Annotated in this window: 90 protein-coding genes and 1 pseudogene (2 of these 91 running past the window's edge); 24 read left to right on the forward strand and 67 right to left on the reverse strand. The window is 59.3% G+C overall.

The features are described from left to right. The 3 genes from N2601_RS27225 to N2601_RS27235 form a co-directional block, all read right to left on the reverse strand. Positions 1-1,037: the 5' portion of a type I secretion system permease/ATPase gene (locus tag N2601_RS27225; protein WP_104827494.1), read on the reverse strand. 1,117 nt of this gene lie to the left of the window's left edge; only the first 1,037 of its 2,154 coding nucleotides appear in the window; its start codon is at positions 1,035-1,037; the stop codon falls past the left edge of the window. 29 nt (positions 1,038-1,066) lie between these two features. Beyond that, complete coding sequence (locus N2601_RS27230; RefSeq protein WP_245464118.1) at positions 1,067-2,392, reverse strand: TolC family outer membrane protein; 1,326 nt, start codon at positions 2,390-2,392, stop codon at positions 1,067-1,069. A 675-nt stretch (positions 2,393-3,067) separates the two neighbouring features. Continuing rightward, positions 3,068-4,621, reverse strand: coding sequence for a winged helix-turn-helix domain-containing tetratricopeptide repeat protein (locus tag N2601_RS27235; protein ID WP_104827496.1), 1,554 nt, complete (start codon positions 4,619-4,621; stop codon positions 3,068-3,070). Between the two features lie 126 nt (positions 4,622-4,747). On the opposite strand from N2601_RS27235, the gene N2601_RS27240 reads away from it, so the two are divergent. After that, positions 4,748-5,209, forward strand: a complete 462-nt coding sequence (locus tag N2601_RS27240; protein ID WP_104827967.1) for a cupin domain-containing protein — start codon at positions 4,748-4,750, stop codon at positions 5,207-5,209. 137 nt (positions 5,210-5,346) lie between these two features. Here N2601_RS27240 and N2601_RS27245 read toward each other — a convergent pair whose 3' ends face one another. Further along, positions 5,347-5,826: a DUF2231 domain-containing protein gene (locus N2601_RS27245; protein ID WP_245464119.1), complete on the reverse strand. Its 480-nt coding sequence runs from the start codon at positions 5,824-5,826 to the stop codon at positions 5,347-5,349. A gap of 347 nt (positions 5,827-6,173) precedes the next feature. Here N2601_RS27245 and N2601_RS27250 point away from each other — a divergent pair, with 347 nt between their 5' ends. After that, a complete protein-coding gene (locus tag N2601_RS27250; RefSeq protein WP_104827497.1) occupies positions 6,174-6,419 on the forward strand; it encodes a DUF6074 family protein in 246 nt (81 codons plus the stop codon). 42 nt (positions 6,420-6,461) lie between these two features. On the opposite strand, the gene N2601_RS27255 is transcribed toward N2601_RS27250, so the two are convergent. The 6 genes from N2601_RS27255 to N2601_RS27280 form a co-directional block, all read right to left on the reverse strand. Next, the gene (locus N2601_RS27255) at positions 6,462-7,136 is read right to left on the reverse strand and encodes a 4-carboxy-4-hydroxy-2-oxoadipate aldolase/oxaloacetate decarboxylase (protein WP_104827498.1); all 675 of its coding nucleotides are present in this window, start codon (positions 7,134-7,136) and stop codon (positions 6,462-6,464) included. A gap of 98 nt (positions 7,137-7,234) precedes the next feature. Then, positions 7,235-8,071 carry an ABC transporter substrate-binding protein gene (locus tag N2601_RS27260; RefSeq protein ID WP_104827499.1) on the reverse strand — a complete coding sequence of 279 codons (837 nt, stop codon included), beginning with the start codon at positions 8,069-8,071 and terminating at the stop codon, positions 7,235-7,237. Positions 8,072-8,102: 31 nt separating this feature from the next. Further along, positions 8,103-8,870: an amino acid ABC transporter ATP-binding protein gene (locus N2601_RS27265; RefSeq protein ID WP_104827500.1), complete on the reverse strand. Its 768-nt coding sequence runs from the start codon at positions 8,868-8,870 to the stop codon at positions 8,103-8,105. After that, the gene (locus N2601_RS27270; protein WP_104827501.1) at positions 8,867-9,625 is read right to left on the reverse strand and encodes an amino acid ABC transporter permease; all 759 of its coding nucleotides are present in this window, start codon (positions 9,623-9,625) and stop codon (positions 8,867-8,869) included. Before N2601_RS27270 ends, N2601_RS27265 begins: the two co-directional genes overlap by 4 nt. Next, complete coding sequence (locus tag N2601_RS27275) at positions 9,622-10,329, reverse strand: amino acid ABC transporter permease (RefSeq protein WP_104827502.1); 708 nt, start codon at positions 10,327-10,329, stop codon at positions 9,622-9,624. Before N2601_RS27275 ends, N2601_RS27270 begins: the two co-directional genes overlap by 4 nt. Then, positions 10,326-11,093, reverse strand: a complete 768-nt coding sequence (locus N2601_RS27280) for an SDR family oxidoreductase (RefSeq protein WP_104827503.1) — start codon at positions 11,091-11,093, stop codon at positions 10,326-10,328. The genes N2601_RS27275 and N2601_RS27280 overlap by 4 nt, the downstream gene beginning before the upstream one ends. A 193-nt stretch (positions 11,094-11,286) precedes the next feature. Between N2601_RS27280 and nac the strand changes: the two genes are divergently transcribed. Further along, entirely contained in the window at positions 11,287-12,240 is a 954-nt protein-coding gene (gene nac / locus N2601_RS27285; RefSeq protein ID WP_445945018.1) for a nitrogen assimilation transcriptional regulator NAC, read from the forward strand. Between the two features lie 61 nt (positions 12,241-12,301). On the opposite strand, the gene N2601_RS27290 is transcribed toward nac, so the two are convergent. The 10 genes from N2601_RS27290 to N2601_RS27335 all read right to left on the reverse strand — a co-directional run bounded on the left by N2601_RS27290 (position 12,302) and on the right by N2601_RS27335 (position 22,493). Further along, complete coding sequence (locus N2601_RS27290) at positions 12,302-13,507, reverse strand: pyridoxal phosphate-dependent aminotransferase (protein WP_104827969.1); 1,206 nt, start codon at positions 13,505-13,507, stop codon at positions 12,302-12,304. Between the two features lie 151 nt (positions 13,508-13,658). After that, positions 13,659-14,426 (reverse strand): 5-oxoprolinase subunit PxpA, encoded by a 768-nt coding sequence (locus N2601_RS27295; RefSeq protein ID WP_104827970.1) that lies wholly within the window; start codon positions 14,424-14,426, stop codon positions 13,659-13,661. Between the two features lie 31 nt (positions 14,427-14,457). Continuing rightward, positions 14,458-15,453 carry a 5-oxoprolinase subunit C family protein gene (locus N2601_RS27300; protein WP_104827505.1) on the reverse strand — a complete coding sequence of 332 codons (996 nt, stop codon included), beginning with the start codon at positions 15,451-15,453 and terminating at the stop codon, positions 14,458-14,460. After that, on the reverse strand, positions 15,450-16,157 hold the full coding sequence (gene pxpB, locus N2601_RS27305; RefSeq protein WP_104827506.1) for a 5-oxoprolinase subunit PxpB: 708 nt from the start codon (positions 16,155-16,157) through the stop codon (positions 15,450-15,452). Before pxpB ends, N2601_RS27300 begins: the two co-directional genes overlap by 4 nt. After that, positions 16,154-16,582 (reverse strand): acetyl-CoA carboxylase, encoded by a 429-nt coding sequence (locus tag N2601_RS27310; protein ID WP_104827507.1) that lies wholly within the window; start codon positions 16,580-16,582, stop codon positions 16,154-16,156. Before N2601_RS27310 ends, pxpB begins: the two co-directional genes overlap by 4 nt. After that, complete coding sequence (locus tag N2601_RS27315) at positions 16,579-17,967, reverse strand: acetyl-CoA carboxylase biotin carboxylase subunit (protein ID WP_104827508.1); 1,389 nt, start codon at positions 17,965-17,967, stop codon at positions 16,579-16,581. Before N2601_RS27315 ends, N2601_RS27310 begins: the two co-directional genes overlap by 4 nt. Further along, positions 17,967-18,407, reverse strand: coding sequence for an acetyl-CoA carboxylase biotin carboxyl carrier protein (locus N2601_RS27320; RefSeq protein WP_104827509.1), 441 nt, complete (start codon positions 18,405-18,407; stop codon positions 17,967-17,969). Before N2601_RS27320 ends, N2601_RS27315 begins: the two co-directional genes overlap by 1 nt. A 298-nt stretch (positions 18,408-18,705) precedes the next feature. After that, positions 18,706-19,680, reverse strand: coding sequence for a quinone oxidoreductase family protein (locus N2601_RS27325; RefSeq protein ID WP_104827510.1), 975 nt, complete (start codon positions 19,678-19,680; stop codon positions 18,706-18,708). A gap of 289 nt (positions 19,681-19,969) precedes the next feature. After that, positions 19,970-20,410, reverse strand: a complete 441-nt coding sequence (locus tag N2601_RS27330; protein WP_260304400.1) for a DUF4168 domain-containing protein — start codon at positions 20,408-20,410, stop codon at positions 19,970-19,972. 832 nt (positions 20,411-21,242) lie between these two features. Beyond that, positions 21,243-22,493 carry a sensor domain-containing diguanylate cyclase gene (locus tag N2601_RS27335; protein WP_104827512.1) on the reverse strand — a complete coding sequence of 417 codons (1,251 nt, stop codon included), beginning with the start codon at positions 22,491-22,493 and terminating at the stop codon, positions 21,243-21,245. Positions 22,494-23,057: 564 nt separating this feature from the next. On the opposite strand from N2601_RS27335, the gene N2601_RS27340 reads away from it, so the two are divergent. The 4 genes from N2601_RS27340 to N2601_RS27355 all read left to right on the forward strand — a co-directional run bounded on the left by N2601_RS27340 (position 23,058) and on the right by N2601_RS27355 (position 27,747). Continuing rightward, positions 23,058-25,415, forward strand: coding sequence for an Orn/Lys/Arg family decarboxylase (locus tag N2601_RS27340; protein WP_104827513.1), 2,358 nt, complete (start codon positions 23,058-23,060; stop codon positions 25,413-25,415). A 14-nt stretch (positions 25,416-25,429) separates the two neighbouring features. Continuing rightward, entirely contained in the window at positions 25,430-25,990 is a 561-nt protein-coding gene (locus tag N2601_RS27345; protein ID WP_104827514.1) for a GNAT family N-acetyltransferase, read from the forward strand. Between the two features lie 745 nt (positions 25,991-26,735). Continuing rightward, a complete protein-coding gene (locus N2601_RS27350) occupies positions 26,736-27,158 on the forward strand; it encodes a hypothetical protein (protein WP_104827516.1) in 423 nt (140 codons plus the stop codon). A gap of 4 nt (positions 27,159-27,162) precedes the next feature. Beyond that, positions 27,163-27,747, forward strand: a complete 585-nt coding sequence (locus N2601_RS27355) for an OmpA family protein (protein WP_260304401.1) — start codon at positions 27,163-27,165, stop codon at positions 27,745-27,747. 124 nt (positions 27,748-27,871) lie between these two features. Here N2601_RS27355 and N2601_RS27360 read toward each other — a convergent pair whose 3' ends face one another. The 11 genes from N2601_RS27360 to N2601_RS27410 all read right to left on the reverse strand — a co-directional run bounded on the left by N2601_RS27360 (position 27,872) and on the right by N2601_RS27410 (position 41,482). Then, a complete protein-coding gene (locus N2601_RS27360) occupies positions 27,872-28,849 on the reverse strand; it encodes a helix-turn-helix domain-containing protein (RefSeq protein ID WP_104827971.1) in 978 nt (325 codons plus the stop codon). A 32-nt stretch (positions 28,850-28,881) separates the two neighbouring features. Next, positions 28,882-30,393, reverse strand: a complete 1,512-nt coding sequence (locus N2601_RS27365; RefSeq protein WP_104827518.1) for a malonate--CoA ligase — start codon at positions 30,391-30,393, stop codon at positions 28,882-28,884. Next, entirely contained in the window at positions 30,390-31,811 is a 1,422-nt protein-coding gene (locus N2601_RS27370) for a malonyl-CoA decarboxylase (RefSeq protein ID WP_104827519.1), read from the reverse strand. Before N2601_RS27370 ends, N2601_RS27365 begins: the two co-directional genes overlap by 4 nt. Before the next feature lie 56 nt (positions 31,812-31,867). Continuing rightward, positions 31,868-33,304 carry a carboxylesterase family protein gene (locus N2601_RS27375; RefSeq protein WP_104827520.1) on the reverse strand — a complete coding sequence of 479 codons (1,437 nt, stop codon included), beginning with the start codon at positions 33,302-33,304 and terminating at the stop codon, positions 31,868-31,870. Continuing rightward, positions 33,291-34,301: an ABC transporter ATP-binding protein gene (locus N2601_RS27380; protein ID WP_104827521.1), complete on the reverse strand. Its 1,011-nt coding sequence runs from the start codon at positions 34,299-34,301 to the stop codon at positions 33,291-33,293. Before N2601_RS27380 ends, N2601_RS27375 begins: the two co-directional genes overlap by 14 nt. Then, the gene (locus N2601_RS27385) at positions 34,298-35,302 is read right to left on the reverse strand and encodes an ABC transporter ATP-binding protein (RefSeq protein WP_104827522.1); all 1,005 of its coding nucleotides are present in this window, start codon (positions 35,300-35,302) and stop codon (positions 34,298-34,300) included. The genes N2601_RS27380 and N2601_RS27385 overlap by 4 nt, the downstream gene beginning before the upstream one ends. Positions 35,303-35,304: 2 nt before the next feature. Beyond that, positions 35,305-36,198 carry an ABC transporter permease gene (locus N2601_RS27390; protein ID WP_104827523.1) on the reverse strand — a complete coding sequence of 298 codons (894 nt, stop codon included), beginning with the start codon at positions 36,196-36,198 and terminating at the stop codon, positions 35,305-35,307. Continuing rightward, complete coding sequence (locus N2601_RS27395; protein ID WP_104827524.1) at positions 36,198-37,139, reverse strand: ABC transporter permease; 942 nt, start codon at positions 37,137-37,139, stop codon at positions 36,198-36,200. Before N2601_RS27395 ends, N2601_RS27390 begins: the two co-directional genes overlap by 1 nt. 136 nt (positions 37,140-37,275) lie before the next feature. Beyond that, positions 37,276-38,841 carry an ABC transporter substrate-binding protein gene (locus tag N2601_RS27400; protein WP_104827525.1) on the reverse strand — a complete coding sequence of 522 codons (1,566 nt, stop codon included), beginning with the start codon at positions 38,839-38,841 and terminating at the stop codon, positions 37,276-37,278. Between the two features lie 31 nt (positions 38,842-38,872). Next, positions 38,873-40,015: an ROK family transcriptional regulator gene (locus N2601_RS27405; protein ID WP_260304402.1), complete on the reverse strand. Its 1,143-nt coding sequence runs from the start codon at positions 40,013-40,015 to the stop codon at positions 38,873-38,875. A 747-nt stretch (positions 40,016-40,762) separates the two neighbouring features. Then, the gene (locus tag N2601_RS27410; RefSeq protein WP_104827527.1) at positions 40,763-41,482 is read right to left on the reverse strand and encodes a hypothetical protein; all 720 of its coding nucleotides are present in this window, start codon (positions 41,480-41,482) and stop codon (positions 40,763-40,765) included. A 678-nt stretch (positions 41,483-42,160) separates the two neighbouring features. Between N2601_RS27410 and N2601_RS27415 the strand changes: the two genes are divergently transcribed. After that, entirely contained in the window at positions 42,161-43,123 is a 963-nt protein-coding gene (locus N2601_RS27415; RefSeq protein WP_104827528.1) for a class 1 fructose-bisphosphatase, read from the forward strand. 181 nt (positions 43,124-43,304) lie between these two features. After that, a complete protein-coding gene (locus tag N2601_RS27420; RefSeq protein ID WP_104827529.1) occupies positions 43,305-44,030 on the forward strand; it encodes a response regulator in 726 nt (241 codons plus the stop codon). Between the two features lie 90 nt (positions 44,031-44,120). On the opposite strand, the gene N2601_RS27425 is transcribed toward N2601_RS27420, so the two are convergent. The 12 genes from N2601_RS27425 to ccoN all read right to left on the reverse strand — a co-directional run bounded on the left by N2601_RS27425 (position 44,121) and on the right by ccoN (position 56,128). Continuing rightward, positions 44,121-46,043 carry a hybrid sensor histidine kinase/response regulator gene (locus N2601_RS27425; RefSeq protein ID WP_104827530.1) on the reverse strand — a complete coding sequence of 641 codons (1,923 nt, stop codon included), beginning with the start codon at positions 46,041-46,043 and terminating at the stop codon, positions 44,121-44,123. A 21-nt stretch (positions 46,044-46,064) separates the two neighbouring features. Beyond that, positions 46,065-46,817 carry a Crp/Fnr family transcriptional regulator gene (locus tag N2601_RS27430; RefSeq protein ID WP_104827531.1) on the reverse strand — a complete coding sequence of 251 codons (753 nt, stop codon included), beginning with the start codon at positions 46,815-46,817 and terminating at the stop codon, positions 46,065-46,067. A 164-nt stretch (positions 46,818-46,981) separates the two neighbouring features. Further along, a complete protein-coding gene (locus N2601_RS27435; protein ID WP_245464120.1) occupies positions 46,982-47,506 on the reverse strand; it encodes a hypothetical protein in 525 nt (174 codons plus the stop codon). Between the two features lie 338 nt (positions 47,507-47,844). Then, a complete protein-coding gene (gene ccoS / locus N2601_RS27440; protein WP_104827533.1) occupies positions 47,845-48,027 on the reverse strand; it encodes a cbb3-type cytochrome oxidase assembly protein CcoS in 183 nt (60 codons plus the stop codon). Next, a complete protein-coding gene (locus N2601_RS27445; RefSeq protein ID WP_104827534.1) occupies positions 48,024-50,303 on the reverse strand; it encodes a cation-translocating P-type ATPase in 2,280 nt (759 codons plus the stop codon). Before N2601_RS27445 ends, ccoS begins: the two co-directional genes overlap by 4 nt. After that, positions 50,300-50,794 carry a FixH family protein gene (locus N2601_RS27450; RefSeq protein ID WP_104827535.1) on the reverse strand — a complete coding sequence of 165 codons (495 nt, stop codon included), beginning with the start codon at positions 50,792-50,794 and terminating at the stop codon, positions 50,300-50,302. The genes N2601_RS27445 and N2601_RS27450 overlap by 4 nt, the downstream gene beginning before the upstream one ends. Continuing rightward, entirely contained in the window at positions 50,791-52,365 is a 1,575-nt protein-coding gene (ccoG, locus tag N2601_RS27455; protein ID WP_104827536.1) for a cytochrome c oxidase accessory protein CcoG, read from the reverse strand. The genes N2601_RS27450 and ccoG overlap by 4 nt, the downstream gene beginning before the upstream one ends. Positions 52,366-52,545: 180 nt before the next feature. Next, positions 52,546-52,731 carry a hypothetical protein gene (locus N2601_RS27460; protein ID WP_104827537.1) on the reverse strand — a complete coding sequence of 62 codons (186 nt, stop codon included), beginning with the start codon at positions 52,729-52,731 and terminating at the stop codon, positions 52,546-52,548. Positions 52,732-52,741: 10 nt separating this feature from the next. Then, on the reverse strand, positions 52,742-53,605 hold the full coding sequence (gene ccoP, locus N2601_RS27465; protein ID WP_104827538.1) for a cytochrome-c oxidase, cbb3-type subunit III: 864 nt from the start codon (positions 53,603-53,605) through the stop codon (positions 52,742-52,744). 1 nt (position 53,606) lies between these two features. Next, complete coding sequence (locus N2601_RS27470) at positions 53,607-53,759, reverse strand: cbb3-type cytochrome c oxidase subunit 3 (RefSeq protein WP_104827539.1); 153 nt, start codon at positions 53,757-53,759, stop codon at positions 53,607-53,609. A gap of 9 nt (positions 53,760-53,768) precedes the next feature. Continuing rightward, entirely contained in the window at positions 53,769-54,500 is a 732-nt protein-coding gene (gene ccoO / locus N2601_RS27475; protein WP_104827540.1) for a cytochrome-c oxidase, cbb3-type subunit II, read from the reverse strand. 11 nt (positions 54,501-54,511) lie between these two features. Beyond that, positions 54,512-56,128, reverse strand: a complete 1,617-nt coding sequence (gene ccoN / locus N2601_RS27480) for a cytochrome-c oxidase, cbb3-type subunit I (protein WP_260304403.1) — start codon at positions 56,126-56,128, stop codon at positions 54,512-54,514. 285 nt (positions 56,129-56,413) lie between these two features. Between ccoN and N2601_RS27485 the strand changes: the two genes are divergently transcribed. Beyond that, the gene (locus N2601_RS27485) at positions 56,414-56,857 is read left to right on the forward strand and encodes a pseudoazurin (RefSeq protein WP_104827542.1); all 444 of its coding nucleotides are present in this window, start codon (positions 56,414-56,416) and stop codon (positions 56,855-56,857) included. Between the two features lie 107 nt (positions 56,858-56,964). Here the strand turns inward: N2601_RS27485 and hemN are convergent, their stop codons facing one another. Next, positions 56,965-58,317 (reverse strand): oxygen-independent coproporphyrinogen III oxidase, encoded by a 1,353-nt coding sequence (hemN, locus tag N2601_RS27490; protein ID WP_104827543.1) that lies wholly within the window; start codon positions 58,315-58,317, stop codon positions 56,965-56,967. 223 nt (positions 58,318-58,540) lie between these two features. On the opposite strand from hemN, the gene N2601_RS27495 reads away from it, so the two are divergent. The 4 genes from N2601_RS27495 to N2601_RS27510 are packed head-to-tail and all read left to right on the forward strand — an operon-like array spanning position 58,541 to position 61,054. After that, positions 58,541-58,825, forward strand: a complete 285-nt coding sequence (locus N2601_RS27495) for a DUF2249 domain-containing protein (protein ID WP_104827544.1) — start codon at positions 58,541-58,543, stop codon at positions 58,823-58,825. A gap of 51 nt (positions 58,826-58,876) precedes the next feature. After that, positions 58,877-60,217 carry a hypothetical protein gene (locus tag N2601_RS27500; protein WP_245464121.1) on the forward strand — a complete coding sequence of 447 codons (1,341 nt, stop codon included), beginning with the start codon at positions 58,877-58,879 and terminating at the stop codon, positions 60,215-60,217. Further along, the gene (locus N2601_RS27505; protein ID WP_104827546.1) at positions 60,201-60,725 is read left to right on the forward strand and encodes a DUF2249 domain-containing protein; all 525 of its coding nucleotides are present in this window, start codon (positions 60,201-60,203) and stop codon (positions 60,723-60,725) included. Before N2601_RS27500 ends, N2601_RS27505 begins: the two co-directional genes overlap by 17 nt. Further along, complete coding sequence (locus N2601_RS27510) at positions 60,722-61,054, forward strand: metal-sulfur cluster assembly factor (RefSeq protein WP_104827547.1); 333 nt, start codon at positions 60,722-60,724, stop codon at positions 61,052-61,054. The genes N2601_RS27505 and N2601_RS27510 overlap by 4 nt, the downstream gene beginning before the upstream one ends. 100 nt (positions 61,055-61,154) lie before the next feature. Here the strand turns inward: N2601_RS27510 and N2601_RS27515 are convergent, their stop codons facing one another. Then, a complete protein-coding gene (locus N2601_RS27515; RefSeq protein ID WP_104827548.1) occupies positions 61,155-62,363 on the reverse strand; it encodes an NnrS family protein in 1,209 nt (402 codons plus the stop codon). Positions 62,364-62,693: 330 nt separating this feature from the next. On the opposite strand from N2601_RS27515, the gene N2601_RS27520 reads away from it, so the two are divergent. After that, the gene (locus N2601_RS27520) at positions 62,694-63,389 is read left to right on the forward strand and encodes a Crp/Fnr family transcriptional regulator (protein ID WP_199773632.1); all 696 of its coding nucleotides are present in this window, start codon (positions 62,694-62,696) and stop codon (positions 63,387-63,389) included. Between the two features lie 33 nt (positions 63,390-63,422). Next, entirely contained in the window at positions 63,423-64,100 is a 678-nt protein-coding gene (locus N2601_RS27525) for an NnrU family protein (RefSeq protein WP_104827549.1), read from the forward strand. Between the two features lie 26 nt (positions 64,101-64,126). Here the strand turns inward: N2601_RS27525 and mog are convergent, their stop codons facing one another. Genes mog through N2601_RS27570 form a run of 9 tightly spaced genes read right to left on the reverse strand, consistent with a single transcriptional unit; the run spans position 64,127 to position 76,353 of the window. After that, a complete protein-coding gene (mog, locus tag N2601_RS27530; RefSeq protein ID WP_245464122.1) occupies positions 64,127-64,648 on the reverse strand; it encodes a molybdopterin adenylyltransferase in 522 nt (173 codons plus the stop codon). Between the two features lie 4 nt (positions 64,649-64,652). Next, entirely contained in the window at positions 64,653-65,678 is a 1,026-nt protein-coding gene (gene moaA, locus N2601_RS27535) for a GTP 3',8-cyclase MoaA (protein WP_104827551.1), read from the reverse strand. Next, the gene (locus N2601_RS27540; RefSeq protein WP_104827552.1) at positions 65,675-65,956 is read right to left on the reverse strand and encodes a hypothetical protein; all 282 of its coding nucleotides are present in this window, start codon (positions 65,954-65,956) and stop codon (positions 65,675-65,677) included. The genes moaA and N2601_RS27540 overlap by 4 nt, the downstream gene beginning before the upstream one ends. A 9-nt stretch (positions 65,957-65,965) precedes the next feature. Continuing rightward, a complete protein-coding gene (locus tag N2601_RS27545) occupies positions 65,966-66,868 on the reverse strand; it encodes a peptidylprolyl isomerase (protein WP_104827553.1) in 903 nt (300 codons plus the stop codon). A gap of 5 nt (positions 66,869-66,873) precedes the next feature. Continuing rightward, entirely contained in the window at positions 66,874-67,605 is a 732-nt protein-coding gene (narI, locus tag N2601_RS27550; RefSeq protein ID WP_104827974.1) for a respiratory nitrate reductase subunit gamma, read from the reverse strand. Between the two features lie 13 nt (positions 67,606-67,618). Further along, positions 67,619-68,329: a nitrate reductase molybdenum cofactor assembly chaperone gene (gene narJ, locus N2601_RS27555; protein ID WP_245464123.1), complete on the reverse strand. Its 711-nt coding sequence runs from the start codon at positions 68,327-68,329 to the stop codon at positions 67,619-67,621. Further along, a complete protein-coding gene (gene narH / locus N2601_RS27560; RefSeq protein WP_104827555.1) occupies positions 68,326-69,852 on the reverse strand; it encodes a nitrate reductase subunit beta in 1,527 nt (508 codons plus the stop codon). Before narH ends, narJ begins: the two co-directional genes overlap by 4 nt. Further along, the gene (locus N2601_RS27565; protein ID WP_260304404.1) at positions 69,849-73,595 is read right to left on the reverse strand and encodes a nitrate reductase subunit alpha; all 3,747 of its coding nucleotides are present in this window, start codon (positions 73,593-73,595) and stop codon (positions 69,849-69,851) included. The genes narH and N2601_RS27565 overlap by 4 nt, the downstream gene beginning before the upstream one ends. A gap of 13 nt (positions 73,596-73,608) precedes the next feature. After that, positions 73,609-76,353: a nitrate/nitrite transporter gene (locus N2601_RS27570; RefSeq protein WP_158704610.1), complete on the reverse strand. Its 2,745-nt coding sequence runs from the start codon at positions 76,351-76,353 to the stop codon at positions 73,609-73,611. A gap of 220 nt (positions 76,354-76,573) precedes the next feature. Here N2601_RS27570 and N2601_RS27580 point away from each other — a divergent pair, with 220 nt between their 5' ends. Then, positions 76,574-77,320, forward strand: a complete 747-nt coding sequence (locus N2601_RS27580; RefSeq protein ID WP_245464124.1) for a helix-turn-helix domain-containing protein — start codon at positions 76,574-76,576, stop codon at positions 77,318-77,320. Between the two features lie 115 nt (positions 77,321-77,435). On the opposite strand, the gene adh is transcribed toward N2601_RS27580, so the two are convergent. From adh to N2601_RS27595, 3 genes are all read right to left on the reverse strand, one after another. Next, positions 77,436-78,944: an aldehyde dehydrogenase gene (gene adh / locus N2601_RS27585; RefSeq protein WP_104827558.1), complete on the reverse strand. Its 1,509-nt coding sequence runs from the start codon at positions 78,942-78,944 to the stop codon at positions 77,436-77,438. A 135-nt stretch (positions 78,945-79,079) separates the two neighbouring features. Continuing rightward, positions 79,080-80,033 (reverse strand): GAF domain-containing protein, encoded by a 954-nt coding sequence (locus N2601_RS27590; RefSeq protein ID WP_104827559.1) that lies wholly within the window; start codon positions 80,031-80,033, stop codon positions 79,080-79,082. A gap of 589 nt (positions 80,034-80,622) precedes the next feature. Then, positions 80,623-82,794: a putative bifunctional diguanylate cyclase/phosphodiesterase gene (locus N2601_RS27595; RefSeq protein ID WP_245464125.1), complete on the reverse strand. Its 2,172-nt coding sequence runs from the start codon at positions 82,792-82,794 to the stop codon at positions 80,623-80,625. 411 nt (positions 82,795-83,205) lie between these two features. On the opposite strand from N2601_RS27595, the gene N2601_RS27600 reads away from it, so the two are divergent. Both N2601_RS27600 and N2601_RS27605 read left to right on the forward strand, forming a co-directional pair. Then, the gene (locus tag N2601_RS27600; protein ID WP_104827561.1) at positions 83,206-83,799 is read left to right on the forward strand and encodes an ankyrin repeat domain-containing protein; all 594 of its coding nucleotides are present in this window, start codon (positions 83,206-83,208) and stop codon (positions 83,797-83,799) included. Beyond that, positions 83,792-84,316, forward strand: coding sequence for a YHS domain-containing (seleno)protein (locus tag N2601_RS27605; RefSeq protein ID WP_445945019.1), 525 nt, complete (start codon positions 83,792-83,794; stop codon positions 84,314-84,316). The genes N2601_RS27600 and N2601_RS27605 overlap by 8 nt, the downstream gene beginning before the upstream one ends. 14 nt (positions 84,317-84,330) lie before the next feature. Here N2601_RS27605 and N2601_RS27610 read toward each other — a convergent pair whose 3' ends face one another. Further along, positions 84,331-86,493, reverse strand: a complete 2,163-nt coding sequence (locus N2601_RS27610; protein WP_104827562.1) for an adenylate/guanylate cyclase domain-containing protein — start codon at positions 86,491-86,493, stop codon at positions 84,331-84,333. Positions 86,494-87,015: 522 nt separating this feature from the next. Between N2601_RS27610 and N2601_RS27615 the strand changes: the two genes are divergently transcribed. The 5 genes from N2601_RS27615 (at position 87,016) to N2601_RS27635 (ending at position 103,857) form a co-directional block, all read left to right on the forward strand. Continuing rightward, the gene (locus tag N2601_RS27615) at positions 87,016-88,695 is read left to right on the forward strand and encodes an Hsp70 family protein (RefSeq protein WP_104827563.1); all 1,680 of its coding nucleotides are present in this window, start codon (positions 87,016-87,018) and stop codon (positions 88,693-88,695) included. Then, complete coding sequence (locus tag N2601_RS27620) at positions 88,692-89,582, forward strand: hypothetical protein (RefSeq protein WP_158704611.1); 891 nt, start codon at positions 88,692-88,694, stop codon at positions 89,580-89,582. The genes N2601_RS27615 and N2601_RS27620 overlap by 4 nt, the downstream gene beginning before the upstream one ends. 308 nt (positions 89,583-89,890) lie before the next feature. Further along, the gene (locus N2601_RS27625; protein ID WP_104827565.1) at positions 89,891-95,536 is read left to right on the forward strand and encodes a lysozyme inhibitor LprI family protein; all 5,646 of its coding nucleotides are present in this window, start codon (positions 89,891-89,893) and stop codon (positions 95,534-95,536) included. Positions 95,537-95,543: 7 nt separating this feature from the next. Beyond that, positions 95,544-101,522, forward strand: coding sequence for an alpha-2-macroglobulin (locus tag N2601_RS27630; RefSeq protein ID WP_104827566.1), 5,979 nt, complete (start codon positions 95,544-95,546; stop codon positions 101,520-101,522). 49 nt (positions 101,523-101,571) lie between these two features. Continuing rightward, the gene (locus N2601_RS27635) at positions 101,572-103,857 is read left to right on the forward strand and encodes a transglycosylase domain-containing protein (RefSeq protein WP_245464126.1); all 2,286 of its coding nucleotides are present in this window, start codon (positions 101,572-101,574) and stop codon (positions 103,855-103,857) included. 22 nt (positions 103,858-103,879) lie between these two features. Here N2601_RS27635 and N2601_RS27640 read toward each other — a convergent pair whose 3' ends face one another. From N2601_RS27640 to N2601_RS27680, 9 genes and pseudogenes are all read right to left on the reverse strand, one after another. Beyond that, the gene (locus tag N2601_RS27640; RefSeq protein WP_104827567.1) at positions 103,880-104,359 is read right to left on the reverse strand and encodes a LysR substrate-binding domain-containing protein; all 480 of its coding nucleotides are present in this window, start codon (positions 104,357-104,359) and stop codon (positions 103,880-103,882) included. Between the two features lie 55 nt (positions 104,360-104,414). Next, positions 104,415-104,612 (reverse strand): annotated as a pseudogene (locus tag N2601_RS27645) (3-hydroxyacyl-CoA dehydrogenase family protein); the annotation flags it as partial. A 14-nt stretch (positions 104,613-104,626) separates the two neighbouring features. Beyond that, positions 104,627-105,607, reverse strand: a complete 981-nt coding sequence (locus N2601_RS27650; protein WP_260304405.1) for a LysR substrate-binding domain-containing protein — start codon at positions 105,605-105,607, stop codon at positions 104,627-104,629. Positions 105,608-105,860: 253 nt separating this feature from the next. Continuing rightward, entirely contained in the window at positions 105,861-107,213 is a 1,353-nt protein-coding gene (locus N2601_RS27655; protein ID WP_245464127.1) for an MFS transporter, read from the reverse strand. Between the two features lie 620 nt (positions 107,214-107,833). Then, positions 107,834-109,522, reverse strand: a complete 1,689-nt coding sequence (locus N2601_RS27660; protein WP_104827569.1) for an ABC transporter ATP-binding protein/permease — start codon at positions 109,520-109,522, stop codon at positions 107,834-107,836. Between the two features lie 149 nt (positions 109,523-109,671). Next, positions 109,672-110,844 (reverse strand): acetate/propionate family kinase, encoded by a 1,173-nt coding sequence (locus N2601_RS27665; RefSeq protein ID WP_104827570.1) that lies wholly within the window; start codon positions 110,842-110,844, stop codon positions 109,672-109,674. Positions 110,845-110,893: 49 nt separating this feature from the next. Next, on the reverse strand, positions 110,894-113,404 hold the full coding sequence (locus N2601_RS27670) for a glycogen/starch/alpha-glucan phosphorylase (protein ID WP_104827571.1): 2,511 nt from the start codon (positions 113,402-113,404) through the stop codon (positions 110,894-110,896). 138 nt (positions 113,405-113,542) lie between these two features. Beyond that, positions 113,543-114,202 carry a CBS domain-containing protein gene (locus tag N2601_RS27675; protein ID WP_104827572.1) on the reverse strand — a complete coding sequence of 220 codons (660 nt, stop codon included), beginning with the start codon at positions 114,200-114,202 and terminating at the stop codon, positions 113,543-113,545. A gap of 228 nt (positions 114,203-114,430) precedes the next feature. Next, positions 114,431-115,343, reverse strand: partial view of a glucoamylase family protein gene (locus N2601_RS27680; protein ID WP_104827979.1) — the 3' portion only. The gene runs 407 nt beyond the window's last position; the window shows 913 of its 1,320 coding nt (coding positions 408-1,320); the start codon falls outside the window, past its right edge; its stop codon occupies positions 114,431-114,433.

Raw genomic sequence — 115,343 nt, forward strand, 5'->3', positions numbered from 1 at the left:
ATGGACTGGCGACGTGATGCCTCGTTCGTCGCAGCCGCCATGCGCTTGCCAATCTGCGCCTGGGCCACAAGGCCGATCACGACAGACAGAACGAAAGCGACAGCCGGAATAACCACCAGCCAGTCGGCGATCATATAGATGACGATCAGGAAGATGATGACGAAGAGGCTGTCGATCAGCACACCGATCGTGTTCGAGGTGAAGAATTCTCGCACGAATTCATATTGCGTCACGCGGTTGGCATATTCGCCTGTCGACATCGGGCGAGAGGCTAGCGTCGAATTCAGGATCTTGTCGAAGATCAGTTGCGAAAGGCGCAAGTCCGCCTTGCGGCCGGCATAGTCGATCAGCGCCGCGCGGGCCGTCTTCAGCAGGAAATCGAACAGATAGGCCAGGGAAATGCCGATCGTCAGCACCCAAAGCGTTGGGAACGCCTTGTTTGGCAGCACGCGGTCATAGACATTCATGGTGAAGAGCGGCGAGGCCAGCGCGATGATGTTGATAAACAGCGCCGCCAGCATGACACGAGTATAGGTGCGCCAGTAGGGCACCAGCGTCGTTGCCAGCCAATGCCGCTTCTCTATCTCCATCGCATGACCGACGCGCGCTTCTTCCGAAGCATTCTGATAGTAGAGCGTGAAGGCAAAGGCGGCCTGCGGATTGAGCGCCGCAAGCTCATCCCGCGTCAGGTGGAGCGGCGTCCCCGCTGTTGGCGCGATATCGATGACGTAGGAGCCATTTTCGGCGATTTCAAGCAATGGAAGCACACCGCCACCAGCAAAGGTGACGATGGCGGGACAGTCGAAATTACCCAGCCGGCAATCGCGCTCCTTGTGCTGCAGCACCTGCAGGCCGACGCGTTCTGACAGTCGCTCGACGTCGTCCTGCTCCATGGCCTCCAGAACCTCGTCCGGAACGCCTGAAAACAGCACTGTGTCGGAGCTCGGGCGACCGTAAAACGCAGCGACCGATTTAAATGCCGATTTAAACGTCTGCAGCGGTACGCTCGCAGACACCTCAGGTGCCACGTTCAACATGGAGTATTATCCAATCCGGATCGCGACGATTAGCGAATCGGCTCGAGCAGATCCATCGGCAGGCCGGGCTTCTGATGCGAGTCGTATTTGGTATAGCCGGGATCAGCCGTGTTCGACGACACGCTGAACTGATCACGGGCATAAGGCGTTGCCTGATCGACCGGCTTCAGCTTCATCGTCGACAATAAACTGCCCGATGCGGCAAGGATCTTGTATTCGGCAAAGAGCGAGGCGACGTCCGCCGTCTTGGCCAAAACCTCGGTGTTGAAGCGAGTGTTCTGGGCATCCAACAGATCGAGCAGGGAGCGCTGACCGACCTTGAACTGCTCACGATAGGACGTCACGAGCTGGGCGTTTGTCTTTTCCTGCCCGTCCAGGATACGCGCGAGCTGGGCCTGATTGGTACGCTCGCTCCAAGCGGAACGAACAGACTGATCGACCTCGCGATATGTTTCACTCAGCGCATAACGCTGTTCGGCGGCGCGACGGACCAGTTCCTGCTGATGGGCGGTATCGATGCCGCCGTGATAGAGGTTCCACTTGGCGACGACACCGACCTGGACGTCGTTGGTGTTGCCCTTGTTGCCGTCCACATCGTCACCGATACGGGCGCTGCCGACAAGGTCCAGCTTCGGCAGGAAGGCAGACTTGGAACCGCGGACATCGGCGTCCGCGGCGTTCACGTCAGCTTTGCCGGAGGAAATCTGCGGATTGTTCTTTTGGGCGATGAAGACAGCATCATCCAGCGTCTTCGGCAGGTAATGCGACACGGAGGCCGGACGCTGGGCATTGCTGATCGGTTCGCCGACGACCTGAAGGTAGCGGATCTTCGTCGCATCCAGTTCCTGCTTGGCTTCCTGAAGACGGGCATTTGCCGCCTGCAGGCGCTCGCGGCCCTGATAACGATCGGCATCGGTAAGGGCCCCGCCCTTAATGCTATCCTCGATGTTACCGACCATCTGCTTGTGGAAGGCGACGTTCTTTTCCGCGGCCGCGACAATTTCCGTCTGCAGCATATATTCGAGATAATCCTGGGTCACTTCAAGCGCTAAGGCTTCCGAGCGCTGCTGGACGCGAAAGGATGCGCTGTCGACACGAGCCGCCTGCTTATCTTTCTGTGCCTTGCGGTCGCCGCCGTCAAACAACGTCTGCGTAATCGTCAAGCTGACGTCGGCCGGATTTAGGTAATCCGTGCTACGCGTCAGGGCTCCCGACGTGACATCCGAAAGCCTACGGCGACCATAACCCGACTCCAGATCGACCGACGGCAGATAAAGCCCCCTCGCCTGCCGCAGTTGGAACTCGGTTGCCTCCCTATTCTGGGCAGCCTCCATGATCTGCGGGTTGGTCTTCATTGTCTTGTCAATTGCCTGCTGCAATGTCGTAGCGTAAGCAGCGCCGCTCAATAAAGAACTAATGGCTACCGAAATGCCGATCGCCCCAATCAATCGTTTTCTATAAACCAAAATAGTACCCTTCCCCAAAAACAGTACTTTGCTAATATACTTCCAGGCTTATTCATCCACTAGGTAGACGAAATCACATCTACTTGCAAAGTAGATTCTTATTTATTTCCTCTGAAGCAGTTAATATCGCGGCGCGCAAGCCTCATGACTAACAATTTGTTGACCATTTTTGGTCTGTTCACAGTCACTGCGCAGACGTGCGGTCGATCCGGCACGCAGTCGTCTCTTTATGCAGAACACGGGCCTACCTTCGGCGGTGTGGGCTGGTACAAAACGACCACCGATAACTGAGAATGCTGCACGCTATCTTGGCCGCAATCACGTAATCGAGGACGGCAGGGCCCAGTTATCGCGTCGCCGGCGCTTTAGCCGAAGCAACGCCGTAGAAAGTTGACTATATTCTCACTCGATCTCAGAACCGTAAGTTCTGCGAAGCCGATCTGCGATTATCCGGAAACATATCTCGCTTCTGTTGCTGAAAATTACTTTCAAGGCGCCGAATATCTGCTCGTTATGGGATCCGAACGCGGACCCCGTCGAAGGCGCCGGCAGGGTCGATGCGCGCTACTCCGGCAGGCCGGCAGCACGTAGCGCATCACCAAGGCATTGCGCGAGCGCCGGCGCACAGTCGACGCCTGCAAACTGGCGGCCGAAGTGAAACGTTGGATGCAGCTCAAGCACCCGCGCAGCGGCTGCCCTCGCTTCTTCCAGCCGGCCGAGCTTGGCCAGGGCGGCAGCCAATTGCACATGGGTGATGCTGTGTGCGGGATTGGCCTGAACAGACTTGTAGGCTGCGCGACAGGCTTCATCATAGCGGCCAAGCAGCAAATGACTCATCGCTTGCGCATCGAATGCGGCAAAAGCCCATGAGTCAAATGGGCTCAGCCGCATGCCCCGCTCGCTCCACTCGATGGCCCGCTCTGCTTCTCCGCCCCATCCGAGAATGACGCTTCCCAAGATATAGGTCAGGGCAGATGACGGGCTGATGGCGAGTGCGGCTTCCAGTGCGGTGAAAGCAGCTTTCCGGTCATGTCCATCCATGCCAATGGAAAAACCCGCAAGGGTCAGGGCGGATGCATCATCCTGTCCGTGGAGGATCGCTGAGCGAGCATGGCGGATGGAAGCGGCACGGTTGGCTTCCTGCAGGCCGGCGCGCAGGAAGAGGCAATGATGGCACATCGCGGCATTGCCATGCGCCAGCGCATAACCCGGATCGAGTTCGATGGCACGATCGAGCATCACCAGCGCTCGCGCAACCCGGTCCGGCATGCCGGAATCCACGTCGAGCTGCGCCCGCAGCACAAGATCATATGCATCGAGGCTGTCGGGACGCTTGCGCTTCACCCTATCGATTTCGGCACGCCGCAGGCTGGGTGCGATTGCACCGACAGCCGATAGGGCGATCTCGTCCTGAAGCGCAAAAATATCGGTAGAGCAGCGGTCGTACCGCTGAGCCCATACGTGAGCGCCGGTCGATGCATCGATCATCTGGCCGGTCACGCGTACGCTGCCACCGGCTTTCCGCACGCTGCCTTCGAGCACGTAGCGGACACCGAGCTCGTGGGCGACCTGCTTCACGTCCACCGCGCGACCCTTGTAGATGAAGGTCGAGTTACGCGCGATGACGAGCAGCCAATTGATGCGCGCTAGGCCGGTGATGATGTCGTCAACCATCCCGTCAGTGAAATAATCCTGTTCAGGATCGCCGCTCAGGTTGGAGAACGGTAAAACCGCGATCGAAGGCTTGTCTGGCAATGTCGGCGTTGTCGTAGCCAAGACCGCGGCTGCCGAATCAGGACCATCAACTGCGACCGCCGGTCCGACATAACGATAGCCGCGTCGTGGCAGCGTCTCTATCCAGCATCCGCCACCGCTAAGGTTTTCGAGAACCCGCCGCACCGCCGCGATCTGGACCGTCAGGTTGCTGTCCTCTATGGCGAGCCCGGGCCATGCAGTCTCGATTAGCGCTTCCTTCGAAACCGGTGAACCCGACCGCTCCAAGAGCAGCGCAAGCAACGCAACCGCCCGCTGACCGAGCGGCGTCGGCTTGTCGCCGTGGAACAGGATCCCGGCATCGGCGTCGAGGCGAAATGGGCCAAACGTGAGGCTTGTAACCATTCCTGAAGAAGATACCGTTTGCGATCTTTTCGCAACAATTTCGGAACGGCTTCAGGACTGTCCGACAGGGCGGTGGCATTCTGGGTGGGTGCTTGCGGAAGCAGCACCGAGCCAATGGAGGATAAGATGAGCGCCGCCCCTGTCATCCGCATGCCTGACGAGAACAAGGGGGTCATGCTGCGTGGCCATCCCATGGTGTTTCTCGTCACCGGCGAGGATACGAGACACACGAGCATGTTCGACTGGACGATCCCAGCCGGGTTTGCCACCGGCCGGCATATCCATCGCGTGCAGGAGGAAACCTTCTACATGCTCGACGGCGAATGCCTCTGGCACGTCGGCGAAAAAACGATCCGCGCTACCCCGGGTACCTACCTGTTCATTCCAGCGGGCGTGCCGCACAACATCACCAATGTCAGCGAAAAGCCGGCGCGCGTGCTGATGACCGTCTCTCCGCCCGGACACGAGCATTATTTCGAAGAGCTTGCGAAGCTCGCTGCACACGGCTCTCCCGATCCAAGCGCGCTTGCCGACTTGCGGAGCCGCTACGATACCGATCAGATCTCTACTCTGACAACAAGCGCGTAGGCGCGATTGGCAGGCCCAGTGCAACGCGGCGACAGGTGCAACGCAGGACCTCTGGCGTTGGTTTACAGGACCTTCTCCGGTCCGCCGACCGGATTTTTTGCAGCAAGCGAGGCCGACTACAATCACGCTGACAGTATTCAGCGCATTTCGTCCGATTCATCCGCGACGCCGACATGATGTCGATAGACCATTCCCCAGCCTTTCCAACCCGTGAACAGGAGGATGAGGACAACGATCAGCGACAGGACGAGGCCAACCGGCACCACCGCCGCCTCTGCGTGGGCATATCGCGAGTACCAGTTGTAAAGCTCGATCAGGACGACAAGGACGTTGCCGCCGGCGTGAAGCCATAAGTCCTGAAGGTTACGGATCTGGGCGTCGCCAAGGACGTCGGTGAGTCCGGCAACAGCGGCCAGCGCGGCCATGATCAGGCCGGCCCCGAGCAGCCAGAGCGAACCGGTGACCCAGGCTGCATTGCCGGTTCGCCAGAAAACGAGGTCGCAAACGAAGGTCGCGACGAAGAAGGCGATCGGGAATGGTATCAGCATTGCGTGGACAGGGTGGCCGGCAATGCTTGCCGTGCTGTGAGGATTGTGGGTGATCATAGGCTGGGCCATCGTAATGCCTCCCGGAGGCGCGGCGAGCGCCGCCATCAGACCACATCACGACGCATGAGAGGCTTGGCAGCACAAAGCCATACATATGAACTCCGGTTGCATAGGAATGTTCCACAACGCGACGGCGGTACGGGCGCGTCTATAGGGCCATTTAGGAATGCAACAATTGGACCAGCTACAGATCCAGTTGCCCCTTGTTCCGTTGATGAGACGCAATGCCACTGCCGGACGAGCTGCCATTGCAGATCGCAAAAAGCGGGCCAAAACGGCCGGTTCACCATTTGTGAAGGTCCGGCGGCAATGCTGCGTCATTCTGAGGTGATTCGACTTACAAGGACGAAGACAGTATGACGGTTGTACAGTTTCCTGCCGATCGGCGCGTAGCCGAAGTCAAACGATGCGCAGAAGCTCTCCAGCGCCTTCATGGCGAGGAAGCTAACCGTTTCTGGCGGTCGGAGATGGCGGCGCTTGCCGCTGCGCTCGAACGGCAAGGTATGACCGAGGAGGCTATATCGCGCCAAGCGAGCCGCTTCATGCATGCGGTTCAGATGGAACTGCAAGTCGCCTTTGCGATGGATGAGGCAGGACACTAGGTTTCGAATAGCAGCTAGGCGGCCTGATCGGGAAATAACTGGTCAGATATCGACGATGAGGCCCTTGGCTTTCAGCACCGGCTCAAGCTTGCTGACTTCGATGACCGATTTGCCTTGCCTATAGGCTTCGATGTAGCCCGCTTCGGCATCGTCACGCGCCTGCGAAAGCCGCGCGACCTCCCGCGCTTCCTCTCTGCGAACGACGACAAGACCATCCGCGTCGCCGACGATGATATCACCAGGATTGATGATCTCTCCGCCGACGATGATCGGATCGTTGACCGCAGCGAGCGTCTCCTTGACCGTGCCTTTGATGCAGACGCTGAGTGAGAAGACCGGAAACCCGAGTTCCCTCAATTGAAGCGTATCGCGCACGCCTGTATCGGTCACCAAGCCGCCGATGCCCTTGGCAAGGCAAGCATTGGCCAGAACATCGCCGAAGGAGCCCGCTTCCTCGTATTCTCCCGCAGACACGACGATGATGTCGCCCGGTTTGGCGTAGTTGATCGCAAGCTGCAGCATGATGTTGTCGCGCGGCGCGCACTTCACCGTGAACGCCGGACCGCAAAGCTTCATGCGATAGTCCACGGGCTTCAGACGCGAGGAGAGCGCGCCGCGGCGACCCTGGGCTTCATGGATCGTTGCGGGCGAGAATTTGGCGAGCGCTTCGATGTCTGCGGTGCTCGGTCGCTCGGCGATATCTTTGATGTGGGTCATGGAAACTTCTCATGGTTTAGGCCGGCGGCAGGCATACCGCCGCCGGCAATCAACAAGGATTTTCGGATGGAGAATTGACTAGGCGCGAAGATGCGGCGTCAGGGGATCGGGTCGAACTTCAATTCGGTGATCGGTACGACCTTCTCGTTGCGGGTCATCTTGTATTCCGTGTTCGGACCAAGCCACTTTTCCCAGATCTTGTTGATCTCGCCGGAGTCATCCAGCTTGTGCAGGATTGCATTGACCTTTGCGGTCAGCGCAGGCTGATCCTTCTGCATACCGATACCGACCGGCTCCAGCAGCATGGGCTCGTCGATCATGCGCATCTGCTTGCCCTTGGTCTTCGATTGATTGACAAGCAGCGTCGTCGTCATGGTGTTCGCGACCATGCCGCGCGCCTTCCCCTGCTGAACGGCAAGGTAGGCAGAGCCCGTATCTTGAAAGGTCAGCGGGTCGGATTTGTTGAGTTTGATCGCCAGCTCCGACGTCGAGCCCTTGGTCGAGGCGAGACGCTGGCCCTCGTAATCGGCCTTCTTCTTGCCGGCGTCATCGGCGGGAACAATGAGCATTTCCTTGGCGACATAGTAGGGATCGCTGAATTGGATCTGCTCCGCGCGGCTCAGCGTATAGGCAAGGTTGGCGACCGTGATGTCGACCCGGCCAAGCTTGACTTCCGGGACACGCGCCTCGACCGAAATCGGCTTGATCTCGGCCTTTACGCCAAGTTCATTCGCGATCGCCTTGCACAGATCGACGTCGAATCCCGCCATTTCGCGGGTCTTTGGATCAGGCGAGGAAAACGGCGGAACATCCGCATAGGTCGCGCAGCGCAGCGTCTTGGCTGACATGATCGTGTCGAGTTGGTCGGCCTTGGCCGGCATGGCGACAGCGGTGCCCGTGAGTGCCAGCGTTACGGTGAGGTATTTCCAGTTCATTGCTGTTCTCCTTATTATTGATTTCAGATGCTTAGTGGCGCAGATCGGAAAGAAAGCGCTGCGCTCGGGGATGGCGAGGATTTTTGAAGAATTCCTCCGGAGGAGCGGTTTCCAGGATCTCGCCTGCGTCGATGAACCAGATCCGGTCCGCCACATCGCGGGCGAAGCCCATTTCGTGGGTGACGCAGAGCATGGTCATCCCCTCGGCCGCCAGGCTTTTCATGACGCTGAGCACTTCGCCCACCATCTCCGGATCGAGCGCGCTCGTTGGTTCGTCAAAGAGCATGACGGGCGGCTCCATCGCGAGCGCGCGGGCGATTGCCACGCGCTGCTGCTGACCGCCTGAAAGCTGGCCGGGATAGGCATTTGCCTTGTCGGCAAGGCCCACTCGATCAAGCAGCGAAATGGCCTTGTCGCGCGCTACGTTCGCCGGCACGCCCTTGACGCGGATTGGCGACATGGAAACGTTGTCGATGACGGACAGATGGGGAAACAGGTTGAAATTCTGAAAAACGAAACCGATCTGGCTACGCAGCCGGTTGAGTTCGGCACCGCCCATCGGGGCATGAATATTCTTTCCCTCAAAACTGATCGAACCGCTATTGATCTCTTCCAGCCTGTTGATCGTGCGGATCAGGGTGGATTTGCCGGAACCGGACGGCCCGCAAATGACGACCACCTCGCCGCGGCTGACGGCGGCGTTGATGTTCTTCAACACCGGATAATGACCATAATTCTTGCAGACCTCATGAAGACGTATCTCCTGAGCGTCCTGCGGCCCGGAAACTGGGATGCTCATAGCTGCTCCGTAAATGTCTTGAGGGGAAGGACGTCGGTGCGAAGGCGAACTTTGCTTGGCCCTGCACGCCTGCGGGCAATTCGCTTTTCAACCGTGTTGGCAATGTGGGTCAGGCTCCAGCAGAGCAGATAGTAGGCCACGGCGAGAATGAAGAAGACCTGGAAAGGCTGCGAGAGCAGTTGGTTGTTCACCTGGCTCGCAGCAAAGGTCAGGTCCGGTACATTGATGACGTAACCAAGCGTCGTATCCTTGATCGTCGAGACGAAGGTCGAGATCATGCTCGGGATCATATTGTAGAGCGCCTGCGGCAGGATCACGAAGCGCATCGCGCCGATATAGCTATGGCCGAGAGCCCTGGCGGCATCCATTTGCCCTTGACCGAGTGAAACGATGCCGGCCCGCACGACCTCGCTCAAGAACGCCCCCTCATAGATCACCAGCGTTACCAGCATGATCAGGAAACTCGGCACGTCCGCGCCAGTCCAGAGCGGAACGAGGAAATAGGACCAAAGGATCAGCATCAGCAGCGGAACGCCGCGTGTGATGTAGACCAGGCCCGTCACCGGCCACCGGAGGACCGCCCATTTGGAAAGGCGAGCCATGGCTAGCAGGATGCTGACGGGGAATGCGAGCGCGATGGCGAGCGCCGAGAGAATGAGCGTATTCGCAAGGCCGCCCAGCGGGCCATTGGGATACTGGCCGATCAGCAACAAAAGCCAATAGTCATGGATGATGTTGATAACGTCCTGGATCACGCGCGCGCCCTCCGCATCGGATCGGACCGCATGGAAAGAAATGCGCCCAGGGCCATGATGATCAGGGAGAAGAACAGATAGATCACGGTGCCGATCAAATAGATCTCAAAGGTGCGGAAGCTGACATTGTCGATTTCCTTCACCGCATGCGTAAGCTCCGACGCACCGACAACGATGGCGAGACTGCTGTTCTTGAAGAGGGATACACTATGATTGATCAGCGGCGGCAGCGCATTGCGCAGCCCCTGGGGCATGATCACGAAACGCATTGCGGAAAGATAGCCGTGCCCGAGCGCCTTGGCTGCTTCCATCTGCCCAGGGCTGACGGAGCGTAGGCCGGAACGCAAGTCCTCGCTGAAATAGGCAGCCTGACACAATCCCAGCCCGATCACCGCGAAAATGGCTTCGGCATTGTGGTTGGCGAGCCAATCCGTGATGCCCTGCGGCATCAACGAATAGATCCCGAAATACCACAGCATCAGTTGCACGAGTGTAGGCACATTGCGGTGATAGGAAACGTAGGCCTTTACGATGGGATCACCGACGCGAAGCGGCGACATCCGAAGCGCAAACAGCAGGATGGCGAGTGTCATGGCAAGCAGCCAGGAGCCGATGTAGATGACGAAAGTCATCTCGATGCCCTGCAGGAGCATCGCCTGATAGTCCGGATTGCTGAGGATCGCCGAAAGATCGAACCCGCTCACGGCTTCGCACCTTCCGCGTCATGGGGCTGAGGCTTGGCCGTCTGAAGGCCGCCCATCACCTGCAATGTCGGGGTGATCTCCATATGGCCGATATTAACCGCGACCGGCGCGGCGATCGCAAAGGCGATTGCGTCAGCGATATCGGCGGCCTGCGGCAGCTCGAACCCATCGATGAAGCGTTCGCGCACGCTGGGATCACTGCCGTGCACGTGGTTGAAAATATCGGTCGCGACGCGGCCGGGGCAGATTTCGGTCACGCGGACGCGCTTGCCGAATGCGTCGATACGCAGTTGGTTCGACAGCATGGCGACGCCTGCCTTGACGGCGTGATAGGTGGAGTTGCCGCCGAAATTATAGTTGCCGGCAATCGAGGAGATGTTGATGACATGCCCGCGGTCGCGAGCCACCATTCCGGGCACGATCAGGCGGCAAATATGCAGGACGGCGCGGAGATTGACGTCGATGAGGAGATCAATGTCCTCTTCGTCCGCCTGGAGGAATTTCTTCGGCCGGTCAACGCCGGCATTGTTGACCAGAATATCGAACTGAACGCGGTTCGCAAGATCGGCGATGGCCGCACGATCCGTCACATCGATGACGTGAGCGATACATCCCGTACGTTCTGCCAGTTCCGTCAATGGACCAGCGCTGCGGGCAATCGCATGCACTTCGATGTTCTCGCGGCGAAACCGCTCCACCACTGCAGCGCCGATACCGGAGGAGGCGCCGGTGACCAACGCGGTCTTGTAATCAGAGAATGGCATTCTGATCCCCTTGTTGTTGCCGCAGACATTAGCGGAGCTTCAACTCCTTGCCTAAGACCGATTATTTTTGGAGTAATAAGCAACTTTTATGGAGATCGACCGGCCGCAAGCGAGCGGGCTGTTGCCGCGGGTAATTGCGCCTTTTTGCCGGAGCCTACATGGCCTTCCCGCATCGACGCGCGTTGCAAAACAGATGCGCGTCTGCAAACATGCCCCGGAAGACAGAATAGTACCCAATGCCATGGATATCAGACGTTTCAAATCCTTCATCGCCATCGTTGACAGCGGCAGCATTACGCGGGCCGCCGATATCCTGCACCTCGCCCAGCCGGCGCTGAGCCAGCAGTTGGCGGCGCTCGAGGAGCATTTCGGGCAGAAACTGCTGATCCGAAGCCAGCAGGGCGTCAGCATGACCGATGCCGGACATGCGGTCTACCGGCATGCGCAGATCATTCTCCGTCAGATGGAACAGGCACAGACGGATGCGGCAGCCGCCGGCAATTCGCTTGCGGGACGCGTTTCCATCGGCCTCGTGCCTTTCAGCAGCGCTGCCACGCTCTCGGTCGAGCTGCTGGCGGAAACGAGAAAGCGGCACCCCGGCATTCTGCTTCATCTGACCGAGAGCGTCGGCCAGACCTACAGCCAGATGATCATGAACGGCCGGCTGGAAATGGCGCTGATCCACGGCATCGGGCCGATCAAGGGCGTACGGTTCGAACCGATCCTCAGGGAGGAATTCTATTTCGTCGCTCATCGCAATTTCGCGATCGATTCAGACCCGAAGCCCCTGCCGGTCAGCGCACTGGACGGAATGCCGATGCTGTTGCCGCCGGCTTATAATTTCGTGCGTCGGGCCATCGATGCCGCCTTCACGCGCAGCCGGATCAACCTCAAGGTCGTGGCCGAAGTGGAAATCGTGCGAACCCTGGGGCGCGCGGTTGGCAGCGGGCTTGGCGCGACCATCATGCCGAAGGCGATCGCTGACCGCATCGTGTCGGAATCGAGCGAGCCTCTTGTCTGCCGGCTCGTCTCGCCCCGCATCGAGGAAACGCTGTCGCTTTGCACGTCCGATCAGAGTTCACTGTCGGAGCCGGCATTCGCCGTCAAGGATATCCTTGTCGAACTGACCGAACGGCTAAAACTCTAGATTTGGCAACGGGCCTCGCGCCCACCGACCCGGAAACCGGGCCGGTGGGCACGATCCGGTGTCAGTGCATATCGCGGCAGAACTGGGCGATACGCGCGCAGCCCTCGCCAAGCATTTCCATGCTTGTCGCATAGGAGATGCGGAAATAAGGGCTCATGCCATAGGCGGCACCCTGCACTGTCGCGACGTGATGCTCCTCCACGAGCGCCATGACGAAATCGACATCAGTCTCGATCTTGCGTCCGCCCTTGGTCGTCTTGCCTATCAGGGCTGACATGTTGGGATAGAGGTAGAAGGCACCCTCGGGCTTGTGGCAACGCAGCCCTTCGACCTTCGACAGTTGATTGAGAACGAAATCGCGTCTTTCCCTGTAGATGGCCGCCCGTTCCTTGAGGAGATCCTGGGGACCGTCGAGCGCTGCGATCGCGGCAGCCTGCGAGACGGTGGCGATCCCGCCGCTGTTCTGGCCGTTGACGTTGCTGATCGCCGCGATCAGCTCCTTCGATCCGCTGGCGCAATATCCCAACCGCCAGCCGGTCATGGCATAGGCTTTCGAAACTCCGTTCATCGTCAGGACACGGTCGTAAAGCCTGGGTTCGGCATCGGCGATCGTGCAGAATTCAAAGCCGTCATAGACCAGGTGCTCGTAGATATCGTCGGTCAGGATCCAGACGTGCGGATGGCGCAGCATGACGTCAGCAATCGCGGCCATTTCGGCGCGCGAGCAGGCGGCACCTGTCGGATTGTTCGGGAAGTTCAGGATAAGCCATTTCGTACGCGGCGTGATCGCAGCCTCCAGATCCTCGGGACGCAGCTTGAATCCAGCCTGCTCGAAGCAAGGCACTGCCACGGGCACGCCGCCGGCAAACTTGACGATGTCGGCGTAGCTAACCCAGGACGGAGTGGGAATAACGACCTCGTCGCCGGGATTGCAGGTCGCGAGCATCGCGTTGAAGATCACCTGCTTGCCGCCGCCGGACACGACGATCTGGCTGGCATCATAATCGAGATTGTTGTCGCGCTTGAACTTTCTGCTGATCGCAGCCTTCAGTGCCGGCGTGCCATCCATCGGCGGATATTTCGTCTCGCCGTTCAACGCTGCGGCGTGCGCTGCCTCGATCGCATGAGCGGGCGTTGGAAAGTCCGGCTCGCCGGACGAGAGACTGACAACCTTGATGCCCTTGGCGGCGAGTTCCCTGGCGCGCTGGGTCATGGCGGCGGATGCGGAGATGGAGACGTTTTTGAGGCGATCGGCTATGGAAGACATCGGCATGATCTTTCGCTGAGATGGGAAAATTTGGTTGCCTTAAAGCGCGTCACGATCTCTGGGATTCGCTCCTTGCGCTTTAAGCTCTTGTTTTTGCGCATGTCGTTGTCGCAAAACCGCTGCACACTTTTGCGCGACATGCTTTAGGCAATCAGGACGCAAGTTCGGCCGCAGGCGCGAGCGTGGCGCCGGAAGCCTCGATTTCGCTGCGGACAATGCGGGCAAGCTCCAAGGAGCCGGGCGTATCGCTATGCACAAGGATCGACCGGGCCGGCATGGCGATGGTGGTACCGTCGATGGCCTCGACGGTGCCATCGGTCAGAAAACGACGCACTCGCGCCCGAACAGAAGCCTCATCCTTGACGAGGGCGCCCGGCAGACCGCGGGCAACAAGCGCGCCGCTGGCGTCATAGGCGCGGTCGGCCAGAAACAGCGCCAGCGTCCTGAGTTTCGCGCGTTTTGCCGCCTTCTCGATTTCGCTGCCGGCCGTGACGAATATCACCAGGCGAGGATCGACGGTGAAAATGGCATCCATCATCAGATCGGCGAGCGCTGGATCGCGATTGACCATATTGCCCATGGCCGCGTGAAAGCTGAAATGACTGACCCTCATGCCTTGGCTCTTGGCGATCGCGATCAGAGCGCCGAGCTGATAAAGCATCTGCTGCCGCAGTTCGTCCGGCTGAAACGGCATCTCGCGCCGGCCGAAACCGGATCGATCCGGCAGACCCGGATGCGCGCCGATCCCCACGCCGTTTTCCTTTGCGAGACGCACCATGCGCGCCATCGTATCCGGGTCACCGCCATGAAAGCCGCAGGCAATGTTGGCGGACGAGACGATCTTCATCATCGCTTCGTCATCGCATAGCCGATAAGGACCGAAACCTTCGCCCATGTCAGAATTCAGATCGATCTTCACAGCTTCCTCCTTTTGACCCATTCACTTGCCGTCAGGCCATCGCCTTCAAAGCGCGCTTGACCATCTGCGAGGTCCGCCTGACATCCGCGACATAGCGGGCAACGGCTTGCTCAACTGCGCGTGCCTCGGCATGCGTCGAGCGAACGAACCGCAACCGGCTTCCAATACGGGCTTGCCCGAGACGCCACAGATCGCATTCGATGACGCCCGCGATCTTGGGATAGCCACCCGCGGTGTTGGCGTCGCTCATTTGGATGATCGGCTCGCCACCGGGCGGGACCTGGATCACGCCGGGCACGATGCCGTAAGAGCGCATCTCGACTGTCGCTGACGGCTTGATCGGTTCGCCGGAGAGGCGATAACCGGTGCGGTCGCTGCTGGATGATATCCTCCAGGTCTGGCCCCAGAAGGCCTCGCCTTCGGAGGCGAAGAGCTCATGCTCGCCAGCCACTATAGCCCGGATCGGCAGCACACTGTCGATCACAGCCGGGAAGACATCGCGCAACGCCACGGCCGGCTCGACGGCGGCGATGCCGCTTGGTGGCAGAGGGAGTGCATCCGAAACCGTGCCAAATCCGATCCTGTCGCCCCTAGCGAGCGATCGACCGGCATTGCCGCCAAACCCTCCGCGCAGCGCGGTGCTGCGCGAGCCCATGAGGACCGGCACGTCCAGCCCTCCACCGAACAGGATATAGGCGCGGGCCAATTTCGGTGGCTGCCTCAGCTCCAGGATCTGACCCGGCTCGGCGACGTGAGTACACCATGGAAGCAATTCCCGACCATCCAGTGTCGGATGGCCGTCCGCACCTGTGACGGCAAAGACGCTATCGGTCTCGAACCGCAGCTTGAACGGAAAGGTCTGAACCTCGATCGCCGCCGCGCCCTCGTCATTGCCAATAAGGATATTGCCGATCTTCACCGCAAGCGGATCCATCGCGCCGCTGGCCGAGACCCCGATGTCGCGATAGCCGGGGCGGCCAAGGTCCTGGACGGTGTTGAATGAACCGGTTTCGATGATCTGGATCATAGCTCGATCCTTGCCGGCAGAAAGCGCACGGTATCCCCGGGCGCCATAAGGGCCGGCGTCGCGGAGGTCGGATCGAACATCTGCAATTCCGCATGGCCGAGGGAGTTCCACCCGTTCGGACCGGTCAGCATCGCAACGCCGGTCTGCATTCCTCCGATCGTTACGCTGCCCTTTTCCATCCTCAGCGACGGAATGGTCTTGCGAGGCATATAAATGCGCGGATCAAGGCCGTGCAGGTAGGCGAAACCCGGGGCACTTCCCAAGGCGAAAACACGGTAATCGGCTTCATAGTGAATACGCACCACTTCGCGGTCGCTCAATCCGCTGAAGTCGCAGATAGCCGGAAGATCGATCGCATAAGCGCCGCCGTAGTGGACGGGGACTTCGATGATCTTTCCCGCCAGGTCGAGGCTCTCGGTATTGTTCCATGCCTCGAGAAGCCGGCCTGCAATGAATTCGGGATCCTCGGGCGTCTCCTTGAAGATCGCCAGGAGATTGGTCATGCCGGGGATCACTTCCGCGATATCTGCCCAGCGCGTCACCGTTTGCGAGAGGCCCCAGATCCATCGCTGGGCGGGGAGGTCAAATTCACCCGGCGCTTCGAGCAGGAAAGATCGAGCTCCGATGCAGGAAACCCGCGCCTGGCCTTTGACGGCGGGGACGATTTCGCGACGTTGCGCAAGGATGTTCGAATTGGCAATCATGAGTGTGGCTCGATCTCGAACAGGGGATCACCGAAACCGACGAGAGCATCGGGCTCTGCCAGTCGTTTGCTCAGCAAACCGGACCGGCCCGCGGGAATAGGAAGTAGGACGGAACCTATGCGGATGAAGCCGATAACGTCCTGCTCTGAAACAGCGCGAGGACGATGCTCGATTTCGATGGGGGCCGAAGGGTATGAAGGGCAGAAGCGACCTGCCATCGGCGCTTTGACGGTGGCCGCCGGTGTCACGGCCAAGCCCGGCCGTGCATTCCCTGTCGTGCTGACTTGAGCGCCACCCGCTGCCGAAATCACGAGACGCAGATTTCCGCCAGGTCTCGAGATTTCAATTCCGCCGACTCCCGCGGCCATCAAGGCATCGGCCAGGACTGCTATGGTCGCCGGATCGCTGAAGTCGATCGCGCTCATGCCGCCCTCCGATGCTGGAGCCATTGCTCCAGATAGCGGATATCCGTCTCGCCACGTGCGAGCCCTTCATCCTCGAACAGTGCGCGCAGCAATGGCAGGTTGGTGGAAATCCCTTCTATCCGCGTGACGGCAAGGGCCTCACGCATTCTCGCCATCGCTTCCGTTCGCGTGGGCGCATGGACGATCAGCTTCGCAATCAGCGAGTCGTAATAGGGCGAGACCCGATAGCCGGCATGGATGTGGGTATCGACCCGGATGCCCGGCCCTTCAGGAAGGGCAAGATCGGTGATAGTCCCCACCGAAGGCAGGAAACTGTCGGGATCCTCGGCATTGATGCGGCATTCGAAGGAATGGCCGGTACAGGTCACATCATCCTGGCTGGTTTCCAGGGGAACACCTTGAGCGACTTGTATCTGTGCCTGCGCAATATCGATCCCGCTGGTCATCTCAGTGACCGGATGCTCGACCTGCAGACGCGTGTTCATTTCGATGAAATAGAACGAGCCATTCTCGTAGAGGAATTCGAAGGTTCCGACACCACGATAGCGGATCTGCCGGCAGGCTTCGACGCAGACCGTGCCCACCGCCTTGATCGCCTCTGATGAAATCCCGGGTGCCGGCGCCTCTTCCACGACCTTTTGATGCCGACGCTGCATGGAACAATCGCGATGTCCAAGCCAGATGGCATTGCCGTGGGTATCGCACAGCACCTGAATCTCGATGTGCCGTGGATGTTCGAGAAACTTCTCCATGTAGAGCGCCGGGGAGCCGAAAGCCTGCCGGGCTTCCTCGCGCGTCAGAGCGATGGCCTCGTGCAGCCCGTCGGCCTCGGGAACCACCCGCATCCCTCTTCCGCCCCCGCCGCCCCCGGCCTTTATGATCACGGGATAGCCGATTTCCTGCGCGATGCGCTCGATGGACGCCAGATCGTCCGGAAGCGACGTATCAGGGCCGGGCACGCAGGGCACACCGGCGGCGATCATCGCCCGTTTTGCCGATATCTTGTCGCCCATGGTCGCAATCGAGGAAGCTTCAGGCCCAATGAAGACAAGGCCGGCCTTTTCAACAGCGTCAGAGAAAGCAGCGTTTTCCGACAGAAATCCGTAACCGGGATGGATCGCGCCGGCCCCGGTCAGATGCGCGGCAAGGAGGATTGCATCCTGATTGAGATAACTCCGGGCCGCGTTCGAGGGACCGATGCACAGAAAGCTGTCGGCCGTCTTGCCATAGGATGCCTGCCTGTCCGCTTCGGAGCAGATCGCGACCGTCTTCAGACCGAGTTCGCGGCAAGCGTGCTGAATCCGCGCGGCAATCTCACCTCGATTGGCGATGAGAACCGTGTCGAAACGCCGTTCTGCCAAGGCTTTATCAAGCGGCTCCGCCATCACGCAATCTCCGCCAGCACGACGCCCGTTTCAACTTCACCGCCATCGACGTCGGTCAGGCGCAAAATGCGACCGGCATGCGGCGCGACGATCTTGTTGAAGACCTTCATTGCTTCGATGATGAAAAGGATCTGCCCCTCCTGCACCGTGTCGCCAACCCTGACGAAAGGCTCCTCCCCCGGCGCCGCTGCGCGATGCAGCACGCCAAAGAGGGGCGCCTTCACGGCGATGGCTGAGGCCGATGCGTTTGCCGAAACATCGCCGCTCGATACGGCCGAACCAACCACTGATTTATCGAGGACCTGCTCCGGAGCGGCGGAGGCCGTCTGATCCGGTGACCGAAAGATCCGTACCGTGACGTCCTTTTCCGTTACCGTCAGCTCGGAAATGTTCGATCGTCCGACAAAATCGATCAGCGTCTTTATTTTCGACAGGTCCATCAGAGTACTCGGTATTTCGGAGTGCCTCTTCGCGGGTCCATACTTATGAGGACCGCGTTCGGCTGATCTCTTCCGTACACGATGGGCCGAACGATGGGGTCAGAAGAACTTTTAATGGCGCCTGTGATCCAGGAAAAGATCATCCGGCACCGCTGCCTTGCCAGGTGGCGCTTTTGCAGCTCCCGCCTGCAATTGGTCCGTGACGGCGATTAGTTTGTCCCTGGCATTGAGCGCGCCTACAAAGGCGGGCTCCGCGTCCGCCTGGATGGCTGTAGCGGACCGCAGCGACGCGAACGGCTTACGGTGTTATGACGGCGGCGCCGACGATCTTGCGGCTTTCGAGTTCCCGATGGGCCGCAACGATGTCGTCGAGAGCGAAGATCTGGTTTGGTCCGACACCAAGGATACCGCCGCCGATCGCATCGAACAGGTCGGTTGCGCTGGTCTGTCGCTGTGCAGGCGTCGCCATATAGACAGGCCGAATCGGCCAGGTGACGTATAGCGATTTCGGCGCCAGCAGGGACGGATTGATGTCAGGCGGGCTGCCGGATGCCTGGCCGAAAAGCGCCAGCACGCCACGCGGCTTCAGCGTTGCCAGCGATTTGAGCGCGGTGTCGCGGCCAACGGCGTCGAACACGGCCGCGACGCCCTCGCCGGACGTGATGTCTCGGACACGCTCGACGAAATCCTCCGTGGCATAGTTGATCACCTCGATGCAGCCGGCGCGTCGTGCGGCTTCCGCCTTCCTCTCATGGGACACGGTGCCGATAACGCGAATGCCGAGCGAACGCGCCCATTGCGTGAATAACAGGCCGACTCCGCCGGCCGCGGCATGGAAAAGCACCGTATCGCCAGCTTTGAGTGGCGCTACCTCCTTCAAGAGCATGCGCGCCGTTGTGCCGCGCAAAAAAGAGGCCGCGGCCTGTCTGTCACTGATCGCGTCGGGAATGCGCACAAGCTGATCGGCGGGGTAGAGGCGGACCGTTGCATAGGCGCCGAGCGGGCCGTCGGCATAGACGACACGGTCGCCGATTTGTACACCAGTAACGCCGGGGCCGATGGCTTCGACGATCCCTGCGCCTTCATTGCCGAGCGTAGCCGGAAGCGCCGGCACCTTGAACGTGCCGCGCCGAAAATAGACCTCGACGAAATTGAGCCCGATCGCCGTGTGGCGGATCAGCGCCTCGCCAGGCCCCGGCAGCGGAACCTCGATCGGTTCGAGACTGAGCACCTCGGCCGGACCATACTTGTGAATGCGAACGGCTCGCTCCACCTTCGAACCTCCGTTGCATTATGGTCGGCATCGATGTCACCGACCGTAACGCTTTTCATTGTTCGACGGAGGTTTACTCGTGCCCAACTTCGAAGGCTACGCGACTGAGGTCTAACCGTAGCTATACCAACGTTTAGGGGATATTTGCTTCACGCGCGGTCACGGTAGCTGGCGCGGCAGAACTAACAATTGTGATCGTCCATTCCACCTGACCAAAAGTGGGGATCGCCTACGGTTATTCGCCGCTACCGCATTGTCTTAAGGTGCGCAGTGCAGTTCTCCACTCAGCTTACTGCTGCGCCGGAGCGGATTTCGGAAACTTGTCCTGAACTCTCTTAGCGAGTGTCGGATCGTTCTGAGCGGCTGTCAAAATCGCCTTATATTCCTCTAGCGAAATGCCCGGGGAACCTTCCACAGCCTTAACCATGTGCTCGCTAGCTTCGGTTTGCAGTTTCTGCTTTGCCGTTACATCGGGCGTTGCTCCTATCTTGGCCGAATATTCCTGCCTCACTTTATCGACCTGGAGATAGGCGACCGCAAATGCTTCGATTTTTTGATCGCTGACGGCTGCGGCTGCGCCATTGTCACCAGTCTGTCCTTGAGCCGCTGGCTGTTGCTGAGTCGCTGGCTGCTGCTGGGCCATCACCTGCGAGAACGCTGGTTGGCCGAGCAACGTCAGGCTGAAAACAGCAGCAGTCAACGATAGGGTCTTGGTATAACGAGTGTGCATGTTCGCTCCTCTCAGATCATGCGGCGAAAGCGGCATTATGTTGCATTGCTTTGCTTTCGCTGTGGGCGGGATCGAGCAACGATCAAGTCACAATGTGGCCTCGAGAAGGGTATCCCGTGATGATATCGGGGTGATCTGCTGTCCATTGGGGGGCGATTTTATGGCGGACTGAACCCGAGAGCGGAAATCTCACATGTGCGCGGGAGTGTGTCTTGGGGGCCCATGTCGGGGGCGGTTTGGGTGCACACGCTTGCTACTTCCACATACCCACACTGTTGTGTCTGCATGCAAATCCAAGAGCTTGTCGCAAAGCGCGATCATCGGCTTTCCGATCCCGAGCGCAGTTACCGAATGCAGCCGCTCGCAGAGCTATTACCGATGATATTTGGCACGCATCGCATGCCACAGTTATGAGTTTGAAAACACCACGACAAATACTGCAGCCCAGAAAAGAGCAGACATTTCTGCAGCCAACAAAAAGCCCAGGGCTCTTTCACTCATAGAATCCTCCTCCAGCAACCTCCATTGCCTTAAGTGAAACTATAAGAGGATGAAGCTTTGCACCACCCATCGATCAAGATAAAACTTAATCCTTGCTAAGAAACCTTCGCGCCGATCATCGGTGGGCACTGTACCCTTCGATCGCCATCGTGGCTCTCAAACAGCCAGGAGAAGGTTTGCTGCCAGCGCCAGGGCCTCGCCTGCTGACGGCAAACATCGTCGGAACTGGGTTTCTAAAGGGCCTCTGAAAGCGCGCCGCGCCAGAATTACATCCCGTCATCAGCGGCAGGCCGCGGTCGGAAAGCGAGGTATTTGTTGTTTGGATGTGAGCCTACCGGAACATCACATCCAGATGCTGACGGTCTTGCGCGACTATCCGGCACGTGGTTTCGAATCCCTCTCCCGGGATGCTCAACACGAACTCCGATGGGATGCCCAAAGCAGTCGACACGACGAGGTTCGCACCATCAGGTCCGAGAGAACGGATCGTGCAATCGAAGCTCGAGTGCCTTTCGTTGAAAATGATTACGCCGGCTTTAAGCACCCGACGCCGCGCACTTTGGTGCGACCCGGAGCGAGCGGCGAATGATTCGCAGCGATTACGACCGGCCTGCTTGGCGTGATACATAGCAGCGTCAGCTTGGGCGAGAAGCGTATCGATGTCCTTCGTGATGATCGACATCGCGGTCACGCCAAAACTCGCGGTAACCGGCACCGTGTTTTCTGCAAGTTGGGCCGGAACTGCATCCAGCGCGCTGCGAAGCTTTTCAGCCACCTTAAACGCAGCAGCCTGGTCAATATGCGGAAGGAGAATTGCAAATTCTTCACCACCCAAACGCCCAAGCAGATCGTCCGCTCGGAGCTGCTCTCGGCACGTCTTGATCACCGACTTGAGCACCTCGTCGCCCGCCGCGTGGCCATAGGTGTCGTTGATCCTTTTGAAGTGGTCGACATCGAGCACGATACACGCCACGTCATGATGATGGCGAGCCGCAAGGGAAAGCAGACGGCTGGCCTCCTCGTTGAAAGCGCGACGGGTCAGCGCGCCCGTTAGGACGTCGATGGCCGCCGACTGCAGCAACTCGGCGCGATCAATTGCGACGCCCGCAATCTCCTCCAGGATCGCCAGATCCTTGTTTCCAAATGACCGCGGCTGACGGTCGATGGCGCAGACGGTTCCCACGGTATGACCATCACGGGTCTTGAGAGGAACGCCGGCGTAAAACCGGATATGCGCTTCTCCCGTCACGGCAGGATTGGACGCAAACCGGGGATCGCGGCTCGCATCGGGCACGACGATCGGCTGTTCGCAGTCCACCACGTAGCGGCAGAACGTGTCTTCCCTGGGCACCTCGTCTGCCGGCAATCCCAAACAGGCCTTGTACCACTGACGGTGGGCGTCGATGAACGAGACGATGCCAATATCGACTGTGAACACCTGCTTGATGAGGCGAGCCAGCCGTTCGAACCCCTCGTCTCTAGGCGTGTCTAATATGTCCAGCCGATCGAGAGCGGCCAGGCGGTCGAGTTCGCGCCGCGCTGCCTCATCGGATAATCTTCCAAATGCACGTACAGCCGACATCGACCCGACACCTTTCAAAGCAGATTGCTATCCAGCCGTAAATTGCGCAGGGGAATGTCGTCAAGCTGGAGTCCGGACATGCTGTCGCAACGCTTAAGATTTTGCTGCCAACGAAGGAAGCACGTGGACGGCTGGTGGTTGTTCAAATATCGGGGTCTGTAGCCAAAATCCCTCTGCCACGGGCAAAGCTACACCTGCCGGCAGCATGTGGTTTCCAGCCAAGCTCCTGACAATCACAAAGCCAGCAGCAAACGCATATGCCGATGAAAGTCTCGGCGGCTGACCGAAAATGCAACAGGATATCTGCTCGCCTTGAAAGGAATCGGAACCATTAGCCAGGTGGTTTGTTGCCAGAACTATGTTTCAGAAGCGGCCGTTCACTCGAAAGGAGCTTATCGCATCGGACAGTCGCCGACGATCGATTTGCACGGAGAAATTCAGGAAGAGAAGAGACGCATGGCAAAAATGCCATTCTGTGCAAGTGTTTCGAACATCCGACAGCCTGTCACATCCTTGTCATGAAATGCGTCGACATCTCGTCCCAGATCAGGAGCGGGTACCCAAATGGATTATTTCAGACGTTTCAACTTTCTGTTCGCAACGCCGGCTTTCGACAGCGATGACCTGGAGGGCGCCCGCTACAACCAGATCATCGAGGAGATCCAAGGCTCCGGCTTTGAGGTGGTGCGCGCACGAAACCTCGAAGATGCGGAGATCGCCGTACAGACGGACGCCGCCATCGGCTGCATGCTAGTCGACTGGGGCAAAAAGGGGCTCGAGGGCAAAACGGCCTCCCTCATCAACCTAATGCGCCGGCGCGGCCTGGAATTCCCCATCATCCTGCTGATCCGCCGTAAGCGCTTCGAGGATGTGCCGGTAGAGGTCCTCGATTTCATCGATGGCTATGTCTTCCTATCGGAAGAAACGCCCGCCTTCATCGCCAAGAGCCTCATCAGCCGGCTCAAGCAATATGCCGAGACGCTGAAGACGCCGTTCTTCGGTGCACTGGTCGATTATGCCGAGGAAGGCAATCACCTTTGGACCTGCCCCGGGCACAATGGCGGCATCTTCTACAGCCGCAGCCCGATCGGGCGGGTCTTCATGGAGCATCTCGGCGAAGCGGTGTTTCGCGACGATCTCGACAATTCCGTGCTCGACCTCGGCGACCTGCTGACTCACGAAGGACCGGCGCTCGCTGCACAAAAGGAAGCAGCCAAAATCTTCGGCGCCGAGAAGACCTATTTCGTCCTGAACGGCACCTCCACGTCCAACAAGGTCGCGCTCTCCGCACTCGTCACCGATGGCGATCTCGTGCTGTTCGATCGCAACAACCACAAGGCCGCCCATCACGGCGCCTTGATGATCTCGGGCGGCATTCCGGTTTACATGCCGACCATACGCAACCTCTATGGCTTGATCGGTCCCATCGATTTCGCGGTCATGGACGAGGACGCCCTGCGCGAGCGCATCCGCACGCACCCGCTGGTGAAAGACCCGGAGGCTTACAAGAAGCCGCGCCCATTCCGCGTTGCTGTCGTGGAACAGTGCACCTATGACGGTACCATTCACAATGCCGAGATGATCCTCAAGCGCATCGGCCATTTGTGCGACTACATCCTCTTCGACGAGGCGTGGGCGGGCTTCATGAAGTTTCATCCGCTCTATGCCGGACGCTTTGCCATGGGCCTTTCCGATCTTGGCCCGGACGCGCCCGGCATCATCGCCACGCAATCCACCCACAAGCAGCTCGCAAGCTTCTCGCAGGCCTCTCAGATCCACATGAAGGACCGGCATATTACCGGCCAGAAGCGCCGCGTGGAGCACCGTCGCTTCAACGAAAGCTTCATGCAGCACGCCTCGACCTCGCCCTTCTATCCGCTGTTTGCCTCGCTCGACGTGGGCGCGCAGATGATGAAGGGCCGCTCGGGCGAAGTGCTGTGGGACGATACGATCCGCCTCGGCATCGAGCTGCGTAAGAAGATCCGCGCAGTGCGACGCGAATTCGAAGAGAAGGAGCATCGTCCCGAGCGCCGCTGGTTCTTCGAGCCCTTCGTGCCGGATCGGGTGGCGATCCCGGATGTATCGAGCCACGGCGCGGTGCATGAAGTGCCGTGGGAAAGCGTCTCTACCGACCAGCTCGCCACCAATCCCGCCTTCTGGCATCTGACGCCCGACGCAGCGTGGCACGGTTTTTCCGCAATGGAGCCGGGCTTTGCCATGACCGATCCGAACAAGCTCACCCTGCTGACCCCCGGCTTCGACCGGGCGAGCGGAAAATACACCGAGCATGGCATACCGGCGCCGGTGGTCGCGCAATATCTGCGCGAAAACCGCATCGTCGCGGAAAAGAACGACCTCAATTCGCTGCTCTTCCTGCTCACTCCTGGCGTGGAGGCCAGCAAGGCCGGCACCTTGATCAGCGGCCTCGTCGCCTTCAAGAAACTCCATGACGACAATGCTCTGCTGGAGGAGGTAATTCCGGAATTCTATCGACGCCGTCCGGGCCGCTATGCCGGCGTGCGCCTGCGCGATCTCTGCGCAGAAATGCATAATTTCTTCCGCCAGGCCGATGTCAGCGGGCTTCAGACCAAGCAGTTTTCCGCTGACCACCTACCCCCGATAGCCATGTCGCCCCACGATGCGGCACGCTGCCTGGTTCGCAACGATGTGGAATATCTGCCGATCGACGCCATAGCCGGCCGCATCGCGACGACACCCTTCGTCGTCTACCCTCCGGGTATTGCGACGATCGTGCCGGGCGAGCGCTTGACGGAGCAGGCAAAGCCCATGATCGACTATCTCAAGATGTTTGAAACCTGCTTCAACACCTTCCCCGGCTTTGAGGTGGAGATTCAGGGGGTCTATCGCGAGATTGATGCATCCGGCCGCATCCGGCTCTACACCTACGTCGTCGCGGAATAGGCTTAGGTTCAGTCATGAAGCAGGAGAAAATAATCGTCATTCGCCCATCCCGGGAGACCGACGTCGATGCCATGTTGGCGATCTATCGCCGCCATATTCGCCGCGGCATCGAGGTTGGGGTGGACGATAGCGATACACCGCAACCGGACGATCTGCGGGAACGGCGCAAGAATTTGAAAGACCGCCGCTTCCCGCACGTCGTTGCGCTCGAGGGCGAGAAGGTCGTCGGCTATGCCTACGTGGTGCTGTTCCGCAAACGCCCGGCCTATCGTTACACCGTCAAGCATTCGATCTATGTGCATCACGACCATGTCGGGCAGGGTGTCGGGAGCCTGCTCATGCGCGGGTTGATCGACGCCTGCGCTGCGGCCGGCTTCCGGCAGATGATCGGCTATATCGACGCCGATAACGCCGCCTCGCTCGCCCTGCATGAACGGTTCGGCTTTGCTCGCGTCGGCCTTTTGCCGGCGGTCGCCTATCGTTACGGCCGATGGGCCGATACCGTGATGGTTCAGCGCTCACTCGCCGCCGGCTCAACCACCCCACCACCACCGCCTCCGCTCTCCACTCGCTGAAAACAACGGGATTGAATCTCTGGTACCACGCACCCTTGCGAAAGCGGGGCCGAGGAACCACAGGGCAAGCTCCGCATAACCGGAACTGAGCCACACAAGTGAGGAAGACCCGGATTACGTGTTATACTTCCTCGGAACGCCCGCATTGGCGGTTCTTATGGGGGGAACAGACGATGGAGATGCCAATTTTCGTTCGCCTTCCGCTGGCCGTAGCCGGGATGGTAGCGGGGCATTTCGTATCCCGCGACACTCTGCGCTTCGAGCTCCTGCAGACGGGTATTGCGCTCGTTATGCTGGCTGCTTTCATAACGTTCCTTATAGCTGCTCCGTCGATCTGGCGCGCATTTCGAAGCAGGCGCCCGCCAGACAACTCGCCGCAATGAGCCGCATTGGCAACCAAGTGCGGCAGGCCCGCACTGCTGCGGATCTTAGTAGCAACTCAGCTAGCGCCCTCATCCGACACGGGACACTTCTACCGACCAAAAACGAAGAGAAATCATCAAAACCGTATTTTACGGTATTTTACACATTTTCTCGCCACGCGAAGGCGAGCACCCGGGTCAGCCGAGCGATTTGGTAAGCCGAACATCACGAGACTGTGCTGCGTGCAAATCTGCCGCTCGCCTCAATGCAGACGTGTCCCGATCAGCGATACCGTAACATACTTCCTGGCGTCTGAGGTTTCAGGCAGGTTGGCGGCGTCTGTACGCCGACCCCGGCGTGCCAAACTCAGAGGGGGCGAAGAATGTCGAGGAGAGGCAATCTTTTCGCGGCCGTCATGCTTGCTTGTGTTTCTTATGGCGGGCTACTGCAGGCGGAAACCATCAGCTATGCGGATGCGGTTACGAAGCTTGCGGACGATTGCGGCGCCGATATCGGCAAATTCTGCAAGGGCCTGAACCTTGGCGGCGGACGGATCGCCGACTGCCTCGCGCAGAACGAGGCAAAGATATCGCCAAGCTGCAAGACCTCCGTCGCCAGCGTCGTTCAATCGATCACTCAACGCGAGCAGGCGCAGAGCGCCTATAGCCAAGTCTGTAGAGGCGACATCGCCATGCGCTGCAAAGGCGTCAAGGGCGACGGATATATACTCGCCTGCCTCAACAAAGGGCAAAAGCGGGTGAGCGATAAGTGCAACCAGGCGATTACCGATGCAGGGTGGAGGTAAGACGATGTTACCGCGTTCCTTTAAGACATTCGCAGTTCTCGTTGCCATCGGCGTCCTGCCGGCAAGCTTCGCCTTCGCCCAGCAGGTGTCCCAACAACGGATCATTTCGGGCCTGGGTAAACTCAAGGCGAACGCCCCGGCCATCGACATCGAACTGTTGCGCCAGGAGGCCATCACCGGCGCGGGCAAGGAGATGTCGGCACTGCCCAACTGGAGCAAGATTGCCAAGCTTCCGCAGATGGTCGTCGAGATCAATTTCGAGAATGACTCGGTCGCCATCCAGCCGAAATCCTACCGGACACTCGGTATGATCGCGGATGCGCTGCACCATCCGAACCTTTGGGCCTACAAGTTCCTCGTGATTGGTCATGCGAGCTCGACCGGGGACGAAAAGCACAATCTCGATCTCAGTCAGCAACGCGCCGTCGCGATAAAGGAAGCATTGGCAACCACATTCGCCGTCGACCCTCAACGACTTTACGCCGTCGGCGTCGGCGAGGCTTTCCCGATCGAAGGATCCAACACCGAGGCTTCCAACAACAGACGCGTGCAACTCGTCAATCTCGGGGTGTTCACTCGCAGTCAATGACATGAACGTGGCGTCGACTTTCAGGAAGGCCTTCCGTGGGAGTTGGTTGCTCACCGCTGCGCTTCCGCCATTGCAAACGCACCCTGTTTCGATAACACATCCTTACAAAGAGCTGCACTTTTGATCAGGCTCTGAATTTACGTCCCAGATCTGCACTTGGCGGAACGCCGAAAGCGGCACGATATTCCTGAGAGAAACGACCGCGGTGCGTAAAGCCCCAACGGAGTGCAATTTCGTTGACGGTCGAGGATGGGACGGTAGTCAACAGGTCATGACGCGCACCATCGAGACGCAACTGCCTCAAATAGGTCATCGGTGACTTGTTCAAGAAGCGGTGAAAATTAAACTGCAGCGTGCGAACGCTGACACCTGCCGCTTCTGCCATATCCGATATCGTGATGGGCATAGCGATATGCGCTTTGGCAAACTCCAGGGCTCGTCGAACCTGCCGTGGAGCAATTGTCTGTACTGGCGACCTGACATGAGAAGATGTGTGGCGCAAATTCTGCACCATCAGCAGACCAAACACCTCCTGAAAGCTTGCAAGAGCGATTGGGGAAGCGCCGATATTTCGATTGGCGCAAACCTCGTCTCTGAAGATGCGCATTAGTTTGAAAAGATGTTGTGCTGGTCCGGTGGTCAGATCCTGCATGGGTGCGAATTCGAAGTCGCTGGGCAGCGGACGGTCGAAAGTTCGGATAAATGCAGACAGCACCGACGCTCGGGTAATGCAAAATCCTTCTGCAATGCTGCCCGCTTGGATGCCGACCCCGGAATATCGATCAGCCATCGTCAGTAACCCGGTCGTGGGCGTGATCGCGTGACGTATCCCGCCCGTTGCCAGTTCGTAACAGGTTTCACGTTCGACAAAAAACATGAAGTCGTCGTTTTCGACTGTAACGGAAAAGGCGCGATCCGCCGAACTTGATACGGTCCAGCCGACCAAATCGGCCGTTCCATGGACACCGAATGAAAACAGGCCACGACGATCGGTACTGAGGGGTCGATAGAAATTATTCGGCTTTTTGTCAGTAATCCATTGAGCAACTTCACCAGTTGTGAGTGATGTCGGCTCTAGCGTGATCTGGATAATCTCTGTCAATGTGCCCCCTGCCACTGGCAAAAACTCCGGCTTTAAGCTTGAAAAAGTCCCGAGTAAGCATCGCGCAGCACGTTCTTTTGTACTTTGCCCATGGTGTTGCGCGGCAGCTCATCGACGATGATGATGCGTTTGGGCTGCTTATATCGTGCAAGACGATCCCGCAGCCCTTCCAGCACCGCCGTCTCGTCGATCGCCGCGCCCGGCTCTCGCACGACGACTGCGGTCAGGCCTTCTCCGAGATCGGGATGCGGCACGCCGATGACGGCGCTCTCGACTATGCCGGGCAACTGATCGATCTCGCTCTCGATCTCCTTCGGATAGATGTTGTACCCACCGGAGATGACGAGATCCTTGCCCCGGCCGACGATGTGCACATAGCCGCGCTCGTCGATCTTGCCGAGATCGCCGGTGATGAAGAAGCCGTCGTCGCGAAACTCGGCTTTGGTTTTTTCGGGCATGCGCCAGTAGCCCTTGAAGACGTTCGGCCCCTTCACTTCGATCATGCCCGTGTCGCCATCCGCCAGCGACGCCCCCGTTTCCGGCTGCGTGACGCGCAGGGAAACGCCGGGTAGAGGAAAGCCGACGGTGCCAGCCACGCGCTCCCCGTCATAGGGGTTCGAGGTGTTCATGTTGGTCTCGGTCATGCCGTAGCGCTCGAGGATCGCATGGCCCGTCCTTTCGGAAAACAACCTGTGCGTCTCGGCAAGCAACGGCGCGGAGCCCGAGATAAAGAGCCGCATCTCCGAGGTCACCTCGGCGTTCAGGCCGGGATGCTGCACCAGCCGGACATAGAAGGTCGGGACACCCATCAGAACCGTCGCTCGGGGCATCAGCCGCAATACCTCGTCCGCGTCGAATTTGGGCAGCAGATACATCGAGGCACCAGCAAGCAGGGTGACATTCGATGCGACGAAGAGGCCATGGGTATGGAAGATCGGCAGCGCATGGATCAGCCTGTCGCCGCTCTCGAAACGCCAGTGATCGCGCAGCGTCACCGCATTCGACAAAAGATTGTCATGGGTCAGCATCGCACCCTTCGAGCGGCCAGTCGTGCCCGATGTGTAGAGGATCGCCGCGAGGTCGTCGGGGCCGCGTGCAACGTCGATGAATTCGGCCGGACCGTCCGCCAGCGCCGCCATCAGCGATCCGCCTCCCGACTCGTCGAGCGTTTCGAGACGGGCGCCGTATCGGGCAGCAACGGGTTCCAGGCCCTGCCGGGTTTTCGGAGACACGACGACCAGCCGGGGTTCGGCATCGCCAATGAAATAATCGAGCTCGGCAAACGTATAGGCGGTGTTGAGAGGAAGATAGACGGCACCGGCCCTGAGGCAGGCGAGATAAAGAAGCAAGGCCTCCGGGCTCTTTTCGACCTGCACGGCAACCCGGTCATCCGGCTTGACGCCCATCGCCACCAGGGTTGCAGCGAGGCGCCCCGACTGCTCGATCACATCGCGGTAGCGCCAGACCTTCCCATCTGATGTCTCGATGAAGGCTGCGTCCGGCTTCGCATTCCTGGCAATGACGTCAAAAAGATGGTTGGTCACTTGGAAGTCTCCTTTGGACGGGATTGGCCATGAGCGGGCGAACGGGCGGGCTCGCCGGCCGGAAAGATAGGACGGCGGGTGGGTTCCGCCGTCAGCAGGCGCTTGACGGCCGGATTTGCGGCAACCTCGCCCAGATTGACGAAATTCTCGTGGTTCGCTTCGATATCGTCCTGTTTGTAAAAATAGTTCACCATCAGTCCCAGCCCGCGCTTGAGGGCCTGGGGAGAGCGGTCCGCCAGAAAATTGATCCGTTCCAGCCGGGCGCCGTTGCCAAGATGAAAGCGTGCAACAGGATCGATGACCCGCCCGCTCCGATCGCGGGCCCTGAGGAAATAGAATGCGGCGGCCCGACCGAGGATCGGCTGCAGCGTCTTCAGAAGCTCTAAGCGATCCCCCTCACCGAGCGTATCGAGCGCGGTGAGGGCAGCGCGATCGCCAGCGTCGAGGACCGCGAGCCGGTCGGACCGCCGTTCGGCGTCCAGCCATGCGGCAAAGCCTGGAACGGGAGAGAGGGTGACGAAGGTATCGAGCTTCGGAAACTCATGGCGGAGATCCTCCACCACCTGTTTGATCAGGAAATTGCCGAAGGAGATGCCGCGAAGGCCTTCCTGGCAATTCGAGATCGAATAAAACACCGCCGTCGTCGCCTCCGCGGCCGGGATATGGAGACGATCCTCGCGCAGGAGATCATCAATTGCGTTCGGAATGGCGCGCGTCAGCGCAACCTCGACGAAGATCAGCGGCTCATCGGGCAGGCGCGGATGGAAGAAGGCGAAGCAACGCCGGTCCGTGGGCGCAAGCCGCCGGCGCAGATCATCCCATCCCCGAATTTCATGAACGGCCTCATAGCGGATGATCTTCTCAAGGATATCGGCCGGCGTCGACCAGTTGATGGCGCGAAGTTCCAGAAACCCGCGATTGAACCATGAGCCGAGCAAATGCGCGAAATCTGCGTCCAGCGCCTCCAGCTCAGGATATTGCACCTTCTGGGCCAGCAGTTGCCGGCGCATGTCGACCAGCGTCGCGGTGCCATCCGGCGAGAGATTGAGCCGCCGTATCAGCTCCTGCCTTCGCGGCTCGGAAGCTGCGTTCAGTTCGACGACCGATTGGGCGCTGGGGTTCGACCGGTAGGCCTCGATGGCGCGATCAAGCCGATCGGCATCGGGGCCGAAGCGCGACAGAAGCAGCAGGGAGAAGGCAAGCCTTGACGGCTCATCCAGAGCGCGCCAGCGATCGAGTATGTCTCTCGCCAGTGCCATGCCGGAGGCTTCGCCCCTGCCTGAAAGCAGGATATCGCAGAGATCGCCGAGAGCTGCCATTGGATCGGCTTGCTCGTCATAGCCGCCAAGGGACAACAAGCGCCGGCCGCGATCGGCAATTGCCGCAAACAAATCACCGAGCAGAGATGTCGAATTCATCTGTTTCTCCTGTCTGACCATGCTTTGCCATTAAATGGCTCCGCAGTGAGCCGGCTTCAGTTCCAATCTTCGAACAGAGCGTGGATGACGCGATCCGGGTGGCTATCGCATTCTATTCCATCGCCGATGAAAGCGAGACAATTGCGCTCGTTGAAGGCCTCCCAGGGAACTTCATGCTTCGTAATGAAGTCGCAGACGATCCGATGGAAATCCCCGTCCGCTTCTGTCGGGATGCCCCAGGCGGCCGCCAGGTCGGAGAGATGCGGGACATAACCGGCGAAGGGGCCTTGACGATCAGGGCGCTCATATCGATAGACCCAGGTTGGTGCGCCGCGCGCGGCGCGACGCCGCGCCAGGCGCAACGAAGGCAATTCATATTCTTCAGCCGTCAGCAGAACCAACCGTCTTCGACGCCAGTCGAGACTCGGCATAAGCCGCGCGAGATCCGCATCTATCTTTGCCATCCGCTCCTTGGAAAGATGGGCAAGCATGCTACCCGCCCATGGCTGGTTGGGCTCCTGATCCGCAACCATCGGATAGCACTCGTCCCGGCAAGTTCCCAACAGCATTGGGACGGATATCGCCTGTCCGCCTTCGACCGCCTCGATAGGAGCCGAGGGAAGAAGCGAATTGCCATAAACCGGCCTCAGCGGAAAACGCCTCGCAGCTTGCGCCAGCACCGCCTCCTGCATCGTCAGAATTCTCTCCCCGGGAGCATCGATCCATGGACTGTCCGTGTGCGCCATTTCCTTGACAAAGCTGGCGGCTTCCTCACGGGTAAACACGGTATCTGCGCCCCCCGACATCGAGATCGCCGCATGAAACAGCCCCTTCGCGGCTGGCGTAGCGGTCAGCACGCAGACGTTTTTCGCACCGGCAGATTCTCCGCCGAGCGTCACGTGCTGAGGATCGCCGCCGAAGAATGCGATATTGGACTGCACCCAGCGCAGGGCTGCCAACTGATCCCGCAGCATGGGATTGACGGTATCGGCATAATCTCCGCCGAATAGGGATTCCGCGTCCAGCAGGCCCAGCAGGCCCAATCGGTGACCTACAGTGACGCAGACGATGCCGTTGCGTGCGAAGCTCGTGCCGTCATAGATCGGCCGGGAGGTTCCGCCGATGAGCTGCGACCCGCCGTGCAGCCAGACGAGAACCGGGAACGGGCCGGGTCCACTTGGCGCGAAAACGTTGAGGTATAGGCAATCCTCGTCCATGGGCCGCGCCGGCATGGCGGCCGGATCACCTGGAAAGAAACCCTTATCCCGGGATTGCGGCGCCACTGGCGCGAATGCGGCGGCATCACGTATACCGTCCCAGTGCTCCGGTGCCTCCGGCGGACGCCAGCGACGGGCTCCAATCGGAGGCGACGCATAGGGTATTGCCAAAAATCGATTGACGTGCCCATCGGTGCGCCCCCGCAGCTTGCCTTGGGGCAACGCGATATCTGCTGCGTCGCTCGCAGTGGAAGTATGAAGATCAGACTGTGGCATGCTGGCTTGCCGGGCTCGCTGGAAAATCGAAATGACAGGCGACCCGGTGATCCCTTCCGACCGACCGGAGTTCGGGGACCTCGCTGCTGCAACGCTCCGTCGCAAAGGGGCAGCGGGTGTGGAAACGGCATCCCGAGGGCGGCTTGACCGGGCTTGGAATGTCGCCGCGCAGTAAGATGCGCTGTCGTTTGTCCGCAGCGGCGACGACTGGAACGGCCGACAGGAGGGCTTGGGTGTAGGGATGCTGCGGAGAACCGAAGATCGCCTTGCGCTCCCCTTCTTCCACCACCTTGCCCAGGTACATCACGGCAACCCGATGCGTCAGATGCTCCACGATGGCGAGATCGTGACTGATGAAAAGCAGCGACAGCCCGGTCTTGCGCTGGATATCCTGGAGCAAGTTGACGATCTGCGCCTTCACCGACACGTCGAGCGCGGAGACCGCTTCATCGCAGACGATCAGTTGAGGGTTTGCGGCGAGAGCGCGGGCGATGGCGATACGCTGACGTTGCCCGCCCGAGAACTGGTGCGGATAGCGCTGCGCGGCATCCTTGGGCAAGCCGACCATATCCAGCAACGTGGCAATCCGTTCGTCGATCTCCGCCTTGGTTGTCGCGACCGCGAAATTCATGATCGGTTCGGCAAGTGTCGCCCCGACGGTATGGCGCGGGTTCAGGCTTGAAAACGGGTCCTGAAAGATGATCTGCACCTTCGAGCGGAATGTTTTCAGAGCCTGGCCGGAAATCGCATCGACCCTTTCCCCGTTCAGCAGGATCTCACCGCTCGTCGGCTCATGCAGCCGCACCACGGTCTTGCCGAGCGTGGATTTGCCGCACCCGCTCTCACCGACGACAGAGAGTGTTTCGCCGGCCCTAAGCATCAGGCTGACATCGTCCATGGCATGGACGGTCGAGGTAGGCCGGCCCCAAAAATTGGGCGCGATCGGATAATGCTTACGCAGCGAGCGCAGTTCCAGAAGAGGCGGTCCGCCGGTCATGTCCAGTTTCCTCCTTTTACCTTGTGACACGCCACCTTATGGGCCGGCCGTTTGGCCTCGAACACCGGCACCTCCGTTCGACAGTGCTCCGCAGCCAGCGGACAACGCTCGGCAAAGGCGCAGCCGGCGAGACGCTTGCGCAGGCTCGGCACCTGGCCGGGTATCTCCTGCAGGCGCTGCGGGGCGTCGTCACGAAGCGACGAACCCAATTGCGGTATGGTGGCGAGGAGCCCTTGCGTATAGGGATGCAGCGGGTTCTGGAACAACTCGGAAGTAGCCGCCTCTTCGACGGTTCGTCCCGCATACATAACGATGATCCGGTCGGCCATTTCCGCTACCACGCCGAGATCGTGGGTGATCAGAATGATGGCCGTTCCTGTCTTCTTCTGCAGCCCGCGCATCAGATCGAGAACCTGAGCCTGGATCGTCACGTCCAGCGCCGTTGTCGGTTCGTCGGCGATCAGAAGGCCAGGCTGGCATGCGAGGGCCATGGCGATCATCACGCGCTGGCGCATGCCGCCGGAAAGCTGGTGCGGATATTCGTCGATCCGGCGTTCAGGCGCCGGAATATCCACCAGTTTCAACATTTCGACAGCACGTTCCCGCGCCGCCCGTTTTGACAGGCCCTGGTGCAGGATGAGCGTTTCCGTGATCTGCCGGCCGATCGTCAGTACCGGATTGAGCGAGGTCATCGGCTCCTGAAAGATCATGCCGATATCGTTGCCGCGTATGCGGCGCATCTCCTTTTCATCGAGCGACAGCAGGTCGCGGCCCATGAAATCGATATGGCCGGCATTTCTGGCGTTTCGGGCGGGAAGCAGCCGCATGATGGAGAGCGACGTCACCGATTTGCCCGATCCGGATTCCCCGACGATCGCCAGGGTCTCGCCGGAATTAAGCGAAAAGGAGACGTCTTCGACGGCTCGAACAGCGCCGCCGTCATCGCCGCGAAAATGCGTTCTGAGATTTCGAACTTCGAGAATTGGCGTTTGACTATCCATGGTCACGTCCTATTGGCCGCACGCGGATCGAGAGCATCGCGAAGGCCGTCACCGAGCAGGTTCACCGCGAGCACCGTGATCGACAGAAATGCCGCCGGAAACAAAATGATGTAGGGCTTGAGCTGCCAGAGCATCCGGCCTTCGTTCATGATGCCGCCCCAGCTCGGAACCGAAGGCGGCGTGCCGGCGCCGATGAAGGACAGGGCCGCCTCCGTGATCATGGCGGCAGAGCAGATATAGGTGGCCTGAACCATGACCGGTCCGAGCGTGTTGGGAAGAATGTGCCAGAGGACGATCCGCGGCATCGAACAGCCCGACGCAATTGCGCCATCGACAAAAGGCTGTTCGCGTATGGAAAGCACCAGGCCGCGCACCAGCCGACTCATACGCGGAAATTCCGCAATCGTGATCGCGATGACGACGTTGACGACCGAACCGCCGAGCGCCGCCATCAGTGCGATGGCGAGCAGGATGGGCGGGATCGACATCAGTCCGTCCATGATCCGCATCAGAACGGAATCGAGCTGCCGATAAGCGCCGGCAACAAGACCGGTCGCAAGCCCAAGGAATGATGCGCAAATGGCAACGCAGAATCCGACCAGCAACGAGACTCTCGCTCCGTAGAGAACGCGGGAATAGAGATCGCGGCCCAGCGTGTCGGTACCGAACCAGTAGATCAGCGACGGCTCGCGGTTGCGCTTGATCGGTGAGACAAATCCGGGATCGATGGTTCCGAGCAGCGGCGCCAGGACAGCGATGGCGACAAGAAGCAGAAGGAGCCCGCCGCCGATGACGATCGTCGGATGCTTGTGCAGCAGCGTGCGCCAGCGCCCATATTGCTTCGGCGTCGGAAATAGATCCGGCAGATGCTCGGTGTGTTGGATATTCGTGCTCATCAGTAGCGCACCCTCGGATCAAGCAGCGTGTAGAGAAGATCGATCCCGAGATTGATCAGCACGTAGCCCATGCTGAACAGCAGCACGACGCCTTGGATGACCGGATAGTCGCGCCGCAGGATCGCATCGACCACCAAGCGACCGACCCCAGGGATGGCGAAGACTGTCTCGGTCACCACGGCCCCGCCGATCAGCATGGCAATGCCGAGACCGATTACGGTTACGACGGGCACAGACGCATTCTTGAGGGCGTGCAGGAAGAGGACCGGGGCGGCGCCAAGACCCTTGGCGCGCGCCGTGCGGATATAGTCCTGCGAGAGCACATCGATCATCGACGTCCGCGTGATGCGCGCGATCAGGGCGATATAGACGCAGGACAGCGCCATCGCCGGCAGGATAAGATTTCGAAGGAAAGACAGGACGCCGTCGGCAAGGGGCGAATAGCCCTGCACTGGCAGCAGATCGAGGCGGATCGCAAAGACATAGCTCAGCAGATAGCCGATGACAAAAACCGGCACGGAAAAGCCGAACACAGCAATGGCCATGACCAGGCGATCGACCCAAGTCCCCTGCCATGCCGCCGCAAGCACGCCGAGCGGCACCGCGATCGTGACCGAGATGATGAGCGTGAGCCCCATCAGCGACAAGGTCGGTTCCAACCGCTGAGCAATGAGCGTCGAGACGGGCAGTTGCGAGAAGATCGAGACTCCCAGGTTTCCCCTAAGAACATGCCCGATCCATTCCAAAAACCGCCACAGCATCGGTTCGTCCAGCCCGAGACTGTCGCGGATACGCGCGATCTCTGCTGGCGATGCCTGGTCGCCGGCAATCAACGCGGCAGGATCGCCCGGCGCCAGGTAAAGCAGGCTGAAGACGAAGAAGGCGACGAACAGCATGACCGGTATGGTCGACAGCACGCGCTTGATGGCAAAACTGAACATTGACTTTCCTCACAGCCATGACGGGGAACCGGTTTTGCATCGGTCCTGTTCACCGCACATCGCAATCGGCCGCAGCCAGACGCGATAATCGTCCCCGCGATCGGCGGGCGCCCGTTTGGGCACCCGCCGCTTCGGACTACTTGCGTGCGATATTCCAATAGACCGGAGCCGGCGGCGTCAGGATGCCGGTCAGGTTGCTGCGATAGGCGCGGATCTGGTATTGCGTGCCGATCGGAACGTAGGGCACGGTCTCGACAGCGCGGAGCTGGATCTTCTCGGCCAGCGCCTTGCGTTGCGCCAGGTCGGTCAGGCCCGCAAACTGGGTGCGCATGGTTTCGATCTGCTCATCGCAGGGCCAGCCGAACCAGGCCTTCTCGCAGTTCGAGCGCAGACCCAGGTGCCCCACAGGCTCCAAGAAGTCGAGACCACCCGGGCCGGAAATGAAGATCGACCAACCGCCCTTGTCGACCGGTTCCTTGCTCTGCCGGCGGCTGGTTACGGTCGCCCAATCCATGGCGTCGACGCGCGTTTTGATGCCGATGTCCTTCAGGAGCTGATCGGTGACGGTGACGAAGGCATGGATGTTGGCGTTTTCGGTCGCGTCCAGAAGCACGGCGGGCGTGCCGTCGTAACCGCTTTGCGCCACCAGCGCGCGGGCCTTTTCGATGTCCGGCGTCGGGAAGCCGGCTTTGGTGGCATAGGGTGAGGAGCAAGAGTAGAAGGATTGGCACGATTTGCCGAGCGAGGGATCCGTGATGACCGCTGCAAGGAAATCGTCGCCGTTGACCGCCGTCAGCAAGGCCTTGCGCAGGAGAGGATTGTTGAACGGCGGCTGGATCGTGTTCAGGCGGATTTGCTGGGCGACGCCGATATCGTCCTGGTTTGCCACGGCTACACCTTCGGCTTCCTTGGCAAGCGGGATGAGATCGGCGGACAGATCCTCGTCGATATCTATCTCGCCCTTGCGCAGGGCATCGAGTGCGGTCTGCTGATCAGGGATAATCGTCCATTCGATACGGTCGACCTTGGCGACTTTGCCGCCGGCGAGACCGCTCGCCTCTTCGCTGCGCGGCTTGTAGAAGGGGTTCTTCGCGAATGCCAGCTTTGCACCCGGAACCCATTCATCGCCGAGGAAAACGAACGGTCCAGAACCAGTATGATCCTTGACCGCTTCGTTCGGAGGCGTGGCATCGGCAATGCGCGCGGGCATGATGAAGGGCACGGGCGCCCCGGCCTTGCCCAACGCATCGAGCACGAGACCCCAGCTTTCCGATAGGGTGAGCGTGAAGGTGCGATCGTCCTGAGCGGCCCAACTGGCGCCCTTGGCGTTGAGCTGCTGGCCGAGGCTGTCGTTCACGCTCCAGCGCTTGAGGGAGGCAATGACATCTTTGGAGGTCACCGGCGTTCCGTCGCTGAACTTGAGACCGTCCCGAAGCGTGAATTTATAGGTCTTTCCGTCGTCGGATTTCGACCAGGTATCGACCATCTGCGGCTTGATGGCGAGCGATGCATCCATGGCGAACAGCGTGTCGTAGACCATGTAGCCATAGTTTCGCGCCATGGAGTCCGAACCGAGATGCGGATCGAGCGCTTTGACGTCGCCGGACGGCTTGATGCGCAGGACATCGGCGGCGAGCGCCGTTCCGCAGGCAAGGGTCATCGCCAGAGCCAGAAGCGCTCCGGTCAGTTTCAGGCATTTCATGGTGGTTCCTCCCACAGGTAAGACTAAACTTTCAGGCTTGCGCCTCGGGCGCGTGCATCAGGACATTTTCTTCCTGAGTAGGTTGGGCTCCGCGCTTCAGGTAACCGAATGTGGCGAGCGACAGCGCCGCCGCAGGCTCTTGTCCGAGCTCGGATTGGACGAAATTGAGCTCGATGGAACCGGCACCGCCAAGAAGACAGCAATCAATGCCAGCCAAGATCGATGCCCTTCCGGCGTCGCCGAGATTTGCGGGCCATCCTCCCAGGAAGACGCGTTGTGTTCCGACCATGTTGAGAGCGTTGCCGATGGCCATGCCGAGCCTGAAAAGCCGGGAATGGACATCCGTGCTGGTCTTCTCACTGATGGGAACCCTCTGTGGCCAGGCGTCACCCAGCGCCAAGAGCTCCACTTCGTCGATCTTCAGCCGCGGCGCGATCGCGCTCGTCGACAAGTAGGCCTCGAGACATCCGAAGTGACCGCAGCGACATTGCGGCCCCTTGGGGTCCATGACCATGTGCCCGATCTCGCAGGTCGTGACGTCGCCATTGCCCCAGAACTCGCTGACAATGGCGGCCGCCACGCCATGGCCGACGAACACATAGAGGTAGTCGTCGCTCGAACCGTTGGTTCCGAGCGTCAGCCGTTGGTTTATCGCTCGCGCGACAATCGAATTGGCAATCTCGACAGGCACGTTGAGAAAACTTGCGTTGAGCCGCGCAAGCGTCTCGGAAGGATCGAGCATTACGATGGGATTTATGGCCCGGCGCGCGTCGTAACCGGGAACGGAAACACCGACGAAGTCCAGTTGCAGCCGGGAACGTTCGGCAGAGTCGGCCAAGGCGCCGACTGCCGCCGCGATAGCCTGAGACACCGCCCCCGCCGAGGCGCCGTCCTTCAGATCGAAGCGTTCCGAGAAGACAAGATCTCCGTCAAGGGTGGCTATACCAGCATGGACCCGGTTGCTCGACACCTCGAGCGCGCCGAGATAGCGATCCTTGCTTAATGTAAGGATAGCGCTTGGCCCGCCCGGATATTCTGCGGGCTGCCGCTTTTCGGTGAGCACGCCCTCCGCGCGCAGTTCGGACACAATGCGGGATACGCTAGCTTCTGTCAGCCCGGTTTTGTCGGCAATATCGGTGCGGAAGCTACCTTTTTTCCTCCAGATATAATTCAAGACCGCAGCGCGCGTCTCCTGCCGACTCCTCGCAAGCCTCACAATTCCATCCTCCCCGGCAATGCAATTCTTACTTTATGTAAGAATTGATAGCTGAGGGTAGATCGCATGTCAATAAACCAGCCTCATCACGCGCTCGGATGAGTTTCGGTTTGAATTAGGCGGGGAACCGTTGCTTGACCTTTGGCCGCTGATCGTGTCGGCAAGTGAGGCGGCAAATCAATGAATGTGCAGAAAGTTAGCCCGCGTAGAAGGGATTTGACGCGCTGCTTTCCATCGGGTGTCATTCGGACCCGCACTGGAAAAGCGATCCAGTCTCTCATCGTCCGGCGCAATCAGCCTCGATGGATCGATCAGAATGGAAGAGAACTTGAGATGTTCTCCGGCCCATCGAAATGGATGGGAACGTCCGTATCCAGCGGAGATGAAGGCTACTCGTATGGTGCAGCTCGAAATGCCGCAGGATGAGGTTCACGGCCAAACGAACCTGCAGTTTCGGGCTTTGGTCCAGCACAATCGACATCAAGTCCTCGGGCAGGAATGCCGCAGCATTGCGCGTCAGCTCATGACCTAAGAATGCCGGGCGGCAGGGAAGAATATCGGCCCTGATCGCCCGCGCAACGCTGATATTCGCGGTGCCCACGTTGCTGAGCTGAACTGCTCAGAACGCGAGCGGCTGTCGGTCCGCGATCCTCGATCACCACACAAGCTGAGGAAGAACGGGACTAAGTGCCGAAAGACACTTCCTCAATGGAAGCGGTTGGCGTTCCATTCGGATGCGATCTGTTCGTAGGCGGCATCGAGCCGCTCGCCGCGATTCGCGCGCCAGAAACTGGCCAGATCGCTGCTCCAGGCAGACTGGTGATCGCTGGGTTTGTTAGTCCATGTCAGCGACTTGCCGTGCGATTTGAGAACGATCTCTTCCACCTGATGCGACGTGACGGCGCGGCCGAGAGTCTTTCCTAGCGCAATGATATGATCCGGCTCCCACAGGCGTTCGTAGATGAACAGGTTATCTTTTCGCCAGGAAATGAACGAGGCATAGGTCGAGAAGAATTCGCGGGAGGCATTGGGGCCAAACCAGCGCACCCAACTCAGGAAATTGTCGCGCGGATTGCGGATGATCGTCACTGTCGTCATACCGCGGAGCAGCACACGTTTGTTCCAGCACACATGGCCATGGACAACGATACGGGATGGAGCGCCATGCAGGAGCCTGGAGACATCGTTATATCCGTGAATCTTGGGGGCATTCTTGACGTAATCGTCGAAGTTTCTCTTCGCCTGCGGCGACAGGAAGATCGATTCCTCGTTGTAATTTATCCGACGGGCATAACAGGGCTGGTCCTTACGCAGGGCGCGCACGAACGCATATTTTTCAAACCCGATGGCCTCGACCGCCTGCAAAAGCGCATGCGTGCCCGATTTCGGCGTGCCGTTACAGATAATCGGTGATGCAGTGGTCATCATACCTCCATCGTTCTTGAGCGTGTTTCACTCCGGCCGGATTATGCTCCAGGCAGTGGGGATATTGATCCATCATCAAGCTTTAGCGTGCCTTGCGTACAAGGTGGCGAAGCTATGAAGGACATGGGGAACGACATAGGTTTGCTGCACGGGCCATGGGCGCGCCTCGAGACCGAAATTCGATCGCACGCCTTTAAATCGATTTTAAAAAATCAACATACAAAGCTAATCGATTTTAATTTGTGCATTCAAAATTTTTTGTTGCAGCGCGAAGAAAATCACTTCTAACTGCCTCACGCCATTCTATCCGTCGTAGGAAACGCGCAATGACGATTTCATTTCCGCTTACTGACAAACGCACTGTCGATGAGCTGCTGAAGCACCTTAACGCGCATAAACTGTTCTCTCCTGGAAATTGCGTCATCACGATCAATCCCCTCGCCGCACACGTTTCGTCGTGCCTTTCGTATGCGCTTAGCACCGCTCGCACTGCCTGGTAGGCGCACTGCTATTCAGTTGAAACCATTTCCGTAACGAGTTGAGCATCTCAAGTCAGCGTTCGAACGTCCTCGAAGGCTTAGCACATCCGTGCAGGCCTTTTGGAGCGTCCGTAAGCCTGAGAGTGCCCGCTGAGAATCGTGTGAATTCCGATACCAATCCCGCAGGAGAAAGACATTGATGACGACATTCGAAGCCTATCTCGATGGTCATAGGGGAACATTGTTGAACGAGGGCATGGTCGTCGTCCTGCGCAACATTGCCGAGGCTACCCGGCAGATTTCGGACAAGCTCAGAAGCTCGTCATTATCAGGTCTAACGGGCGCAACCGACGCAATCAACGTCCAGGGCGAGACGCAGAAGCCGCTCGATATACTTTCCAACGAGATCATGCTCGATGCATGCCGTAAATCGCCGGCAGTTGCTTTCGCGGTATCGGAAGAACTCGACGCCGAAGTGCTCATTCATCCCAATGGCGGATATGCGATGATCTTCGACCCGCTCGATGGATCGTCCAACCTCGATGTCAACGTAACGGTCGGAACGATCTTTTCCATCATCGAGGCAAGCTCTCCGGCTGAGATCCTGAAAAATGGCCGCAGTCAGCTCGCTGCAGGATATGCCGCGTACGGACCGCAAACCAATCTGGTCCTTGCGATTGGAGATGGCGTACAGATCTTCACGCTCGACGAACGCGGCGTGTATGTGATGACAACCGCGGATGCCAAGATCGCCCCGGAAACCAAGGAGTTTGCGATCAACGCTGCACGTCGTCCGTCTTGGGATGACGTCATTACCGAATATGTCGACGGGTCGATCGAAACCCCCGGCTATAATATGCGCTGGATCGGTTCGATGGTCGCCGATACCCATCGCATCTTCAACCGCGGCGGAATCTTCCTCTATCCCGCCGATCGAAACAAGCCAGCCTCCGGCGGCCGTCTGCGTCTACTTTATGAAGCCAATCCAATTGGCTTTCTGGTCGAAGCGGCAGGCGGCTCTGCCATTGCCGGAAAGACCGCCATCCTCGACATTGAACCAACCTCGCTGCATCAGCGGGTTCCGGTGATTTTTGGGTCACGCCACGAGGTCGCAAAGATCAGTCGAGCGTACTGCGTCGAACGGGCAATCGAGACAGTGTAGCAACGGCGCGCAAGCCGGTTGGCGACACTCCAGCCGGCAATATCTTGATCCATCGCAATTGTTCTTCATTGAGGAATAGACGCAGTCAGCGAGTGACACACGGATGCTGCGCGTGCTAAACATGGATGATTTTCTTCGCGAATTGTCACAGGCACCACCCGCATTTCCCAGGGCATTTTGAATGGCTTCCGATCAACCGCGGCGCGAACATGTTCTGATCGTCGACGACGACACAAGAATCCGCCAGATGTTGACGCGTTATTTCGAAGATGAGGGATACCAGGTCACCGCCGTCTCGGACGGCGGTGAAATGCGTCTCCAGATGAAGCAGGCGAGCTTCGATATCATACTGCTGGACCTGATACTGCCAGGAGGCGAAGATGGTCTGTTGCTTGCCAGAGAAATCCGCATGCAGTCCGATGTGCCGATCATCATGCTGACGGGCCGCGACGATGTCGTCGATCGGATTGTCGGTCTGGAAATGGGTGCGGATGACTATATCGCCAAGCCGTTTCATTTGCGCGAAGTGCATGCTCGCATGAAGTCCATCCTTCGCAGACGCCAGCCAGCGGCTACGCCGGCGGAGGCGAGGCAGGAGGAGATCATTCGCTTCGATGGTTGGCAGCTCAATTTCGACCGTCGCCAGCTTCTTGCCGCCGACGGTGGCGAAGTCGAGTTGACGACAGGCGAGTTCGACATGCTGGCCGTTCTTGTGCGCCATGCCGGCCGCGTTCTTCGCCGGGAGCTTCTCATGGATCTCACTCGCGGCAGAAATCTCGAAGCCTTCGACCGCACGATCGATGCACAAATTGTCAGATTACGGAAAAAGATCGAGGACGACCCCAAACATCCAAAATTGATCAAATCGATCCGGGGCGTTGGTTACATCTTCACCGCGCGGCTGTGATCAGTGCAACACCTCAATACGGCCGGAATGTGCATGAAACACTCGCCGGCGCTCCCCGCATAAAGTGACGCTTGCCGTCGATAGCCAGACTTAATCCAGAAGCTCTCGCAGGCGCGTTGCCAGCTCACGTGCAGTATAGGGCTTTTTCAGCCAGCTCCCCGATTGCGCGAGCTCGCGGCCAGCGATCGTCGGCTCGGCATAACCGGATGTGAAGAGAATCCTTATGCCTGGTTTCAATGTCCGCACATGGTTAGCCAGCTCATCGCCGGTCATGCCGCCTGGCATGACGATATCGGTGAAAAGCAGCGCGACATCGGGATTTTCCTCGAGCCTGGTCAATGCCTCGTTCCCGTTGGATGCTTCAACCACCTGGTAGCCAGCATCGTTGAGCCTAGAGACGGCAACGCGCCTCACCCGCGGATCATCCTCCACCACCAAAATCTTCTCGAAGCCACCGGGAATGTCAGACTGGAGCCGCTCCTCCACACCCTTCTCGCTGGCGTTATCGGCCGTCTTGTGTGCCGCGGGAAGAAAGACACGCACACTCGTGCCTTGTCCGATCTCGCTATAAAGCTGGACATGGCCACCGGACTGCTTGGCGAAACCATAGACCATGCTCAGGCCCAGACCGGTGCCGGAGCCGACGCTCTTCGTGGTAAAGAAGGGCTCAAAGGCCCGTTGCTTGACCTCGGATGTCATGCCAAGGCCCGTATCGGTCACGGAAATCAGGACATACTCACCGGTGCGTACCTGCGGATACATCTGTGCGTAATCGGCATCCAGCTTGATGCGCGAGATTTCGATCGAGAGCTTGCCGCCACGCGACATGGCGTCCCTGGCGTTCAGGACCAGATTGAGCAATGCATTCTGCAACTGCGATCCGTCGACCAGCGCTTCGTTCGCCGCACCGCTGACGATGGTGCGGAATTCGATAGCCTCGCCAAGCGTCCTGCGCAGCAGATCGGAAAAGCTCGACACTAGTTGGCCGACATCGACGAGCTTCGGATTGAGCGGCTGGCGCCGGCCAAAGGCGAGCAATTGGCCCGTCAGCTTGGCGCCGTCATCCGCCGCGTCCTGCGCTTCACGCAGCAGCGGCCGCAGCTTCTCGTCCTTAAGCTTGCCCTCGATCATTTCGAGATTGCCACTGATGACGGTCAGCAGATTGTTGAAGTCATGCGCCAGTCCGCCGGTCAACTGGCCGATCGCCTCCATCTTCTGCGACTGGCGCAGCTCATCCTCGATCTTATGGCGGCTCGTCAGGTCGCGGATGAAGCCGGTGAAAATGCGCTTGCCCTTTGCGGTGGCCTCGCCGACGGAGAGCTCCATTGGGAAAAGGGAGCCGTCCTTGCGCTGCCCCGTCACGACGCGGCCATAGCCAATGATGCGCCGCTCTCCAGTCGTCATGTAGCGGGAAAGGTAACTATCATGTGCGTCACGATCGGGCTGCGGCATCAAGATTTTGACATTCCTGCCGCAAACTTCATCAGCCGTGTAGCCGAACAATCTTTCAGAGGCGGCACTAAACGAGGAGATCGTGCCGACGTCATCGATGACGATCATCGATTCAGGCACGGTGTCGAGGATCGAGCGCAGATGCGCTTCCCTTTCTGCAAGATCGTCCTGAATTTGTTTCATCTCGGTAACATCGTTGTTGGTCTGGATGATGACCGGCCTGGTATCGAAAGCAGGGGTGATGAGCGTCCAGCGCGTGGCGACGAAAATGATTCGTCCATCCCGGTGACGATGCACCACCTCGCCCTGCCATGCCCCCTGCCTTCGGACTTCCTCGCGGATCTCATCCAAAGGCTTTGGAAACTGTGTTGCCAAAAGCGTGTGAACGACCTGACCAAGTGCCTCGTCCCTTGACCACCCATAGAGCGTTTCGCAACCGCCGGTCCAACGGCTGACAACGCCGTCAAAGCCGTGAATGATGAGGTTGGCTCCGTCGAGCAGGCGAGCAATCTCGTCGAGCTCCAGTTCAGTTGTCACTCGGGTCTTCGATTTGTCGTTCATTGCGCTTTCATCATTCGAAATTCAGTGGCGTTGGCCTCCGGCGTAAGCGATCAGACCGCGTTCGTCGCCATCACACCCGTCGTCATCCCCGGAGAGCTGAACGAGCATCCCATATTTCATGATACGCACGCAATGCCGACCCGCGGAGACCAGTATTCCCTTGTTCGCCAGCTTGGTCATCGTCCGTGAAACGGTCTCGATCGTCAGGCCGAGATAGTCTGCGATGTCGAGCCGCGTCATTGGTAATTCGACGATCGCATTGGATCGATTGTGATCCGGTTTGCGGCGGAGCTGCTTCAGCACGAATGTGCACACCCGCTCCTCGGCATTCTTGCACGACAGCAGAACCATCTGATCCTGGGCAGCCGCCATCTCGTCGCACAGGCGGGCAAAAACTTCGGGCCTCAGATCCTGCGAATTGCTGACCTCGGCTTCGAAGGCCTTGCGTGAGAAGCGGCGCACCTTCGTATCGCCAATGGCTTCGGCGCTGTAGAGATAGTGGTTCCGCAACGACACGCCGACGATGTCGCCGGCATGCAGGAAACCGGTGATGACGCGACGACCGTCAGAGATGATCTTGAAGATGCGCAGGCTACCCTCGACGACTTCGAACAAGTGCTTGGCGACATCCCCCTCGAAGAACAGCGACTGACCGGCGGCGAGATGTTCGGTTGGCTGCTTCCTAAACAGAGCCTGCAGACAGTTCGGTTCGGCGTCCGGCAGAGCCGGGTTGGTGAATTCCTTAGCGTAATGAATATTGTCTGCCCGCAACATGATCGTCCCTCCGTGTTGTCGGGGAGAACAATTGATCACCGCAGGTGACGCCAGAATGCCATGGGTGTGAAATACGGTGCACTTAAGTAACAGTCTGTAACAAGCAACAGCAGAAGCATTTGCTGGACTGTTTCTCAGCCATACGTGGCCCAAGGCTGCCTTCCTCACCGCCAGGCCGGATTGATGGACTCTGATTCAAGCCGATAGACGAGCCCGTGATCCCAGCGGTTGCGGAAGCCCTCGTCGGCAAGCCGCTCCCAGACTTCATCGTTGAGCGCCCAAAACCGCATGTGACTGCAGCCGGCGCCAATCGCCCGCCCTTTCATCAGGGAGAAAAGCTCCCGCGCGATCCTTTCCTCGTCCAGTGGACTGATGACGACAAAGATTGGAATATCGAACAGTCGGCCGGCAATCGGATGCTCGAATACGCGGGCAAGGCAAACGGCGCGGACACAATCGTTCGGACCAGTCGCCACTGTGAAGCGCTGACGCTCAAAGACGGTTCCGACCGCCGCGCGCCAGCGGTCCCATGCAAGACCCGGCATAACCGCCTGCACGACGAGATAAGCGCGTTCGATTTGGTTTGCCTGAAGAGGACCAATCTCATAGCGCGTGTTCATCTCCAAGACTTCCTTCAGACGGGACGCCTGTTTCGACTTCACGGTGGAACCGCTGGTTTCACAGCTCATTCGCGATTGCTGGCGGCTCCTGCCGTCAATGCGCAGCAAAAGGCCAGCTTTGCGTCCCTCCCCGCATCGAGCGCCTGACGCCGTTGAAGACGCGCCAGCGATGCGCTGTATGATGTTGAAGGTCATGTCCCCCACCTCATTTCGTTGTCGAATTGAGCAAGCTTAAGCCGACGCGGGAGACGTGCTTTGATCGGTGTCAAGATTTGGGCGGATCGAGCCGAAACCGCTTCTGTGATGGATCAATGCGCAGAAAATCATCCGCTGAAACGACAATTCGATGAAGGGATAAAGATCTTGGACCATAAGGCAGCTTCTCGGCCCGCCGACTTCGGCCGTGATCAACCTTGATCTACGTTTTCCTTGCCACCGCTTGGACGTGCATCGTCGTCATCAAACAGAATGCGCCACGGTGCCCCCTCCAGATCATCATACTGCCCGGTCTTCAGCGACCACAGAAAGCCTCCCAGGCCGAGCGTCCCCATGAACAATGCCAGCGGGATCAGGTAGATCAGCATATTCATGATATGGAAGCTCCCGCAGGGGTGGTGAATTTGCCGGTACGCTCTGTCTGCCAATTCCAGCCATTCAGGCGCAATGCATTCGTCACGACGATCAGCGAAGACGTGGACATGGCGACAGCGGCGATAAGCGGCGTCGCATAGCCCGCGATGGCGATCGGAACAGCCAGCACATTGTAACCGATGGCAAGGGCGAAGTTCTGGCGGATCAGAGCAGCCGTACGCCGCGCGACGCAGATCGCCTCCGGAACCGCGTCGAGGCGGTCCTTCAGGAAAACGAGATCTGCCGCCTGTCGGCCAATGTCGGAGGCGGTTGCGGGAGCCATCGACACATGCGCCGCCGTAAGTGCCGGCGCATCATTGATACCGTCGCCAACCATCATGACCTTGTTGCCCGCCTCGTTTAAGCGTGCGCACTCTTCGACTTTCTGCTTCGGATCCAATTCCGCAATCCAGCGATCCATATGCAATAGCCGCGCTGTCGATTCGACGACTGCTCGCCGGTCGCCAGACAGGATCATTGTATGCAGCCCCGCAAGACTGAGCTGGCGAATGGCAGCGGCGGCTCCGGGACGAAGAGTGTCCTCAAAGTAGAAGCGCGCCAGCTCTACCCTGTTCCTCGACAGTATAACCTCGGAAAGGGACTCATTTGGTCCTTTTTCACGAAACGGGGCGGCGCAAGCGAACTGCATGTTGCCGAGCCGATAAAGCCCGTCGGCGGCCTCGGCCTCGAGGCCCGCTCCCGGAATCTCCGCGACGCTGTCGAACCGGCGGACATTGTTGCCAGCACTACGCAACAACGCCTGGGAGAGTGGATGCCGGGAATGCGCGGCAAGACCGGCCGCAATCGCCCTTTCCTCCGGCCCCGCGCCCACCATCTCGATGAGACATGGCTGGCCCATCGTCAAAGTGCCGGTCTTATCGAACACGACGGCATCGACCTCGGCGAGACGTTCCAAAGCAGAACCATCCTTGATCATAATGCCGCTGCGAAACAGTTTCCCGGCGGCGACGACCTGGACAACCGGTACGGCAAGACCAAGCGCGCACGGGCAGGTGATGATGAGCACAGCAACCGCCACCAGCATCGCATGCTTCCAATCCCCACCGATGAAACCCCAGGCAAGAAACGAAACCAGCGCAAGCAGGTGGACTGCCGGTGAGTAAAGGCTTGCAGCTCGGTCCGCGATCCTGCGATAGCGCGCCCTGCCCCCTTCGGCAGCTTCCATGAGGCTGATAATCTCGGCGAGCAGAGAGTTCTCTGCGGTCTTCGTGACGCGAATGGTCAACGAAGCCATGAGGTTCATCGAACCCGACCGAACCTCCGTGCCATTCCCGACTGCGACCGGCACGCTCTCGCCTGTGACGATGGAGAGATCGAGTTCGCTCGTGCCGGCGATCACGACGCCATCGGCGGGGACGCGCTCGCCGGCGGCGATAAAGATATGGTCGCCAATGCCTATGTCCTCTACCGAAACATATCGCCTGCTGCCGTCGGCCGTTATCAACAAGGCACCGCGGGGTGCGAGCCTCGCAAGGCCATTGACCGCGGCTCGCGCTTTCTCGCGCATGATATGGTCGAGCGCGCGACCGATCAGCAAGAAGAATAGCAGCGAAACGGAGGCATCGAACCAGGCGTGCTCTCCGTGATGGATCGTCTCCCATAATGATACGGCATAGGAGAGCGTGACAGCGAGAGAAATGGGCACGTCCATGTTGGTCCGCCCATGTTTCAAGGCATTCCATGCCGAGCGAAAAAAGAAACGGCCGCCGTAGATAAGGGCCGGCGCAGCAATCATCGCGGAAATCCAGTGAAACAGGTCTCGCGTCGCCGCATCTGCGCCGGACCAGACTGATACCGAGAGCAGCATGATATTCGCTGCGGCAAAGCCGCAGACACCAACGGCCAGGAGCAATTGATTGCGCAGGCTATCCGTCTGGGACGCGGCGGGAGTGAAAATATGCGCCCGATAGCCGGCTTCGGTGATCGCGGAAAGAATACCCGACGGATCGATGACAGCATTATCAATGCGCTCGACATAGGTGCAACTGACCCGCCGAGCAGTCAGGTTGACTCGCGCGCCCTTCACATAGGGTAAGCTGCGCAAAGACCGTTCGATGGTCGAGATGCAAGCGCCACAGTGCATATCGGGAACGCTGAGGTCCAGTTGGCGAAGCCCCTCCCCCAGCGGATGGCTGGCCAGGACGATCTCCTCGGTACTGGCGCAGCACTTGCTCATTGTCATGACGCTTTCCGCGTCCATGGTGCAGCAGGTCATTGTCCAAACTCCGCCGTGTCGATGCGCCTGGCCTCATGCATTACCGTGACACCCCCTCTGCGCGAGATGGTTTCCACGATCCAGTCGCCTCCCTCAATGCGATGTTTGGCTTCGAAATGGCCTTCGCTCGTCTTGGTCAGTGCAAGCACGAAGTCCTCTCGGTCGCCCACGGGTCTTCTGAACGTCAGCGTCACGTCGTCGACCACCGCCGGCGACCCATCCCGATTGCGAATATCGTAATGAATGACATCGCGGCGCAAGGACAGATCGCCGGAAATGCCGCTGCTAGCCATAGCGCGCATTGCGGCGGCCTTGCTGTTGAATTCCTGGCTTGCGACATAGGTATTCTCCACCACAAGGCCGCTCCAACTCGTGGACGCGAGAACCGCCATCGTCACATTCACTCCGATCACGACGGTGAAGAACGCAACAATGACGACCAGCATATGGCGGCCGGTGAAGGGACGTCCGGTGGTAACTTGGCTTCTCATTTCGGCGCTCCCGGTGCGTTGAAGGCGGCCCGGTACGTCGCCCGATCCGCGTGATTTTCGTCCTCTATGACGAACAGGAATTCCTTGATCGTCTCCGCCTTGGCCTGTTGCGTTACGAACACCTTGAGCGAGGTGGCCGCGTCCGGATCGGCATCGACAGTGAAGTGCCGGCCTTCCTCCTTCGAGAGTTCGGGGATCTTCATCGTCGCTCCTACTGCGCCCTCTAGTCGGATATCGATTTTCCTCGGCGCCGGGACCATGTTGAGGACGCGCAGCGTATAACCGTTGCGGATCGATCCATCCGACTCCAGCACATATTGCGGATTGCGATCGTGGAGCACGTTCAGCTCCAGCCGCTCCCTGAGCGCCAGATGCACGAGCATCGCCACCCCGACCGCTGCCCATACAGCGGCATAAAAAAGAACGCGCGGCCTGAAGATCACCCGCCAATTGAAATGCCGAATGCCCTCCATGAAGCTGCCGCCAGGGTTTCGCACGAGGTTCGGCTGTACGGCGACCGTGCCGCCGTTGGTCGCGAGGCTCATGTTGGCGGCATACTCGCTCAGCGTCGCATAGGAGATCAGGCCGCGCGGCTTATCGAGCTTGTCCATCACGCCGTCGCAGGCGTCGATGCATAAGGCGCAGGTGATGCACTCCATCTGCTGACCATCGCGGATGTCTATGCCCATCGGACAGACCGCCACACAGGCATTGCAATCGACGCAATCGCCGACCGGCTGGCCTGCTGCCTGAGCTTTTTTAGCATGGCGGGAGCGAGGCTCACCGCGCCAGTCATTATAGGTGACGACCAGGGAATTTTCGTCCAGCATAGCGCCCTGGATGCGGGGCCACGGACACATGTAGGTGCAGACCTGTTCCCTCATCAGCCCACCAAGAACGTAAGTGGTCGAGGTGAGAATGGCGACCGTGGCATAGGCGACCGCCGGCGCTTGGCCCTTGATTAAGGCAACGGCCAGGGATGGCGCATCCGCGAAATAGAATATCCATACGCCACCGGTGAGGACGCCGATGAGGACCCATATGCTGTGTTTGGCGACCCGCTTTGCAAGCTTGTCCGGCGTCCAGGGACCAGCATCGAGTTTCATGCGCGCGTTGCGATCACCTTCGATCGCGCGTTCCACGACAAGGAAGAGATCGACCCATACCGTCTGTGGACAGGCATAACCACACCATGCCCGTCCCACCGCCGAGGTTACCAGAAACAGGCCAAAGCCGGCCATGACCAGCAGACCGGCCACATAGAAGAACTCCTGGGGCCATATCTCGATGAAAAAGAAGAAGAAGCGACGAGAGGCCAGGTCGATGAGAATCGCTTGATCGGGCGCATATGGGCCTCGGTCCCAGCGAATCCAGGGAGAAAGATAGTAGATGCCGAGCGTGATCAGCATCACGATCCATTTGAATCGCCGGAACCGACCCTGCGCCCGCTTTGGAAACACCTTCTTTCGCGCAGCATAGAGCGGCTGACGGTTGCGCCGGGCATTGACCGCTTCGGCATCGAGCCGTTCGACATGAGCGTCCCGCGGGTCTGGAGCTGTGTAGAGGTTCATCGCTCGGCGTCCTGTTGATGATCCTCATCTCGCATTCGGCCGACCAAACGTCCTTGACGTAGGTCAAGGAACGGCCGCCCGGTCTTCGGCTCGGTCAAAAAATGAGAGCCACGCCCCGGAGGGACGTGGCTCAGAGGAACTAAGGGGGAGCCCGTAGGGAACGTCCTCTACCTTTGAATGCTAACGGCTCGCGGTATTGTGATCTTTGAGCGAAATCAAACTGGCCATGGAATTGCCGAGCTTCTCCAGGCTGTCTTCCTCCCGCGTGGAAGGGAGCGGATGTGCCCGCGCGGCAACCCGCGTATGAACGATGGCTCGGGGGTTGCCGTACAAGCGGAGAAGGGGATTTTGGTCGTGGCCAGTCATTTCATTCCTCCTATTTTCCACCGCCCAAGGAATGAACAAACACGGTCAGCTCCTTCACGGTGGTTTCGCCCAACCGGGCCGACCAAGCCGGCATCACGCCATGTTTCGGCGCGGTCACCTGGCGGATGATCGCATCCTCCCCCCGCCCCTTTAACCAGATCGCATCGGCGAGATCCGGCGCTCCCATCTCTTGCTTGCCCTTGGCATCCTCGCCGTGGCAGGCAGCGCAATTGTCGAGGAATACCTGCATTCCAGCCTTCGCCAGCGCCAGATCGGAAGGCGTGTTCGTCAGTCCCCAGACGTAGGCGGCAACCTGCCGAATTTGCGTATGATCGAGCATATCGCCGAAGGCAGGCATTTCCGACGAATGCGTCTCGGGGTCGGCATCGAAGCGGATGCCATGCGAGACGGTCTGTTGGATCGCTTCGAGGTCGCCACCCCAGAGCCAGTCGTCATCGTTCAGATTGGGAAATCCCGGAGCGCCGGTGGCACCGGAGCCATGACACGGCGCGCAGTTGACCTTGAAGGCAGAGGCGCCGCCAGCGATGGCAAACTCGCGCAGCGTCGGATCGGCATCGATTTCTCTGACGGTTTTCGCGGCGATGAGATCGTGAAACCGAGTTTGTCCGACCTTGGCCTCTTCCACTTGCTGCTGCAGTTCCGCGCGGCTCGAAAAGCCGAGCAGTCCTTTGGTGGTATCCCTGATCAGGGGTATGGAGGGATAGGCGATGGCATAGCCGATGGCCCAGAGGATCGTGACGTAGAATGTCCACACCCACCATCGCGGCATGGGATTGTTGAGTTCACGGATGCCGTCCCATTCATGGCCCGTTGTTTCGACGCCGCTGAGTTCGTCTATATGTTTGTCCGACATCTCAATCATCCTTCAGAGGTATGTCAGCGGCTTCGTTGGCGATCTTTTTGCTACCTGGCCGGAGCGTGAAGGCGATAGCCCCTACGAAAAACAAGGCCATTGCGAGGAGCCCCCAACTGTCGGCGAAGTGACGCATTGCAGTATATGTTTCCATGGAGGCACCTCAGCGATAACCGGTGGCATCGTCATAGGTCGAGAAATCGACCAGTGTTCCGAGCATCTGCAGATACGCGACGAGCGCGTCCATCTCCGTCAGCCTAGTGGGGTCGCCGTCGAAATCGCCGACCTTCGCTTTTGGATATCGCGCCAGCAGATCGGTCGTATTTGCGTTCGGATCGGCTTGCGCCCGCATGTCGGCTTCCGCATTCGCCAGCATATCTTTGCTATAGGGCACGCCGACATCCTCGTTAGCCTTGAGATCCATGCCAATATCCTTAACCGTGACGTCCCTCTCCTTGAGGAAGGCATAAGTGGGCATGATCGACTCCGGCACGACCTCGCGCGGATTGGACAGATGCTGGACGTGCCATTCGTTGGAATAGCGACCGCCGACACGCGCCAGGTCCGGTCCCGTGCGCTTCGAGCCCCACTGGAACGGATGGTCATACATGGACTCTGCGGCGAGCGAATAATGGCCGTAACGCTCCACTTCGTCCCGGAACGGGCGGATCATCTGGCTATGGCAGAGGTAGCAGCCTTCGCGGATGTAGATATTGCGCCCTGCCAGCTCGAGAGGCGTATATGGGCGCATGCCTTCCACCTTCTCGATCGTGTTCTGGAGATAGAACAGCGGCGCGATTTCGACGATGCCGCCAATGCTGACCACCAACAGCGATCCGACGAGCAGCAGGGTGGCATTTTTCTCGAGGATCTGGTGTTTCTCTAGGATAGACATCTTGCTTTACCTCACTCGGCAGCCTGGGCAATGAAAGCGCTCGGGATCGCGGCTTCGTCGCGCTGGCGCCCCCGGATGGTCATTGCGACGTTCCAGGCCATGATCACTCCCCCTGCCAGATAGAGAGCACCGCCGACGGCGCGCAGGAGGTAGTAGGGGAACATCGCAGCCACGGTCTCTGCGAAGGAATAGACGAGGAAGCCCTGGCTATTGTATTCGCGCCACATCAGGCCTTGTTGGATGCCGGCGACCCACAGCACCGCCGCGTAGATAACGATGCCCAGCGTGGCGAGCCAGAAATGCCAGTTGACCATGCGGAGGCTGTAAAGCCGCTCACGTCCCCAGAGCTTTGGCGTCAGGTAGTAGATGGCGCCGAACGTGATCATGCCGACCCAGCCGAGCGCGCCGGAATGAACGTGACCGATGGTCCATTCGGTATAGTGACTGAGCGAGTTGACCGTCTTGACCGACATCATCGGGCCTTCGAAGGTCGACATGCCGTAGAAGGCGATCGCGACGATCATCATGCGGATGATCGGGTCGGTGCGGATCTTGTCCCAGGCTCCCGAAAGCGTCATCAGACCGTTGATCATGCCGCCCCAGGAAGGCATCCACAGCATCACCGAGAAGACCATGCCCAGCGTCTGCGCCCAGTCGGGCAATGCCGTGTAATGCAGGTGATGTGGACCAGCCCAGATGTACATGAAGATCAGCGCCCAGAAATGGATGATCGACAGGCGGTAGGAATAAACCGGGCGGTTCGCTTGCTTCGGCACGAAATAGTACATCATGCCAAGGAAGCCTGCCGTCAGGAAAAAGCCGACGGCGTTATGGCCGTACCACCATTGCGTCAGAGCATCCTGCACGCCTGAAAATAGGGAATAGCTCTTCGAGCCAAGGAAAGAGACCGGCATCGCCAGATTGTTGACGACGTGCAGCATGGCGATGGTGACGATGAAGCCCAGATAGAACCAGTTCGCCACATAGATGTGCGGCTCCTTGCGCTTCAGGATCGTCCCCAAAAAGGTGACAAGATAGGCGACCCAGACAATGGTGAGCCAGATGTCGACATACCATTCGGGCTCGGCATATTCGCGGGCCTGTGTGATCCCGAGAACATAGCCGGTCGCGGCCATGACGATGAAGAGTTGATATCCCCAGAACACGAACCAACCGAGATTGCCGCCGAAGAGCCGGGCTCGGCAGGTGCGCTGGACGACGTAGAAGGAGGTCATTATCAACCCATTGCCGCCGAAGGCGAAGATGACGGCAGAGGTGTGCACCGGGCGCAGACGACCGAAGTTCAGGTATGGCGCAAAGTTCAGATCCGGGTAGGCAAGCTGGAGAGCGATGACCACGCCCACCAGAAAACCAACAACGCCCCAGAAGACGGTGGCGATAAGCCCATATCGAATGACTTCGTCGAAATAGGGCGTTGGCTCGCTTCTGATACGAGACGCCTCCGGCGAAAAGTCGACGCGGCGAACCAGCAGGATCGTACCGGCCAGAAGACAGAAGAATAACACCCACATATGGGCGGCAAAAAGCTGATCATGAGCGGCGCCGGCACCCACCAATGCCAGAAAAGCGCCGACCGCGACCAGCATGGTTTCAGCGGTGTAATTCATGTCGTCGTCCCCAGAGCGCAGATGACCGCACTTAGGAAGGTCATCTTTCTCGCACTTTGAGCGACAGGTCCCACGTGCGCGGCGACCGATCCTTGATCTAGGTCAACAAACACCGCGGATTCCTCATTGCCGGGCGCGTTGTTGCAAAAACACCGCTCGGCAAGACCACTCCCTGCCATTCAGAGAATGCTCGCGACAATTTGATCAACCTCAAAGAAGGGCCGCCCCGCCAGCCCATAAAACCGAACCGACGGCTAATGAGGCTCTCGGTAAAGGAGATATGGAATGCGTTTCAAAATCGGTCTGATCGTCGCAGCGGTGGCGCTAGCCACTTCGTCGGTGCCACTCTTGGCGGCGGACCACCAAATTCAAATGCTCAACAAAGGTGCTGATGGTGCCATGGTGTTCGAGCCGGGCTTTGTGAAAATCGCGCCCGGCGACACCATCACCTTCATTCCCACCGACAAGAGTCACAATGTCGAAACATTCAAGGGCCTGATCCCAGACGGCGCCGCCGAATTCAAATCCAAGGCGAGCGAGGAATATCAGGCAAAATTCGACATTCCAGGCTTCTATGTGGTGAAATGCACGCCTCATGCCGGCATGGGCATGGTGGCGCTCGTTCAGGTCGGCGATAACCCGACCAATCTTGACGTCATCAAGACCGCGAAGGTTCCGAACCTGGTGCGCAAGCGCCTCGATGCCGACCTGGGGCAAATCACCCAATAGCGCTCGGCTGGTGCAAACTCGCAAACGAAAGCGGCCGAATTCGGCCGCTTTTCGTTTGTTTGGCGTTACTTGATAGCCATGGTCAGACGCAGGCTCTCCCTTGTTCCTCAAGCAGCCTTGCTATGCGTGCGTCCAGATGCGCCGAGATAAGCGTCGAAGGCCGCGGCAACAGCCCTGACCATGAATCGCGACTCCTGGCAAACCGTAACTTTGCCGCCATCAATGGTGACAACGCCGTCCGCCGCAAGTTCCAGCAGTCTCTCATTGCCATCCAACAGAAGAGCGGCATCGAAGCCCGACCCCTCCGCAACGCGGACCAAATCAACGGCAAAATCGCACATGAGCCGTTCGATTACGCGCGCGCGCAGCCTGTCCTCGTCGGTTAGCCGATAGCCTTTGACCGTTGCCAGAACACCCGCACTGATGCGATCGGCATAGCTGCCAATAGGAACCTGGTTCTGGACATATCCCATCGGCAATTTTCCGATGGCGGACGCCCCGAGGCCTATCAACGTATCGCAGGTATCGGTGGTGTAGCCTTGGAAATTTCTCCGCATGCTGCCTTGCGATGCGGCAATCGAAAGATCGTCATCCGGCAGCGCAAAGTGATCAAGCCCGATGCGGACATAGCCTGCCGCCACGAGTTCCGATGCGATTGCTTCCGCCTGGGCATTTCTTTCTTCGGCGCGGGGAAGCGCTGCGTCATCGATCAGCCGCTGATGCTTCTTAAAGGCTGGAACATGAGCATAGCCGAACACCGCGAAACGTTCTGGCCGCATCCGGATCGCCGTCCGGACGGTTTCGACGCAGGATTTGACCGTCTGATGCGGTAGTCCATAGATCAGGTCGAAATTGATACTGCCGACCCCCGCGCCCCGCAACAAAAGGACCGCCTCCTCTGTTTGTTCCGGGGTTTGCCTGCGATTGATAGCCGCCTGCACAACGGGATCGAAGCTTTGGACACCGAGGCTGGCACGGTCGACACCACTCTCGCCCAACGCCTCCACCATCGCCGCCGAAAGCGTCCGAGGATCGATCTCGAGCGCAACGCTGCTATCATCCCGGAAATCAAACACGCTTCTGAGTTTCTTCATGAGGGCCCGGAACTCGTCCGGCTTCATAATTGTCGGCGTCCCACCACCAAAATGCACGTTCTTGACCTGCGTCGGATGACGCGCGGCAAAGCCAACAAGCTCTATCTCCTGGTCCATCACGTCGAGATAATCGACGATGGGACGATCCTGCCTCGTGATGGTCGTATGACAGCCGCAATACCAGCACATCGCGCGGCAGAATGGCACATGCAAATAGAGCGAAACAGGATCGTCCTCGGCAAGCTTTGCCAATGCTTCCGCATATGCATCAGGCCCGACCGTTGAGGAGAAAGCAGGCGCTGTCGGATAGCTTGTGTAGCGGGGCAATCGCGCCTCACCATATTTCGCGACCAGACGATTGAACATGAATAATGCCCTCATTGAATCCTTGAGAGGTTCTGGCGGCGGCAAACGGTCTTGTCCTTGTCCTATGTCAATGACGGAGCGCGCGACCATCCAGAGAAACGGGGGAATTATTTGCTCCTAGTCAAAGTGTTCTGAACGCACCGGCTTTAAGTTCCGAGCATCTGGTGGCCAAGGCTGCAGTCATCCCAGGACCTCGAAGTCACGCAGCCGAAGGATTGATTCCATGAATGAAGGAGCAATTGAGTTCGCAGAAACGCCTGCCGGTGACGTGCGCATCCTCACATCCGGTGAAGGACATGCACGCATTTTCCGTGTCCTTCGAAGCCTTCCCCCCGGCGGCTTGCTGCGTATTAAGAGCGATCACGATCCTCGCCCGCTCCACTATCAGCTTGAGGCGGGCTACCCTGGAAAGTTCGCTTGGGAGTATCTCGAACAGGGCCCGAAAAATTGGCGTATTGAGATATCACGCCTGGATACCGGATGCGATTGCTGCTGCGGTGAGCATTGAAGGCGGGCGTCTGCGATGCTGGTCCCCGGTGCAACTCTGTCTCGATGGACGATGTCGTATTTCGCCGCTGCGCTCCTGTGTTTACTGCTGGCGCAAATGATGCTTGCAGCGGGCTGGTGGCAGCCGTCCGTCGATATTGGCGAGCCCCGGGTGCTCATCATCGTCCATTTCGTGACCATCGGTTGGTTCGGTCTTTTGATGATCGGAGCTTTGCTGCAGTTTTCACCGGTTCTCACAGGATTTTGCCTGCCGACCGAAAGATTGAACCTCGTATGCCTCTTGGCGCTGATTATCGGCTTAGCAACCCTTTCTTTCGGCTTTGAAGCGATAGAACGCGAATGGCCGTTCGCGGGGACATTGATGGTGGCCGCCGTGTCCATGCTGGCGAGCGCGTTCCTCGCCATCGCCATGGTACTGTTCATAGGACTCTGGCGGGGCCGAAGCGTTCATACGGCATCCCCGTTTGTCATGATGGCGATTGTCTGTCTCGCCGCGACCGTTACGCTGGGCGCGATCTTCGCGCTGGTGATCTCCGGCGCGACGCAGACCCGCTACTTGGTCGAATTGGTTCTGGATGCGGTTCCGCTGCATATGAGCTTCGGCCTGGCAGGTTGGATGACTTTCGCCGCTATCGGAGTGAGCTACAAGCTTCTTCCGATGTTCCTGCTGTCGCCCGATACTGGAAAATCCGGCCTCGTGCGAAACAGCGGCGCATCGGCCCTCGCCATCCTCTGCCTTGCCCTGGTCCTTTCGACCGCAGGCTCCGGGTTGGTTCAGCCGCTTATGCTCGCAGCCGCGATCACCTTCGCCATAACCCTTACGGCATATCTCGTCGACGTGACTGCAATGTACCGGCGCCGGCGACGCAAAATTCCGGAACTGAACACACTGGGGTCGATTCCGGCATTTGCGCTATTGGCCGCATCGGCTCTGGCCTTCGTCGTCTCGATCCCGCTTGGCCTCGGCCCAAACGTGCGTATCGCGCTGATCTACGTTTTTGCGTTCGGTTGGCTGACAGGGCTCGGTCTGGCGCAATTGCTCAAGATCGTCCCCTTCCTGACTTGGATCGAAGCCTTCGGGCCGCTGCTCGGCCGTCGGCCGACACCGCGCTTGAGCGAGCTGGTCAGAGAACGCCACGCGGCTGTCTGGCTCGCCCTCTTCTATCTCGGAGTGATCCTGGCTGGAGTCGCGATCGCAGGAAAGTCCAATAGCGGCTTCCGTGCCGCGGCTGCCTTGCAGGCTTTCTGCACAGCAGCCCTGGCGTTTGAGCTGTTCCGTACGCGTGCCCTCTTGAATATCGATGGCTCCGCAAAGACTGCACCCTTTCGTCAACCAGCGTTTTTGGTCGCAAAACAAATCCAGAGAGGTAACGCGAATGATGCCGCTTCGTGAACTCGATGTCCGCCAAATCCTGAGGGAAGGAGGGTTGCCGTTCCAGCTCATAATGGACACCATCGCATCGCTTGAGCCGGACGAAGGCCTTCGTCTGCTCGCAATTTTCGAGCCGCTGCCCCTCATCAGACAGCTCAAGCAGCGAGGCTACATCCACACGAGCAGACAGATTGATGACGACGATTGGGAAATCGTTTTCACTCCGGAAACGGCATCGTCCAGCGAAACGCAAGCGGACGCATCGCCGTCCTCGGCCGATATCTGGCCGGACCCGGTCTGGAACATGGATCTTACCGATCTCACGCCGCCGGAGCCGATGGAGCGGATACTCGCACGGCTAGAGACGATGAAGGCGGGCGAGGTGCTATTTGCGCTTCTCAGCCGTGAGCCGGTTTTTCTCTTCAACGAATTGAAATTGCGCGGCCATGAATGGGTTGGGAATTTCGATTCGACCGGAAGCGTTTTTCGCATCATGATCCGCTTCAATCCTTCGGAGGCGGCCGCATGAGCCAGGCGGGAACGATCACCATTCCGGCTGTTGTGCAGTGCCTTCGCGGCATAGAAGATCCGGAGATCGGCATCGACATCGTCGAGTTGGGATTGATATACCTCATCGAGATCCTGCCGATTGGCACCGTGCGGATCGTCATGACGACGACGACAAAGGCCTGCCCCGCCTCCGCCTTCATCATCGACGCCGTGAGGGAGCGACTGCAGGCGATCGAAAGCATCGGCAAAGTGGAGATAGACCTTGTCCACGAACCGCCATGGTCGCCTGACATGATCGGCAAAGCAGTCATCGACCGCTTACCGGCATCAAGCTGCGCGGAAATCTGAACGGGCATTTTTGTCGCGAGGAACAGTGCCGGCGACCGGGTTCGTGAACTTGATCGCCTTCGCCAGACTGGAGCCGGGCGCTTGGCCCGGCTCGCCTTTTTCACCGGAGGGGTTTTCTTTCCTTGCAAAGAAACGGGGCATGTTCGACCGCGAACAGCCCGAATGCAGCGGTCCATCCCGCCGCCGCAAGCATCAATATTACGTCGGTATAGGGCGGCATCAATTCCGCGAGCGGCCGCACGACCGCAACCGTCACAAGGATTGCGTAGGACACGGTGGTGGTCAAACTGGCCTTCAGCTTCCTTCCGGTGTGGCCGCGACTGGCACGGGTCATAACCGCCAGCATCATGAGGCTGACGATGCCGATCGCCAGGATATGGAGAATCGCGATCTGCTCCAGGCCTACGGCACCAGCGGCAATTGCGGCAAACCCAATCGGAACGAACAGATAAGCAATATGCAGGACCACAAGGATTGGATCGCGCCACGTCGTCCATCCCCGCCAGCGCGCGAGGCGTACCGTATTCAGGATTGCCGTACTGGCAGCGAGCAGGCCCGTCGCCACCGTCGTCGGTGCGAGCGTCCAAGACACCAAGGCCAGCATGCCTGCGGCGATCGAGATCGCATCGAAGCGATCGTAGGGCGCGGGAAAATCCGTGCGGCCGAACCGGTTCAGCCAGTTGCGCGTGAAGCTCGGAAGAATGCGCCCGCCAATGATCGTCACTAGCAAAACATAGGCAGCTAGGCCAAACCGAATGGCAATGTCAGGTGTGACGCCCTTCAAGACTTGAAGGTGAAAGCAAATGTTGGCGACGGAAAGAGCCGCCAGGCCTGCGATAACCTTCAGATCTTTCCATTTCCTGCCGGCTATGACCTCCCGCGCGCAAAGCATGAGCAGGACCGGCAAGAATATGCTGTCGGCAGACACGGCGGGAATTGCGCCAATCCAGTCGATAAGCAGCAACGCTGCGCGGCCCGCGAGCCATATTGCGAACAAAGCCATGAGCGGCCGGCCCGAAATGGGTAAGCGGCCGGTCCAGTTCGGGATCGCAGTGAGGAGGAAGCCTGCGAGAATTGCAGACGCGAAGCCGAAGAGCATTTCGTGCGCATGCCAGTAGATTGCTCCATATGCTTCGGCGATAGGCAGGCCCCTCGAAAGAAACAGGACCCACAAATCGATGCTGATGATCGCCCAGACGGCCGCCGCAAGAAAGAACGGGCGGAAACCATAGGAAAAGAGAACGGGCCGCGAGCGCGACAATCCGCGAACAATATGTTCCCCGGATGTTGCGTGAGGATGCTGTTGCATAAGCGATATCTCCGAATTGGCCATTCAGCCATAAGGGAGCTCACAGCGACCGTCGTTGCGAATACGCAAGGATCGTGTCCCAGGACTTTGGCTGTCCCAATGCTGAATTTGCGCCATGTCAAAGAGGATCGGCACGGATCTTTTATTGTATCGTCGGCGGCCGGGGGCCGTCGACGTCAAGGGATCAAGCATGACGAATAATCCGGCCAACCGCCTCTCCTACTCGTCCGCCAACCCGAGCCCGATGAATGCATGCGGGACTGGATGTTCTCGCTTTGCGGCCTGCTTCATTATGCATCCGGAGCCGCCGATAACAGAGGCCCATTCCTTTTGAAAATCGACCCGACAGTACTGAAGTCTCTACCCTTGTTCGATCGGATGTTGGACAGCGACCTGAACGCAATGCTGGAGCATGCCGTTTCGCGTCGCGTCATGCCGGGCGACGCTGTATTTGAACAAGGCGCCCCGGCCAAGTCGTTCTTTCTCCTTCTCCATGGGCGGCTCAAAGTGACCCAGGTCACTCCCGACGGCCAGCAGATTATCGTTCGGATGGTCCATCCGGGCGATTTGTTCGGTTTTGCGATGGCGCTCCAGCGCGCCGACTATCCCGGCACCGCCATAGCGGCGGCCGAAAGCCTCACTCTGGCGTGGCCCACGGAGATGTGGTCACGGTTCGTGGAGCAGAATCCCCGTCTCGCCGTTACCGCGATGCAGACCATCGGGCAGCGGCTGGAGGAAGCTCACACCCGTATCCGGGAAATGTCGACGGAAGAAGTCGAGAGGCGCGTTGCGCATGCGGTCCTGAGACTATCAAGGCAGGCAGGCAAGCAGGTGGACACGGGTATCCGAATCGATTTTCCAATCTCGCGCCAGGACATTGCGGAAATGACCGGCACCACATTGCACACGGTCTCTAGAATCTTGAGCGCATGGGAGGCGAGAGGCATCGTGGAAGGCGGCCGACAGAAGTTGACGATCTGCGATCCCCAAAAGTTGCTCAATCTTGCCGATCGGGCGCGCAGTTGAACCGCGATTGAACGCCAGTTTCTGGACCGAAAAATGCATGAATTCATAACCGCCTTCGTGGCTTTCGTCACCTTTCACTCGATCCCCGCCATCCCGGCCATCCGCGGGAGCATTGTCCAGCAAATAGGCCGGCCGGCCTATTTGCTTGTTTATTCCGCGGCATCGATCGCGGCACTGATATGGGTATTCCGTGCCGCACTGGCTTTGGACTATATCCCGCTCTGGGACTTTCAACCCTGGCATGCCGGAGTGACATTTGTTCTGGCTCCAGTCGGGTTGTTCCTGGTCCTCGGCGGGCTTCTGAGCCGTAACCCATTGTCGGTATCCATGCGCACAGCGGGACAACCCGGAGCGATCGTTCGCATAACACGCCACCCGGTCCTTTGGGGATTCGCGCTTTGGGCAGTCGGTCATCTGGCCGCGAATGGCGACTTGCGCTCCCTCCTGCTTTTTGGAGGATTCGCGTTCTTTTCGCTCGGCAGCATTCCGATGGCGGAGATGCGTGCCAGGCGTCGCTTGGGAACGACATGGAACAATTTTGCGGCTCAGACTTCTATCGTGCCCTTCGGCGGTCTTGCCCGCGGGAATAGGTTGAGTGTCGACGCGCCGATGCTGATTGGCGCGATAGCGGCGGCCGCCCTCACCATTTGGCTGCTTCTCTGGGGCCATCGCTTCCTTTTTGGCGCCGACCCGCTGTCGATTTTCATGTAAGGCGCTGGCCTTCGTAAACTGGGCGCTTACGAAGGACGAAAGGTCGCAACGATTGCCGGGTCAGTTTCGATGCGGCCGGCGCCGATCAAATCAAGACAATAGGGCACCGCCGGAAACACTGTGTCCAGGCAAAGGCCGATCGATGACGGTTTTCCCGGCAGATTGATGATCAGGGTGCTGCCGCGTATGCCGGCCGACTGTCGAGAGAGAATTGCCGTAGGCACGCTCTGGAAACTCGCCCGTCGCATGACCTCGCCGAAGCCCGGCAACTCCTTTGTGATCACGGCGCGAAAGGCTTCCGGCGTCTCATCCCGTGCAGACGGACCGGTTCCGCCGGTCGTCAGGATAAGATCGGTCCGCTCTTGATCGCAGAATTCGATCAGCGCCTCGCGGACGCTTTCGAAACCGTCGGGGATTATCTTCGAAATGGCTATCCACGGCGATGTGATCGCCCGATTCAGCCAATGCCGGATCGCCGGGCCTCCGAGATCGTCATATTCGCCGCGGCTTGCTCGGTCGGATATGGTGAGGATGCCAATGCGGACCAAGGGATCAGCCTCCAAGCACGGACATATGACGGGCAAGCGTCGGCGTTCCGCGCCGGTCGATTCTGAAATCATGGCCGCGCGGCTTCGCCTTGATGGCCGCGTCGATGGCCGTGTGCAGCGCTTGGTCAGATTCGAACCCGCGCAACGCTGGACGCAGATCAATCTTGTCCTCCTGGCCGAGGCAGGTATAGAGCACGCCGGTCGCGCTGACGCGTACGCGATTGCAGGTCTCGCAGAAGGAATGACTCATCGGCGTAATGAAGCCGATCCGTCCGCCAGTCTCGGCCACACGGACGTAACGCGCCGGCCCGCCGGTACGTTCGCGTATGTCGGTGAGCGTCCAGCGCGTCTCGATCAGCCGCCTAAGATCGGTCAGCGGCAAATATTGATCGGTCCGGTCCGCGCCAACATCCCCAAGCGGCATGGTCTCGATCAGCGTCAGGTCCATGCCGCGGCCATGAGCGAAGGCGATCAGGTCATGGATCTCGTCTTCCGTGACGCCTTTGAGCGCAACGGCATTCAGCTTGACGGCAAGGCCCGCGTCCTGTGCCGCCTGCAATCCGTCCATCACCACACCAAGGCTTCCTCGCCGCGTGATCTCCCGAAAGCGCGTCGCGTCAAGTGTGTCCAGGGAGACATTCACACGCCGAACACCCGCGCGCGCCAAAGCTTCGGCATACTTGGCAAGCAGCGTTCCGTTCGTCGTAAGTGTCAGTTCCTTGAGCGCTCCTCTCGTCAGATGTCGCGACAACGCTTCGAACAATGTCAGGATATCCTTACGCACTAAGGGTTCGCCGCCGGTGATGCGGATCTTCGAAACACCGCGCGCGACAAAGGCCGAAGCCAAACGATCCATTTCCTCCAGCGTCAGCAGATCCCTACGCGGCAGGAAGGTCATGTTCTCGGCCATGCAATAGACGCAGCGCAGGTCGCAGCGGTCGGTTGCAGACAGCCTGAGATAGGTGATCCGGCGACCGAAAAGATCGGTCAGTGGGCAGGACGAGGCATTGGTGACAAAAGATGCAGTCATGCCGCCGCCCAGGACAAAGCCTTTTCGAGAATGGCGCGAAGGGCTGAAAGACCCGGATCCTCGGCGCGGTTCATGATGCCGATCAATTGAACGAAATGATCGTCGGACGCCGTCTCCATGAAAGAACGGACGACCATGGCGAGATAGGCCGCCGGTTCCACTGCTTCCAAACTGGCCGCCTCTTTGAGCCGATCTGCGAGGCCCTCCATCCCGAGCGTCTCAATGACCGTCGCCGCGGTTTGAGGATTGTCGAGCGAGGCAATAAGTGTTCCGAACATGCTTTTTCCTCACTGCACCAAGGGTGTTGTGGCACCTTCAAGAGCAATCCCGCGGATATCGGCGCGCCCGATGAGCAGCGAAATATACTGCGCGGTCGCCTGTCGGAGTACATGCTCCTCCAGATAGCGGGCAATCCGATCCCTGACCGCCTCGAATGGCAGACGCCTGCCCTCGATCCTCCTCACCAGTCGGATGAGATGGACACCGTAGCGCGTCTCAACCGGGGCCGATATCTCCCCTGGGGTAAGCCCGGCTAGCGCTGCCTCGAATTCCGGTGTCGTTTCCCCGGGGCTGATCTGGCCGAGGCTGCCGCCGACTTCCCTGGATGAGCAGTCGGAACAATCCCTGGCGAGGGCAGCAAAGCGCTCCGGCTGCTCCGCCAGAACGGCAGCAAGCGAGGCAACTCTCTCACGGGCTTCACCAAAAGCGGCGCCATCCTCTCTTCTTGCGGCAATCAGGATATGATCCGCCTCGTAGAGCGGCGGCGTGACAAAGCGTTTGCGGTTGTTCTCGTAGAAACGAACCAGCATTTCATCGTCCGCCTTCGGAGTTTCCACTTCGCGTTCGACGAGCGCGCGCAGTAACGCATCCTCTTCGGTCTCCACCCGTCCGTCCGCGTCTCTTTGCGGTTCGGCGGTCAGGCCGAGGCGACTTGCTTCCTGCATCAGCAACTGACGGATGACGAGCGCCCGCGTTGCCGCATACCAAGCCGCACCAGGATTGACGGCAGGAAAATTCTGCGTCTCCGCGGCGATGTCCTTACGGGAAATCGAAACTCCGTTGACGCTCACCGGCGGCATGGTGAGAGGTTCGGACGATCCATTGCGGGCCGATGCAGACACATGCTCATGCCGATGGTTATGGCCCTCATGGGCGCGCGCTGCCGTGCGATCGATGACGATAGAAACCATGTTTATCACTCCGCCGGATGCCTATAGGAACGGGCCGGATGCCGCTCCCGCGTGAAACGGCTGCGCACGACCTGATACCCCGGGCGGCCGAGATACCAGATCGGTGCGCTCCAGACATGGACCAGCCGGGTAAAGGGAAACAGCAGAAAGATCGTCATGCCCAGCAACAGATGCATCTTGAAGATCGGATGCACGTCCGCAACGTAAGCGGCCGAAGACGGCTGTAACGTCAGGATGCCTTGCACCCAATTCATGAACTTCACCATTTCATGACCGTCCATATGGCCGAGGGACACAAAAATCGTGGAGAGGCCGAGCGTCAGTTGCAGCCACAGAATGAGCAGGATCGCCATGTCGCCGAAGCTCGAAGTGGCTCGGATGCGCGGATCGAAGAACCGGCGATGGGCTAGAAGGGATATCCCGACAAAGCAGGCGATGCCGGCGATGCCGCCGACGACGATCGCGAGCCCCTGCTTGAAGCTGTGAGCGATACCGAGCGCATCGAAGACGGCAATCGGCGTGAGCAATCCGCCGGCGTGACCGAAGAAGATCACCAGTATGCCGACGTGAAAGAGGTTCGAGCCCCACCGCAACTGGCTGCGACGAAGCAACTGAGAGGAGCCTGTCTTCCAGCTATATTGTTCGCGGTCGAAACGGATCAGGCTACCGAGCAGGAACACTGTGAGGCAAAGGTACGGATACCAGCCGAAAAACACGGAATTGATGGTCTCGGACATCATCGTTCCTCCTTCAACGGGCATTGGCGCGCACGTCGCGACGTGCTGCACGGAGACGGGTCTGAAGCCGTTCGCTGGAACAGCTATCCATTCCACCGCTTCCAGGGCCAAAGGTGACAGCCGTCTCCTCCCATTCCGAGTCGAGCGCGGCGAGATCACCAACCAATGCTTCGCCGGCATCGGCGTTGGAGATTTCGGCAGATGCACCCGCCATCACACGGATCGCGGTCAGAACGGCAGCATATGGAGAATTCCGGGACAAAAGGCGTTCTTCGAGCGCTCCCAGAATGTTGGCGGTCTCGGCAAGAAGATTCAGCGCCTCTTTGCGTGGTCTCGTCGACAGATATTCCAAGAACAGCGGGAGATAGTCCGGCAGTTCGTTGGCAGCGAGTTCCAGCCCGCCTTTCTCATAAAGCGAGGCGAGATCGACCATAGCCTGACCCCGATCCCTGCTCTCGCCATGCACATGCTCGAAAAGATGCAGCGAGAGGCGGCGTGTTCTGTCGAAGAGTTCGACGTAGCGCTCCTGCAACTCAAAAAGATCGAGCGAGGCAAGATCGTCGAGAAGCGGCCGAAGCGACTTTGCGGCGGGAGCCGGCAGGAGCCCTTCGGAGACGATCGCTCCTTCGATTTCTGACACCGCGGCGCAAAGCTCCTCCGTCGGATAGGTTAGAAGAGCGGAAAGCGCCCGAAAAGTGAGAATCCCCTGTTCTACGGCCATCATGCGATCTCCATCGGGTTCGATGCCTTCTTCGTCTGCTTGGTGCCAAAGAGATTGGTTTCGCTCGTGCCGCCGGAGCAGCCATTGCCGAAGGAGAAGCCGCAGGAACCGCGCAGGTCATAGGCGTCTTCGCTCCATTCACGGCGCGCGGTCGGAATGACAAAGCGATCCTCATAGTTGGCAATCGCCATGATCCGGTACATGTCCTCAATGTCGGCCCCTGTAAGCCCGACCTTCTCGGCAACGCGCTCATCGATGCGGCCGTCGATGGACTTGGCTCGCATATAGGCCCTCATGGCAAGCATGCGCTCGAGAGCCAGCGCCACGGGTTCCTCGTTGCCTGCGGTCAAGAGGTTGGCGAGATATTGCAGCGGGATGCGGAGGCTCCGCACATCCGGCATGTCACCGTCGAGGCCCATCTTGCCGGAAGCAGCGGCCGACTGGATCGGAGAAAGCGGCGGCACGTACCATACCATTGGCAGCGTGCGGTATTCCGGGTGCAGCGGGAACGCGACTTTCCAGTCCATCGCCATCTTCCAGATCGGCGACGTGCGGGCCGCCTCGATCCAGGTCTCCGGCACGCCGTCGGCGCGCGCTTGCGCGATCACCTTCGGGTCCTTCGGATCCAGGAAGAGATCGAGTTGTGCCTGATAGAGGTCCTTTTCGTCGGGAACGCTGGCCGCCTGCTCAATGCGGTCGGCATCATAAAGAAGGACGCCGAGATAGCGGATGCGGCCCACGCAAGTCTCCGAACAAACGGTCGGCTGGCCTGCCTCGATGCGTGGATAGCAAAAGATGCACTTCTCCGATTTTCCGGACGACCAGTTGTAATAGATCTTCTTGTAAGGGCAGCCGGAAACGCACATGCGCCAGCCGCGGCACTTATCCTGATCGATCAGAACGATGCCATCCTCTTCACGCTTGTAGATGGCACCCGACGGACAAACGGCCGCGCAAGCCGGGTTGAGGCAGTGCTCGCAAAGCCGCGGCAGATACATCATGAAGGTATTTTCGAACTCCCCGTAGATATCCTTCTGGACCCCTTCGAAGTTCACGTCCCTAGAACGTTTTTCGAACTCGCCACCAAGAATTTCTTCCCAGTTCGGACCCCATTCGATCTTCTCGATGCGCTCTCCGGACACGAGCGACCGTGGCCGGGCTGTAGGAAAGGCCTTCGATTCCTTCGCCGTGTGCAGATGTTCGTAGTCGAAGGTGAAGGGTTCGTAGTAGTCGTCGATTTCGGGCAGATCCGGATTGGCGAATATATTGGCCAAGATGCGCCATTTCGCGCCAATCTTCGGCTCGATCTTGCCGTTCCGCTTGCGCCGCCAGCCGCCGTTCCACTTCTCCTGGTTTTCCCATTCGCGGGGATAGCCGACGCCGGGCTTGGTCTCGACATTGTTGAACCAGGCGTATTCGACGCCTTCACGGCTGGTCCAGACGTTCTTGCAGGTGACGGAACAGGTGTGGCAACCAATGCATTTGTCGAGGTTCAGCACCATCGCGATTTGTGCACGGATCTTCATTCTGCGGCCTCCTTCGGCGCCTTGGTTGAATGCAGCGGCCCCTCAAGCCAGTCGATATTGGACATTTTGCGCACAACGATGAATTCGTCGCGGTTGGCGCCTACGGTTCCATAATAGTTGAAGCCGTAGGCGAGTTGGGCATAGCCGCCGATCATGTGGGTGGGCTTCAGCACCGCGCGTGTCACCGAATTATGGATGCCGCCGCGATTGCCGGTCATCTGCGAGCCAGGCGTGTTTATGATCTTTTCCTGCGCATGATACATCAGCATCATGCCCTGCTTGATGCGCTGGGAGACAACGGCGCGCGCAGTCAGCGCCCCGTTTGTGTTGAACACTTCCACCCAGTCGTTGTCGATGATACCCGCAGACTTCGCGTCCAGTTCGGAAATCCACACGACCGGCCCGCCGCGATTGAGGGTCAGCATCAGCAGGTTGTCGGTATAGGTGGAGTGAATGCCCCATTTCTGATGCGGCGTCAGGAAATTGAGGACAATTTCCTTGTTTCCGTTCGGTCGGCGGTCCTTGACGGCCGCGATCGTCTTCAGGTCGATCGGCGGCTTCCAGGTGACGAAACCTTCGCCGAAGGCCCGCATCCAGAGGTGATCCTGATAGAGCTGCTGACGGCCGGTAAGCGTGCGCCAGGGGATCAGCTCATGAACATTGGTGTAGCCGGCATTGTAGCAGACCTTCTCGCTCTCGATGCCCGACCATGTGGGCGATGAAATGATCTTGCGCGGCTGCGCCTGGATATCGCGGAAGCGGATCTTTTCGTCTTCCTTGGGAACGGCGAGATGGGCATGGTCGCGGCCGGTTGCCGCAGACAGGGCATCCCAGGCCTTCACCGCCACCTCCCCGTTGGTCTCCGGTGCGAGCATCAGGATGACCTCAGCCGCATCAATGTCGCTCTCGATTTTCGGCAGGCCCTTTGCCGCACCCTCCGAATGCACGCCGTTGAGTGCCCCAAGCGCTTCGACCTCGTGTTGCGTCTGCCAGTTGATGCCCTTGCCGCCATTGCCGACGGATGTCATCAGCGGCCCGAGCGCCGTGTATCGTGCATAGATATTGGGATAGTCGCGCTCGACGACGGCGACGGACGGCATCGTGCGGCCTGGAATGGCTTCGATCTCGCCATGCTTCCAGTCCTTCACATCGAAAGCCTGGGCCATCTCGCCGGCACTGTCATGCTGGATCGGTGTGAGGACGACGTCCTGTTCGATGCCGAGCACCTCCGATGCAACCCGTGAGAAGGTTTTGGCGAGGCCCCTGTAAATTTCCCAGTCGGAACGAGCTTCCCACGCCGGGTCGACCGCCGCCGACAGCGGATGGATAAAGGGATGCATGTCGGATGTATTGAGATCGTTCTTTTCGTACCATGTGGCGGTCGGCAAGACGATATCCGAATAGACGCAGGTGGTGGACATGCGGAAATCGAGCGTCACCAACAGGTCGAGCTTGCCGCGCGGCGCCTCGTCGTGCCAAACGACCTCCTTGTTGCGCACCGCGCCTTCCGTCCCGAGGTCCTTGCCCATGACGCCGTTTTCGGTTCCAAGCAGGTGCTTCAGGAAATATTCGTGCCCCTTACCGGAGGAGCCAAGCAGGTTCGAGCGCCAGACGAACATGTTGCGCGGCCAGTTCGCGGGGTCGTCGGGGTCGTGGCAGGACAGTTCCAGCTCGCCGGACTTGAGTGCGCCGGCGACATAATCCTTTGGCGCCAGCCCCGCGGCTTTCGCCTTTGCGGCGATGTCGAGCGGATTTTGCTTGAGCTGAGGCGCCGACGGCAGCCAGCCCATACGCTCAGCCTTGACGTTATAGTCGATGAAGCTTCTGCTCCAGTCGCCTTCCGGTGCCGTCGGCGACAGGATCTCCTCCGCCGTCAGTGTCTCGTAACGCCATTGATCCGTGTGCGCGTAGAAGAAGGAGGTAGAGTTCATATGGCGGGGCGGCCGGTTCCAGTCGAGCGCGAAGGCCAGTGGCGTCCAGCCGGTCTGTGGGCGCAGCTTCTCCTGCCCCACATAATGCGACCAACCGCCGCCCGACTGGCCTATGGCGCCGCAGAACACCAGGAGATTGATGATCCCCCGGTAGGTCATGTCCATATGGTACCAATGATTGACGCCAGCGCCGAGGATCACCATCGAGCGACCGTTGGTCTTTTCGGCATTGGTGGCAAACTCGCGCGCAACGGTAATGATCGCATCACGCTTCACCCCGGTGACACGTTCCGCCCAGGCCGGCGTAAACGGCATGTCCTCGTCATAGCTGCGAGCAACGTTGGCGCCGCCGAAGCCGCGGTCGAGACCGTAATTCGCCATCATGAGGTCATACGCGGTCGCGACCGTCACCGGCTCGCCATCCACACCGGCGATGGTACGGACCGGAACGTTGCGGGTCAGGATTTCGTCATGTGCAGTCGCAACGAAATGTTCGGTGGCACGTCCGCCGAAATAGGGAAAATCGACCGCCCTGATTTCCGCCCCGTCCCCTGCAAGCGTGAGCTTGAGGCGGATATCACGACCGTGGCCATCCTTCTCCTCAAGGTTCCATTTCGCCTGTTCGCCCCAGCGGTAGCCGACCGAACCGAGCGGGGCGACCAGATCACCGGTATTCTCGTCGATGGCAACCGTCTTCCATTCCGGATTGTTGGTCTCTCCGAGCGCGCCTTTGAGCTCCGAGGCGCGAAGCAGGCGCTCAGGCACCAGCTTGCCGTTCCGCTCGGCAAGACGCACCAGGAACGGCATGTCGGTGTAGCGCCGCGTATAATCGTCGAAATAGGGAACCGAACGATCGAGATGGTATTCGCGCAGAATGACATGGCCCATGGCAAGCGCCAGCGCGGCATCCGTTCCCTGCTTTGGATTGAGCCAAATATCGCCAAACTTGGTCGCCTCGGCATAGTCCGGGCTTACGACAGCGCTCTTGGTACCCTTGTAACGGACCTCGGTGTAGAAATGGGCGTCCGGGGTACGGGTCTGTGGTACGTTCGAGCCCCAGACGATGATGAAGCCGGCATTGTACCAGTCGGCCGATTCCGGCACATCCGTTTGCTCGCCCCAGGTCTGCGGGCTTGCTGGCGGCAGATCGCAATACCAATCATAGAAGGACATGCAGACGCCGCCGAGCAGCGACAGATAACGTGACCCGGCTGCATAGGAAACCATCGACATGGCGGGAATCGGCGAGAAACCGATGATGCGGTCGGGGCCGTGCGCCTTGATCGTGTAGGCATTGGCGGCGGCGATGATCTCGTTGACTTCATCCCAGGTGGCTCGCACAAAGCCGCCATGGCCGCGGATCGAGATGTAGGACTTTCGCTTTTCTGCGTCTTCCGCGATCGAAGCCCACGCAGCGACCGGCGACATGGTTTTCCGTGCCGTGCGCCAGAGCTTCAGCAGCCGGCCGCGGATCATCGGATATTTCACCCGCGCACCGGAGTAGAGATACCAGCTATAGGAGGCGCCGCGGGCACAGCCCCGCGGCTCGTGGTTCGGCAGGTCGGGTCGCGTGCGCGGATAGTCCGTCTGCTGGGTCTCCCAGGTGACGATCCCGCCCTTGACATAGATCTTCCATGAACAGGAACCCGTGCAATTCACCCCATGGGTAGAACGGACGATCTTGTCGTGCTGCCAACGCTTGCGGTAACCGTCCTCCCAGGAGCGGTCCTCGCTGGTGACGATCCCATGTCCGTTTGAGAACTGACCAACATTCTTGCGAAAGAAGGTCAGACGGTCGAGGAAGTGCGACATATATTTCTCCCTGTTATTCGGCCGCGGCGGCTTGGCCGGCGGTGCGGCGCTTGCGCCGCTCGATGTCATGAAGAAGGCCGCCCTTGCGGGTGTAGACGACCCAGGTGAGGACAAGGCAGCTCACGTAGAAGACGAGAAAGGCCCAGAGCGCTGTCTCGGCGCTGCCGGTCAACGCGATCGAGGTACCAAAGCTCTTCGGAATGAAGAAGGCTCCGAAAGCGGCAATCGCCGAGGTGAAGCCGGTGATGGCGGCCGCCTCCTTCTCCCCTTGACGACGACGCATTTCGGCGTCGGCACCCGGCATCAGCCGCTCCATCTCCCTGGCGCTGATCGCCGGTATCATCTGGAAGGTGGAGGCATTGCCGACGCCAGTGGCGAAGAAAAGGACGAGGAAGCTGGCAAAGAAGCCCCAGAAGGCACCGGGCTGCTCCCTCATGCCCGTGAACCACAGCACGCCCGCAACGCCGGCCATCATCAACGCGAAGACCCAGAAGGTGACGCGCGCGCCGCCATAGCGATCGGCAAGCCACCCGGTAGCTGAGCGCGAGAGCGCGCCGACCAGCGGTCCGAGAAAGGCGAACTGCAACGCATTGATCTCCGGAAACAACATCTTCGACAACAACGGGAAGCCCGCGGAATAGCCGATGAAGGAGCCGAACGTACCGGTGTAGAGCCAGCACATGATCCAGTTGTGTTTCCGCTGGAAGATGATTGCCTGCTCTGCGAACGAGGCCTTGGCCGAGGCAATGTCATTCATGCCGAACCAGGAGGCGCAAGCCGACAGCACGATGAAGGGCACAAAGAAGAAACCGGCATTCTGCAGCCAGAGCGGCGCAACTCCGGCTGTGCTGGCTGCCATTTGAGGTGTACCGCCGAGCGGCCCGAAGAGACCTACTGCAATGACAAGCGGCACGGCGAACTGCACGACGCTGACACCAAGATTGCCAAGTCCGGCATTGAGCGCAAGCGCGTTGCCCTTCTCCGATTTCGGGAAGAAGAAGGAGATATTGGCCATGGAAGAGGCGAAATTGCCGCCGCCGAAACCGCAAAGCAAGGCCAGGATCAGGAATACGACATAAGGCGTTTCGGGATGCTGCACGGCGTAACCGATGCCCACCGCCGGGATGATGAGTGACCAGGTGGTGAGCGTCGTCCAGAGCCGGCCGCCGAAGATCGGCACCATGAACGAGTAGAAGATCCGCAGCGTAGCACCCGACAGGCCCGGCAATGCGGCGAGCCAGAAGAGTTGGTCGGCGCTGAAGGTGAAACCCGCGAGCGGTAGCTTGGCGACCACGACCGACCAAACCTGCCAGACGGCAAAGGAGAGAAGCAGCGCCGGGATTGACAGCAAGAGATTTCGGCGAGCGACTGCCCGGCCGATCTTCTGCCAGAACACCGGATCTTCGGGGCGCCAGTCGGTCAGCACCGCCTTGCTCGGACGGGTCTGAACCACTGGTTCAGGCAATCCCTGCATTTCCGGGAAGGGCGGCAACCGAGAAAGGGGCACGCCGGCGGCCCCGCGTTCCATCTGGCGGATCGCAAGATGCATCCAGACGAGCGCACCGCCGACAAGCACGAAGAGCGCCATAAAGCAACTCGTCCACAGACCCGTTAAGTCGAGCAGCACGCCGAAGAGGATCGGCAGGACAAAGCCGCCGAGGCCCCCGATCATACCTACGAGGCCACCGACCGAGCCAACATGGTTCGGATAGTAGGCTGGAATGTGCTTGTAGACGGCTGCCTTGCCGAGCGCCATGAAGAAGCCGAGCACGAAGATCGTGACGACGAAGCCGCCAAGGCCCATTTCAAGGTGGAATGAGGTCGTACCGTTTGCGCCGTGGACCACGTAGTCGGTCGGCGGATAGGACAGTATGAAGGTCGCCGCTGTGCAGACAAGGAAAGTCCAATAGAGGACGCGGCGCGCGCCATAGGTGTCCGACAGATGACCGCCATAGGCGCGCAACAGGCTCGCCGGCACCGAGAAGAAAGCGGCGATCATGCCTGCAGTCTCGATATTAAGGCCATAGACCTTGATCAGGTATTGCGGCAGCCAGAGTGCCAGTGCGACGAACGCACCGAACACAAAGAAATAGTAAAGTCCGAAGCGCCAGATCTGCACATTCTTGAGCGGTTCGAGTTCGAGCCAGGCGCTCGTCGGCCGGATGCCGGAGCGACGTCGCTCGACGGTTACCGGATCATCCTTGGTGGTCAGCCAGAACAGAATAGCCATGACGGCAAGTCCGGCGGCCCAAATCTGCGCGACCGCCTGCCAACCGAAGGCGACGAGGACGAAGGGAGCAAGGAACTTGGTGACGGCCGCGCCGACATTGCCGGCGCCGAAAATGCCGAGTGCGGTTCCCTGTTTTTCGGGCGGATACCAGCGCGACACATAGGCAACACCGACGGCGAAGGAGCCGCCTGCGATGCCAATCCCAAGCGCTGCCACCAGCATCTGCGGGTAAGTGTGCGCGTAAGATAGCAGGAAAGTCGCGGCCGCACCGGCGAGCATGGTTGCGGTGAAGACGAGCCTCCCGCCGTAAAGATCGGTCCAAATGCCAAGCAGGACGCGGATCAGCGCGCCGGTGAGGATGGGTGTGCCGACCAGAAGCCCGAATTCAGTTTCGCTTAGTCCGAGTTCCTGTCGGATGCGGATGCCGATGATCGAGAAGATCGTCCACACCGCAAAGCAGGCCGTGAACGCCGCTGTGCTCATTCCCAAAATTTGACCGGCCTTGGGTCGTGCCGTTTCCTGTGTCATGGGCTGCCCTCGATGAAAGTTCGCGCCTGGCGCGGTTGGGAGCTATCGACAGCAGGATGGCAACACAGTCAGATGCACTCATTGATCCACATCAAGCATCGGCGTGATTTTTATCACATACTGTTTTGATGTGAGCCGCGTTGGGCGGCCGCCGAAGGTGAGCGCACGGGTCCCGTTCTGTTCTAAGAATCGCGGACCGTTGCCGGTGGGACGGAGATCGATGAGAAAAGGAGAGTATGGCGCATCAATCCGGGACATGCTGGAAGAACTGCCATTGTTTCAGTCGCTGCCCGACGCAACACGAAAGGAGCTGCTTGGCAATTCGGTACAGCATAGCGTGGCGCCAGGCACCGTGCTTTTTGAGCAGGGTGACATACCAAACTTCCAGATCGCACTTCTTTCGGGGTCGGTCCAGTTGTTTGGCCAGTCGCGGGAGGGACGCGAGGTATTGATCGAAGCGGTGCGCGAGCCGGGGCTCCTCATTCCCGCTGCCGTCGTGACAGGCGCGCCCTACCTCATGCAGGCGCGTGTGCCGGAACTCTCGCGTTTTCTGCTAATCCATGCAGGAACATTCCGCATAGCCGTGGCGCGTGAACCGTTGCTTGCGCATGCCGTGATCGGAAGCCTTGCTCATCAGTTCCGCCGAATGGTGCGGCAGATCAAGAATCTAAAGCTGAGGTCTTCCACCCAACGCATTGGCTGCTACCTACTCGCCTTATCGGCACGGCAGGGAACGCCCGACAAGGCCGTCCTTCCTTATGAGAAGACCCTGATCGCCTCCGAACTCGGCGTTACCCGCGAATCCTTTTCCCGTGCTCTGTCCGGTCTCGAAAAGGCGGGGATCAGGGTCGATGGTCAGACGATCGCTATCCTTGATTCTGCCAGGCTTGCCGCCGAATGCGGCTTTGATTCCTATATCGACGGCAGCGACGAATTTGACCTGACCCAACTTCCCTATCCACTTTAGCCGGTAGGAAACGCGACCGAGGCTTGACCCTTCTCGTCGCCCAAGACTTTCCCTCAAGCGCGCTAAAGGCTTCCAGCCAACAGCCGGAAGCCTTTGCATAGCGCTTGAGAGGAGATCAGAAGAAGCCAAGCGCCTTCGGGCTGTAGCTCACCAGCATGTTCTTGGTCTGCTGGTAGTGATCGAGCATCATCTTATGTGTCTCGCGACCGATGCCGGACTGCTTGTACCCGCCGAAGGCCGCATGGGCCGGATAGGCATGATAGCAATTCGTCCAGACGCGGCCGGCCCGGATCTCCCGCCCGAAGCGATAGGCGCGGTTGCCATCGCGGGTCCACACGCCGGCACCGAGGCCGTAGAGCGTGTCATTGGCGATTTCCAGCGCCTCCTTCTCGTCCTTGAAGGTGGTCACGGACACCACTGGGCCGAAGATCTCCTCCTGGAAGATGCGCATCTTGTTATGACCCTTGAAGATCGTCGGCTTGATGTAGTAGCCGCTTGAAAGCTCACCACCGAGATCATTGCGGCCGCCGCCCGTCAGCACTTCGGCTCCTTCCTGCCTCCCGATATCGAGATAGGAAAGGATCTTCTCCATCTGCTCGCTGGAAGCCTGGGCACCGATCATCGTAGCGGAATCGAGCGGGTTGCCCTGCTTGATCTGCTCGACCCGCTTCACGGCCTTTTCCATGAAACGATCGTAGATGGATTCCTGGACCAACGCCCTGCTGGGGCAAGTGCAAACTTCACCCTGGTTCAACGCGAACATGGCGAACCCTTCGAGCGCCTTGTCCAGGAAGTCGTCGTCTTCCGCCATCACATCCGCAAAGAAGATGTTCGGCGACTTGCCACCGAGCTCGAGCGTGACGGGTATCAGGTTCTGGCTGGCATATTGCATGATCAGCCGACCGGTCGACGTTTCGCCGGTGAAAGCAATCTTGGCGATACGCGGGCTGGTCGCGAGCGGCTTGCCGGCCTCGAGGCCAAAGCCGTTGACGATATTAAGCACGCCGGGCGGCAGCAAATCCCCGACGATTTCCGCCCAGACGAGCAGCGAAGCGGGCGTCTGTTCGGCGGGCTTGATAACGACGCAATTGCCGGCAGCAAGGGCAGGCGCCAGCTTCCATGCGGCCATGAGGATCGGGAAGTTCCACGGGATAATCTGGCCGACGACGCCGAGCGGCTCATGAAAATGATAGGCGACGGTATCTTGGTCGATCTCGCCGATCGAGCCTTCCTGAGCGCGAATGCAAGAGGCGAAATAGCGGAAATGGTCGATCGCGAGTGGAATATCGGCGGCCATTGTTTCGCGAATGGGCTTGCCGTTGTCCCACGTCTCCGCCTCGGCAAGCGTTTCGAGTTTGTCTTCCATCCGCTGGGCGATCTTCATCAGAATGTTCGAGCGCTCAGCGGCTGATGTCTTGGCCCAATTGTCCTTGGCCGTATGGGCGGCATCCAGCGCCGCGTTGATGTCGTTCTCGTCCGAGCGTGGAATCTCGCAGATCTTGCCGCCGGTCACCGGCGTGATGTTGTCGAAATATCTGCCGCCGATCGGCTCTCGCCATTCGCCGCCGATGTAATTCCCATATTTGAGCTTGAACGGAGATTCGACGATTTTCTGATGCAGCATGTCATCCTCCCTTGGTCGACAATTCCGGGCTGCAAACCCGATGGGAGAAATCTGCGCGTCTTTATCGCCGGACGACAGGGTGCGTGGTCCATACCGCAGTGCACAGTGTCGCAACTCTGCGACACTTTCGATCTGTCAATGCAGATCCAGCTTCCTCATCTTGCGATGAAGAGTGGCACGGTTCATGCCAAGGGAGAGTGCGGCTTGCGTCACATTGCCATTGGCGCGTGACAGTGCCCTGAGAAGAGCGGCACGTTCAGCCTCCTGAAGAGCTTTTCCATCGTCCAGATGCTTTTCCCGCAATGCATCGGTGGCTGGGACGCCAGCGGAAATGCGTTGGTCGTCGAGTTTCAACGCCACGCGTGCGGCTCTCGTCGCACCAAGCACCATATCGTTCCGATCGACGGCGAGAAGCGCCGAGGTCGAACCACTATCGGTCGGAACCAAAACAAAACGAGCTCCAGCAAAGGCGCTGCGGAAAAGACCGAGTTCGATACGCATGGCCGCCTCGCGAACCGTTTGGGAGATGATCGCCAGCGTCACCTCGTTGACATCCTCGCGGCATGTTGAAACGTCCAGCGCACCGGCCATCTGGCCGCGATGGTCGCGGATCGGCGCCGTGGTACAGCTCAGATTGATATTGGAGCAGAAAAAGTGCTGATCCCGAACGATCGCCACCGCCCGATCGTCAGCAAGCGCGGTGCCGATGCCGTTCGTGCCGATGCTCGCCTCGGTCCACACCGAGCCGGTCCAAAGGCCGAGATTCTGGAACTCCTTATCGTCGCCTGCCGTGCCGCGTCGCTCCAGCGCAATGCCGTCACGATCGGTCAGAAGCAGGCAGCAGCCAGCCTTTCCGACTGTCGAGAAGAGCCGACCGAGTTCATCAGCCGCTTCCACCAGCAGCCTTTCCGACTGTTGACATGCCGTTCGAAATTCCTGGTCGCTCAGACGAACAGGCAACCGCTTTTCCTCCGGTGCCAATCGATGCATGGTCATGCAGCGCCGCCAGGAGGCGACGATCGTAGAACTTGCAGCAACAGACTGCGCGGATGCATAAACCTGATCCGCATGCGCAGAATGCTCGTACATTGGGCTCCTCCCACCGAACGTCAGATCAATTCTTGCTAAAAAAGGGCGACGTGGCAATCCTGAGCATGCTGCCGCCAAGACCAGTTTCCGGCCCAATGGATCGCTGTGTCCCAGAGATCCGCCAAACATCTCGAGCGGCAGACAAGCACAGAGCACGTCATGTCAGCCGTATTCCTTGGCACGTCCGCTTATGCACAATTTTCCAAAATGTAGATCAGGCGATAGCGAATACCTTGATCCTCATCAATGTGCCCTTGATCAAATCTGATTTGGTAGAGAAGCCCCAGAGGCATAGTTCCAATGGGGCAGTCGAGCCGCCGCTTTCACCACGTTGGGGGCAAATGGGAAAGCGGCGGTTCGATTTGGGAATGACTGTCAGGAGCGGGAATCGATGCCGCGTCTCCGGATCCTACGCGGCCACGGCGACGGCAATCAGCTTCAAGCCGTTGAAATGGGGACGTCTCAGCGATGCTCCATCATCTCGTCCTACCATGGCCGCGATGACGAAATTTCGAAGCCGGCACTAAACAATAGCGCGCATGAAACGCGCCCTTCAGACCGAACGACGTCCATTTGGCATCAATCCCGATCAGACCTTCAAGAACTGCGGCAGCTTCACGAATTCGGCTTTTGGCACGGGCTTGCTGTACAAGAACCCTTGTGCCGCGTCGCATCCGTTAGCCCTTAGGAACGCCGCCTGTTCGACCGTCTCGACACCTTCCGCCACGACGTTTTGCCCAAGGCAACGGGCGATCGAGAGAATGGCCTTGACTAGCTCTGCGCTGCGCTTGTCGCCACTGCTGATGAATGATCGATCGATTTTCAGGGTGTCGATGGGAAAGCGAGCCAAGTAATTCAACGCCGAATAGCCGGTACCGAAATCATCGATGGCAATTGAGATTCCCATCGTCCGAAGGGCACAAAGAGTGGCCAGTGTCTCGTATTGTTGATCCAGCAGAAGGCTTTCCGTGATCTCAATCTCGATCCACTCAGGGCGGCAGGCGGTTTCATCGAGAATCTGGGTTACCATCTCCAGCAGATCAGATCGCTGGAACTGCCTGGATGAGACATTGATCGCCATTTTGTGAGACGCTGGGGTGTCGGCGTTCAATTCTGCCGCGGTTCGACAGGCTTCGCGAAATACCCATCGGCCCAAATCCGCGATTAATCCAGTGTCCTCGGCAATCGGAATGAACTCAGCCGGAGGAACCATGCCCATCTTTCCGTGATGCCATCGCAGGAGAGCCTCCGAGCCGACTATCCTGCCGTTTTCGACGAGTACCTTGGGTTGGTAGTACACTTCCAGTTCGCAGCGCTCGATGGCCCGGCGCAATTCCGATTCCAGCATCAGGCGGTGTTGCGCGTCTGCTGTCAGTTGCCTCGAATAAAATTGGAAGCCTCCCCGCCCAAGACGCTTTGCCAAATACATTGCGGAATCGGCATATTTGACGAGATCGTTTGCATCAGTGCTATGCTCTGGATGGAGCGCGATCCCGATGCTGCATGAGACGAAGACTTCCCTGCCGTCGAGCAGGAAGGGTTCGTCGAATGTTTTGAGCATCTTGGTGGCGATATCGCGCAAATCGTCCGCGTGCCGGATGTCTGGCAAGAGGATGGCGAATTCATCGCCGCTGAGACGGGCCACGGTGTCGGCGCTGCGCACGCTTGCCTGGAAGCGTCTGGCCGCCTGACAAAGCAGTTCGTCGCCGACGGGATGTCCCATCGTGTCGTTTACGGCTTTGAAATGGTCGATGTCCATCATCATGACGCCTACAACTTGGCGATGGGACTCAGCATCTGCCATCGCTTGCCGCAACCGCCCAAAGAACAGTTCCCGGTTGGGCAAGTCCGTAAGCGAATCGTAGAAGGCCATCCGATGAATTTTTTCGCGGGAGGCGTTCAACTCGGTAATGTCGCGGGCCACGCCGAGAACACCCGTTGTCTTTCCCTCGGCGCCAACGATTGGGACCTTTCGTGTTTCCAGAAGTATGCGTTGTCCACTGTCGTGGTGTGTGACCCATTTCTCATTGATCACGACGCCTCCGGCACGGATCGCTTCCAGCTCCCTTTCGCGGAAAAGGCGTGCGACGTCGGCGTCAAACAGGTCTAGATCCGTTTTGCCAACAATTTCGGACTCCGACTTGCCGATCAGACGCTCATAGGCGTGATTGCAAAGGAGATAGGCGCCCTCGATATCCTTCAACCATACCATGTCGGGTATAGTCTGAAGTACCGTGAGGAGGCGTGTTCGCGCTTCATCTAGAATATGCTCTCCCAGCTTCCGTTCGGTAACATCCCGTGACAGAACAAGAAACGTTTGGGAGGATGTTTCACTGCCCGCTTTCTTTGCAACATGATGCTCGAACCATCGGGACTCGCCGTTCTGTTGGACGATGCGAATGACGTGACAATCGCTGGCGCCTTTCTCGTCGGCCTCGCGGATGGCGCGCAACGCAGCCGCCGCGTCTTCAGGCGGGAGGACGTCGTTTACCGTTTTGCCCAGCAGTTGTTGTTTGGTCGCAGCCAGAAGTTCCGGATGCTTTGTCCATATCTGGAGATACCGTCCGTTTCGGTCCATCTCAAACAGAATATCAGGGATGGCGGCGATGATCGTTTCCGCGAATTCAAGCGCATCTTCAAGCCTCTGCTTCTCGTGCCGGCTAGACTCGTCCACGCGGGCAATCGCGCCGGGCTGAGCAACTGAAGCGCTATCCGCAAACGAACCATCCGCCTGCCAGTTATGGGAGAGAGATAGCAGCATCACATGGATCCTCCTGCCGGCAAAGGGACAGGAGGTGTCATACATCCGGTCGAACTTTCATCGGGAAGAACCGCACAATTCATTCGAGCGGAGTTGAAGGCTCAGCGAATTCATCGATCAAGAAAGAAGATGAATAGGCGCAATGCAGTTTGAGTACAGAGTCCTTAACAAAGTACATCGCCGATTGCGGCAAACACAACTTGTTGCGCAATTTGGACTGCAGATCGTAAAATGGACAGCCTTGCGCAGGCAACCGCAACCATGCACAAGTGCGCGCTTGGCGGAAATTCCTTCTTCTATTGCTCCCTGAAGAAACGTCGTCTGTGCGCTCGCTGCTACAGCCGACAGCGCTGCAAGGTAGCCTAAGCCCCAACGGCGTGCTATTCTGTCAGAAACTTTAGGGTGAAAGCTATGCGCCGGTTTCTTACATCGGTAGCGTTGTTTTTTGCAGCGACAATGGGGGCCGCGGGCGATCCCTTGTTCGATGCCGTTTCAGCGGGAAACACCGTTGCCGTGGAACAGTTTCTGGCTTCGGGCGCCGATGTCAACAGCCGCACTCACGACCAGGCGACACCACTCATCAACGCCGCGCTCGAAAATCAGCTTGCCGTAGCCGAGCTGTTGATAGGCAGAAATGCCGATGTCATGGCAAGGAATGCAGGCGGCTTTACACCCCTTCATGCCGCGGCATTTTCGGGTAACGTACCCATCAGCAAGCTGCTCCTGGAGCACGGAGCAATTCTCGACGATGCGTCCAACAAAGCGGGTGTTACGCCGCTCATGGTTGCGGGCGAAGAGAACCACGTCCTCCTCGCGGAGTTTTTGCTTGCGAAGGGGGCTGACGTCACCCACGCCGAGGTTCACGGCTACGCGCCGATCACGAGGGCCATGTGGAAAGGCAATGTCGATATCGTCCGTCTGTTCAAGCGGCATGGCGTGGCATGTCCTCCGGCCAGCGTTCTCGGCGAGGAGAATTACGCTAAGTGCATGGAAATCCATGAATAAACAGGAGGCGCAGATGCACTTTGGAAACGGGGCACAATGCATTGGTCGCTCTTTGGCAATGATCGGTCTGGCTGTCGCAGACATTGTCGGTGGATCGCCAGCCATGGCCGACGACTCGGTAAACACGGGGTACTTCGGCGGTGTCGCCATCATGGGATACGACACGGTCGCCTACTTTACCGAAGGCAAAGCGACGAAAGGCTCGGAAAAAATCTCCTACGAATGGATGGGGACGCCGTGGCATTTCGCCAGTGCCAAACATCGCGAGATGTTTATGAGCGAACCGCTTAAATACGCGCCTCAATACGGCGGCTATTGCGCGGGCGAGGTAAGCAGCGGGTCCGTCACGGTCAACATCGATCCAGAAGCCTTCAAGATTGTCGAAGGCAAGCTTTACCTGATGTATGACCAGGCGTATGCGGAGGAGTTTGCCGCGCATCCGGCGGACACTGTGACCAAGGCCGATGCCAAATGGCCGAAGGTCGCGGCCGATCTCGAACTGGATCAGTATCACTGACCACTAAAAAGGCTCTATTGGGCAGGCGAAAAATAGAAGACCTTGGTCGAATTCACGTAAGCATAGCTGGTTTCGTCGGCCGGGTTTGCGTGTCTATAGACCGGGCCACAATCGGGTCGGCCAAACGCGTTTTCACTTTGCTCGCAAAGCAGGTCCCCTTTGACAGAAACCTTCTCGGTCATCATCTGGGATGCGGAGCGGAATGCGGCCTTGCCGTCCAGTTGGACTTGCATGAGCGCAGGGCTTTCGGACGGCTCGGTCTTTCCCCGCAGAAGTTTGCCCATGACGGCGGCCGCGATCTCGGGACCCTTCAACCGGTATTGCTCGTCGCCCTGGAAGCCGAACGGCCATTCCGGCAGCCCGGCCTCGCGCAGCGCGTCTAGGATAAATGCCAAATCCTCTTCCCTGAAATGGGCATTGCCGAGCCGCCAGGCCGCGATGCTGTCGCGCCCCCCGAGAAGACGTTCGGCTTCGGCGACAGTCGCTCGAGCCTCATCAATGCGACCGACACGGACATAGGCCATGGCGAGTGGGGTAACGAACTCGCCGTTGCCTTGAGAGCCGTAGCCCGCGCGTTTGAAATTGTCTATCGCCCTCTCGTAATCGCGCTGCAGATAAAAAATCATGCCAGCCGTGTATCGATCGATGGCGGAGAGGTTCGGATCGAACCTGAGCGCCTTCTCGACGGCCGCAGCGGCGTCGGCGTGATTGCCCGAGATCATTTGAACATATGCGACCGCCATATGGGCTTCGGCATCGGCGGGGCCGAGCGACACGGCCTTCTGCGCCGACGCGATAGCCTGCTCGTAACGTCGGTCCACGACCTGCATGATGGCGAGGACCGCATAAGGCGACGGTAGTTCAGGATCGAGGGCAAGAGCGCGACTTGCCTTGTCATAGGCCCTTTTTCGCGCCAGGGCGCTCTGGAGGACGTCATCATACGCGCTTCGCCAGACATAGGCCGTCGCGTGCGCATCGGACGCGAAGGCTTCGGCAAAGCCGCTGTCCAGTGCCTCAGCCTTGTCAAACAGCGCCAATGCCTCCAGCATCAGGGAACGACGTCCGGTACGGGCCGCCTGCTCGGCACGCAGATAATAATCATATGCCTCGAGATTGGCGGTCGGCGGACGCGCAATTCGCTCTGCCTCGGACGACGTCAGCTTCAGACCGAGTGCATTGGCGATCTGGCGGCTCATCGAGTCCTGCACGGCAAACACGTCCGCCCCGCTGCGGTCAAACCGATTGGCCCACAGATGGTCGCCGCTGTTAGTATCGATCAGTTGTGCGTTGACGCGCATCAGGTCGCCAATTCGCTGCACGCTGCCCTCCACGACAAAGCGCACGCCGAGATCACGGCGTATGTCTGCCAGAACGTGGGGCTTACCCTTGTAGGCAAAGACGGAATTCTGGGAGATGACGTCAAGTTTCGACAGCCTGGTTAGATCGGTAATCAGGTTGTCGGTAATACCATCGGCGAAATAATCCTGGGTTTGGTCACTCAAGTTGGCAAAAGGTAGCACTGCGATCGATGGGCGTTGCTTGTAAAGCCATTGCCATGCGACGACAGCCGCAGTGGTTGCGATCAATAGCGCTGCGAGCGCCAACAGCGCCATACCCCGCGACTTTGCCCGAGGGGCAAAGACGACCTTGCCAGTGTGGACTGGGTCAAGCAGAACGCGGTAGACGCGAACCCGATCCGCTATGTTCTTCAGCCGATGCTCGCCGAGCGCCGAAAAGCCGACATCGACCTTGTGTGCGACTTGGTCGAATGCGGCGCCGGATATGAAAATTCCGCCAGGTTCGGCAATGCCTTGCAGGCGGGCGGCTATGTTGACGCCGTCGCCATAGATGTCATCGCCTTCAACAATGATGTCGCCGAGATTGACCCCGATGCGAAACCGAATGCGCTGTTCCTCGGAAACTCCCTGGTCTCTGCTGGACATACTCCGCTGGATTACGGCCGCGCATTGAACCGCGTCCACAACACTAGCAAATTCGACCAGCGCGCCGTCGCCCATCAGCTTGATGATCCGGCCATGGTGCTCTTTGATGGCGGAATCGATGAGGTCCCGACGGCATGCCTTCAACCGCTCAAGCGTACCGCCCTCATCCACTCCCATGAGGCGACTATAGCCAACGACGTCAGCGGAAAGTATCGCGGCGAGACGCCTCTCCATTTCTCTGCCCACCCCTTCGATACAGAGAGCTAAGCATCTTACCACGGTCTTAGGCGCGCTGGCACCGGAGCACGGTCGTTTACGGCATAACTTGGCCCCCCGCTTCTTCTATTCCGAGACGACACGATGCTTCGCGATGAAGATGACCCAGGCTCCAATTTCCCGCCGATGAATCGGCGACCTGGCGACCGCAGAGCTGAAAGCGCTCGCAGAAAAGTTTTGGCGCTACAAAGGAGTGGCGGCCGACAGGAGATTAAGAAATGACTTTCACCCCTGCCAGAGCCGAACTCGGACATCCATGGGCGCTGTTGCAGTCATGGCGATCAGGATGAAAACCGGCAGCGATGAGAGCAGTCGCGCCGCTTAGCGAAAGTTGTAGCAACTAACAAACCATTCAACACGAATGCAACTATTTCTGGCATATTCTTCTGATCTTTAGTAGAGGTGCCATGCGGCTGCCACGGTCGAAGTGGTCGGAAAATCGGCGGCCCGAAACCACGCCTTCCTTGAAATGAACCACACATGATCTACGGTATTGATCTCGGCACGACCAACTCCCTTATCGCAGCCTTCGACAGCGATGAACCGAAACTAGCTCCAAATATCCATGGGGAAATGCTGACACCTTCGGTCGTTGGTTTGGGCGAAGATGGCGCTGTGTTGGTCGGAAAGGCCGCGAAAGATCGCCTGATCACCCACCCAGAACGGACAATATCCTCCTTCAAGCGATTCATGGGCACAAACCACGCCATCATGCTCGGCGATCTGTCCTTGCGGCCAGAGGAAGTGTCCGCCTTCGTGCTCAGGTCATTGAAGGCGGATGCGGAAGCCTTCTTCAAAGAAGAAGTTTCCGAGGTGGTCATTTCCGTTCCAGCTTATTTCAACGAACATCAGCGCAAAGCGACGATCGCTGCCGGCAGATTGGCCGGTCTTAAGGTGCGCCGGATCATCAACGAACCGACGGCTGCAGCCCTTGCCTATGGTTTCTCAGAGGTTTCGGAAGGGAAGTTTCTAGTCTTCGATCTCGGTGGCGGAACCTTCGACGTCTCCGTCCTCGACAAATATGATGGGGTGATGGAGGTTCGGGCGACAACCGGCGATACCGCACTTGGCGGTGACGACTTTACGGAAGTCCTCCAAAGAGAAATTCTTCGTATTCATTCCTTGGACATGGATCGGCTAAGCGCCATTGAAAGAAGCTCGTTGAAACGAAGCTGCGAGCAGCTAAAAATCGACCTCGGATCCGCTCTTGCCGGCACTTATTCTCTCAAGATCCACGGCGAACTAGTCGAAGGCAGCATAGGCCGCGATGAATTCGAGCTGTCGGCCGCCCCACTTTTGCGGCGATTGCGCACTCCATTGGAGCGTGCAATCGCGGACGCACGTGTTTCGGTTTCAGAGCTCGATGCCGTCATTCTCGTTGGTGGGGCGACACGCATGCCGATGGTGCGTTCGCTTGTGGCTCGCCTGTTTGGGCGGCTTCCCCTCGTCAATATCGATCCAGACAAGACAGTCGCGCTGGGAAGCGCGATTCAGGCAGGCTTGGTAAGCCGGGCGACTGCGCTCGAAGACGTCGTTATGACCGATGTGTCGCCTCACACTCTGGGCGTTGCGGTTGTCGACCTGTCCGACAGATCCCGTGGGATGATGCAGCCCTTGATTCAGCGAAACTCGGTCGTTCCGGTGTCGCGCGCTGGCTTCTTTTCGACCGTCAACGATAACCAGACCCAAGTCAGTCTGAAAGTTTATCAGGGCGAAAACCTCCGGCCAAACGAAAACGTCTACTTGGGCGAGGTCGAGGTCACCGTGCCCCCAAACAAGGCCGGCGCAGAGGGAATTGAAACTCGTTTCACCTACGACGTTAACGGTGCTTTGGAGGTAGAGGCAAAGGTTATCAGCACCGGCGCGACCGCCAGAGCGGTCTTCCACAATGATGTGGGCCTTTCGGAAGCAGAGCTCGATCGGCGTTTTGCCGCTCTTGCCGAGATCAAGCTTCACCCGCGCGACCAACTTCCAAATCAAGCACTGATTTCACGAGCGGAGCGCTTGTATGCCGAGCATCTCGGAGAGACGCGTGAACTCATCCGTCAGCTTCTTCTGCAGTTCGTACACGACCTCGACCAGAGCCGGACGCGAGGCGACGCGGAGCGCAAAAGCTTTTCCCAACGCTTGGACGCTTTTGAAGGGCGCGGATTCCAATGACCATGACAGGCTATCCCTGGTCAGTTCTTGAGCTCGAACCGGGGGCGGACATGTCCGCTATCCGTCGAGCCTACGCCAAGAAGCTGAAGACAATCAGACCAGATGAGGATCCCACCGGGTTCCAGACTCTCGTCGAAGCCCGAGACCGTGCGCTTGTCCTTGCCGAAACAGCTCAGCATCGAACGAAGCATGACGAGTTCGCACCTGTCGAACCGCTCCCATATCCGACAGCAATACTTGCGGCTTCGACGCCTGACAGACCGCCGGTTACTGCCAAAATTTTGCCGCCCCCGCTCGACGAGCGTACGGATGACATCGAGGCGGAACAAGCCCTCCCCGGCGGGCCGTCATCTACGGTCGATCTTGCGGCGCTCAAGACCCAATTGGGAAAACTGCACAATATGTCCAGCGTCTATGTCGATCTCGATGGCTGGAACAATTTCCTTTTGCGGATCGGCGAGCTTCCGACGCAGATGCGCGAGCTATTGGAGCCAGCGATCATCGAGAGCTTTTGCAACATTACACAGTATTGCGAACGCACCTTATGGTTCCCCCATGTACCCGTCCATCGGCGGGATCGAGAATTGATCCTCGCATATGATGAAGAATTCGGTTGGAGTGCCAACGATCGCAAGGTCTATGCGGTTATTGGGCGCGAGCGGGCGGATGGGTTCAAATGGCGTCTTTCGCAAATATGGGCGGAACAGCGTCCTCAGCATGAACTCGGTAAACGAGGTCTGGCACGACGGGCTGAACAACTGGCACGGCGCGCTGAACAGGCGGCGGCGATCAGGAAAGCCGCACCGCCAAAGGGAGAATTTAACTTCAGGCCCTTTATGCCGTTCATCGCCCTCCTTGCGATGTACCTAATCCAAAAGCTTGGATGAATGGAGACCGGAAGCCTTTGCGCCCCTCGCTTTCTCAGTAACTCCGGAGATGCCAGGGGGACCGGAAACCGGTCAGGGGCCAAGAGGTTGAATTGATCAACTTTGGCCATGAATGCCGGTCCGCAGCGCGCACGGATCCACTTGCATTATCCGCCTTCGGGGCAGCCGGAAAGGGTATCGCAGTCCCGCCATCAAACATTTAGTTCGTTGGCGGTTCTCAGCTTGATGCATCCGCTATGGCGCTCTTGTCTTGATCAACGATAGTTCATATTGACTAACGTGCTGGCCACCTAAGAAACGAGTTGTTCATGACTTTCGTCTCCCGCCTTCGTGTGCTTGTTGGTCTCGGTTGTGGTCTTTTTTCGACGGTCTGCCACGCGCAATCTTTTGATTGCAGCAAGGCACAGACCGTTATCGAAAAAGCGATTTGTACTTCTCCAGCCCTAATTGCTCAGGATACCGCCTTGGCGGCCGCCTATCGTCAGGCGTTGACGGATCTAAGCGGAGACCCGACAAAACTCAACGACCTGCGCCAGCAACAACGCCGCTGGTTGGCGGACCGTAATAAATCCTGTGTGGACACCGACCCGGTCCGGCTGTCGACATGCTTGGCAACAAGCTATCAGACACGTCTTGCGGCGCTGAAAGCTACGAGCGCTCCTCCAAGCCAGCAGCCTCCCGAAGCTGCCCAGGGCGTCGAACCTGCGGCATCAACAGCACCGGCGACACAGTCGGCGGCGGCACAAGATACACCCGCGCCATCGGTTGCCGCGGCATCTCAACCAGCGTCCCCCAAAGCCCTGCCCCGGCCAGTGTCGCAGCCGCATTTGGCGTTGGATCAATTGCCTGCCGATCACGATGGCAGCACCTTGCTGACCGTCGACACGCCCGGCCATATCACCATCCGCACACAGAGCACCTCCGGTGTGGCACTCCAGCTTGTCGATATGATCGCAGGACCAGGGGACCGTATGGGCGCACCTGGCGTCAGCGACGGCCGGATCGATGCGCTGCTCGACAAAGGCATCTATAAGATTCGTGTGTTCGGAGCCAAGGGAGCCGCTGGCGAAGCCAAGCTTACCGCACAAGCCTACCAGGAGCTTGAACAGCCTGACGCCGCTTTGACCTCCGTCACCCCCATCCATGCCGATCTAAGCGACCTGCAACAAAGATCCTACTGGATCGACATTCCCGAATCCGGGCGCGTCGATATAGAAGCGGTCGGACGCTCGCTTCAGGATCTGCGCTTGTGGCGAAACGGCACCGACATTGTCGATCTCTCGCCGAAAATGTCGATCTTTGAACTGAAGCCGGGTCTCCCCATGACCCGGGCAACGCTGACGGGAACGGTCGAGCCCGGCCATTACCTCGTGACGGCCTATGGCGGCCAGAAGCTTGTCTGGACCAACTCGGACATGGCTGAGCCATTCCATATCCGCACCGGCACGCAGAGGTCGCTGGCCGGAGGGATTGCCGAAGGCGACATCGGGCCCTTTGGGTCGATACGCTTTGACGCTCCGGCGGATCTCGATACCTTCCGTCTCGAGCTACCGCAATCGGCGCCGGCGGTGCTCCGGGCCGGTCGGATTTCCAGCACGGCGACTAGCTTTCAAAGTGCTGCAATCGGCAAATCGAATCGCGAACCGACCGCCACGCTTTCGCTATCGACGGACGGCCAGCCGAGCATTGTCGAAGTCTCCGGTTATGAAGGCCAGCATTTCCAGGTCCGGGGACTTCGGTTCAGCAACCAGACACAATTCGACGGCTCGGTGCCCAATCTCATTAGTCTCGACGTTGCTGGCGAAGGCGGCGATGAAATTCCGGCCACGGCTCTGCTCTTGCGCCAGGATGCCAGCGGCAAAGCCACCATCGTGGCCTCTGACACGCCTCATCTGGGTCCAGGCCAGGCTTGGCGGCGGCGCTTCAATTTGCGCGGGCCGACCTCGCTGCTATTCGAGATGACACAAGCAGGCCAGATCGGGATCCGCACCTCGGGCGTTGCCGTGCATGCCGACATCAGCCCGATTCTGGTTGGCAATGCCCCGCGCGCCGATGGCCGCAATCCCGATCGTTTCGATCTAAACGCCGGCTACTATCTGCTGCGCCTGCTGCCCGACAATGATGCAATCGGCATCGTCGACCTCACCTTCGGCACACCGGGCCTTGCGCCGCCGCCACAACCCGCCGCCCCGGCTCGCACGACTATTTCGTTTGGCATCCGGGAAGCCGAAAAGGCCACGCGCTATGAGATCATCACCAATGCCGCGCCCGGCCTGCTGACCGGGCCTCGTGCCGTTGCCCTGCCCGCAGACCTGCAGGCGCGGCCACTGGCGCTTTGGCAGCCCACAGATGCTTCTGCTCAGCCGCAGCCCCTGCAGAACCAGCCCAATTCGAATATCCCAGCGCCCGTGCCGCAGGTGAAAGGCAGCGCCTCCGATGATGCGAATGCCCTGTCGCGACCGGCATCACCAGCAGATTTGCGCATCGACGTCCATGTGCCCGCCGGGGGGACTATCGCCGCCGTCGACATGCACAATGCGCCGGTCGCTTTTGCTACCAGCAACCAACGGGTAGATGCAAAAGGCCGGACGTTGACGCTGCGCTTCCCTGCTCCGGCCGCTGCCCGGTCCATAGTCGTCACCTGGCAGGCTGATGCCTCTGCGGCGCGGAAGAGCGTGCAGCCAGCACCCGCATCTCCGCTGATTGCCGGTCAACGCCTGTTTCTCGATCTCGCCGAAAACGCGCAGAAAACCTACCGGCTGGATGTTACGGAAGGGGGACTTTATCGCGTCGAAACCCTCGGCCGTTTGCAGACGTCACTGCGTCTCGGCACGTCATTCCTGCCGGGGCTGGGGGAAGCGTCCGATAATGGCGATGGCCACAACGCGCTACTGCAAACCTATCTGCGCGCAGGAACCTATCAGGTCGATGTTTCCGCACAGAATTCTTCCGGGCATCTTGGCATTGCCGTTACCCCGGCTTCGCTTTTGACGGCCGCAACCCTGGTCGCCGACGGCACCAGCCGCGGAATCCTCTCCGGCGGGCGCGGCGCTATCGTGCCGATCGAGATCGCGAACGCGGGATCGTATCAGCTTGATCTCTATTCCCTTGGCGGCGATCTTACCGCTCGCCTGGAGGATGAGGAGGGCTGGCCACTCACCCCGCCAGGCCCGCTCTCCAGCCTTAGCCAGGATTTTACGCCCGGGCACTACCGCCTCGTGATCTTGCCGCGCGACGTCGACACGCGGTTTGTCGCGCGGCTGAGGCCCGTGATCGACCCGCCGCAGCTACAGGGCCACGGACCACACCCGCTAGCCTTCAATCAGCCCCAGGCACTTCAATGGCGCGAGCCCCAGGGCAAGAGCGACGCGCGGGTTCCCGATAGCTGGACTTTCGATCTCCTTGCCGACGCGGATATCAGCATCGATCTGACCGAAGGCATGATCGGCACCCTGTTTCGCGACGATAAGGAGCAGATCGCTCGCTTTGTCGCCGCTCCGCGGTTCACCGGCAAGTTGAAGGCCGGACATTATCGGATCGATCTCATGAGCCTCGCTCACGATGACCGATTGGATTACCAGATTACCCTAAACACCAAGGACCTCCAGCCCGGCGAGGCGCGCTTCGTCAACCTTCCCGCCGAGCTTTCCTTCAATGTCGGGACAGACCGTGTCGTCAGCCTCGGTACGTTCGGCCGCAGCGAAATCAAGGGCGTGCTGAAGGATGAACATGGCACCGTCCTGGAGCGGCTGACTGGGCGCAGTGATGACTGGAACATCGCACTGTCAACCCGTCTACCGGCCGGATCCTATACACTCGCCCTCGATCAAGCAGCAACCTCGGGCACGGGCAGCAGCCAATCGGATGACAATTCCGACAATTCGGAAGCAGACTCCAATGGCGACGGCCAAGAGGCAGCAGGTGACGATCAGGGCAATGCCTCGGACATCGAGGTTCAATTCGCCCTGCCGCAGGAGCAGCCGCAGCCGGCGCTTGCCGAGAATGGCACAGCCGAAGTCAACGGCGCTTCTGTCTTCATGTTCCCCCTGCCGGCCAATGGAAAAGACCAACTGGCGCTGGTGGCGGCGCAATCCACCAGCGACCTTGTTCTCTCCGTCGAAAAGCGGGACGGCGACGGCAATTGGAAGCCACAAGCCTTTGCCCGTGGCCGCTCGCCCGTTATCGCCTGGCCTAGATCCGAGAAAGAAGCACAATGGCGCGCATCGGTCTGGACCCTTGATGGCGGAACCGCACCCATCAAGATCGCCGCGCGCAGTATCGCCCGCGATATGCATGAGCCCGGCGATGTCTCTCTGGAGCCCACCACCATCGACGGCCTTGGGCTTTCGCTGAACGTCGGACTCGCGCATGCACCATCGGCAGGCCTTCTAGACCTCGGCGCCACTGCGGATTTGCTTGTGGGCGCAAGCGCCGATCGCCCGCTTACGGCGGCCACGTCAGGACTCTTTGCTCCGCAATCGGATCATCTGTGGCTAGTCTCGCGCGCAGCAGGACATGTGCAGGTCAGCCCTGCACAGACCGATGCCGAGATCGCGCTGACACTTGCACCGGGAGATCAGGCGGTTGTTCCCGCCACACCTCCGCTGCCAGGCAAAGTAAGATTGTGGCGCGCGGATTCGGCCTTTGGACAGCCGGGACTGACGGCCGGACGCGGCATGGGTGTCAGCCTCAACAGCGCAGTCGCCCTCGCCGATAACAGGGATCTGCGTGTCTGGAACGCGGCAAGCGACGAAAGCCTGCAGATGCGGCTCAGGCCAATCGATGCGGCGGAACTCGAGGTGGTGCAGCTAAATGGCACCTATACGGCGACCATTCCAGCCCTTAGCGCGCGGCCGGTGAAGCTGACGAATGGGGTGAAACGGCTCACGCTCGACCTGGCGCCCGGGATCGCCGTCGTTTCTGCCCCTTCAACCACTCAGTTGTTGAACGTCTGGTCCGGTGCGGCGCCCCTGTCGCGCAGCATCGCGACGTCAGTCGAAGAAATCTGGCTGGTCAACCTGACGAATGATGCAGCCTCCGCGCGCGTCAGCCTGTCGCCGGGACAGGCCGTTACCCTCGGCAACGATCAGATCAAGCGCCGCTTCTTCGGCACGGTCGGATCGGAAGAAATCGCGGTTGATGCCATGAAGGGAGATGTCCTGAACGTCTCCGGCGGCGCGGCCACCTTCGTCGGGGCCGACGGTCGGGTCTTACGTGGCGACCACATCCCGGTGTCCGGTCCCGGCCAGTTGATCGTCGATCACAATGCCGGACTTGTGGCCCTTTGGCTGGAGCGTGGCGGCGAGTCGCCCTGGCCGAAGCCCGAGCCGAAAACGACGACCCTGCCGCAGAGCGTAACGCTTGAAGGCGAGGCCATGGCCTTCCGCCTCGATCCGGATCCGCCGATCGTGCTTGATGTCAGCACCGACGCCCCTGTCATTGTCGGATTGGAGCAAAATGGTCACCGAGACTTGCAGCTTTTTCCGACGGGCGCCGAATTCCACCGCTATCTCGCGGCGGGCGAGGCGGTCCTGACGCTCTATTCCACGCACGAAGGCCCCTTGTCGGGCAGTCTGGATATGACGGCAACACCGGTCGTCCCGGTGAATGACGGTGTCGGAGCCCCGGTGGTGTTAGCGCCGGGCGCGACGGCCTTGTTTGGCTTCGAGGTCAAGAATAGCGGCAATATCGGCGTCGGCCTGCGTTCCGATCCGGACCTTGCCATCGGCCACCTGCTGGATGCCAAAGGCCAGGTGCTCGGCGAAGGCGTCAATCAGCTCAAGCAGCTAGCGGCAGGCTATTACCTCCTGGAAGCGCGTGCACCGGCCGACGCACCGACTCTCGTCGTCAGGCCCTCGGTGGTTGGATTGTCACCACCGCCAGCAGGTCCGCCGCCTGAAATTATCAATGATTATCTGCAGCGCGCCGGTTTGAAGCCCACGGGATTGAAGTGAAAAACCAATGAAAAAGATTGTATTTCTCATTGCCCTTGCCCTTGCGTCTTCAACGCTGATCTCAAGCAGCCACGCGCAGCAAAGCGCTAATTCGCCGACGCTGGATGTTCTGCAACGCGCCGACGGCGTCAAGATTGTGCCGGAGAAGTTCCTTCGCGCCTATGATCCGGTAACGATCTTCTTTCCCACGGACACCGGCCCCGCAACCGGTGGCCCGGAAGACTCGCCCGAGCGTTTTGTGACGATGGAACCGGCGGCCGCCGGTGCCTGGCAATGGCTCGGCCCGCGCGCCCTGCAATTCAGGCCCGCCGACAAATGGCAGCCTCTCGCACGCGTCAAGATCAAAATGCTGGGTCACGAGAAGGACGCTGGTACCGAGACGGAATTGATACCGCTGCTGCCGGTACCGGTATCCACTGTCCCGGCCGCGGCCGGTGATCCCGTCAACGAGCTTGACCAGATCACGTTGACCTTTGCCGAACCCGTCGATGTGGCGGCGCTGAGCCGCCTTCTGTCGATAGAACTGCGGCCGGCGCCAGGCATTGGCGACGAAGGCGGTTTGATGCTGGGAGCGCAGGATTTCGATATCCAGCCGCTTGAACGCAACAGCCGCAGCGACCAGCAATCCTACATGGTGAAGCTGCATGCGAGCGTGCCCGATGGCCGCGTCGCCATTCTGCGGCTGAAGCTTGCCGATACGCCAGATTTCAGCGATCAGACCTTTGAGCTGCGTGTGCGCACCGCCGTGCCCTTCACCATGATCAGCTCCGATTGCGGGCGAGGCTTCGACGCCACCACAAGCGATGGCATCATGCGCTGCACGTCCAACGCCACCGTCAGCGATTCCGGCGGTGCAGTCGATGATAATGGCAACCCCGTCGACGATGCCGATGCGGCACCGGCCACGCGATCGGGCGAAGCTCGTGGGTTGATCTTCCGATTTTCCAGCAATCCAGTGGCTGGCGAACAATTGTCTGTGCGGGACTCGCTGCGCATTTCTCCGCCCGTGGACGATCTGACGGCAGATGCAAGCAACGGGCGTCTTTATATCCATGGCCGCTTTCTTACAGACAAGATCTATACCCTCGATGTAGCCGCCGGTGCCCTGACCGACGACCGTGGCAGACCGCTGGCTACCGGCTTCAGCCGGAAATTCGCCTTCGCGCCGGAACAGGCCTCGCTTGTCTGGGACGCGTCGCAGGGCGTGGTCGAGCGCTTTGGCCCGCAACTCGTGCCGTTGCGCGGGCGCGGCTATGACAGGGCCGATGTGCGCATCCATGCGATTGATCCGCTATCCCGCGATTTTTGGCCTTTCCCGCAAGCCGGCCTCGATACGAACGACGACGAAGCACCACCCTTGCCTGGCAAGGAGCCGCAGAAATGGGCTGAAAGCGATGAGATCTCAGCCGACGCGATCCAGGCACGCGTCAAGGCCCTGGGTTCGCCCGCTATTTCCCAATTCATGGACTTGCCGATTCACAGAGGCGGCGTCGACACCAAATTCGGCCTGGATCTGAAATCCTCTTTTGCCAGGATTGCCGGAGCGGACCAACCCGGGACTTATCTCGTCGGCCTGCGCGCGGTAGACAGTCAGACCCGCCATTGGCTTCGCGTGCAGGTCACCGACCTGACCTTGAGTGCGGTCGAGGAGCAGGACCGGGTTCGCTTTGCCGTCACCTCTCTTGCCAAGGGCAATCCGATCGACGGCGCACAAATTCGGCTCGACGGCTTGAGAGACGGCAAGTTCGTCACACTCGCAACCGGCACGACGGACGCGCAAGGCTTCTTCTCCTGGGAGCTGCAGCAGCGCGCCGAGGCTAAGATCCGGCGTGTCATCGTGACGAAGGGGCTCGATACTCTCGTCATCGACCCCGATAACGCGCCAGCCCAATATGCCCAGGATAATTGGACCAAGCCGTCGACCTCCTGGCTGGATTGGACCACCAATCCAGAGGAAAATCGCGCCGAGCAGGCCCGCACCCTATGCCACGTCTTCACAGAGCGGCCGATCTACCGACCAGAGGAACCGGTTCATATCAAGGGATATGTCCGCAGCTATCTCGGCGGCCACCTGACGCTGCCGACACAAGGCGGGCAGATCGTGATCACCGGCCCCGACAAGCAGGAATGGCGCGTACCCGTAAAGCTGGACGCCTTCGGTGACTTCTACCACAAATTCGACGCCGAGACGCCGGCGACCGGTGACTACAAAGTGCACTTCGAACCGGGTGACACGGCGCAGGCCACGGACCAGGCGCAACCGGAGCAAAAATCCGGTAATGACGACGAAAATGCAGACGATCAACCAAGCGACAGCAACGCAGATGATGGGCAGGCAGACGACGCTCAAGCCGATTCTGCGCAGACCGCCGATAGTGCCGATAGCACCGATGACGCGGCCGACAACACGACCCAATGCGGCAGCATCTCCTTCAAGAAGGAAGCCTATCGCCTGCCGACGTTTGAAGTCGTGCTCAACAATCCGCAAACGGTGCCGCTCGATTCCTCCTTCAACGTTGACCTGATCGCGCGCTATTTTGCCGGCGGTCTGCTGGCAGATCGCCCCATTCGCTGGCGGGCCGTGCAGTATCCTTACAATTGGACGCCGCCGGGTCATGAGGGCTTTCTGTTTTCGACGGATTCCCGCTATTCCGGCAGCGATGAATTCAAATCCTCGCCGGCGCTTGAGCGAGATGGCAGCACGGATGCCGGCGGTGCCTCGCGCATAAGCTTCGACACGACGATCGAGCCTACGGCGCAACCCCGCCGCTACATGATAGAGGCGACCGTTACCGGCGACGACGATCTGCAGGTCCGCAGCATCACCAACGTCTATGCCGTCCCGCCCTTCGTGCTTGGTCTCAAGGTGCCGCGCTATGTGCCAAAGCTCGGTGCCATCGAGCCCGAGATCCTGGCCGTCGATGGCAATGGCCATCCCGTCGCCGGGCTGGAGATGACGGCGCGCCTGATCCATCGCAACTGGACGTCGACGCTGCAGGCGAGCGACTTCAGCCAGGGCTCGGCGAAATACGTCACGCAGGAAATGGACGAGACCGTCCTGGAGCGCAAGATCACCAGCACGAAGGACATCCAGACCCTGGCGCTCGAGGCGAATGATGCGGGCGTCTATATCATCCAACTCGAAGCCAGCGACCGCATTGGCCGCCGCCAGCAGGTCAGCGTCGACTTCTTCGTCGGCGGCACCACGCCGGTCACCTGGGCACAGGCGCCCGCCCGCACCGCGGTCGTCACTACGGACAAGGACAGCTACATTCCCGGGGAAACCGCCAACCTGCTGATCCAGTCCCCTTTCCAGACAGCGCGCGCCCTGGCCGTCGTTGAAGAGCCCGAGGGAAAGTTCCGCTATGACTGGGTCGATATCGCCGATGGATACGGCCATTATGCGCTGCCCGTCCGCAAGGAATATATGCCGGAAATTCCCGTGCACTTTCTCATCATGCGGGGCCGGCTGGAGACCAGCATCCCCTCGCCGAACGCACCCTTCGACCAGGGCAAGCCTGTGACAATCGCCGCGACGAAGACGGTGACGGTGAAGCCCGTGAAGAACACCGTAACCGTTACCATGGATTATCCAAAGAAGGCCCGCCCCGGCGATGAAGTGGAGGTCACGCTGCATCTGGCCGATGATACCGGCCAGCCGATCGCGGGCGATGCCACCTTCTGGATGGTCGACCAAGCCGTGCTATCGCTTGCAACCGAACAACCGCTGGACCCGCTGCCGAATTTCATCGTCAAGCGCCAATCCACCATGGCGCTGCGCGATACCCGCAATATGGCCTTTGGCATCATCCCCCTGGATGAGGTGCCGGGCGGCGACGAGCGCGAAGACTGGGGCACGGACAACAATATTTCCGTCCGCAAGAATTTTACGCCGGTGCCGATCTATCTTCCCGACGTAAAAGTCGGTCCGGGTGGCACCGCCAAGATCAAGGTGAAGCTGCCGGACTCGCTGACTGTCTTCAAGCTGCGCGCCAAGGCCGTCAGCGGTCCCGACCGCTTCGGCTACGGTACGGGCGAAATGCTGATCCGGCAGGAAATAGTGGCCCAACCCGCACTGCCCCGCTTCCTCCGGTATGGAGACCAATTCGAAGCAGGCGTCATTGCCCGTATCGTCGAGGGCGGTGGCGGCGCCGGCGCGGCATCCATCGTTTCCGATGGACTGACATTTGAGGGCAACAAGGATTTCTCATTTAACTGGGAACAGAACAAGCCCGCTCATATCGGCGTTCTCGCATCGGTGCCGGAGCCAAAGCCCGGCAAGGACGACGTGCGGCTGCGTTTCGGAGTCGAGCGCGTGGCCGATCATGCCCGGGATTCAGTCGAAATTGCGCTGCCGTTGAAATTCGACCGCGTGCCGATCAAGCATTACGAGATCGTCGAAATCCCGGCCGGCGGTTCGAAGACGCTGTCGACGCCGCAGGAAAACGTCCGCCCCGGATCGTTTCAGCGCGTGATCACGCTCGCTTCCGATCCGGCATTGGTGAAGCTGGTTGCCGGGCTCAACACTCTGGTGGAATCTCCCTACGGCTCCACCGAACAACGGATATCCTTGGCCTCCTCCAGCGTGGCCTTCAAAAGTTTCGAACCCATTCTGGCAGCGGCGAAGCTTGACAAGCGTATCGACAGCGACGTGCACAACACCGTGCTGGCCATCAGCCAGGCGGTCGATGCCGATGGCCTTGTCGGCTTCTGGCCGCACAGCAAGGGCAATGTCTCGCTGACAGCCTGGGCCTATTCGTTCCTGGTCGCAGCCGAGAAGGCAGGCGAGCCCACCGACAAGGCGCTGACCGACCGCCTCGCGAGCGTGCTGAAGCTATCGCTGCGCTCGGATTATCCGCATCTGCTCACCGGCGACGAGATTCGCGAACGGGTCGAGGCTCTGACGGCGCTCGCCGAAGGCGGCAAGCTCGACCCTGCCTATACGGCGGAACTGGCCCGTTCGGCTGCCCTGATGCCGAATGTCAGCGTTGCCCGAATGACGGCGGCGGCCGCCGCCGCGCCGGATGCCGACCCACGCCTTGTCGGCGGTTTTGCCGACGCCATGTGGTCGCGCGTACGCATCCTCTCTCGCGATGGCCAGTTGGTTTACAATGGGCAGGCCCAGGATGGGGGCAATCCCATTATCCTGCCTTCGGAAACCCGCAGCCTGGCCGAAATGGTGCGCGCGGCGGCTTTGACCTCGGAAACGGATCCGCGCTATCCCGCCTTGAAAACCGCCCTGTTGCGATTGGGCGAAGGTGACGGCTGGGGCTCGACCAACGCCACTTCGGCGGCAATCCGAGCACTTTCAGCCGCTTGGCAACGGCCGACGACGCCGTTGCCGTTGACGCTTAGTCAGAACGGCAGCGTCCAAACGCTGACGCTGGACGCCAATACACCCGTGCTGCGTCAGGTCACGCTGGATCCGGGCGCAATCACCATCAGCAACACCGGGTCTACATCTGCCCTCGCGCTGGTGGAAACCAGTTATCTGTCGGCCGAAGCCGGCTATAAGGCGCAGGCCCAGAGCCAGGGCTTTGCCCTTACGCGCACGCTCTACCGCGTCCCCGCAGGCAACGCACCGCTGGAAAAGCTGGCCCCCGATGCCAACGGTGCCATCCAGCTCAAGGTCGGCGATGTCCTGGAAGAGAGGGTCGAACTGGTCGTATCTGAAGATCGGACCCATGTGGCTCTCACTCTGCCGCTAGCGGCGGGGCTCGATCCTCTGAACCCCAATATCGCCACCGCCCCGGCAGAAGCCACGCCGGCAATAGCGTCGACCTTGCCGACCGATTGGGTTTCCTATGGCGACGACCAAGTATTCTGCGCTTCCGACAGGCTTCCAAAAGGCAACTATACCTTTGCCTACCGGACGCGCGCCTTGATCGCAGGCTCGTATACGCAGCCGCAGGCCTTCGCCGAAACCATGTACCAGAAGGGTGTGCAGGGGATGAGCGCAGCCGTGCAGATCGTGGTGGCGAAGTAAGCCGCCCCAAGTAGGACGGATATCAAGCGAGGAGCCAGGCAACCAGGCAATGACATTTTTGGGAAGCCGCCGATCGAAGCTCGTTCTTTTCCCCCTGCTGATCCTCGCAGCCGGTGCCTTGGTTTTTGCCTGTCTCATCAATCAGCGCGCTCGCCTGGATGCACCCGCCCCGACACCGATACTTTATGATCGCGGCGGCGCGTTCCTCGCCCAGATCGGCCATGCCGACAAGGAGAGCGGGCGCATCGATTATGGCTATTGGCCGTTGGAGCAACTGCCTGACCGCGTCGTGAAGGCAACGCTTGCACTCGAGGACAGGCGGTTCTACGGGCATGCTGGCGTCGATCCCTATGCCATCGGCCGCGCCGCCTGGCAAAATCTTGAGGGCATGGGACGCCGCTCGGGCGCCTCGACCATTGCCATGCAAGTGGCGCGGATGCAGCGGCCGGAATCGCGCACCTTCATGCACAAGATCCTCGAGGCCGGCACCGGTGTGTTGCTGACCCTGCGCTACGGCCGCGAGGCGATGCTGGCGCAATACTTACGGCTGGCACCCTACGGCAATGGCAGCCACGGCATCGCCCATGCGGCACGGCTCTATTTCGACAAGCCGGTGGCCGATCTTTCCTGGGCTGAGATCGCACTGCTATCAGCCATCCCGCAATCACCGACCCGGATGAACCCGCTGCGGCCGGAAGGCTTGCGCCGGGCGATTCAGCGCGGCCACCAAATGCTGAACACGCTGGCGCAGCAGAAGATCATCAATGCCGACGAGGCAGAAATCGCCCATCGCCAGCTCGCCGACATGCGCATGCCCGACCTGCCGCGCCGCCCGGATGCTCTGCATCTCATATTGCGCTATCACGACCTCATCGAGAACGGCCAGATAGCACCAGCCTCCGCAAATACGCCGCTGATCCACACGACCATCGACCTTGCGCTGCAGACAGACGTTACCGCTCTCGCACGCCAATATCTCGATGGCTGGCGCTCCGCAGGCGCACAGCAGGTCGGCGTCATGGTGGTGTCGCGTCAAACGGGCGAGGTCCTCGCCCAGGTGGGTTCGAGCAATTATTACGGCAGGCATGCCGGCGCGTTCGACTACACCCGGACACAGCGCTCGCCCGGGTCGACACTCAAGCCGTTCATTTATGCGCTGGCCTTCGAACGCGGCGTGCTGAAGCCGACCGACATGTTGCTCGATTTGCCGGAAGGCGCGTCGGGCATCGGCGATGCAGACCGCGAATTCCTTGGGCCAATGCTGCCGCGCCAGGCACTGGCCAATTCGCGCAACGTGCCCGCCACTAATCTGCTGCGCAGCATCGGTCTTGAGACGACATTCCGCTTTTTGCGCGATCTCGGCCTGCACGACCTTGAAACCCCAGCCGATCATTTCGGCCTCTCGATGGCGATCGGCTCGCTGCCGACACGCCTGGACAGGCTGATGCGGGCCTATGGCGCGCTGGCCAATGACGGCCAATTGCAGGATCTGCGCTGGGCGCGCGAGCAGCCGCAATCCCAATCCGTGCGGATCATTTCGCTCGATACGGCCCGGTTGATCACGTCCTTCCTCTCCGATCCGCAGGCCCGGCTGCCGAGCTTCCACCGCTATGGCACGCTGGAATATCCTTTCCCCGTCGCGATCAAGACCGGCACCTCCCAAGGCTACCGGGATGCCTGGGCGATGGCCTATTCCGAAAAAGTCATCGTCGGCGTCTGGATCGGCCGCGGTGATGCCGGCACCATGAGCAGGATGACCGGCGCCGGAAGTGCCGCCCGCCTCGTGCACGCGATCATCGACCGGGTTCATGGCAACAAGCCCGGAGACATCGCCGATGCGCGCTTTCCGACGCCGCCGGACCGCAAACCGATGGAGGTTTGCGTCGTCAATGGACAGTCAAATGACAACACCTGCAGCCAGACGCTGGTGGAATGGCTTAAGCCTGATGAGATGCCAAAGGTGGCTGCGCTATCGTTTCGTCCGGACGCCAACCTCAAATCTTTGCCGATCAGTGCAGCAGCCGGGAGGAGCCATTCACTCGCCGGTGCCGATGCCTCCAACCCGCAGATCCATCTCGCCATATCAACACCTGCGCGCAACAGTCAGATTTGGCGCAATCCGGAACAGCCCGCCGCCTTCGACCGTCTGCCTCTGAAGGCCGATGTCCAGCCGCATGTGCCGCAAATCGTCTGGTATGTCGACGGCCAGCCCTTCGCCGTCACCGACCCCGACCGGCCTGTCTTCTGGCCCATCCAGAGCGGCGAACACCGCTTCCAAATCCGCCTGCCCTACCGCGACGAAACCTCTGCAGTCGTACCGGTATATGTGCAATGAGACCGGTTGAAAACCAATCGCCTTAGCGCAGGTCCGCCGTCTGCGAGAGAAACCATTCCACCAGGATGTTGAGCTTATCCTGTTCGGTTCGACGCTCGTTGGCCACCAGAAAGAAGGCGCCTCCCGTCTTCACCGAAACGTCTAACGGCCTCACCAGAAGCTTGTTTTGAAGCAAGAGCTGGGCGGAGAAATTCCATCCAAGGGCAATCCCCTCCCCCGATAGGGCTCCCTGCATGACCAATTGATAGTCATTCAGCACCATGTTTGGTGCTGCATCTACCGATCCCGCCCCCACGAGGTTGAACCATTCTCCCCAACTGAGCCGCTTGCGATGCGGATCGAAGGAATGAAGGAGGTGGTGATCGGACAAATCCGCCACAGCGGTAACGGGAGCATGGTTCGACAGATAGGCGGGCGAGCATACAGGGAACACCACCTCGTCAGAGACAAACCAGCGGGACGGCGGAACAGGCCATTCATTCAGAGAGCGTTCGATGGCCATATCTGCGGCCGCCTAAATCGTCGCTTCCATTCCTAAATGCCCGCTGCGGCGGGCCAAGATGAAGGACGCCGAGATCGTCCCACCTGCGATTAAAGCGTTCGGTGTACCTTTCGCAAAAGATAGCCCCCTTCACCGGCTCCAAGGTGGAACAACATCGTCGGCCCCTTCGCTACCCACCGCAATCCAGGTCCAGCCACATCGCCTTATCGAAATCCTCGACGGACGCGACGCCCGTCTTGATGAGGTGGATCGCGTTGACAAACCAGCTCAGAGGATATCTCCCATCGCCACTCCGCGAGGCTGGTGTCCTTGTTCCGAAGCAGCAAGATCCGTCAGAACGAAATCGATGAATTCCTGCACATGCGGCTTGTCCAGGGATGCTCGGTTCACCTTCAAATAATATCCCCGATCGACGCGAAGAGGGGCATCGAACAATGTGCGGAGCGCGCCTTCGTCCAGCAGCGATCGTACGAGATGATGCCACCCCAGAACGATTCCCTCGCCCTTGATCGCTGCGTTCACGAGAAGCGGATAATTGTTGCTGATCATGATGGGCGATAAGTGCGGCACATCGAGACCGTTCGCCCGGAACCAATCGTCCCAAGTGACTGGGTGCCATCCGATGGCGTCGGAGGTCCAGTGCTTGCGATGCAGGTCGAGCAAATCCGCTTGCCCCAGGCTTAGGGGGTCCGGAAATGGCCCGTGGCGTTCGAGATAATCCGGACTGCATACCGGTTGAACAATATCCGGAAAGAGGTAGCGGAGATTTTCCCCGACCTCGCAGCGTTCGTTTCCACAAATCAGGGAAAGATCGACCTCGTCGAAGTTCCTCAATGTGTCGTCCTCGTCTGAGGCCAGAAGCACGAACCTCACGTCAGGCCGCTCGGAACGGAACCTGTCCACAAGGGATTTCAGCCAGAAGGCGATCGCCGCATTGGTACCCGAACAGGTGATCATGGGAAGATCAGACGGAGCATTAATATCGTTGATCGCATCGCAAATCTTGTCCAGGCCGCCGCTGACGGCAGTCAAGAGTCGTTGGCCATCGAATGTCAGTTCGAGGCTGTTGTGCTTGCGGATGAACAAGGTAACACCCAGCGATTTTTCGAGGCCACGGATCTGCTGGCTAATAGCGGCCTGGGTCACGTTGAGCTCGTTCCCGGCGAGGGTAAAGCTGAGATGCTTCGCCGCAACTTCGAAAGTGGCGAACGAACCGAGGGAGGGAAGGTAACGGCGTTTGATTAGCATCCAATAACATCGTCGTCAGAGGGATCGTCGATAACAAAGTCGCATGTCTTTTCCGACACGCAAAGGCCGCTGCGACATTTCATAGTCGCGACTGAAGAACTATGTCGCGAGGCATCCGAATTGCGATTCAGCACCGATCTTGGGCTATTGAGACTTTCTGTGTGAGAGTGGGATGCGACACTCCACCTCACACAGAAGCCTATCACGCAATAGCCACTAACGGCTTTGGACACTTGCCAAAACAATCTGCCAGCTAGTGCGAATACCCCGCGGCCGTTTCACTAAGGCTCTTCCCTCTTGTCTCAGGCGCCCACAATTGAGACACCAGCGCGCCGCTGAAGACGACACCCGCCGCGACCAGCATGGCCGCCGAAACTCCGAATTTCTCCACGCCTATCGGCAACAGGAAGGTGCCCATACCCGCGCCGATCCGGCTGACAGCGGCTGCAAAACCGGTGCCGACGCCACGAACCTCGGTGGGGAACACCTCGCCGGGATAGATACTCGTCAGCGTCCCATTCATCGCATTCAAGAACGAGAAGACGAGGAAGAGACCCAATACCACGGCTGGAGGCGCGCTCGACCACAAGCCAATGACGAGGAAGACGACCATGGTGATCCACTGCGGCGGAACCGTGAACAACCGGCGACCGGCCTTGTCGATCAACGCCACCGTGACGGCGACCCCGATCACAGCAACCATCGACAGTCCCACGCCACCGGCGAGCCCGCCATTGAGGCCGTAGTGCTCCAACACATTGTCTGCGAAGGTCGCGATCGCGAAATACGGCAGGACGTTGCAGAACCAGAACCACGAAACGAAAGCAGTCATTCGCCAGTACTTCGCAGAGAAGAGTTCCGAGAACTGGCCATGACGAACCTCTTCGTTCTCCATGTCCGCCATATCCCCGGCGCTCTCCAGATATTTGCGTGCGATGGCGCGGGCCTCGTTCTTGCGCCCCTTGCTCCACAGCCAGCGCGGCGACTCCGGCAGGCCGAGCCGGGCGACGAACAAGACGACCGCGATAAGCGTGCTCGTGCCGATGATGAAACGCCACGGCAGCGGTGTCGGCAGGTTCAGAATGTAACCCGCCGTGTACCCGATCATGAATCCGCCATACCAGGCGAGGATCGTGACGCCCATCAGGCGCCCCCGCAAACGGGCGGGCGCAAACTCCGACATCAGCGGCCAGCCGACCGAGTACTCCGCACCTATGGCAACGCCCATCAGCAGCCGCACCACAAACAACATCTCAACCGAATTGATGAAGAACTGCATCGCCGATGCGATCACGAACAGCGCCATGTCGATCATGAAGAGCGGCTTTCGGCCGAACTTGTCGCCAGCCCATCCGCCGAGCGGCGAGCCGATCAATATCCCGAACAGCGCAGCGGACGCGATCAGCCCCATGTCGGCCGTCGACATACCCATATCTTGCTTCATCACGGTGGTTACAGGGCCGATGACCCCGAGGATGTAACCATCGAGCAGCATTCCGCCCGTGAGAACGGCTATCATCCTTATCATGAAGCGTCTTTTGAACGCGGTGGATGTGTCCTCCCCGATGGTCACGCCTGCAACGGCTGCTTCCCTCTCCAGTAACATTGTCTCCTCCTTTGGCTAGCGATAAACATTTCCTATTGCTGCGGCTTGTCTCAGGGATGGGGATGCCACACCGGCCGATCCAGTGATCGCCAGAGGGGCTCTTCCCAAATGCACTGATTTCTCAAAGGCCGCGGTAACTTCGTGGACAGCGGCTACGTCGAAGCCATCGGTGCGCATAGGTCGATGGCTGCCGCGGCAATATCCCGACAATCGAGGAATATGTCCGTGATGCCTGCTGGACATCGGTGCCGCCCCTTCGTCCAGGCAAGGAAACGTCGCCGATCGGCACGGTATGCGGTCAATCTCCGGACACGACGATGTCGTTCAGATCTCGGCAATGAGAATGGAATTGCGGATTACGGCCATGGGTATGATGTTGATGGCAAGGCCCGTCGCAATGTGATGCCTGATCATTGGCACTCCTCCGAGTGGTAAAATTCCTGATGAGCGACGGTCCGACAATGTTGCATTTTGGGTATTGGGACCGGTTATGGCAAACGAGGATCTTCATGAGCGCAGCATAAGGTGCGCGTTATCCTGTCGGCTCAGGGCCAATGTTGATATTAGTGGGAATGTTTAAGGAAGACCCGTTTACGTGCCAAGCGACAGCCGCTTTGCGGTCACGAGCGTCCTCGTTGGTCGATCCAATTCCAGGATCCGTCTGCATGACACTCTAGCACAGCATCATATGCCTCCCGCTGGGTATCCGCTTCCGCCAAGTTTACGCAGGCAATCTTTCGCTCGGCAAGGAGTGCAAGGATGTCGCGCAGCTGGTCGTGACCGAAGATCACGTCTGCATTTTCAAAAAAGACATGGGAGGGGGCTGCGATAAGGACCCCCGCAATTGCCACAATCTGTTGGTCGCGTGGCGACAACCGGGTCGACCAGTCGTCCTCCTTATCGAGATCGTCGGTTTCCAGAACGGGTGCAAATCCCAACCGTTTGAGGAGAGAAAGGATCTGCTCATCCGTCACGTCGCTCGACCGCCCCGATGGCACAAGTATCTGCCGCAGAGTTCCGAGAGCAAGATGAGTGCGTTGGGCGAGAAAACGCAACTGATCGCGTGCGGGACGAATGATGCGCCCCTCTCCGGATATGCCAATCCCGGCAGTTGCGCGAAACAGCGCGGTGGCCGCCGCATTGTCGTCTCCCACTACGACCACACGGGCGTCCGCAGGGAAGGTCGCCGAAAGATCCTTGAGTAGCGCATGGCCCGTCGCCGAGGTGAGCGTAACGTGGTCATAGGCAAGATGACCATCGTGCTCAACGATTTCCAGGTTGGTTTTCGTTGGCTGACTAGCATCTTCGATCGCCTCAATGAGGGAGCTGATGCGCGCCACGACTACCGCGAAATTGGAAATCGATTTGAATTGGCTGACGATAAATGAAAACGCACCGACAAGCATCGCAAAGGCGGCGGCAGACTGGGTAATGACGCCGAACTCCATGTCTCCGCGGATAAATACCGGGGCTATGATGAGAATCGGAATGATCTGAGTCATCCAGTTGTAGCCCGTCGTGAAGAAACCGACATTGCGGTTGATGACGATTATGCGCCTGAAGTTCATGGCAAGTTCATCGAAACGCCTCAGCAAGAGATTGGCGTGCCTTTGCTCTCCTCCGCCAAGCATGATCGATTCCGCGTTTTCGCGCACGCGGATTAAGCTGGACCGGAACGCAGCCTCGCGATCGAGCTGATCGTAGCTCAGACTGATCAGCGGGCGGCCTAGTAGAATCGTCAGGTAAGATCCTGTGGCTGCGTATACGACAGCCGCGATGAATAGCAGCGGACTGATGAGCCAAAGTACGCCTGAGAAGGTCAGGACGGTCAAAAGGCTGTTCAGTAGCATCAATACGAAAGAAAGGGTCGTGATCGTGAAGGCGTTGATGTCATCGGCAATCCGCTGGTCAGGATGGGCGAGCTTGCCCCGAATCCCGACGCGGTAAAACGTCCCTCCGCTCATATAAATACCAACAGCGCGGCGCGTCAGGAATTCCCGCCAGAGCAAGGCCAGCCGCTCTTCCGAGAACCTGGCGATCACCGAGACGATGGTCGATGCCGCGAAAGCCATGGTATACAGGATGGCCTGGCGAATGAATTCGGCCGTCTGCCTTTCGGCGATGGCGGTCATGAAATGCCGACCGACGAAGCTATTGACGACGTTCAAAGCACTGATGCCGCCGAAGAGAGCGACGAGAGCGAAAAGAAGAAACTTGGCTCTTCCGCCCACATCCGATGTCATGAAGATTTTGACCGCACGGACGAACCTTGTTGCCGTCACCTTGAGCGGAATATGCTGGTTATTCATGTTCGCCCCCGTTTTGCGCTGGAGAGAATTTATGGCCTGCGAAAGCGTCTTGACGGAGAACGGCGCTCGCGATCCGGGGAGTACGCGCGAAGTCCGCCAGTGGCTGAGACTTCCGGAAGCATTACAGGTCTCGGCGAACAGCCCGCCTATCAAGCCTTGATCAGCGCCAACGTGTGCCGTGCAATCATCAATTCCTCGTCGGTCGGCACGACATAGACTGCGACCTTGCTGTCCTCACTTGATACCAGCAACTCGCCGGCATCGTTTCGCTCAGGGTCGAGCAACGCTCCAAGCCAGCCTAGCTTTTCGGCAATCCGCGCGCGCATCACTGGCGAATTTTCCCCGACGCCAGCCGTGAAGACGAAGGCGTCCAGCCCACCCAACGCCGCCGCCAGCAAGCCGGCGTTAAGGCCGATGCGATGCACGAAATGGTCGAGTGCCAGCGTCGCACCGGCGTCGCTGCTGGCAAGCAGATCGCGCACGTCGTTGCTGATGCCGGAAAGTCCCTTGAGGCCGGATTCCTTATAGAGAAGGTCCTGCAATTGCTCTACGGTCATGCCGTGTTGCTGGAGCAGATAAAGGAGTACGCCGGGATCGATCTGCCCGCATCGCGTACCCATCGGCAATCCATCGAGGGCCGTGAACCCGAATGTGCACTCGACGCTTCGCCCGCGGTTGAGCGCGCACATGGAGGCGCCGCTTCCGAGATGGGCAACGATGACCCGTCTGCCGCTAATGTCCGGCGCGACTTCGGCCAGCCTTCCAGCCACATATTCGTAGGACAGCCCGTGAAAACCGTAGCGCCGGACACCCTCGTCGAAATAATGCGCCGGAATGGCATAGTGGTCGGCCATCGGATCATGGCCGCGATGGAAGGCGGTATCGAAACAAGCGACTTGAGCTAGCTGCGGTTGGTGCTCCAGCAGGATGCGGATGGGCGCAAGATTGTTTGGCTGATGCAGCGGCGCAAGCGACGTGTACCGCTCCAGTTCCCGCAACAGGTTTTCGTCGATGCGCGCTGGACGCATGTGGTCTGGACCGCCATGGACGACACGGTGACCGACGGTGATCAGCCGCCCCTCATGATGCTCCCGCAGCCATTCCCCCACCAGACGCATCGCCGCCGGCAAGTCGGGAACGGTATCGCGTGGGTAATCTTCGTCCGCCAGCCGATCGCCGCCGGCGCCCTTGATGGTCAGGCGCGGCGCGGTGCCGATCCCTTCCATCCTCCCCTTGATCCGCCGTGCAAGCGTATCCGCCGCGGCGAAGACCTCGAACTTCAGGCTGGAGGAACCGGCATTCACGACGAGGATAGTGTCCATGGCATCAACCGCTCCGCATAGGCTGTTCGAAGTCGCCACCCACCACAAGTCAAGGAACGGGACAGGGTCTCGCGTCCCAGATTTCGGCCGCATACTCGGCGATCGTGCGGTCGCTTGAGAACTTTCCGGAGCTTGCGATGTTGAGCAGCGCTCTACGAGTCCATGCACGAGGATCGCCGTAGAGAGATTGCAAACTCTGGTCCGCTTCCAGATATGAGGTGAGGTCCGCCAGATGTCTGAAGACATCGCCGCTCGTCAGGAGGATATTGCGTAGCGCATCCACGACCCCAGGTTCATGACGGCAGAAATGACCTGATAGGATCAGGTCCAGCACCGCACGGGTTTCGGGTTCGTTGTCGTAATGCCAATGTGGGCTGTACCAGCCGCGGCTCCCCGCGACTTCGTCAGCCGTCAGGCCGAACAGGAAAAAGTTTTCCTCGCCGGCTGCTTCGGCCATTTCGATCGTGGCGCCATCACGAGTGCCGATCGTCAGCGCGCCATTCATCATGAACTTCATGTTGCTGGTACCGCTCGCTTCGTATCCGGCTGTCGAGATCTGGTTGGAGACGTCACTGGCGGGGATGAGGCGCTCTGCCACCGAGACGCAGTAGTCGGGCAGGAAAACGACCTTAAGGCGCCCGCGCACTTGAGGATCAACATCTATCGTGCCGGCGAGGTTATTGAGAAATTTGATTATCAGCTTCGCCACGTTGTAGGCGGGCGCGGCTTTGCCGGAAAAGAAGAAGGTACGCGGCGCCATATCCAGGCCGGGATCTTCGCGGATCCGGTTGTAGAGCGCGACGATTCTCAATGCGTTCAATAATTGCCGCTTGTATTCGTGAATGCGTTTGACCTGGCTGTCAAAGATCGCGCTGGGATCGACGACGATGCCGGCGCTTGACTTCAGCCATCCGGCAAAGCGGTGTTTTACCATACGCTTGGCTTCCCGGACCTGATCGACAAAGCTGTCATCAGCGACAAGCGGTTTTAACCTTTCCAGCTCGCTGAGGTTGGTGATCCATCCCTCGCCGATGGCATCGCTTATGCAACCGGCAAGCTCCGGGTTGGACATGAGCAGCCAGCGTCGGGGTGTCACGCCATTCGTCTTATTGTTGAACCGGCGCGGGAATATCTCCGCGAGGTCCTTGACGGTGGTTTCGCGCAGCAATCTTGAATGGATCTCGGCTACCCCATTGGTGCTGTGCGAGCCGACGATGGCAAGATGGGCCATGCGCACCAGACGCTCGCCACCATGCTCGATCAGGCTCGCCCGCTCGACCCGGCCCTGATCATCCCGAAAGAGGGTGAGGATCTCCTCCCGGAAGCGACGATCAATCTCCAGAATGATCTCAAGGTGACGCGGCAACATCAATTCGAACCACCGCAGCGGCCATTTCTCCAGCGCCTCGGGCAGAAGCGTGTGATTGGTGTAGGCAAGGCAAGCCCTGGTCAGATCCCATGCGTCATCCCAACTGAGATCCGCGTCATCGAGCAGGATGCGCATCAGTTCCGCAACTGCCATGCTCGGATGCGTGTCGTTGAGCTGGATCGCCACCTTGTCGGGCAGAAAATGCCAATCGGTATTATTTGAGCGAAATCGCCGGACGAGGTCGGCAAGGGAACATGCGACCAGGAAATATTCCTGAACGAACCGCAGGCCCTGTCCCATGCTCGTCGAATCGTCGGGGTAAAGAACCCGGGTGACTGTCTCGGCCGTTAGTCGCTGTGCCAGCGCGCTGACGAACTCACCGGCGCCGAAGGTCTGGAAATCGAAGCTTTCCGGTGTTGCAGCCGCCCAAAGCCGGAGCGTATTTATGGTCCTGCCGCCGTAGCCGATGATCGGGCGGTCGTAGGGCATGCCGATCAGGTGGGACGGTCTACCGACCGCGACCCGCAAATTCCCGCCGCGGACCTCGAAGGAGCAGCCGAGTTTGATTTCCACGGCTTCCTGCGGGCGAGCGACCTCCCAGGGATCCGGCCGGCGCAACCAGTTGTCCGGCTGCTCGCGTTGCCAGCCATCGACGATCGTCTGTTTGAAAATCCCGTACTCGTAGCGCAGCCCATATCCCATCGCCGGCAGTTGCATCGTTGCCATCGAATCCAGGAAGCAGGCGGCGAGCCGCCCCAGCCCGCCGTTGCCCAGCCCCGCATCGGGCTCCTCGGCAAGAATGGCCAGTTCGTCTATGTGCTCGTGATCGAAAAAACGTCTGGCGAGCGGATCAAGGCGGAGATTGAGGATATTGTTGCTGAGAGATCGCCCGATCAGGAACTCCATCGACAGATAATAGACCCGCTTCGGGTTCTCCATGCTGTAGGTCTGTTCCGTCCGTTGCCAGCGCTGCGACAGCACATCCCTGACGGATCGGGCAATCGCCTCATATCGCTCACGGTTTCCCGCATTCTCGGGAGCGATAACATTGTCGAACAACAAATGACGCTCATAGAGCCCGTCATGGCTTCCCCTGAATTGGATCGGCCCGCAACCATATTGTTCTGGAAGATGCAGAGAGGAAAGTGACTTGAAATCCTGCGGCTGAACAGCCGCCTTCTCGCTGCTCATGCTACCCCCCTTGCCGTGCCCTGGCAGACACTCCAACAGTTGTAATTGGTTCCCGCATTCACGAGGGCCCGCTTGTGTGGGCGGCTCCGGCACTCTGGTTGCCAAGTCTCCGAAGGTCCAGGGCCCTCTTCTGGTTCTCTAGGTCTCGCGCTTCGGAAAATGATCCACAACGCCAGCGACGCCGCGGACACTCTCGGCAGCGACGCGCGCCGCCTTCCGGCATTCCTCCGTCGAGACATTTCCCCACAAATGCACCACGCCGTTTGCCACGGTCACCGTCAGATCCTGTCCTTCGAGACCGGTATTCTCATTGAGGCGGATCAGGATGCTGCGACGGATCGCTTCATCACCAGGCGCCGTTTCATCGGGCTTGGCGAAGATAATCGCCTGGAGAAGATCGGCGCGGCTCACAATGCCGACGACGGCGCCCGCTCTCGTCACTGGAAGGCGCTTTATGCCGTGCTCCTCCATCAAGTTAGCGACGCGTGCAAGCGGCGTGTCCTCCCCGATGGACACCGGATTGCGGCTCATCACATCGGCAACTTTCCAGGCATTGCTCTTGATGTATGTCCTGGCCTTTTCCTCTGGGGACAACGACTCGTCGGCCATGGTTCGATGACCTAGCTCGGATCTCCGCAACAGATCGCCCTCTGTGATGAGGCCAACCAATTGGCCCTCATCGTCGATAACCGGGATGCCGCTGACACGATTGGCGAGCATCAGCTCTGCGGCCTGCTTGACGCTATTGTCCGGCGAGACCTTGATAATTCTTACCTTCATCACGTCTCTGACCAGCATCACTCCGCCTCCGACGTAGAAATCCAAGCCACAAATTCGCCGTTTCTAATATAGCTCCGCACAAAGGCTGAGACAACTCAGGGACAGTACTGAGCAAGGCCCGCGGAAGCGAAAAATGGGGCTCCGACTATCAATGATTGGGTCTAAGATAGTCGCCTGGCCGTACATCCCCGCAACAGGTTTGGCGCCGCAACGGTAACCGTCAGTGCTCTCTTCGCAGGCTCTCCATCACAGCCACGCGCCGGCAAATCCCGCCCTCCTCAGTCCGCGGACGACTGGCTCGCAATTGCGCGTCAGTTTCCAGAGGAAACCGGTTCTATAGTTCTCGATCATCAGCGCCACCGGACCCTGATCGATCCCAAAATGGTAAGGGCTGGTCCACCACCCCGTTGGGCTGTTCTCATCCTTGAACGTCTGATTGAAAGATGGCTTGAAACCATAGAGCCGCGTCATCCCCAGCTTCAGGGCAGCGAAATTGCGGACGGTTGGAATGACGATCTCAGGCGCAAACGGCAGGGACGCAACGACGACCCAGGGCGAGACGGTACCATCGTCCGGTCCGAAGGGTGCGCCACGCGCGACATAGTCGAAGAATTCGCGGCGCTGACCGCCAATATCCCTGGTCAGCCAGCCGGGGCCGTCGCTTGCGGTGAATCCCCAGCAGTGCTCGCCATATCCCTCGAACCCCAAGGGATTCCGGATCGCATATTCCTGCTGTACGAAGGTGGCTTGCCGACTGTTTTGGAAATAATCGCTGTCATGCTCCCGCATGAATTCATCGCGAATGTCTCGGAAATCGATCCACATATGCGAAAGCTGATGCGTGAAGAGAGGACCGGAATAAAGCAATTCGCGCCCGAAGATGTTTCGCCACTCGTAGCTTTCCGTGTAAGCTGCATAACTTTCCGGCGGTAGCGGATGGGTCGGCGAGCCAAGTCCGAGTATGTAGAGAAGCAAGCCTTCGTCATAGCCGCGCCAACGATAGGGAATGAAACCGTTTTCCGGTCGCCAGCCATGGGTCAGCGTCGCGCCGTGGTCGCACGCCCAGTTCCAATCCGCCCGCTCGTAAAGCGCCGTGGCGAGTTGCCTGACCTTCACCTCATCTTCCGAGTCCCCATCGAAATAGGTGGCGACGGTCAAA

The organism is Rhizobium sp. CB3060 (assembly GCF_025200735.1).
Taxonomy (GTDB): domain Bacteria; phylum Pseudomonadota; class Alphaproteobacteria; order Rhizobiales; family Rhizobiaceae; genus Rhizobium.

Coding starts and splice junctions, on each gene's coding strand:
- N2601_RS27320 (WP_104827509.1), bottom strand. CDS start 18,407: ATGGACCTGTCGAAAATAAAGACGCTGATCGATTTTGTCGGACGATCG.
- N2601_RS27445 (WP_104827534.1), bottom strand. CDS start 50,303: ATGACCTGCTGCACCATGGACGCGGAAAGCGTCATGACAATGAGCAAG.
- hemN (WP_104827543.1), bottom strand. CDS start 58,317: ATGTTCAATCGTCTGGTCGCGAAATATGGTGAGGCGCGATTGCCCCGC.
- N2601_RS27335 (WP_104827512.1), bottom strand. CDS start 22,493: ATGTCGGCTGTACGTGCATTTGGAAGATTATCCGATGAGGCAGCGCGG.
- N2601_RS27650 (WP_260304405.1), bottom strand. CDS start 105,607: ATGCTAATCAAACGCCGTTACCTTCCCTCCCTCGGTTCGTTCGCCACT.
- N2601_RS27260 (WP_104827499.1), bottom strand. CDS start 8,071: ATGAACTGGAAATACCTCACCGTAACGCTGGCACTCACGGGCACCGCT.
- ccoS (WP_104827533.1), bottom strand. CDS start 48,027: ATGAATATGCTGATCTACCTGATCCCGCTGGCATTGTTCATGGGGACG.
- adh (WP_104827558.1), bottom strand. CDS start 78,944: ATGCTGCATCAGAAAATCGTCGAATCTCCGTTCAAGCTCAAATATGGG.
- N2601_RS27540 (WP_104827552.1), bottom strand. CDS start 65,956: ATGTTCGGAACACTTATTGCCTCGCTCGACAATCCTCAAACCGCGGCG.
- N2601_RS27615 (WP_104827563.1), top strand. CDS start 87,016: ATGATCTACGGTATTGATCTCGGCACGACCAACTCCCTTATCGCAGCC.
- N2601_RS27625 (WP_104827565.1), top strand. CDS start 89,891: ATGACTTTCGTCTCCCGCCTTCGTGTGCTTGTTGGTCTCGGTTGTGGT.
- N2601_RS27390 (WP_104827523.1), bottom strand. CDS start 36,198: ATGAGCACGAATATCCAACACACCGAGCATCTGCCGGATCTATTTCCG.
- N2601_RS27460 (WP_104827537.1), bottom strand. CDS start 52,731: ATGACTGGCCACGACCAAAATCCCCTTCTCCGCTTGTACGGCAACCCC.
- N2601_RS27665 (WP_104827570.1), bottom strand. CDS start 110,844: ATGGACACTATCCTCGTCGTGAATGCCGGTTCCTCCAGCCTGAAGTTC.
- N2601_RS27595 (WP_245464125.1), bottom strand. CDS start 82,794: ATGCTGCTATCTCTCTCCCATAACTGGCAGGCGGATGGTTCGTTTGCG.
- N2601_RS27640 (WP_104827567.1), bottom strand. CDS start 104,359: ATGGCCATCGAACGCTCTCTGAATGAATGGCCTGTTCCGCCGTCCCGC.
- narJ (WP_245464123.1), bottom strand. CDS start 68,329: ATGATGGCCGTAGAACAGGGGATTCTCACTTTTCGGGCGCTTTCCGCT.
- pxpB (WP_104827506.1), bottom strand. CDS start 16,157: ATGATTGCCAATTCGAACATCCTTGCGCAACGTCGCGAAATCGTCCCC.
- N2601_RS27635 (WP_245464126.1), top strand. CDS start 101,572: ATGACATTTTTGGGAAGCCGCCGATCGAAGCTCGTTCTTTTCCCCCTG.
- ccoG (WP_104827536.1), bottom strand. CDS start 52,365: ATGAACCTCTACACAGCTCCAGACCCGCGGGACGCTCATGTCGAACGG.
- N2601_RS27395 (WP_104827524.1), bottom strand. CDS start 37,139: ATGTTCAGTTTTGCCATCAAGCGCGTGCTGTCGACCATACCGGTCATG.
- N2601_RS27590 (WP_104827559.1), bottom strand. CDS start 80,033: ATGTACGAGCATTCTGCGCATGCGGATCAGGTTTATGCATCCGCGCAG.
- N2601_RS27600 (WP_104827561.1), top strand. CDS start 83,206: ATGCGCCGGTTTCTTACATCGGTAGCGTTGTTTTTTGCAGCGACAATG.
- N2601_RS27240 (WP_104827967.1), top strand. CDS start 4,748: ATGAGCGCCGCCCCTGTCATCCGCATGCCTGACGAGAACAAGGGGGTC.
- N2601_RS27280 (WP_104827503.1), bottom strand. CDS start 11,093: ATGCCATTCTCTGATTACAAGACCGCGTTGGTCACCGGCGCCTCCTCC.
- N2601_RS27545 (WP_104827553.1), bottom strand. CDS start 66,868: ATGGTTTCTATCGTCATCGATCGCACGGCAGCGCGCGCCCATGAGGGC.
- N2601_RS27470 (WP_104827539.1), bottom strand. CDS start 53,759: ATGGAAACATATACTGCAATGCGTCACTTCGCCGACAGTTGGGGGCTC.
- N2601_RS27255 (WP_104827498.1), bottom strand. CDS start 7,136: ATGACCCACATCAAAGATATCGCCGAGCGACCGAGCACCGCAGACATC.
- N2601_RS27340 (WP_104827513.1), top strand. CDS start 23,058: ATGGATTATTTCAGACGTTTCAACTTTCTGTTCGCAACGCCGGCTTTC.
- N2601_RS27350 (WP_104827516.1), top strand. CDS start 26,736: ATGTCGAGGAGAGGCAATCTTTTCGCGGCCGTCATGCTTGCTTGTGTT.
- N2601_RS27245 (WP_245464119.1), bottom strand. CDS start 5,826: ATGGCCCAGCCTATGATCACCCACAATCCTCACAGCACGGCAAGCATT.
- narH (WP_104827555.1), bottom strand. CDS start 69,852: ATGAAGATCCGTGCACAAATCGCGATGGTGCTGAACCTCGACAAATGC.
- N2601_RS27605 (WP_445945019.1), top strand. CDS start 83,792: ATGAATAAACAGGAGGCGCAGATGCACTTTGGAAACGGGGCACAATGC.
- N2601_RS27505 (WP_104827546.1), top strand. CDS start 60,201: ATGATGCCGCTTCGTGAACTCGATGTCCGCCAAATCCTGAGGGAAGGA.
- N2601_RS27430 (WP_104827531.1), bottom strand. CDS start 46,817: ATGTTGCGGGCAGACAATATTCATTACGCTAAGGAATTCACCAACCCG.
- N2601_RS27565 (WP_260304404.1), bottom strand. CDS start 73,595: ATGTCGCACTTCCTCGACCGTCTGACCTTCTTTCGCAAGAATGTTGGT.
- N2601_RS27385 (WP_104827522.1), bottom strand. CDS start 35,302: ATGGATAGTCAAACGCCAATTCTCGAAGTTCGAAATCTCAGAACGCAT.
- N2601_RS27300 (WP_104827505.1), bottom strand. CDS start 15,453: ATGATCCAGATCATCGAAACCGGTTCATTCAACACCGTCCAGGACCTT.
- N2601_RS27345 (WP_104827514.1), top strand. CDS start 25,430: ATGAAGCAGGAGAAAATAATCGTCATTCGCCCATCCCGGGAGACCGAC.
- N2601_RS27290 (WP_104827969.1), bottom strand. CDS start 13,507: ATGTCTTCCATAGCCGATCGCCTCAAAAACGTCTCCATCTCCGCATCC.
- moaA (WP_104827551.1), bottom strand. CDS start 65,678: ATGACTGCATCTTTTGTCACCAATGCCTCGTCCTGCCCACTGACCGAT.
- nac (WP_445945018.1), top strand. CDS start 11,287: ATGCGCGTCTGCAAACATGCCCCGGAAGACAGAATAGTACCCAATGCC.
- N2601_RS27315 (WP_104827508.1), bottom strand. CDS start 17,967: ATGGCGGAGCCGCTTGATAAAGCCTTGGCAGAACGGCGTTTCGACACG.
- N2601_RS27265 (WP_104827500.1), bottom strand. CDS start 8,870: ATGAGCATCCCAGTTTCCGGGCCGCAGGACGCTCAGGAGATACGTCTT.
- N2601_RS27250 (WP_104827497.1), top strand. CDS start 6,174: ATGACGGTTGTACAGTTTCCTGCCGATCGGCGCGTAGCCGAAGTCAAA.
- N2601_RS27415 (WP_104827528.1), top strand. CDS start 42,161: ATGACGACATTCGAAGCCTATCTCGATGGTCATAGGGGAACATTGTTG.
- N2601_RS27580 (WP_245464124.1), top strand. CDS start 76,574: ATGAGAAAAGGAGAGTATGGCGCATCAATCCGGGACATGCTGGAAGAA.
- N2601_RS27495 (WP_104827544.1), top strand. CDS start 58,541: ATGAATGAAGGAGCAATTGAGTTCGCAGAAACGCCTGCCGGTGACGTG.
- N2601_RS27670 (WP_104827571.1), bottom strand. CDS start 113,404: ATGAGCAGCGAGAAGGCGGCTGTTCAGCCGCAGGATTTCAAGTCACTT.
- N2601_RS27375 (WP_104827520.1), bottom strand. CDS start 33,304: ATGCCACAGTCTGATCTTCATACTTCCACTGCGAGCGACGCAGCAGAT.
- N2601_RS27435 (WP_245464120.1), bottom strand. CDS start 47,506: ATGAGCTGTGAAACCAGCGGTTCCACCGTGAAGTCGAAACAGGCGTCC.
- N2601_RS27450 (WP_104827535.1), bottom strand. CDS start 50,794: ATGAGAAGCCAAGTTACCACCGGACGTCCCTTCACCGGCCGCCATATG.
- N2601_RS27420 (WP_104827529.1), top strand. CDS start 43,305: ATGGCTTCCGATCAACCGCGGCGCGAACATGTTCTGATCGTCGACGAC.
- N2601_RS27380 (WP_104827521.1), bottom strand. CDS start 34,301: ATGACCGGCGGACCGCCTCTTCTGGAACTGCGCTCGCTGCGTAAGCAT.
- N2601_RS27230 (WP_245464118.1), bottom strand. CDS start 2,392: ATGAAGACCAACCCGCAGATCATGGAGGCTGCCCAGAATAGGGAGGCA.
- N2601_RS27425 (WP_104827530.1), bottom strand. CDS start 46,043: ATGAACGACAAATCGAAGACCCGAGTGACAACTGAACTGGAGCTCGAC.
- N2601_RS27525 (WP_104827549.1), top strand. CDS start 63,423: ATGCATGAATTCATAACCGCCTTCGTGGCTTTCGTCACCTTTCACTCG.
- N2601_RS27630 (WP_104827566.1), top strand. CDS start 95,544: ATGAAAAAGATTGTATTTCTCATTGCCCTTGCCCTTGCGTCTTCAACG.
- N2601_RS27310 (WP_104827507.1), bottom strand. CDS start 16,582: ATGAGCGCGATCGACTTCAGCGATCCGGCGACCATAGCAGTCCTGGCC.
- N2601_RS27515 (WP_104827548.1), bottom strand. CDS start 62,363: ATGCAACAGCATCCTCACGCAACATCCGGGGAACATATTGTTCGCGGA.
- N2601_RS27675 (WP_104827572.1), bottom strand. CDS start 114,202: ATGCTGGTCAGAGACGTGATGAAGGTAAGAATTATCAAGGTCTCGCCG.
- N2601_RS27610 (WP_104827562.1), bottom strand. CDS start 86,493: ATGGAGAGGCGTCTCGCCGCGATACTTTCCGCTGACGTCGTTGGCTAT.
- N2601_RS27355 (WP_260304401.1), top strand. CDS start 27,163: ATGTTACCGCGTTCCTTTAAGACATTCGCAGTTCTCGTTGCCATCGGC.
- ccoO (WP_104827540.1), bottom strand. CDS start 54,500: ATGTCTATCCTAGAGAAACACCAGATCCTCGAGAAAAATGCCACCCTG.
- N2601_RS27400 (WP_104827525.1), bottom strand. CDS start 38,841: ATGAAATGCCTGAAACTGACCGGAGCGCTTCTGGCTCTGGCGATGACC.
- N2601_RS27410 (WP_104827527.1), bottom strand. CDS start 41,482: ATGACCACTGCATCACCGATTATCTGTAACGGCACGCCGAAATCGGGC.
- N2601_RS27500 (WP_245464121.1), top strand. CDS start 58,877: ATGTCGTATTTCGCCGCTGCGCTCCTGTGTTTACTGCTGGCGCAAATG.
- N2601_RS27370 (WP_104827519.1), bottom strand. CDS start 31,811: ATGAATTCGACATCTCTGCTCGGTGATTTGTTTGCGGCAATTGCCGAT.
- N2601_RS27620 (WP_158704611.1), top strand. CDS start 88,692: ATGACCATGACAGGCTATCCCTGGTCAGTTCTTGAGCTCGAACCGGGG.
- N2601_RS27655 (WP_245464127.1), bottom strand. CDS start 107,213: ATGTTACTGGAGAGGGAAGCAGCCGTTGCAGGCGTGACCATCGGGGAG.
- N2601_RS27510 (WP_104827547.1), top strand. CDS start 60,722: ATGAGCCAGGCGGGAACGATCACCATTCCGGCTGTTGTGCAGTGCCTT.
- N2601_RS27485 (WP_104827542.1), top strand. CDS start 56,414: ATGCGTTTCAAAATCGGTCTGATCGTCGCAGCGGTGGCGCTAGCCACT.
- ccoP (WP_104827538.1), bottom strand. CDS start 53,605: ATGTCGGACAAACATATAGACGAACTCAGCGGCGTCGAAACAACGGGC.
- N2601_RS27660 (WP_104827569.1), bottom strand. CDS start 109,522: ATGAATAACCAGCATATTCCGCTCAAGGTGACGGCAACAAGGTTCGTC.
- ccoN (WP_260304403.1), bottom strand. CDS start 56,128: ATGAATTACACCGCTGAAACCATGCTGGTCGCGGTCGGCGCTTTTCTG.
- N2601_RS27330 (WP_260304400.1), bottom strand. CDS start 20,410: ATGCACACTCGTTATACCAAGACCCTATCGTTGACTGCTGCTGTTTTC.
- narI (WP_104827974.1), bottom strand. CDS start 67,605: ATGTCCGAGACCATCAATTCCGTGTTTTTCGGCTGGTATCCGTACCTT.
- N2601_RS27235 (WP_104827496.1), bottom strand. CDS start 4,621: ATGGTTACAAGCCTCACGTTTGGCCCATTTCGCCTCGACGCCGATGCC.
- N2601_RS27570 (WP_158704610.1), bottom strand. CDS start 76,353: ATGACACAGGAAACGGCACGACCCAAGGCCGGTCAAATTTTGGGAATG.